This is a genomic window from uncultured Draconibacterium sp., from assembly GCF_913063105.1.
GTDB lineage: Bacteria > Bacteroidota > Bacteroidia > Bacteroidales > Prolixibacteraceae > Draconibacterium.
Window position 1 is genome coordinate 1 of sequence record NZ_CAJXYQ010000004.1, and the last position, 115,343, is coordinate 115,343.

A 115,343-nucleotide genomic window follows, 5' to 3' on the forward strand; every position below is an offset into this window, starting at 1 on the left:
ATGTACTGCAAAATTAAATTATCGTGCCTTAAGATTCCTTTCAGGATTTGCGCATCCGTATAATTTATCATCTTCTAGTATATTATTCGTTTATTGGTCAAAAGGTAACCCTTTATTTAAAATTATTCTATTCACAAATTAACAACCGTCCACTTTGCACTTGTGTAATTTAGCTAATTGCCAAGCTGTTACAAGAATTGCTAAAGATAGAAATTAAATTAAAAAAATAAGAAAACTTTCGGATTTATTGTTGCGAAAAGGGTATAAACAAAAAGGACAGGTTCAACAACCTATCCTTTTCTCATTAAACTAACTAACCTAACTAAACCTAAACTTATGAAAATAAACGTAGCACAAAGATAAATGCTTATTGTAAACACAACAACAAAAAGATGTTAAACAGTGTTAAACGTTTTCACTATTAACATTTTCTTTACTGGGCCACAAAAGTATATTGAATGGTACCTGTTTGTGGTTCTGGAGAAGATTCATCAGCATTAAACAGTGTACGTGAAGCTGCTTCTTTTGCATAAGCAAAAATCTGTTTATCCCTGATATTGGTGTTAGCTCGAGGGATGGCTTCAATAACTCTTCCCTGGCGATTTACAACAATTTCAACAGTTACAGTACCTCCGCCCTGGCTTAAATATACGGGCACAGGCAAACTAATATGATATCTGTTCTCAAGGAAGTATACGATATTACTCTCGCCAGCATAAATAACATTTTTTATTGAATCACGATCCATGCCTTCGGTTGTTTCTACAGGCATTTTGATATCGCTTAGGTCGATAATTTCCTTAGCAAGATTTTTATTAACATCCGAAACTAACCTTTTGGCTGCTTCCAGTTCTTCCATATAGTCTTTATCAAAAAACTCTTCGTTTGAGGTAGTAGTATTTTCAGTTGCCAACCTATTGCTTGCAATGTTGGTTCTGTCATTGGGCGTATGTGGCTGCATTTCCTGGCTATTTTCCTCTTTTGTTTCCGGTAGCTCAGGTTCCTCTGGCTCATTCAAAAGCTCAGGAAATTCGATTAAAATGGACTCTTCCTGCACATTTCCTTTTATGTCGACATCGGCCAGCAAAAAAGCAGAAAACAACAGAATATGAAATACCAGTGTACCTATTACACCATAAATATTTCTTTTATATAGTTCTTGCAACCTCATTTGCCACAAAAATATAAAATTAGGAATGATTAATCCGTTATTCTTATTAAGAATAAAACATTGTTTATCACATTAGAATTAACAAAAATAGAGGTTTGGATAGAATCAATAAGCGGTACGAGACCTCAATAACTTTTGAACATAAAAAAAGCGCCTTTACAAGCGCTTTTTATTCACAAGAAATATAACTAACTGTCCGTTCAGACACTATTAATTATCCTCATCATACTCTTTCTCAGGATCAAATTCCCAGATGTCATCAAAATAATAGGTGGAACTTCGGCCTGTGGTAATAAATCCATACGAGCCAAGGGCAAAACCAACAGCCTCGGTACGAGTAGTTCCTTCAAATGATGTTTTTTCGGCCCACAAATCTTGCTGCGGATCGTACTCCCAAATATTACTAATCATTGACCCCGTGCTTCCGGTGGCTATATATCCATATCCATTCAAAGTGAAACCAACTCCGTTTATCCGTGCTATTGACGTATATTCATCATCGTAGCTGTTATCGTCGTCGTCATCAGATATGGCTCTTTTTTCGGTCCAGTAACCAGTTGAAGGATCGTACTCCCACAAATCGTCTTCATACACACCATTATCAAGTCCTGACAATACGTACGCTTTTCCATCGATAACAAAACATGCGGCATCTCTTCTTTTAGACCCACCAATACTTATTATTTGCTCCCAGGTATCAGTTTCTGGTGTATAAGCATAAAAGTCTTTCAGGTAATTACCATCATACCCGGTACCGATGTAACCTTTTCCATCTACCGAAAAACCAACAGCACCATAACGGGCGCTTCCCATAAAATCAGTTTTTTGTGTCCAGGTATCGGTGATGGGATTATACTGCCAAAAATCATTCAACTCATCTTCGCCATCATAACCGGTTCCTACATAGCCGTAACCATTGATTGAAAAGGCCACTGCCCCATTCCTGGCTTCTCCCGGGAAAGTTGCAATTTTTTGCCAGTAGTTGTTTTCGAGGTCGTACTTCCAAAAATCATTTAAACGATCATCTCCATCATAACCTAAGCCAATATATGCCACATCGTTTATTACAAAACTTACGGCATCGCTTCGCGGCACACCATCAAAATCCGACATTTCCCACCAGTCACCATCTGTAATTTCATCATCATCATCATCGTCGGAACACGACACAAAAGTTGCCAATACTATAAATAAAAGGTATACCAGAATGCTTTTCTCTGTCTTCATCATGACTATTAAATTATTTTAATTGTTTAACTCGGTAAGGCAAACCTAAGCCTGTTTGAAGTGATAAAAAAGGAATTTGGACTAGACCTGAAAAAGTATAGATGAATCGATGTTTTTTATCGTTCATCCCGAAATATATCGTGATACGACGGCAAACTAGCGTTAAAAAGTTCTAAAAGAAGCATCTTTTGCCGAATCGTCTGTAACATCGGGCAATTGGTATATATTCTTTTAGCATACAACATTTCTTTTCTTCATTTGAGGCTGAAAACAGAAATTACAAAATGAGAAACAAAGTTTTTATTGGTTTTTTGTGTTGTTTATTAATTTATGCATGCCATGATGAGGAATCGTTAATGGTTTCGTTAGGCGATAATTATATCAACAACCAAACAAATGTTGCCTTAATCGATACAATCAGTGTTCAACTATCAACCGTAAAGATAGATTCAATTCCAACCTCTGAAAGCGAATATTTGCTTTGCGGCTCGTATACCGATTCCGACTTTGGCAACGTGGCTGCTACCGCCTATGCGCAAATAGGAATGCCAACAGCAGAGATAGATGATGATGAGATTTTCGATTCTATTGTTGTATGCATGCATTACAGCGGAATGTCGTATGGAGACACTCTGTTACCACAAACAATTCAGGCACATCGTGTTATTGATGATATTGAACCAAGCGACGACTATGATGCCGAACCCTATCTGTATAATACAACAGATAAGAGGTATAACCTCCTCCCACTTGGATCGATAACTATTGTACCGAAACCCAATTTTCATGATACACTTACCATACGCCTAAGCGACGAGCTCGGCCTTGAATTCCTGTCATATCTGCGCGATGAAGATGATGAATTCGATAGCACTACGGAGTTTTTAGATTATTTTAAAGGTATTGCTCTTGTTGCCGGAAATGAAAATAATTCAGTGCTTGGGTTTAACGCCGATACCTCGTTTCAGATACGGCTCTATACGCACCTGGTTGAAGCAACCAAGGTAAATAAAACCTATTCTTTTAAATATGAAAGTGCATCACTTAACCATTACAACAAAGTACTTAATAATGTAAGCGGCACTTATTTGGAACAGGCGGTAACACAACGAGAAGAAATACCTTCAGCTGAAACCAACAATTGCTCGTTCTTACAAGGAAGTTTAGGCTACACTACCCGACTCGATTTTCCGGGAATTAGTAAAATTTTTGAAGTGGAATACAAAAATATTTTGTACAAAGCCGAACTGGTGCTTAAGCCAATGCCCGGCACCTATTCGAACAACCAAGAGGAACTCCCACCGGATTTACTACTGTATTATACCGACAAAAAAAACAATGTAGTGTCTGCAGTTTCAGATGCCGATGGAAATACTTTATACGGAACAATGTATTATGATGAATTTTATAACGAATATACACAGTATGTTTTTGATATAACCGAATACATTTACGAAGAACTCAGCGATGGTTATGTCGATCCGGAAGACGGCTTGCTTGTTATGCTGCCTGAAGCAGATTACGGAGGCACCCTTGACAACCTGGTTTTTGATGGCAGATCGCTTGCCAACTATCGTCCGAAACTGAAACTATACTACGTATTTTACGAATAGCCCCATCGGCTAAAACTGAATAAAATGAGCAAAAGAAATACATTCCTTCTTATCACTTTTTTAATGCTTTTCTTAATAAGTGTATCACCACTTTTAAACGCACAAAATACCGTTTCACCATATTCGATATTTGGGCCGGGCGAAATTCAAAATGGTGGATTTGGCTCTAACCTGGGCATGGGAGGAGCAGGCATAGCTCTTGAATCAAATAATTCGTTAAACGCTCTTAACCCTGCATCATTTGCCGGAATGGATAGCCTTAAGTTAATTTTTGAGTTTGGGTTACAAGGAAAAATGTACAACATCAGTAACTCCAATCAATCGCTTTCCGGCTTTGAAGCGAACCTTGCGTATTTTGCACTTGGTTTTAAATACACATCGTGGATGGCCGGTTCTTTCGGGATGACCCCATTTAGCTCGGTAGGTTATTCAATTAACCGGGTAAACTATATCGAGGGGATGAATGAACAATACACCTCAAATTATGTGGGGAGCGGTGGCATTACACGCTTTTATTTTGCTAACGCAATAAAACTGCTCCGGAAATTGTCAATTGGCATAAACACATCCTATTTATTCGGGCCATTGGTGCAGGAAGAGTATATTACCGGATCTTCTATTGTACCTGAAATGATGATTGAAAGAAAGGATTATTTGAGAAGTTTTTATTTTGATTTTGGACTGCAATACCAGTTTAATATTGCAAGAACAGAATACTCGCTTGGCCTCACCTATGCTCCGGAACAAAGTTTAAATTCGAAACACATTGTTACAGCCTACGATAGCGATTACTCAATCATTCAAGGTGAAGAATACAACAGCGACCACCTGGTAATACCACAAATAATTGGCACAGGAATAGGAATTACCCGGGAACGGGCGAAGCTGGCCATAGATTATACTTTTCAACAATGGTCGGAGGTGGAATACCCGATACAAGCCGACCAGTTTGCCAATTCGCACCGTTTTGCAGTTGGCCTGGAGTTGACCCCCTGGGAACACAGAGCTATAAATCCGGGCTATAAAAACTGGACCTACAGAATAGGTTACAATCACGAATCGTCGTACTTAAAATTCGACAATAAAACATTGAGCAGCAACGAATTCACCATTGGTGCCGGTATTCCGCTTTACGGTGCTATTTCAAACATGGATCTATCAATTTCAGGAGGAACCTTTGGGAGCACTTCCGGACATTTTACAAAAGAACGATATCTCATGTTTAATCTCGGATTCAGTTTAAACGAAATGGCTTTTATAAAAAGAGTGATTGACTAAAACCTCGGACAACTTAACGAAGAACAGAAATTCAAACAGAGCTAACAAGCGAAGGTGCTGAAATGAAAAATCTTTCTTCAACAGAACCTGTTCTCCCAATTGACAAAAATCAAATACGTAATTCTTCCATTTTCTGATTAAAAATAGAACGATAGCTTTCGCCAATGGGGATAAATTTATCTTTAATCATTACCTGCGTTTTATTAATTGCGTTTATATGTTCCAAGCCCACAATATAAGATTTGTGCACACGTGAAAACCTTTCAGCAGGAAGATTTTGCTGCAGGCGCTTTAATGAATTAAGGGTGATAACCGGTTTACTATTTTCAGAGGTATAAATTTTTATGTAATCTTTTAAACCTTCGATATATAAAATATTGTTGAGCTTTATTAATATGGTTTTGTAATCAGTTTTCACTAAAATCGTTTTTTGGCCCATATCCTGGGTTTCATGTTCATGCGCCAGCTCCGGTCTTTTGGAATCGGAAGCTTTATGTTCGTAGGCTTTATTGGCTGTTTTTAGAAAACGATCGAAACTCAATGGTTTTAAAAGAAAATCAAGGGCGTTTATATTAAAAGCTTCTACAGCCAGCTCCGGTTGATCAGATATAAAAACAAATAAGGGCCGATTTTCGAGGCTTTTTACAAAATCAATACCCGATACTTTTGATAATGTTGTATCTACAAAAATGATATCGATTTTTTGCCGACGTAAAATCTCGTAAGCATCAAAAACCGATGAGCAATAAGATACATGGTGAAAATACGGAACAGCATTTACCATTTCGCGCAAGGGACTTTGTGTATGTGTTTTTTCTAAAATCAGACAATTCATTTGTAAGTAGTTTCCGGTTGTTTGTTTTCAATTGCTTGCTATAACTTTATTAAACGCAATTTATGAACTAATACAGCTTTACGGTAAAATACCATACCTAACAATTCTTAAGATGTATTAACAGGTGTTAAAGTTGCCTTAAGCTCCTTATTAAATTAAACAATCCGCCTTACCGGGCGGATTGTTAACCAAACTGTTTCTAGTCTTCGGCCTCTGCCTGAAAACATTTATAATACAGGTACAAGCTTTAACACCCTACCTTTTTTTCAAAAAAAATTACAGACAAAATTTTACCTCAATCCTGTAATTACAAAATATATCAAAAACTAAAATTGATAAAGAAGTTAAGTGTTATGTCCTGGGCTTTAATCGGCGTAGTTTCAATGTATTCGTTACCCTGAAAATTAAATTTGCGCACATAAACACCAAGGTAATTTTCAGTATTAAAAGCATTTAAAATTGACAGGCCGGGCTTAATATTAACTTTTTTAATATTGAAATTATAATTTGCCGAAAGATCAACGCGAAAATAATCGGGAAGACGGTTATATACTCTGCTCACATTAAAATCGGTGTCTTTTTCGCTTGTTTGAATATAGGGCTGTCCGGTTGTATAGAGCATAAGTCCTGAAAAATTCCAACAATTGTATGTCAATATATTGGTCCATTTCAGCTCGTGTGTTTGATCGTACAAAGCAGGAATATCGTTTCCGTTGTTTATCTCGTTAAAGTTACGTGTTGATTTGCTTAATGAATAGGCTATCCAGCTACTGAAGTTTGAAACCTGGTATTTTAGCAGAAAATCTATTCCAAAAGCTTCACCTGAACCTGCAATAAAACGGCTTAATGGCTGTTCTCCGGGTTCTCCCCCGGGAGCTTCTCCCGGCATACGTTCGGCAGGTGTAAATAAATACTCCTGCAATCCTTCCACTCCCTTATAATAGGCCTCAATATCAAAAAAAAGTTTTCCTAATTTTAAGCTTGATCCAAGAATAAAATGCTGGGATGAGACAACAGGATTCAGCTCGCCATCAGCCAAAATCCAAAAATCGCGGTTATAACCATAAGTTTGCTCGGTGGCAGATTTATTTAGAAACTGGTAGTATTTGCCGGTAGCCATTTTAAATAGCAATTTACTATTTAACTGGTAGTTTACAGCAAAACGGGGCTCTAAGTAAAATTTATTCGTTTCGTTATAAAAATTTACGCGCATACCCGGCTTAACAGTCCACTTATTTTTAAAGGTGATTTTATCCTGCAAAAAACCGGTAAACAGAATAGCCGATTTATCAAGCTCGCTATAAATCAAATCGTTCAATGCTGCTTTGTAATAGGTAAACCGGTTATAACGTGCTGATAATCCAAACTCCAGCTGATTGGCAGCATTAAGATAAAGTGTATTTTTTAAGGATAGGAAATAATCCTCCAACTTGTTCTCCTCATTGGTCGCCATGTTTTCCAACCGATCGTTTGGCACATTCTGAAAAGCTATTGAATCAGAAAACGTGGTGAAATTATTATACTCGTTATAATACCCCGAGTGCCCCAACTGTAATTCGGAAAAATAATTAGTCCGGTGTTGCTTTTTCCACGACAACCCGAAGCCATAATTCCCCCATTTATTGTAATCATCGGTAATAATTTCAACACCTTCTTTAGCTGATTGGTTGGAGCTGTTAAGTTGATCTTTTGCTCCATAAACACTAAACGAAATGATATTTTTATCATTGGGAGTCCAGGTAAGTTTGGTATTAAAATCGCTAAAATAAAATTCGGGTTCAATACTATTGTCGGCCCCGGGAAAACGATTTGCCTGTCCGGTTTTTTTTGCAAGAATGGCATCGGTTAACCAGCTCGAATAAACATCGGAGTAGGCACGCCTGCCTGCGGCAACCAGCGAGAGTTTATCTGTAACAGGAATTTCAGTAGTTATATTTCCGCTTATTAAATTTACACCTCCGTAAATCCGGGGTTTCGTTTTATCCCCTGTTTTCCCGGTAATTTCAACTATGCCTGATACTCTTTCGCCATACCGCGAATCGAAACCACCGCGATACACCTGAATATCTTTGATAACATTTGGATTAAGTGCAGAAAAAACACCAAAAAAATGATCGAGATTATACAGTGTAAAACCATCGAAAGTAACCAGATTCTGATCGGACGAACTGCCCCTGATATTTAACTGAGAGGAGTTTTCTTGTGCACTAATACCGGGCAAAAGCTGAAGTGTTTTGAAAACATCCGTTTCGCCATAGTTTGGTAAATCAACAAAACGTCGCGGATTTAAAGTAACATGCCCGGCTTCGGTACTCATTTCCAGCATTTCAAGGTTTTGTCCCTGTACATCAATTGTTGCAATATTTTGTAATTTCTGATACAGTTTAAAATCGTAGGAGGTTTGATTGCTATTTACTGATAAAACGGTATCAAGGCTCTGGTAACCAAGGTACCTTATTTGAAAAAAAACAGGCTCATTTTCTTTTAGTTTTAAACTGAAAACACCATCAACCGTTGCAGGTAATACCGCATTTTTTTCAGCAATATATACTGTTGCATATGGCAAACGCTCGCCCGTGGCTGCATCGGAAACGATACCCACTATGCGCATTTCTGTCGCAATTTTTTGCGTAGCGGAAAGCTTGAGTTTATAAATTAACCAGGTATTGTGCTTCAGTTCAGCACGGTAACCGGTATCTTTTAACAACCAATTTAAGATGGATGATACACTATCGTTTTTAATAGCGCCATAAATCTGGTACTGTTTTAAAGCTTCCGTATCATAAGAAACCCTGATATCGGTTTTTTTTGCAACCTGCAACAAGGCATCAGAAACAGTGGTACTATCAAACTTAAAACTAAACTGCTGAGCGGAGACCAATAACGGAAAGAAAATCGTGACTAAAAGAAGTAAAATAAAGCTTACTCTAGTTCTTTTCTGATATAATAATTTTTTGATTTTCAACTTCATACTTCAGCTCCATCGGAATACACACAACATCAAGGGCTTCCTTAAGGTTTTTGTTGGAAAAATCGATAGTTGCCTTCCTTTCGCCATTTCCTTTAAACGAAACAGAAATATCAAATTGTCTTTCCAGCTCGGCAAAAATAGTGCTCAGTTTTGTTTCCTCAAAATGAAAAATCCCTTCTTTCCAGCTTGCAGTGTTTTCTATCTTCTCTGAAGTAGACTTCATTAAAATACCATCGTTTAATTGGACCATTTCACCGGGAGTTATAATTTGTTGCTGACTGTTGCTTTTTACAAGAACTTTTCCGCGCAAACAACTTACCCAAAACACATTGTTTCGCGAATAAACATTCAGTTGGGTTCCAAGTATTTCAACACGACCCAGTTTTGTTTCAATTACAAAATCGTCACCTTTTACTACGTCGATAAATGCCTCCCCCGACAAGGTAAGGTTTCGCTCTTCGGCAAATTTTCTTCTGTTCCATTTAAGTTTTGAATCTGCATTTAAAAACACTTCACTACCATCGGGCAGGGAAATCTCTTGTTGCTCGGCATTTGCCGTTTTTATTTGTTGAGCCGACAAAATTCCTGGAACAACCCGAATTCCTAGAAGTAAAATGGCTATTGCGGCAGCTATCTGAAAATAACGGATTAAACCAATGGTTCGGGTCGGCACCTTTTCATCTGCTTCATTAATAATTTCGTTCAGAATGTTTTGCTGTGGGCGCCCTTTGGGCGTATCAAAACCACTTGCCACATTCAGAATTTTATCCTCCGAAGTCATTTTCTTGAATTCGTCGTGTGAAATCTTATTTCCGTTTTTGGCAATCATTCTCTTATAATTTGTATTCAATCGTTTTTTTCAATTCTGTTAAGGCATTTTTCATGCGTTTTTCTACGGCTTTTACACTTATCTCCAGGTTTTCGGCAATTTCCCGATAGGTAAACCCATCAATTCGGTTCATTAAAAAAACAGTTCTGTTTTTTTCACTTAACCGTCCTAGTTCCAACTGAAGCTTTGCATTAAATTCTTTAAGTTCCAACTCAAACTCGGGCGACACTTCCCACTTGTTTCTGTTGTAATTATTGGCAAACTCAAAAACTACCTGCTGATGCTCGAAACGATTCTTGCATAAATTACTGGCAATGGTATACAACAACGACCTTACGGTTTTTAATCGAATTTCACTGCGTTTCTCCCACACTTTTGTAAAAGCATCCTGCGCAATATCTTCAGCTACCTCAATGTCGCCAACCTTGTAATAAACATAGTTTTTTACGGGCTGGAACATTTCATTAAATAATGTTATAAATTCTCTTTTCTCTATACCCGGCATAGAAACAGTTTCTGTAAATCAAACTTAATTTAATCAGTTTTCATTTATAATACAGTTCTGCCAATAATAACCCTACTTTTAATAAGACACAGGTTTTTTTGGCAATTTTCGATGTAAAGATAGGAGTTCTGAAAATAGTAGAATCCGAAGAAAACAAATAACTCACTAAATGGTAAAACCCTGCATTGATTATCACGATTTAGTTTCTGGTCCGGTAGCCATGTAAAAAAACAACCCGCCTCTCCAGACGGGTTGTTACAAACTGTTTCCGTTTTTCTACCATTAAAACCTCAAAATTAACTACAACTTAAACGTTATAATCAAGCATAATACAGACAATAAATATTATACCCTACCCCCTTCCTATTATTTTTGAAAATTATGCTCAAAATTTTACAGCCAATCAACTTCTTCCTGGAAAATAAAAAAGTATTAGTTTTACATTTTAAAAATTAACTGAATGATAATCGAAACTTATTCTTATCCCAGAGCCGCTGTAATTGGGAACCCATCTGATGGTTATTTCGGAAAAACCATTGCATTTGTTTTTTCGAATTTTGTTGCCAATGTACAACTATACCAAACTCCGGAACTGGAGATAAAACCCCAGCGTTTAGATATTACCTCGTACAAAAATATGCAGGCTTTGGTTGACGATATAAACTTTGCCGGCTATTACGGAGGAATGCGCTTGCTAAAAGGGATGATTAAAGTATTTTACGAATATTGTATTACCAATAATATCCCGTTGGCCAGTAAAAATTTTACAATCCGTTATAATTCAAATATTCCATTGCGCCTTGGATTGGCAGGATCAAGTGCTATTTTATCGGCTTTTTTAAAAGCGATGTGTTTGTTTTACGAGGTTTATATTGATCCGGCAATATTTGCCAACCTTGTTTTATCTGTTGAGAATGGGGAGCTTGGTATTTCAGCGGGCTTACAAGATCGTGTTGCTCAGGCATACGAAAAACCTGTTTTTATGGACTTTGATAAAGAAACCATGCAAAAACAAGGGTATGGTAACTACCAGGTTTTAAATACCACTAAGCTTCCCAATTTCTATATCGCCTACCGGAAAAACTTGTCAGAAGGCACCGAGACCGTTCACAACAATCTAAAAGCACGATTTGAAATAGGTGAAGAAAAAGTACTTGCCGCTATGAATCGCTGGGGACAAATTACCGAAGAATTCAGAACCGCCTTAAATGAAAACAGCTACGAAAAGATGCATGAACTTATTAATGAGAATTTTGATTTACGGCGCTCGTTGATTTCCATAAGCAAAGGTAATATTGAGATGGTTGACATGGCACGCTCTACCGGTGCAAGTGCTAAATTCACCGGTTCGGGAGGAGCAATTATTGGAACTTACACCGACGAAAAAATGTTTAGTCAACTAAAAGACACATTGAACAATCATAATATTGAAGTTATAAAACCAAATATCGTTAACAATTAAAACATGGTAAAAAAAGCAGTTATTCCGGCTGCCGGATATGGTACGCGCTTTCTGCCGGCCACAAAATCGCAGCCCAAGGAAATGATCCCGATTATAGACACCCCTGTTATTCAATATGTTGTTGAAGAAGCTGTAGCAAGTGGAATCACCGATATATTAATGATTATTGGAAAAGGAAAACGGGCCATTGAAGAACATTTCGACAGAAGCCCGATACTCGAAGAATCGCTTCTAAAAAAACATAACCTGAAAATGCTCGATCAAATTCGTTCCATTTCAAATATGGCCAACATTCATTTTGTATGGCAAAAAGAAATGAATGGTTTGGGCGATGCTATTTTACATGCCAAACACCATGTTGGCAACGAACCTTTTGTTATTCTTTTAGGCGATACGCTGGTGCAAAGTGAGGATGGTCCTATTACCAAACAACTAATTGATGTGTACAACGAAAACAAAGGATCTGTAATTGCCCTGGAAGAAGTAAAACCGGAACTGGTAAGTAAATACGGTGTGGTTGATGGCGAAACCATCTCAGACAAAGTGGTTAAAGCCAAAGGCTGGATAGAAAAACCATCGGTTGAAGAAGCTCCTTCAAACCTGGCAGTGGCCAGCCGTTACCTGTTTACGCCCGAGATATTTGATTATCTTGAAAATACCGCTCCGGGCAAAAACAACGAGGTACAACTTACCGATGCCATGAAAGAAATGGTGAAAACGCACCCAATGTTTGGAATGAAATTTAATGGCAAACGTTACGACATTGGAAATAAACTTGGTTTTTTAAAAACCAACATTGAGTTTGGTTTAAAAGACCCGGAAATAGGCGAAGAAATGAAAATGTGGATTAAAGAATTTGCCAAAGGTCTGTAAATTTTTTATCCTAAGCAGGCGAAGGCCAAAATGTATTCTTTTCGGTTTATGTTTTGGCCTTTGTTTTTTTGGAGTTGTTTGCTTAAATAAGCTATTTTATTTTTTTAAGCAAAACCTCCGAGGTTAAACCATGCTGGCATTCAAAGTTAATAACTGTTCTGCTGTCTTCTTGCGAAACGATGCTTGCTTTTCTGCTTACTAACTCTTCCAAGTGCCACTTACCGTTTAAAATAACTTTAACAATAGTTGGCTTACTTTCGGTTCCGTTATGAAATAAATCGGGGTCGCTAACCGCAATCGACAGTTTATCCCCGTGTTCTTTGGTCATAATTAAAGATGGAAATGAAACTCCTTTTAGTACACCGGAATTCAGATTGAAATTTTTTCTAAACAAAACATAGGCTTTGGTTTTTGCTTCGGGAAATTCTACGATATGCACATTTTTATCGGCCTGAATTACATGATAAACCTTGTCTGTTTCTGAATTCATCTTTTGTGCAAACAACTCCATATCCGAGGCTGTTGTTTGTACTTTAACTGCATATTCGTATTGTTTTTCTTCCGGAGCAAATCCATGCTTTAGCCAGGCGGTTTCAAATTTTCCACTGGTATCTTCCGTATCACTGCTGTTTCGCGATTTTTGAAGATTATAAGAAACCTTCAGATTTTGCCCTTTGGGAAGATAATAGCCAATATTTCTACTGTCTAACAACCAATTGCTGTTATTATCTAATTCCTTTTCAAAATAACTGTTTTTGCAACTTTCAGTATCATTAACATGCAGTTTAAATTTTTCGCTAATTGAATTCTGAAACAGCGTAGTTTGGGTTTCGTATTGTGGTAAGTTATTTGAAATGCCCGAGCCCAGGCATACCATTAAATCATTGAAAAAGAAATAGGTTTTGGTGGCATAAAAAGACTCCAGTTTATATTTTTTCGAACCGTGAATTTTGCTTACAAAAACACCATTCCCATCCGAGAAATCCAGGCCACCAACAAAGCCCTCGTCGGAATATAACTGTTCAATTCCATTCACAGGAGTGGTTTTAATTCTTTCCAAAGGAGCTTTAATAGTTGTGGTTCCCGGGAAACGTGTCCAGTCCCAACCATCAATACTCCAGCCATTGTTTACTGCATTCAATCCTTTTTTATCGGGGAAAATAATTTCCGTTTGCCCCCAGTTTACAAATTGGTTGGTGTTCACATTACCTCTTCCATCGGGGCGGCCACTCCACATTTCAATTTGATAAACGTATTTGCTGTATGCCCCAACCGTAATCAACCAATCGTTTTTACGATGCAGCCCCTTTGCAAAATAACTTAATGTTTTGTGCCCCTGATGAATTGGAGCCTGAGCAATGTTTTTATCAACCAGAACTTGTGCCAACTCCGGAAGCTGCTCATTTTCTTTATGATAAAGGTACAAGCCTGCCATTTCTTCATCCAATTTTTGTTTACCATCGGGCGAGCCCGCTAAAGCCAAATACAATAACTCTTCAACTTCTGCTTTTAATTCTGGAACAATGTTGTTATGCGCAAAGGCCCACGGAAAATAACGCTGACTTTTATAGAAGCTTCTGACTTGGGCGTTGTGTTTCATTCGTTCATGGGCATCTTCAGTTATCCGAAAATCGGTTTGCGACAAAAAATAGACAAACTTGCATACCTCGGGCATAGTGTAATTGGCATAACGGGTTGGATAGGCCGTATAATGATGATAATGCGAACCATCGGGTTTAAAGGTGTCGGACAATCCTTTTGCATAATTTAAAGCTACATTGCTGAAGAAAGAAACCAGGTGTTGCATGTCCCGGACCTTCTCGGGCGAATTATCCATTAGCAAAACACATAAAAGCGCACTGGTGCTACTTGTGTATAAGTAATCGGAGTTTATTCCTTTATAAATATTGTCCTCGTTGTAAAATCGCTTAAACTCATAATTCTGTTTTATAAAGCTGATGGTTTCGTCTAGCAAGCCATGTTTCTTTAAACAATCCTTTGCCAAATAACAGGCATCAGCAAAACCTTTCCCTCTGTAATGCGACATTTCCCGGTCATTCTCATCAATGGCATTTTCAATCATATTTATTGCCATTAGTCCCAGCTTATCCTTTTGTTTTTGATTCTGTACTCTGGCATAATTCAGAGCAATTTCCTTTAACAAGCCAACAAAAGCGTATGATGCTGTGCCATGATTGCCGGTAATTCCTGAGTCGGTTCGAACGATATTAAAACTTTTATACCTGACTTCAAGATTGGCAATTACGCTATCGTCGATTCTTTCAACTTGTTTTTTGCCTCCCCATTCAACTTCAAACAACCTGTCTTCAATGGTTTGGAAAGATTGAATATGATTTTGAGTTAATTCAGACAGCGGGAAATGAGGCTCATTTAAAAGATGGTCGGGGTAAACCTGGGTGGTTCTGTCCTGCGGATAGGTCTGCCACAACTCCAAAAGAGTGGGGTACAAATTGTTCCAGCGTTGTTTTACCGCGAGCACCAAGTCGTCTAGAAAGATAGTCCCCGACTTTTCGGATTTTACGATTATCCGAAAACAATTCATATCCTCCCTGGGCTCTCCTCTTAAATGCCCTTTGTCGTAGGCCATAGAAAAACGATACCAATGTTTATAGTTCAACATTACATCGGTGTAACAATTTATGCTGTCGTTTTTTCCAAATGCAAAACGTAGCCTAACATCTTGTTCTTTTTCAGAATAAATGGGGAAACGAAAACAGGTATGGTGGCCCATTTCGGTATATTTTTCCCCGAGAACTTCAACTACATTTTTAACCTTTGTTTTTTCATAAGCAATATCTCCATAAACAGTAAGCGTGTCATGGGGGCAAAAATCCCAGCGCAAGCTGTAAGTGCCACTTGTCCGGTGTTTTTCGGAAAGACTTATCTTTCCTTTACTGGCCAAAATATTATCAGGGATACCGTTTTCAAAACTTATTTTTGTGTATGGATTGAATTTTTCTGCCTGGTGTTGGGCAAAAACGATGTTTGTACACAAGAAACCAAAAATCATTAAAAGCTTGGCTAATCCGTTCATTTTACAAGGTTTAACTCAGGATGTTAGGGGAAATTCAAATCCGGTTCATCGTTTCCCGATTATTGTTTTACGATTTCAGTTACCAAAATAGCATCAGCTTCGCCTTGCCATGGCGATTTAAGGTGGATGTCGCCCTGCCATTTTGAGATAATTTCATCATCGTTATGTGGTTTATACTCGCCTGTTAAGGTATTGTACCAAACAAACGAGCGCTTGCCAACCGTTTCTTTTAGGAAATTGGGCTGTATCATGTAATTGTACTTTGGCACGTAAAACATGTATTTTCCCTTGTCATCAGACAAACAATAAGTACTTCTGTTCTTCGAAGGTTCCGGTTTTAGGTCAGCAAAGTTGTGTTCTTCAAAAAACGCGGTCATGTGCCGGTAATATTCAAATTTAGGTCTAATAAAATCATCAGGCTGTTCGTAGGGGTTATGTATTAGCACATTCCACGAGCATCCTTGCCAATAGTAAGAGGTATATCCTCCACCGAAAGCGATTAAATAATTTCTTCTCAAACAAATTTCCGCATCGGTAAAAGTGCCTGTCCAAACCTCATACGGAGATTCTTCATAACCGCCATGTTCGATGTTGAAAATGGGTTTGTCGGAATATTTTTTAACCGTGTTTATGGTTAAATTATACAATTCGCTGGTCCAATCTTGCAAGGAAATAAAATCTACTTTTTCAGGATGGCGGGTGCAGAATCCAAAATCGTGCACAGTAACTAAGCGGTCGTACACGTTTAATTCGCGTGCTCTTTTAATTCTTTCAATAATGTATTCATCGTCGGCACGTCCGTAGTACAAAGCTTCTTTTGAAATATCAAAAAGCATATTCGGAAAAGCCTGGTAGCGCTTAACCACATAGTCGAAATAAAGATTATCGGCATCGGAATACATTTCAGGCCAGTTAACCAGTTTATTCCATACATAAATCATAAGGTGCGACACAATTCCTCTGTCATTCATTAAGCTAATTGTGCGGTCCAATTTCTGAAAAAACGCTGGATTGAGAGAACTGAAATCAGGGTTTTCGTTATTCCCAAGAAATGGAAAGATATCTTTTGGGCCACCCACATCATGTTCGGGATATTTTTTGAGTTTCTCATCTTTGGGCCACGAAACATCGTACGAAAAAACATTCATTACAATCTGTGTACATCCATTTTTGGCCAGCAAATCGAGAAAATGTTTTGTTTTAGGAGCGTCATCATCATTATGAAAATCGAGGGCATATAACCAATCGCACTCATAAGCCATTAGGTAGTACGGAGCACCATCTTCGTAGCAGAATTTTTGTTTGTTTTCAGGGCTAATTATTACACCTCCATGCTTGCCGGATTCAGCTTCTCCAACATTAATTTCTCCTGATTTATTCGCTAATTTATTTATGTTAGAATAGGTGGTGTATTTCCATAATCCGGTTTTATTTGCCGAAAAACGCAGCAACCATTGATTATTTCCGTTATAAAAACCCGGAATTTGCATCTCTTTACCATCGGGGCTTGTAAATGTGGCTCCAAAGTCTTCTTTAAATGGGTTTTGAATTTCATTGTTGCAGGTAAAGGCAACGTCTAAAACTTCAAACATTTTTGCTGAAATGGTTTCATTCCCATGTGGAAATACTTTTACCTGTGCATTTGCACTAAATACATTTATACACAAGAAACTAATCCCTGTTATTAAGGTTAAAACCCAATTTGTTCTGTTGTAATTCATCGTATTAAATTCTAATCAATAAGCAAATAAACAGTGGACATGTCTGCTTCATCAATTGAAAAGCAAATTTTAACAGATCCACATCTTCCGATAAGCAACAAAAATGCGAAATAGAACAATTATTTGTGGGATAAAATTATTCAGAATTAGGGTGGTTTTATTCAAATAGCATCCATCTAAAAAAAATAGCCTGGTTCAAAGCTAAATGGTATTGTTCCTTCCGGCAAATTTCCGGAAGGACAATACACATAAAAATCTAACTAAACTATCGAAAACTATACTAACTAAATGTTTGAATCAAATCAATGAATACCCACCAGTTATTTAATCCCATTTTATGCCAACAGACTCTCCTTTGGCCAGATTAAGCTCTTTGCTTTTTCCCTGATAAATCAATGTTGTTTTACCGCCATTTTTAGCCGTAACATTTACTTTGGCCAGCTTTCCCTCATTCCATTCCATATCAATTACAAAACCACCACGCGCACACAAGCCTTTTACCAAACCTTGTGGCCAGGCATCAGGCAAAGCAGGTAGCAAATGGATATTCTTTTGGTGCGATTGCAACAACATTTCAACCACTCCGGCCGATCCGCCAAAGTTGCCATCAATTTGAAATGGAGGGTGGGCATCGAACAGGTTGGGATAGGTACCTCCCCCTTTGCTGTATTCGGTTTTTAATCCGCTGGGGTCTACAAAGCTCAGTAATTCGCGGTACATTTTGTAGGCATGATTCCCATCTTGCAAACGCGCCCACAAATTAATCCGCCAGCCTTTCGACCATCCCGTCGATTCGTCGCCTTTTATCTCTAACGACTTTTTACATGCTTCGGCAAGCTCCGGTGTAAGTTCTGGTGTGATATGTCCGCCTGGGTGTAAACCATATAGGTGCGACTGATGGCGATGTTGCGGGTCGGCATCATCCCAATCGTAATACCACTCCTGCAGGTTTCCTTTTTTACCAATCTGATAGGGATACATTTTAGTCAAAGCCATTTCCAGTTCCTTTCTAAAATCATCATCAACCCCCAATACTTCTGAAGCTTCAATTACTTGCTGAAAACACTCTCTAATCATAGCCAAATCGGCAGTGGCACCATAAAGTGTGGCTCCTTCGTAACCTTTATCAGTTACAAACGAATTCTCAGGAGATGTTGACGGAGAGGTAAGCAGATTCCCTTTTTTATCTTTAACCAGCCAATTCAGGCAAAACTCGGCAGCCCCTTTCATTAGCGGATAGCCGTCGTTTTTCAAAAAGGTAGTGTCTTGGGTAAACTGATAGTGCTCCCATAAATGTGTAACCGACCAGGCACCACTCATATTCCAGCACGCCCACTTCGGGTTTCCGTTGCCGTAGTCGCCCACCGGATTGCTTTGTGCCCAAATATCAGAATTATGACAAGCCGCCCATCCTTTATCAACACCGTAATAATCTTTTGCCGTTGCTTCACCCGTTTTGGCAAGATTACCTATAAAACCCAGAAACGGTTGGTGCATTTCACTTAGGTTGGCTGTTTCAGCCATCCAGTAATTTTCTTCGGCGTTAATATTCATCGTATAGTTGCTGCTCCAGGGCGGACGCATATACGGGTTCCAGATTCCCTGCAAATTAGCTGGCACACCTTCGGTACGCGAACTTGAAACCAACAAATACCTGCCGTACTGGAAATACAAAATCTCCAGATTTTTATCTTCTTCACCATGAAAATAACGTTTCAAACGTTCGTCGGTAGGTAGTTTAGGAGCTGTACTTTCGCCAAGATTCAGCTCAACGCGTCCCATAAATTTCTGTACATCGGCAATGTGTGCATCCTTAATTTGGGCGTATTCTTTTTCAAATGCCTTGTTTAGTTGAGCTTGAGCAATGGCTTTGTTATCCAAGCCCTCTTTTGCCGGGTCTTTATCAAAGCCGTTAAAACTGGTGGCTATAGAAACATAAAGTATTGCCTCACTTGCTCCTTTTACAACAATCGAACTATCGGTAAATACCTGTTCTCCCCCCTTGTTTTTCACTTTAAAATAACTTGAAAAACGTGTACCACGATTCTCATCAAATTGAACTGCATTTGGCATATCGCCGCGGTAATTTGGCTCGGCATGGTACGGAGCATAACCTTCTGCTTTTAGAACTTTATCCTTAACAACTGAGGTATATTTTAATAAACTATTGAATTTAACTGTAAAATTAAGCGCCTCCTGTTTATCTGCTGAAAGCTTAACAAGCATTACCTCGTCGGGATGAGAAATAAAGTATTCGCGTGAAAATTTTACGCCATCCACTTCATAAGTTGTTTTTGAAACTCCATTCGAGATATCGAGTTCTCGATAGAAATTCTGAGCTTTTCCATGGTGTTCAAATTCTAGAAAAAGCGTACCAAGTGGAGCGAAAGACTCCGAAAATTCCCCCTGTACATTCCGATTTAATTTATCAGCCAACTCATAATCTTCGTTTGCCAATGCCTCACGGATTTTTGGGATAAACTTATGGGCATCGGTATTGTTATTTTTACCCACCGGTTCTCCTGCCCAAAGTGTAGCATCGTTTAAATAAATCTGGTCAGAATTTACGCCTCCAAACACCGATGCGCCAACTTTTCCGTTGCCCAATACAAGGCTTTCTTCAAAAAAATCAGCAGGTTTGTTAAACCATAATTTGTGCGTAGCAGCATCGCTTATCTCTGTATCAGAATTATTCAACTTCTGTCCATTACAAATTATTCCTGATAATAAACATGAAGTGATGGCTATCGCCCCGTAAAGTATCTTTCTCATTTTCATTATTTTACAATTTCACAATAATATGCACCACATAAAATGTTACCCTTTTCATCCTGAAAATCAAGTTGAAGTTTCGTTTGCCCCTTTGGAAGTTCAAGTTCTAATTTAACAAACTTGTCGTTATCTGATACATTTATTGTTGTATCAATCCCCATTTCATTTAAGGTTAAACGGGCTTGTGTTATAGGCAAAGCTTCACCGATTGGATAGATTCCGCGTTCAGAAAGATTACTCCAATAATGTCTGACTTCGCGCGAAGGTGTTTCGGTATAATTATTTTGAATGGCAAAGTGACTGTAATATGGCGGAAGTCCTTTGTTTATTTCGGTGTCTGCCTCGCCGGGCCATCTACGAAAGACGAGCTTATACGTCCCGGCGGTTTGAAAATCTACATTCCAAAAACCATGCATCGTCCTTCCCTGCCTTATATCGTATTGTTGCGAAGGATTACCTTCCCCTTCCAACTCCAGCCAATCGAAGCAAGATAACAAAACATGTTTTGATTTTTCGGAGCCTACATTAATTAAAGCAAATGTTTCTTCAGATGGATTTACATCCTTTTTCCAACTTTTATAATAATCTTTTAAAAGCTTGGCAACCTCAGGAAATTGTTCAATTACATTGTTTTCCTGTCCCGTATCTGATTCCACATTATACAGTTCATTCTCTCCTACCAACCTCCATTTTTTCCATAAAACGGCAAATTTTTCTAATCCGTTAAACTGAACAACCGATTTTCGCTGGCTTAGGTTTTGTTTTTCTCCCTTCATCGCGGGGAGCAAGCTTGTTCCATCGAAGTTAGCGTTCCAGGGATTTTCTAACCTGCACATATCTATTAAAGTCGGTAAAATATCCTGTGCCAATGTTAATTCATCAATGTCAAGTCCTTTCTGAATTTCTCCGTTAGGCCACCGGATAAAACAAGGTGCCCGGTGCCCGCCATCGTAGTATGAGCCCTTATGGCCTTTCATACCGGCATTAAACTGGTCGCAACCAAACGTTCCTCCATTATCCGACATGTAAACCAAAACGGTGTTCTCTTTCAATCCCTTCTCTTCAAGAAACTGGTCGAATTCTCCCATTTTTTCATCGAAATGCGCAATCATTCCATAAAACTGGGCTGTTTTAGCCGGAAAATCCTTGAACCTTTCAACGTACTCCTTATCAACAAAAAGCGGGGTATGCATGGTTGCAGTAGGCAGGTAAATAAAAAAGGGCTTTTCTTCAGATTGAGTTGATTCAATGAATTTCATTGTTTCCTTAAACCACAAATCAGTATAATATCCTTCTGTTTGTGTTAGTTCTCCATTTCTGTAATAGAAATCATCGTAACAATCGTTATTCCAGTACGAAGGCGATTGCCAAACTGAAGCCCCGGGAAATGTTAACGTTTCATCAAAACCTCTGTCCATTGAACGATATGGATAGGTATCGCCAAGGTGCCATTTTCCAAAATGTCCTGTAGAATATCCATTTGCTTTAAAAAAATCCGACATCAAATGAATAGGATATCGATGTCCTAAAGTATCGGTATATTCTTCAAATATCATACTACGGCCAAAACCAAACGAATAGGCGCCATTTCTCACAGCATCCAGTCCTGTCATAATTTGAGAACGACTTGGTGTACAAACGCCTGAAACATGAAAATCGGTAAAGCGAACAGCCTCATCATGTAATTTGTCGAGGTTTGGCGTTTTTAAATACGGATTCCCATGACAGGACAAGTCGCCATAGCCCTGATCGTCGGCTAATACTATAATTACATTTGGTCTCTCACTCAACTCCTTCTTTTGCGAACTGCAACCACATAAATGGCAGAATAGTATAAAAATTACAACATTGATTAATGACTTCATAACTAAATAAATGGCAAATTTCGAATTAAAAGAGGGCAACTCATCATCAATGGGTTCCCCTCTTATTTTGTTTTTTTTAATAATCTGAATTTTGAATTAAGACGCCTTGACTCTTGTCTATTTCTTCCTGTGGTAATGGCCAATGATAAAACTTATCTTCCCAGTGATAAGTTAAAATACCATCTGTTACACTATTCAATACCTCTCCTGCAATATGCCATCTTTTCAAGTCGAAGAAACGCAATCCTTCAAAAGCCATTTCAATTCTTCTCTCATGCCTTATCTTTTCCCTCATTTCATCCTTGTTTAATCCTTCGGTAAGGGCTGGCATGTTTACTCGGGCTCTTATGTCGTTTATTGCCTGATAAACAGTGGCATCAGGGCCTTCAATTTCATTTTGCGCTTCGGCATACATTAGCAGCACTTCTCCCAAGCGTAATATAACCGTATTTTGCTGGCTCAAAGTTGAATATCCATAAGGTGTATTATCAGGCTCAAGAAATTTCATAAGTCCATAGCCTGTAGGTCGTGAGTTGGTTGGCGAGTGTATGTTTCCATTTCCCCAATCCGGATAGTCTACAAAAATTGTTTTGGCTAAACGAGGGTCTCTGTTTTCAAAAGGATCATCCGTATTTGTTAAAGGAGAAGTTCCCCAGGGAAGTCCATCTGCACATTCAAAAGCATCAACCAAATTCTGAAGAGGACTCACCGAAATCCAGTCACCGTATATTAAATCAACACCCCGACTTGGCAAATCATCCGGTGCCAGGAAATTTACAGAAAAGATAATTTCGGTATTCCCTTGTTGCCCCTTGTCCTGAAATACATCCTCAAAATTGGGGCTCAACGAATATTCCCCCATAACTTGCAGACACAGCTGCTTAACCTCAGCTAAAATAGTTGTATTTGGAACGCCGGTGTCTCCATACGCCTCGTTAATAAGCACTCTAGCTTTAAATGCCCGGGCAGTTGATTTTGTAGCGTGGCCTGAATTCTCGAAATAAGGCACAGCATTAAGATTTGCAATAGCAAAATCCAAATCTTTAATTACCTGGTCATAAATTTGTGCTGCATCAACTTTAGCTTGCACCTGGTTTTCAAGACTTAATGGTTCTAAGACCAAAGGCACATCTCCATAATGGAGATACAAGTTAAAATAATGAAAAGCTCTTAAAAAAGTCACTTCAGCTTCTGCTGCCTTTTTTTCATTTTCCGACAAATCATTTCCCTCATAATTTTTTAATTCCGTAAGAAAAATATTTGCCCGCGCTATCGCCTTATAACTATAGTTATACAAATCTGAAATATATCCACCTGTAGTAGGATTTATGTTTCCCGATACAATGTCTTTCGAGTTAAAGCTATTATGTTGCCCATAGCCATTATCGGTTAAAACATCCCAATTCGCATATCGTGCTCCGAAAATATCGTTTTCCTGCAGCATTCCGTAATTGGCCGTTAAAGCCATTTCAAAATCAGTTTTGCTCATCCAAAAGATACCTGATGAAATTTTATCCAGTGGTTCCTTGTCTAACAAATCATTGCATGAACTGCATGATAGTAACACGGCAATTATTGCTAATAATATATAATTTTTCATTTCAAACACTTTTAAAATTTAACATTTACACCAAACGAATAAATTTTATTCTGTGGGGCATTAACAAATCTTCCGCTTCCGGCACGCTCCGGATCTAATCCCGGATAATCTGTTATTGTAAGTAAATTATCGCCAGAGAAATACAACCTTAAATGGCTTAATCCAATACGCTTGGTAAAAGAGCCTGGAAGCGTATATCCAAAAGTCAGGTTTTTCAAACGCAGATAGGAAGCATCTTGCAAAAACCATGACGAATTACGTCGATAATTTTGCGGTGCTTTATTTCCAAAATAGATACGGGGCATGCTTGCTGTTGGATTGCTTTCGGTCCATCTATCGCGCCATTCTGTAAGTGGTGGAGAACCTTGCCAAAAAGGAACAATACCATGCTTCTCAATAAAAATTTTAACATCCTCAACCCCTTGAAATTGTGCCGATAAATCAAAGCCTTTCCAATTAGAGGCAAAATTGAAGGAATAATTAAAAGCAGGATATCTTCCAGACATAACAACTCGGTCGTCATAATCTATTTTTCCATCGTTATTTTGGTCTTTCCATTTCAAATCTCCGGGTTTAGTATTGTCGTTAAATTGTTTAGGTGAATTCTGCACTTCTTGTTCAGACCGAAAAATTCCGATATACTCCAGCATATAAAATGCATCCCATTCAGCACCTTCTTCTCGTATGGAATAACCTTTTATTTCTCTTTCGCCAAAATCAACCAATTCGTTTTTATAATGGTCGATATTAAAACCAAGGTTGTAAGTCAATCCGGACAGGAAGCCCGATTTTACCTGATTTGCATATTGTAAACTCAGCTCAACTCCGGTATTCTCCATTGTTCCACTATTAACCGTTGGAGCCTCAAGCCCAACCAAAGCAGTTACCTGTGAAGACCTCAAAATATCTGAAGTTCTTTTTTTATACCAATCAAAAGTTACACTTAGGCCTTGAAATGCGGTGAGGTCAAGACCAAAGTCGAGAATACTTGTTGTTTCCCACTTAATATTTTGGTTTGATAAATCTGTTTGGGCTACTCCTGATGATAAAGCTGAATCATCAAACGAATAGTTACCGGTTAATGCCAGGATAGATTGATACGGGTATAAGCCAATATTTTGGTTACCAAGTTCTCCATACGAACCTCTCAATTTTAAATTATTCAACCATGCTACATCAAGCTCTTTAAAGAACTGTTCTTCTGTTACCCTCCATGCTCCGGAAAACGATGGGAAAGCTCCCCAGCGCGAATCGGCATGTAACCTGGAAGTAGCATCGTATCTCATATTGGCCTCAAATAGATACCTGTCTTTAAAGTTATAACCCAATCGTCCAAAAAGCGACATCAATGCCCATTCATTTTTTGTACCATTTGCCTGTTGTACAGAAAGACTTCCGGCATCTAACTCCCGAAGTATATCTGTAGGAAACTCTTTTCTATATCCTTTTAAATACTGATAAACATTATCTTCCATGCTGTACCCCACCTGCGCATTTAATGTGTGTCCATCACCTACTTGCTTGTCAAACTTCAGGTAAGTAAAAAGGTTTCGATAGACATTTTGCTCATCCTGGTTTATCAAACCTTCACCTCCCACATTCAATAAAGACATATACTCATTGGTTCGAAAGTTGTATAGAGGAACCTTTGGCATAAAATCATCCGACTTAATAAAGTCTAAATTTATAGCAGCCTTCGTATACCAGTTTAAGCCTTTGAGTAACTCAACATCCAGCCATCCCTGAGTAGAAATAACATAGTCGGTTACATTCTTATTTACATTATTGTCGATTATTGCGATTGGGTTTTTGTTATTCGATTCGAAATCGTAAGCTTTAAAGGTATACCTGCCACTACCATCAGAAAGTTGAGGTGAATATGTTGGTGCCTGTGCCATTGCTGCTAAAAATGTATCATCAGCTCCTTGACGCGCTCCTGATTTTTTCCCTTGTTTGGCCGAGAAATTAAGACCAAATCTGATTTTCTCATTTACAGCCGAAGTTAAATTTGCCCGTATATTGTATTTTTTGTAATCGAATCCTTTCATCACGCCTTGCTGATCAACATAGCCTAGGGAGATATTAAATTTGGTTCCTTTATTCCCTCCACTAAAAACCAGGTTGTGATTCCATGTTGGTGCCGGACTAAACAAATGGTCCATCCAATTCGTGTTTGGATAAAGATTGCGGTCGGTAGTATTTCGATATGCATTAATCATTTCATCAGAGTATAATCCGGAATTAAGTCCGGAATTAATTCTGGCCTCATTGAATAGTTCCATATACTCTGCTGAATTATCTATCACATCCCACATTTTTGTAACGGTATGAATACCAAAACTACCATTGTATTCGGCGGTAACTTTACCTTCCTCTCCGGTCTTTGTGGTTACCAATACAACACCATTTGCAGCACGAGCTCCATAAATTGCAGCCGAAGCAGCATCTTTAAGAACAGAGATATTTTCAATGTTATTTGGGTTTACATCTGCAAGATTACCCTGAACACCATCAATTAAAACCAATGGGCTTGAACCTGCACTACTAAACGTTCCTTTACCTCTGATACTAATTGAAACTCCCTCATTTCCGGGTTCTCCTGAGTTTTGAACAATCTGCACACCGGAAACCATACCTTGTAGCATTGAAGTAGGGTTTGTTACTGGTCTTTTAACCATTTCCTCGCCTTTCACAGAAGCAACAGCACCGGTAAGATTTACTTTTTTCTGTGTGCCATATCCTACTGCAATAACCTCTTCCAATCCAATAGCATCAGCTACCATTTCAATATTAATAACCGTCTGATCTTCAAATACAACCTCCTTAGTTTTCATCCCTACGAAAGAAAACTGAAGAACATCACCTTGACTGGCTTCAAGTGTATAATTTCCATCAACATTGGTCACTGTCCCTTGCGTAGATCCTTTAATAATTACAGTAACCCCAGGCAGTGGCTCACCACTTTCGTCGGTTACTTTACCCGAAATTAAAGCCTGCTGTTTGCTGTCTTCAAATTTGGGACTAATAACAACCTGGTTATTCACCCGGTGAAAAGTTACATTATTTGAAGGAAACAGTTTTTTAAGAATATCATCGAGGGTGGCGTCTTCTACGTTTATGCTAACTTTACGTTCAACATCTAATAAATCTTTGTTGTAAATAAATCCTAATTTGGTCTGAATCTCCAAATCAAGAAGCACCTGCTCCACTGTTTTATTGTTAAAGTCAAGAGAGAACTTCCCCTGGGCAAGCAATGTACCTGCCATTGTTTGAAATACAACAAATAAAAGAATAAAAGCTGTAAGTTTCATTTTCAAGATTAGGTTTCGAAAGTTGAGATAATAACCTCCACTTTCAGTTACATTTTTTTTCATAAATTTGTAATTGATTAATTTAAACGATTAATTAAAACTGAAGTAAAATGTGGGTGGTGTTGGCGCAGTACCCGCATTTTCTTTTTCTTCTTTGGAATAGTTAGACTCTTCTCATAGGCAAAAAATTTAATTTTTTATTATTCTGTTCTTATCTCTCGTGATCACTACTTTGGCCTTAGAAAAAGTTGTATCTGCATTTTGCTCAGGCTTTTTATAGGTGTATTTTATGGGTGCTGTAAGTCTCAGTAATTCAAGAATCTGCTCGAAAGTTTCACCTCTAACAGTTGCGTTGTAGGTATAGCCGGCAATTTCGGCATCGGCAATTTCGATTTGTGCATTGTAGCGTCGCTCAAGTGTTCGGGCAATATGAGCTAAGGTAGCGTCTCTAAAAATTAGTTTTCCGGTTCGCCAGGCTGTATATTGATCGATAGGGTCTTTTCTTATTGTTAATTTACGTTTGTTTTTATCGAATACTGACACTTCGCCTGGCTCTAAAAACTGTTCTCCATTATTTACATTTAAGGATATTCTTCCTTCTTCCAATGCTACAATCACATTCTTTTCGTTGTTGTATGCATTCACGTTAAACTGTGTGCCGTATACTTTAATTTGTGGCCCTGCATTGTTCACAACAAAAGGAACGGAGGCCTTTTCTACTTTAAAGAAAGCTTCTCCTTCTAAATTAACTTCACGTTTCTCGGCACTAAAGCTTGCAGCGTATTTAATTTCCGAGCCGGCGTTTAACCAAACTTTGGTTCCGTCAGGAAGTTGTAAATTTACCATTCCTCCCAATGGTGCTTTAACGGTTACCGGATTTGAGTTATTATATTCCAAAACTTGCTGATACGCAGATTGAACTGAAGAATTTTTAAGATATAATAATAGCACGGAGATGATTAATGGTAATACTAAAATTGCAGCAACCCGGCCCAACCAGAAGGTTAATCTCCGAACCCTTACAGAAGTATCAGAAACAGAAAGCTGACTTTGTATTTTTTGTCTGCGAAATTGTACTTCGGCATTGGTAACATTTGGTTCGGAAAATTTAAATAACTGAACTGTTTTAAGGGCTTCTTTAAATTCTGTATGATATTCGGGATGCTTTTGTCTCCATTCTTCCCAGTACATTGCAGCTGATTTATCACGTCTGGAAGCCCAGCTGATAAAACGATTGTCGGCTATTAATTCTTCGTATATATTTTTATTGAACGTTTTCATTTTTCTTCCTTTATACTATAAGGAGGAAATATTACTGTTTTATACTCACCAAAAATTATTTTTTTTTCAAAAAACAGCTAAAAAGAATAATTTCGATGTTATCGGAACTATGAAACCCAACATCTTTCAGCTCTTTCCTTACCTTCTCTAAAGCCCGAAACAAAAGATTTCTTACCGATTGAACATTCATTTCCAGGACTTCTCCCATTTCGTCGAATCCAAGATTGTGATAAAAACGCAAGATCAGAACCTCACGTTGACGTTCTGACAAATGATTTAAGCTTTGTGCCAGTCGCTGATTGAGTTTTTCTGAGTTTTCTTCATTAATAATAAAATCATCGGCAGCAAGCACAAATGGCTCCCATTTTATTGAAGTATCCAATTCGGTGAACCTATTTTTTTTTAGGACATGGACGAGGTCATTTTTTAAAGTAACCAGCAAGTAGGGTTTTACTCTGTTTACATCGCCAAGGTGCTCTCGCCTGTCCCACAAGCGAATAAACATGTCATGGATTACGTCTTTCACCAAATCGGAAACCGGAACTATCTTTAAACCATAAAAATATAATTCATGAAAGCAGATTTCAAAAAGCTCCCCTAATGCTTCATTACTACCCTCCTTCAGGCGATTCCATAGTATTTGTTCCTTTTGCTTCAATCTTCAATAGTGGTTTTTGATAGGGAAACAAATATATATAATCGAAACCAAGTGAATGGATAAGCCTACACAAATAATAGTTTATTCTTTTTATTTATGGCAAGAAAAGAACGTAAATGTTTCGTATAGCAGGTTAGAACTCAAGAAGACTTTCTCCTCTTTGACACCCCCTAAACCCTCACCTACAACAACTTCAAGTCCAAATCATTACAGCTTCAAATACCAGAATTCAAACTTTTGTTTTGTTCTTAAATATTGTAATGTTATAAGACTGTTTCAATTTTAACTAATTGTCTTTTTTTAATTCCATTTTTTTTCGTGTACCGAAATGAGGAGCGTAATTCATTGGATCTGTTATCAATTTTATTGATTAAAGTGAGTTCTTCAATACTAGTTATTAAAAAATTAATAGGTAAGATTTTTGCGATGACAAGTTCTCATTTACTCATTTAACCATTTATACCATAAATTATTTAAGATGCCATATTAAAGATCTTTTTTACGTAACACCAGAGTCAACCTAATGGATTTCGCCTTTTTCCTCGATTGTTATTATTGCCATATTATGCTTATAATTAATAACATAACCTATTCACTCTTGTATTTTTGAGCTTTAAATATTCCCTCTGACAATACTACTTCCGTCAATAAATGACTATTCATCACATACTTATTTTTTAATATTCTAATCCGCCTTACTATCTGCAGAGGGAATACATTTCGTGGAATTGTGCTTTCTAGAAAATTGTGTCTTGTTTATGCAAGGTTCATATTTAACAAAAGTAAATCATGTGCGTGTTTTATTTCATCAGATGCGCTTGCACCAGCTACTCAATGGTTTTGGTTTTAGTTTAATAATTTGTGGAAATGGAATCAAATTGTTCACATTATACATATTTAGTTGGTGAGTAAGAATGTTATGACTTTATAAAACTGACTAATTAATTCTTTTTTTCAAGTAAAGGCCCCGAGTTTGTCGGATTTCTTTTAGAATAAATATCTTTGCAGCGGAATAGATGAAGTTAGTGCGTAAAAAACGTAGCAGTTTGTTACCAGTTTGTTACCCGCAACAACACCAATCTTTTCTATCGTTCTAAATAACAAACATATACAACTTCTATGGGGCTGACTGGTTTTGACAGCGGGTAGAAGAGACAGGTAAGCATGTCGGGTTTTGGTTGTTAACCCGTTAAAAATAATGATCAAACCATTAATTGGCGAAAATAATTACGCTCTTGCTGCGTAATCTAACAATTTAGATTACACTTAATTTCGGCACAAGGTGCTGAAACGAGACATCGCCCGGATGCTAATGCTTTGAAGCGGTCCGATCAGGCGGTGCAAGTAAATCGAAGCTAGCTAAAACGAGGCTCTGGCGTTTTGGCGAAATTAAAAGAGATAAGGTAGTAGTTGGTGGCTTTGATCCGGCTGCTATTCGAAAATTAAGTCAGAGATAAACATGTAGAAAGCTTGTAGCTTCCTCGTTTGGACGCGGGTTCGACTCCCGCCAGCTCCACCCAACAGGGGATTTCATCAAATTTGTTGAAATCCCTTTTTTTGTGCCCTTCCAAATCCCTTGCTATTTCTGGGATTAAGGCGAAAAATGAATTTATTCTTGAGGTTCGAACTCGGTCTAATTCTCGGTTATAGTAAATTCCCTCAGGGAATAGCAGATTCTGAAAAACCCTTTTCCCGTTAAGGTCGCTGGAATCCCATATTTTCAAAGGGTTTCGACATAAATCGACTGCATAATCCACTACTTTTTTAAGGTTCGAACTATACCCTCCAACTTTATTTAATTCTTGTTCAATTGTAAAACATTCCTTTTCGTATTTGGGTCTGAATTTGTCATATAGGCCTCTGTCAATTTCTCCGATAACGAAACGTTCTTCAATGGTGTCTAATCTTCTTCTTGTTTCTGCCAGCCTCAATTTTAAGGACTTGGCATCCTCTAATTCATTTTTGAAGAAACCAGCCATTTGTTCTTCCAGTTGAACCTTAATAATTGAAGTTGTTTCTTTAGCTATCTGGAATGTTTTTAACACGCTTCTGAAAAGCTCATGCATTGCCTTAGCACTTCTGTTTACATTGCATCCTTTAGTTCTGCATTTGTAATAATATAAGCCTTTCTTTTTCACCTGGTAACCAGTAATGGTACTGCCACATTTTTCACACTTTGTAAAAACTTTTAAAGGTAGGCTTTCGCTTTCCATGTCGTGTACATAGCCATGAACACGTTTCTCATTCCTGATATTATTTGCTTCTAAAAATAATTTCTTTGAGATAAGTGGAATATGCTTGCCTTCAACCACTTTCCCGGGGATGAGTTTACTAACAATTAGACCGCAATAGAAAGGATTAATAAATAGCTCATGCAGTTTTTTATCGGTAATATTTACTCCCAGCTTTTTAAGTTTTCTTACAATCTCAATATTGGGTATTTCGTGATATGCTTTCCATTCAAATGCCTTTTTTAGAATTTTCCCCTCTTTATTTATCACGATTTGGCGCTCTGTGGCCCTACTACCTTTATTCAAAACTTCATACCCGCGAGGTGGTTTAAAGACCCAATAGCCTTTCATCAACATTTCACGCATACCTGTTACAACCTTGTCGCGGCGGAGTTCGTTATCCATTTGCCCGAAAAGGAAAAGTATTTTTTGTTGAAATGAGCCAGATGGAGTTGTAGGGTCAAGTTCTTGCGTTGTAGCTAAAGTTATTACTCCGTATTTTTTTAGTAGTTCGTCGGCAATAGATGCGCCATTGATTCCTGAACGAGAAAATCTCTCGTAAGAATAAACAATTACATAGCTAATATTCTTTGAACGTTTTACAAAAGTCAACATCCGGTTGAATTCTTTTCTGTCATCGGTTTTTGCTGATTCATAAGTTCCTCCAAAGTAGCCAACCACATTTAAGCCCCGTTTGTTGGCATATACTTCACAATATCTTTTTTGCGATGCAAGGCTGGTATTATCTTCCTGGTCTGCCGATGAAACGCGCGTATAAATAACAGCATTATTCCCCTCCTGAAATTTCTTCGGGACTTGCGGGGCAAAATGGTTAAACGGGCTTAAATCTTTCATGGCTTGTAAATTATAAAAATAACCAATATGATGCTGGTTATTTTTTCAACAGGAAAGCTTTCAATATTAGCAAAGCAACGGTTTCCGAGTCCTTGATAAGTTTTTCGTAACCATCTGGGGTTAAATCTTTGTACTTAGGCATAGACCGTATTTTTTTCAATGGTAGCCTCTTTTTTACCCTTGCTGTGGCTTCTTCTATACTTCTGTTTTCGTTTTCTTGCATAGTATTCATGGCTGGTGAATTAGATTCAATAGTTTTCGAACCAACCAATAGCAAACCTAACAATACAAAGATTACCATTAAAGAATATGACTTAAGTGGCGGGTGGAGGCTTTATTTGGCTTAGGAAAATATTACGGGATTAAAATAAATAAACAAAACTTCCCGCACTAAATTCAGGTTAATGTTCCTGTGTTTGCGGTAACTTCATTTCTATCATTATTCCGACTTCGATTCGGAACACTCCTTACATTCAGTAACCTCCAACACCGCACACAAGAGTAAGGCTTACTTTTCATTCCGCTCACCCTGCTTTCTCAGACCTCGCTACATTGCAATTCAGCCTTACACTTGTTTTTGCCAGCCCGAACCAATGATTCCGATTAACAACCTCCTTTGGTCGGATTAGTAAATTGTGATAATGTAGATGCAATATTCATTTCCACAATAATAATGAACAGCATCTTTGGTCGGTCGTTGTTATTTTGGCAGCAAACTTAATTTTCAGCCTTACGGACAAGCAAGTTCAAGCCATAGGTTTTTCAAAAAATCTCCATACATTGAATAGTATTTTTTGAAAAAAACTTGTTTGCCGCAGGCTTTCAATGGCTACTACCAAAACAACAACGACCGACCCGACGAAAGACGCATATCATTAGTCGTTTATTATGAAATGAATATTGGGGATTAAATGTTTTGATTAATGCTTAAATGAAACTTCCAACTCCCTCTCCTCTGGAATCCGCATATATGATTGGTTAAGTAAATAAATAATGAACTGAGTTTTTAGCAAAACCTCTATTTAGGAAAAAGCATTTTTATGTATTTGCGTTTCTCTTTACATGAAAACAAAAGCTTTTAAACGTTTAAATAAACCTTTTAATATTTTGGTGAATAAAACTTCAGTTTTTTCAACTAATCAATATTAAAATAAACAAACTATGACTGTTTTATGTGTTAAGTTTTGGTCGGAGAACCGCTAATTTAATTTGGCGCTGTCTGGCTGCATTTGTCTCATATTTCAATAAGGAATATTTTGTTGGTTCAATATAGCTTTGGCTTATGAATAATTTGAAGCAATAAATGAGCATTATAAAAGCAGTAATTATCAGGACCTTAAAAACCATGTGTTCACAGGAACACGGCAAGTTGTGTTTTGAGGTACTCAAAACGTTTTCAGTACCTGAAAACCACTTGCCCCGTTGGGGAAAATCGCCCTCCGAAGTCGGGGATTATAGGGGAGCATTTTTGCTAAATAAAACTGTGCCAGAATAATTTGACAAGTGTAATGATATGAAAATAGATACAGAAAAGATGGAAGGCCAAAAGCTTAGAATTGATTCCACAATGCCTTTAAAAAGAAAAGGGGATGACTCCATCAATGTCTAAAAAAATCGAACCCATTTAAACAAAATAAAAGCCTAAACATTACCTTTGTGGTTTCAGTAAATTTAGTGTATGGATATTATGCAGATTATCCCCCTTATTGGTGCTTCCTGGGGTGTGTTATTTATTTTCTTTCTTGTTGCCAGCAACAGGATTATGACAAATAACCGTAAGGCTAAGTTTATTCTAATCCTTATTCTTCTTTTTAATACCCATTATTTAGTTGATGCATTTTTGAACTACAACCAAAGTGCCGATTTATATTGGGTGGGATTCTCATACTTTTATTTCCATTTGCTTGGCTACTGGGTTTTACTATTCACCTCGTTGTTATTAAAACTTAAAAAAGTGCCGCACATAATTACTTATGGTGCACTTGCCATTACGGTTATACGGGCAGGTTTAATTTGGTATTTCTATTACGAAATTAAAAGTGTTGATGAAATGATGGAGAATATAGTGTATATAATTTTTGACTATTACCTGGTTCTTTTGCTGAATATTATACCAATGGTGCGTTTGTACCAAAAAATTAAGAATTTAAATTTTGCTGTAAAGCTTGACGAAAAAAAACAAAACGAATTTCTTTGGATTAAGTATCTTATAATTGGACTCATCGTTTTTCTCGCACTTACCTTTGCATATAGTATTTTTGCCCTAAGTATGGGAAAAGAATGGCTATTGGTAAACGATTACGAATCGCTTTTTATGACCATATTGCTCTTTGTTTTTGCTTATTTCTCTATAAAATTTCCTGTTTTTGCAGTGCATGGCGATTACAAAGACATAGAACAGACAGAGGCAAAAAAATATGCAAAATCATCATTGAGCGATGAAAAGTCCGAAAAGCTTTGGGAAAAAATTCAGGAAGTAATGAAAGCCGAAAAACTTTATACAAACCCTGAGTTCAGGCTTAACAATTTGGCCGATGCTACCGGCGAAAGCCTGCACCATATTTCGCAGGTAATAAACGAAAAGGAGGGCAAAAGCTTTTTCGACTTTGTTAACTCGTACCGTATTGCCGATGCCAAAGAACTTTTAATCTCCGAAAAAGGACAGCAATTTACCATACTTGCTGTGGCCTTTGAAGTGGGCTTCAACAGCAAAAACCCATTCTACAATGCTTTTAAAAAGGAAACGGGCATGACACCCTCTGAGTTTAAAAAAATGAAGTCGTAATAGCAGGCTTTTTTTATCCTATCCTCAATTCTTTCAAAATCTCACCTTTTGTATTTAAAATACTAAACATTTTATTTCAAAATCACTTGCAACTCACATTCAGTCAATTAGGCAAGTATTCTTGTCCCTGCCTATAAAAAATGACAGCTAATTTCCTCCAATTTTATCCCTAATTATAATCAGGGAAGACCAGCTTTTGTTTCTCCATTATGTTTGCCGATAATTTGATGAAAACAATTATTCAGTAGACATAAAATGAAAAATCAGTTATTAAAAATTACAAGCTTTTTAGTTATCCTTTTTATTGGGATGCATGGATACGGGCAAGGTTATTCGTTAGAAACTTATCTTGATTCGTTACAACACAAAAACGCTCACCTCCTGCAAAGCAAAAACAAAATTCGAGAGGCAGCCGAAAACATAAAAATGGCAAAAGCAGCTTTTTTACCGTCCGTTGGTGCAACAGCAAGCTACAGGCGCGATTTTGATTACAGTTACATTTTTTTAAGCGATTTAGAAAGTAGTTTAGGCGATATAGAAAGCTATTTAAGCGATTGGGGTATTGATGATTTACCCGATAAATTTGCAATAAGCTACAAAAATAACATTAGTGCCGGAGTGGTAGCAGAACAATCGATTTATAATCCGGCTGTAGGCGCCACTATAAAGTTGGCCAAACTCTCAGAAGAATACTCAAAACTATCGCACACCGAATTGTCGGAAGAAATACAAAAGCAAGGGGCGTTACTTTTTTGGCAAGCCTTGTATGCAAAAGAGAGTCTTAAGGTGATGAAGGAAAACGAGGAACTGGCCAAACAGCAATGGACACAATTTTCAGACCTTTATGAACAGGGCGTGGTAAGCGAGTTCGAAAAACAACAGGCCAAGATATACCATAAACAAACCATTCCCAGGGTGCATTCTGTACAAACACTTTACGAGAATTTATTAAACGAATTAAAGGTTCTGGCAAATATTGCTCCAGATGCACCTTTCGAAATAAGTGGTAACATAAATCTTTTAGATAACGAAATGACATTGTTTAATACGGGAGATGAAGCCTTGCAAAACAATACGAGCCTTGCAATCCTGTCAAAACAACTTGAACTAAATAAACAACAAATTAAAGAAAAGCAAACAGCTTATTATCCAACGCTAAAAGCACAATTGGGGTACAGTTTCGATACCTACAACGATGAATTCAAATTTAACAACGTAAACAAAGTTCCCTATGGCCAACTTTTGCTATCAATACCCATTTTTTCAGGAGGTTACAATAACGCGAATGTAAAAAAAGCTGAAATTAATTTTAGTAATGCTCAACTCAATCGTCATTTTAAGCAGCTTGAATTGCAAAAAGAACTTATCAATACACAAAATGATTTAAGTGTAGCCATAGATAAAATTAATACCGAGTCTGAATTAATAGAACTAAGTGAACGCGAAATTGACATTGCCAAAGAAAAAATAAAATTGGGAATGCTCACAAATCTGGAGTTAAAAGAAATAAGGCTGTCGTTGATTAGAGCCAAACTTAACAGGTTAAACGCCTGCCTTGATTACCGCACAGCACAAATCAAGTTAAAGAAAATTACGGGGAAGATTTAATTTGAAAGTAGGCAATAGGCAGTCCATAGTAGGCAGAGTTGGTTTTGATTGCTGGAGATTAATTGTACGAACAACAAATCTCAACAAATCACAATAACTCACCTGCAAACTACAACTTGTAATCCGCCACCCGCAACAAATAAAAGAATACAAACAACAACAATAAAAATTTCACAATGAATACGTTAAAACAAATTTTATTAATCGCAGCGCTTGCATTATTTGCACAAGCTTGCACACAAAGTGAAGCCGTTGAGAAAACTGAGAAAAAAGCCTTAAAAGTGGCAACCTTAACTTTGCAACGGCAAAATGTTGATATTGAAAAAAACTTTTTTGGCGAGGTTCAGTTTAAACAAAGCATGACCGTGGTTTCTGAACTTTCGGGAAAGATTGAAAAACTTAACATTGCCCCAGGAGCGCGGGTAGAAAAAGACCAAATTCTTTTAACTTACCCTCCACAGAACCACGAATTACAAATCGAGCAAGCCCGCCTGGCTTACGACGAACTGAAACGTAACTGCGAACGCCAGGAAATTCTTTTTAAAAAGGGTGCGGTTTCAAAATTATCAGTTGAACAATTACAAACACAGCTCGATATTCAGGAAAAGGTGTTAAAACAATCGAACGAGCTTTATTCGATAAAAGCACCATTTAGTGGAATTATTACCGATGTAGCGGTTAACCAGGGAAAAGAAGTTAATGCTGGCGATGCACTCTTGTCGATTGCCTCAACAGGGCAAATGGAGGCTACTTTTTTTGTTACATCGAATGCCATTTCGAAAATTGCCAACAACGCCGAAGTGTTTTTTCTGCACGATACTGATACCATTAAAGGACATGTTTCGGAAAAAGCACTGACCATGGATATGCAAACACGTGCTTACCGCGTAAAAGCGGCATTCAACTACACAAAAGGCAGTATTATATCGGGTAGTACGGTACAGTTGTTTGTAAAAACCAAGACCCTTGAAAACCAGATTATTATTCCGTGGGAATGCATAAAACGACAAGGTGAAACCGATTATGTTTTTCTGAATAATAACGGCAAGGCAGAACGCACAAAAGTTACCATCGACCAAATTATTGGAATTAACGCCATTATAAAATCAGGCTTAAAACCAGGCGATGTACTCATTACAAATGGTCTTGCTAAGTTGAAAAACCAAATGCCAGTGAGGAGTTAAGGCAAAGGAATCTGTCAAGAATCGAGAACAATTTAGAAAAACAAAACAAGAACAAAAGAAACATGATACTTACAAAATTTGCAGTTAACAAACCTGTTACAACAACGATGTTGTTTATAGCTTTGGTTTTTTTCGGTATAACTGCATACAATAAGCTAGGGGTTAATTTTACACCAGATGTAAACCCTCCTGTAGTAATGATTAATACAATTTTACCAGGAGCAACCCCCGAAGAAATTGAAGGTGATATTACCAATAAAATAGAGAAAGAAGTTTCCAGTATCAATAATATCAAATCTGTAAAATCGTACTCCATGGAAAGTCTTTCTATGGTAATTGTTGAATTTAAACTGAGTAAAGACGACGACGAAGCTATAAACGAGGTAAAGGAGAAAATGGACATTGTAACGCCCGATTTGCCAGGCAATATTGAGCGTCCGGTGATACAAAAGTTTAATCCTGGCGATATGCCAGTTATCAACATTGTACTAAGTGGTGATATTTCGGGAAAAGCTCTTTATGATATTGCTGATAAGGAGTTGAAAAACCAGTTTCTTCAAATTGAGGGCGTTTCAAAAGCTGAAATTACGGGTGGAGAAGAACGTGAAATCAAAATTTTAGCAGATAAAAGGCGTATGTACGAAGTAGGGCTAAACCTGCAAGATGTTAGCCAGTTAATTGAAGTAACAAATGTAAAACTGCCCGGTGGGAATTTCGATAATCAGCATCGTCAGTTTTCGGTTGAAACAGGTGAGGAATTTAAAACGGTAGAGGATATTAAAAATTTGTTTTTGATGCATAATACCGAGCCATTGGCTATTAATAATTTTGCCAGCGTTATTGACTCGGTAAAGCGAGTAAAAACTAAATCCACTTTTTTTGATATTGAGGGAGATAAATATTACGACAATGTAGTGAGTATTAGTATTCGTAAATTATCGAATGCCAACTCAGTTAAAGTAGCCGAAAGCGTTCGCCAAAAGATTAAAGAATTACAACCGACTCTTCCCGAAGGTGTAAAATTGAGCACTCCTTTCGATTCGTCGGTATATACAAAAAGTGCAGTCGATGATGCTTTAATGAATGTGATTCTGGGAATCGTGTTTACAGGATTTATACTGTTTTTTTTCCTGGGCGATTTTCGAACGGTAATCATAGTAAGTATTTCAATTCCTGTATCGTTAATTGCAACACTGGCAATTATGAAACAGATTAATGCGTCGCTGAACATGATGACCTTAATGAGTTTCGCCGTTTCCATTGGAGCATTGATTTCAAACTCCATTGTAGTCATCGAAAACATAATACGTCTGAAAAAAGAAGGACTTAGTATTAAAGAAGCTTCTGTTGAAGGCACATCCGAGGTGGTAATGGCTGTTATTGCATCTACCGGAACAAACCTGGTAGTTTTTTTACCTATTGCTTCTATGACCAGTTTGGCAGGAGCTTATTTCAAAGAATATGCGCTTACCATATCAGTCGCAACTATTTTTTCGTTATTGGTATCGTTTACCCTAACGCCTATGCTTACCAGTGTTTTATTCCGAAAAGAAAGAAAACAAGGACGTTTTTCTTTAGCTATGGATAGGTTCTTCGATGGATTGGCAGAGCGCTATGGAAATTCGATAAAGTGGTTAATCTCAAAGAAATGGAAACCAGTATCTCTGTTTATTTTGATGATAGTATTGTTTTTCTGTTCAACCGGATTAATGAAGCATGTTGGTTTTAACTTTATGCCAAAAGACGATTCGGGTACATTGTTCGTAGAGTGCGAACTACCGGCGGGAACAAACCTTAAAGAAACGGGCAAAATAATAAAAGAGATTGAAACAAAAATCAGTGCTCATACTGAAGTTAAAGCTACGCTATGCGAAATAGGTACTAAAAATGGCAATACAAAAGGAAGTAATTTTGCAAAGATACAAGTAAAGCTGCATCCTGCTAAACAACGTTTGCTATCCAACTATCAGCTAATTGATATTATTACAAACGAATTAGTGCAATTGCCTGATATTATCCCTTTTGTTTCGGTAGATGGTTCAGATGCCGGAATGCCGGTTTCGTTTGTACTCCAGTCTCAATACCCGGAAGACTTAAAGGTAGCCAATAGCCTGGTTAAGGATGCGCTTTCCGATTTGGAAGGGATTACCAATTTTGAATCATCTTTTCGCGAAGGAAACCAGGTTATTCATTTAATACCCAAAGGAAATTTATTAGCAAAGTTGGGTATTTCAACGTTTGATTTGGCCTATGCAGTTCGGGGAAGTATTAATGGTATTAATGCCGGAGTGTATAAAGAAAATGGAAAAGAGTACGACATAACAGTCAGTTTTAGTGAGGAGGCAGTTAATAGTCTCGATAAAATACGTCAAATACCCGTATTTTCGCAAGGAGCTACTTACACTGTTGAGCAATTGGTTGACATTTCATATAAAACTTCTCAGGCACGAATTTTTCATATTGATAATAAGAAAACGATTGAATTTGGTATGATTCCCGAAAATGGGATGTCAGAGATGGATATTCAAAATAGAGTTTTTAATGTAGTTGAAGGCTTGGATTTACCTGCTTCGGTTGAATTTGACTGGTCGGGAAACATTAAAGACATGGATGAAACGAATGCCGATTTTGCAATAACCTTGCTAATTGCCATTTTATTACTTTATATGCTTTTGGCTTCTTTGTTAGAAAACTTCTGGCATCCGGTTATTCTGTTCACAACCATACCTATGGCAATGATTGGGGTGTTTGTGCTTATGTTTATTAGTGGTACATCAATAAACATTATGGCACTGTTAGCCATGATTACGCTCGTTGGTTTGGCAGTAAACGCCAGTATTCTTATTCACGATTATATTACTCAGCTAAATAAAAAAGGTTTATCGTTGTATGATGCAACTGTTACCGCAAGTAAAACGAAAATGAAAACTGTAATTATGACCGGTGTAGCCATAATTATTGGTATGCTACCCAACGCACTTGGAATTGGCGATGCAGGAGCTGCGTTTCGCACACCTTTGGCGATTGTAACTATTGGCGGAATTATTACTTCAACTCTCCTTTCAATGTTTGTAATCCCATCGATATTTTATGTTATACGTGGCAAAAAATCAAAATCATAAAACAACCAGAGAGATAAAATAGAACCACGAAAGATTGAATTCTCTTGTCTTGTGACTAAAATAAAAACCATGAAAACAATTAAATTTTTTATCATCAATTTGCTACTGCTGGTAGCTTGCATGCAGGTTAATGCCCAAAAAGAAGAAGCCTTGTTGGGTAAATGGAAAGTAGAAAACAAGAGAGAGGATTTTACTTCTATCGTTGAATTTAGAAAAGAAGAAAACGTGGTGATTGGCTACTGTATTGAGTATGCCGAGAAGGGAGAAATACGTAAAGACAATAGTAAAGTTCATAGTAACATTTTGTTTGATGGCAAAAACGGGAAAACCATTTATAAAAAAGAATTGCAAGGAGGGCTTTATAAAATGAAAGGCAGGCTAAAAATGGAAAATCGCGACTTGGTGAAAGTAACATATACATACGGTTTTTTTAAGTTTCGGGAGGTTTGGACACGGATAAAATGAGCCATAAAACCATGAATAGATTACAAATAGAATTGGTAGTGATAAACCAACTGGAAAAACAGGGACACCACCGAAGAAATATTAAAGCTAAAACAAAACTGGTAAAAGAATTAAATTTTTCGGAAGAGGATTTCAATATTATAATTTGGAAGCTGGGCTTAATGAACAATGCCCACAAAAATTTACCAAATTACTTTGAAACATTAACAGTTGAGCAACTGTGCGATTACTTTCACGAAATTTCAAAGCCAGATATGAACAAAGAACAGGACGAGATTCCAAGCTTGTTTTTGTATTCATAAAAAGCACCATACTAAAATGATTATTATAATAATAAGTACCCACAACCAGGAAAAAACTATTTTTAATGTAGTTGCTGCGTGTTGCAAATACAACCCACAAGCAGAGGTTATTGTGGTTGACAACGGCTCTACCGATAATACCGCCGAAGTATTGGAGACGCTTGCTTTTCATTATGAGTTTACCTATTTAAAAATACGAAACAGAAAAAGCTATGAACTACGCCATGGTTTACGGGGCTGAATATGCACAAAATGAAATCTTATTGTTTATAAATGCCAAGGTAAATGGTTTGCAAAAAGTCGATTTTGAAAAATTGCATCAACCAATCTACAATAATGAAGCTGACATTGTTATAGGAACCCCACACGAATTCCTATTCGATTTTGGTGCCAACCCATATCAGGAAATGGTACTGCACAAAGCCATGTTAAAAAGCGATTTGCAACCATTGTTCTTCGATGTGCGGGAACTTGATTTCGAACTCGATTTCTTCGTTATGCTCTACTACCAATTAACTGGAAAAAGAATGAAACTCGTAAATTTTAAAGAGCATTCGCCCTTATTTCCTGCAATAGAAAACACTAAGAAAAATACTAACGATAAAGGAAACGAAATAGCTTTAACTATACTTTCCAATTTAGATTTAATAACTAAGCGTCTGCAAAACAAATTTTATAAACAGGAAAACTATACACGCTCAACAATCAGTAGTGTACAGTTCGACCTTAATTCAAAAATGAAGCGTTTGAAAGATGAGTTTTGTACATGAAAGAAATTATTTGAGAAAGTTTCTGTAAATTAGAAAACAATGGGTTTTAAACTGCAAAAAATAGAATGGCAGCGAGAGTGGATTTACCAGTTGCTGGAAATATTATTCTATATACTGATATGGAATATTTTGTTCTTTGTCCTTTTCTCGTTCAATTATCTAATTAATCCTGAAATATTTGAAGAGGGCGAAAAAATTTTCCGCTTTGTCGATTCTTCGCCACTTATAGTGTTTTGTGTAGTTGGCCTGGTTGCAGTGTTCAGTTGGTGTTTCGAAAACAAATTAATACGTCAATATATTGACAGGTTTAGCGTTCTGGGGATAGTTGTGTTCAATGTATTGTTTATTCTTGTAATATTTTTATTTGTTAGTTCTGCCATTGCCTTGGTGCATTATTGGCCGCGCCCGTTCAGCAGTATCGAGAGTATTGGTTTTATTGCAGAAAGGTTCTTTTTCAATAATATTACGCTGTATTTTTTACTTATTTGCGTAATAATTTCGTACATACTTTCAATGATGAAGATTGTTTCCGAAAAGGTAGGTGACGAAAATTTCTATGAAATTATATCGGGCTATTATAAGAAACCTCGCGAAGTAAACCGCATTTTTATTTTCATCGACCTTATTTCGTCAACACAATATGCCGAAATACTTGGTCATAATAAATACAGTCATTTTATTCAGGAATGCTTTAAAAAAATTGGTCATTTCGAACGAAAATTTAATGCCTCGCAATACCAGTTTGTAGGCGACGAAGTGGTAGTGTCATGGCCTGCCAGAAAAGAAAAGAATTACAAACGCGCTGTTGATTTTTTCTTCTACTTCACCGAACAGCTAAGAGCCAGAGAAGAGTTTTTTATGAAAGAGTTTGGCATTGTGCCAAAGTTTACCGCCTCAATAAATTCGGGACAGGTAATGATGGCTGAGGTTGGCGATGTAAAAAGCGAGATTGCTTTTCATGGCGATGTGCTAAACACTGCTGCCCGTATTCAGAAACATTGCAAAAGTTTTGATGCCAGCGTTTTGGCAACCCGCCAATTTGTAAACGAATTAAAACAAGTTCCCAACAACTACAACATTCAAAAGTTAGGAAACGTAAGCCTCAAGGGCAAAAAAGAGGAAGTTGAGATTTGTAGTATTTTATGAGAATGTTAGTTGATTTATAGAAATATTCAGGTGTACTTTTCAAAGAAATTATAACCATAAGTAGTGGTATTCAATTTATTAAAGCCTAAGCAAAAAGGATTATAGTTTCAATTTATTGACATGTTTTTGCGATTTCATGAAGCTCTCTAAACAATCAAAATCCTCCTGCAAAAAGTTCGACACTACCCCCGCCAGCTCCACTTTTTCAATACATAAACAATTAAAATAGAATGCATTTACTGTGTTCTTTTTATATCTTGGCCAACCAATGGGCAACCGCAAGTAAAAATCGGTTTTCAACTCAGGAGCAGGCAAAACTATCATTGTTCAACTGGATAGAAACATAGTACAACCGAAAAAAGAGATATTCAGCTTTGGGATATAAAACAATGGAAGAATTTGAATTAATAAATAACAATCAGAGAATAGCATCATGACTCTTAACTAATCGTACACGGTTTTGTTGCATATCAAATTAAGAATCTTATTTGCTACAGAATATGATAAACAGACGAACGCAATTGATCCATCCTAAAATAGGCCCCTATAAAAAAGGAGCTTTCGGATTAGGAAAGCTCCTTTTTCAGACATAAAATATAAATTATTTTGTTGCGGTTATCATTGCTCTAAAATAGCCGATCGACTCAGCTATTCCCATAAACGGATCTTTCATGTTTCGTTCGTGCTCAAGGCTCACCACCCCCTCGTACTCCACTTCGCGTAACATATCTACAAAGGCCGGAAAATCAATAATTCCACGCCCCACTTCTACCGAATATCCCAATTTTGTGGGGCCGGTAACATCTTTTAAATGAATGTCAAAAACGCGGGTATGGTATTTCTTTAAATCAGCAACCGGGTCTTTTCCATTTCGGGTATCATGGCCAATATCCAGGCACATCCCTATTCGCGGATCTAAATCTTTCGTATGCTCCCAAACATCGTCAGCATCCGGATACATTTCAATGTCAGGACCATGCAAATGAATCGCAAATTTAAAATCATACTCCTTTACTTTTTTGTCAACGTAAGGCAGCAGTTCGTAATTAGGAACACCAACAATTGTTTTTACTCCCACCCTTTTGGCATAGTCGAAATATTTATCTACGTCCTCTTTACTTTTCATATAAAGCGGTCCAACAGCATAACCAAGCACATTGTACTCTGCACATTTTTTATGAAATGCAGCAATTTCATCATCGGTACTGGTTATGGGCAAATGAAAATCTTTGATACATAAAAAGTTTACATCGCACCTTTTTAAAGTTTCAAGGGTGGTTTGCAAATCAAAATGCACGAAGGTGTAACCGGCAACACCTAGTTTAAAAGATTCAGTAGTTTCGGGTGCCGGTTGAGGAGCCGGGCGATTATCTTCTTGCCCAAATAAAATCAGGGAACAAAATACGAGTGTAAAGAAGCTAAAAAAAAATTTAATCATTATATTGAATTTAGTTGTTTCACTTACTAACAAATGTAACAATTAAACCAATATCAGTTTCATGTTTATTGGCGACTCTTTTTCAATCAAAAAAAAAATAAGCCCGAGTTAAAACAGAATTGCTATTAAATAGTATAAATTTTCAACGGGGTGAAAAAGTGCTAAACTGTTTGCCACCTTGTTGTTACATTGTAAATACGGGCGTAATCTTCTCTTTTTCTTTCTTCATCGGTCATGCTCATGGCATCTTCCATGTTTTTCAATTGTATACAAGCCTGATTAATATCAGTTTTTTCAACTTTAAAGAATTTTTTCTTTATTTGTTCGTGTACACAAGCTAAAAATAAATTTATTCTTTTCATTTCCTATCGAATTAAATTGTTATGCTTTCGTGTCGTTTAATCGCTGCAGCAATACCGCAGCAAATGAACTCATTGAAGTATTCTGAACTATTATATGATCGGGCAGGTCGAGCATTGTTAAGGTAAAATTCCAAATGGCTTTTATACCACAATTTACCAGGTCTTCAGCAACTTCCTGCGCCACATCATTAGGTGTAGTTAAAATTGCTATTTCAACATCCAGGCGGTTTGAAAGATGAAATAACTTATTGTATTCCAAAACCGGAGTGTTTCCAATATGTTCTCCAATCTTTTTCTCATCCACATCAAAAGCAGCAATAACCTTAATTCCGAGCGTTTGGTGCTCCTGGTATGCCATCAAGGCCGAGCCCAAATTTCCGGCACCAACCAGAAAAGCTTCGTTTACATGGTTAAATCCCAAAAACTCTTCCAGGGCATGGCATAATTCATAAGTGTTGTACCCCACCCTTGGCTTTCCCTTAATGCCGGTTACGGCTAAATCTTTTACTACTTGTGTCGGATCGCATTTTAATTCTTTTCCAATGGTTGGAGCCGAAATATTTAATACACCATTTTCCCGAACTTTTTCAAGAAAAAATAAATACCCCGGCAGCCTGCGTAAAGTTGGCTCCGGTACCTGTTTTGTATTCTTTCTTAAATCGTTCATCGTTCAAACTTTCTTAAATTTGACATTACTAATCTAACAATAAAATTCATTGCAGAATTTTTTCTTTATTTAAAATTTACTTTTTTTCACTGAAAATTAACACATAAACCCCCTTGTTTTTCAATTGCAAAGCGCACATTGCATTTTTATTTTATTGATGTAAATTACACTATACAAAAGTTGATTTTAGCTGAAATTTACAAATATCTATACTAACGCCTTCAAAAACGGTTCTATTTCTGCCTAATCAGAAAAATAATTGTTTATCATGATTTGGAAAAAATATGCCGGCATCAATTCGTATCCTGTCAAGTGTTTCCATTAGGTCGCTGCTCATTTTCCAGCTCATTTTCGGACTCTCAATCAGGCCGGCATCAAGGCATTCCATTACATGTGCTGCCTCATACTGATAGCCCCATCCTTCCTTACTTTCATTTGGGATGAACTGAGGGTCTTCCCCCTCTTTCCAAACTGTTATATCGGTTGGAGTAAACCACCTTGGATGCAGAACAACATAGCCTCTCTCGCAGCAATATTCGGTTTGTATTGGCGAGTGTACGGCCAAACTTGATGAAAGTGCGGCCATTTCGCCCGCTTGGTATTTGAAAATAATGGAAATACTTTCTTCGCTACCGGTTGGACTAAAATCAGCCGAAGTTTTTATACTATCCGGAACTCCAAGGGCCGACAGGGCCGCAAATACCGGATAAATACCAATATCAAGTAATGATCCGCCCCCCAAACTTACATTGTACAAACGCTTGTCTTTCAGAAAAGGTGCGTTAAATGCAAAATCAGACCGAAGCATTTTAAGTTTACCCAACTCGCCGGATTCTACAATTTTAATGGCTTTCTGAAAACTGGGTTGAAACATAGTCCAGAAAGCTTCCATTAAAAAGGTATTGTTTTCCTTTGCACACGCAATCATTTGTTTTACCTCGTGTAAATTCATGGCAAATGCTTTTTCGCAGAGTACTGCTTTTTTCTTTTTTAGACAAAGTATGGTGTGCTCAAAATGGTGCGAGTGTGGGGTGGCAATATAAACCACATCGACATTGGGGTCGTTAACCATTTCGGCGTAACTCCCATAGGCTTTTGTGCAGCCCCACTCATTGGCAAACTCCCTGGCCCTGGTCAAATCGCGCGACGCTCCAGCATAAAGCCGGGCATTGGGAAGTAATTTTAAATCGGCAACAAACTTGTGCGCAATTCTGCCACACCCCAATACGGCCCAGTTGTATATTTTACTCATGATTATTTTTATTGATTGGAGGCTAAATGTACAAACTAAATGCTTTTGGTAAAAATTAATCTGTTCTTTCAGCTAATTTCCACCTCTTGCACATTGGTATTAAAATACTTTTGAAACATAGTAAAACGTTGTGATTTACTTTGTTTTCGCTTTTTTCTGACATAAGAAAAGTGCAATGGCGAGAACTGTTCAATTTCTTTTAGATATGCTTTATCAAACCACGAATGATTTAACCCTACAGATTCGATAATCATGGTTTCAATGCTTCTGTTCATTAAACCTAAAAAGTCGTTCATGTTTGGCGTATCAAAACATTCCATTTCTTTTAACGCTGCCCGGCCAAAATGAATGGTTTTGTTCACAAATTTTCCCAGTTCAGCTTCGGGTAAACATGAAAACATGGTATGTGTAAACGCCAGCGAATCTTCTTTTACATCCTGAATATCGTCTAATAACTGTAAATAAACCCCATAGCCAAAAAGTGCCTGTTCCTGCTCGCGGGTGAGTTTTCCGGCCACAAGGTAACCATCAGCAAGCACCGATGCTCCACCTTTTTCAAAGCAAATAGAACAAATTTCAGCATCAGAAATACCATTTTGCCTATTCATTTTTAAACTGTTAGTCTGGCCTTGCTGAATGGCATATAAACTTTCATATACATTTGGGAAACTCTCGCGCGGAAACTCATCTTCAAACATTGCAATTAAGCGAAACAGTTGTTCTTCAGTAAAATTTATTGCGGGTAGTTTATGTCCATTTAACCGCTTGTTGAAACGTTCAGAGAATTGTAGTTTCTCAGAATGTTCAATTTCCGGGTCATCCAAAAAATTATCGCTGTAAGGGTAAATCATTGAATAGGCAAATACCGACGGTGTAATTTTTATGGGTACCTGAACCATTAACTGCAAACCATTCATAATCCATACATTTCGCATGCCCTGGTATATATTTTCAGGTTTAAGCTCGGGGCCAAATGCACGTGCTTTGTAAAAAAAATCTTTCGAAACACCTTTAAAATCTTCTGAAAGAATAATTTCTAAATGGCCGGCTTCAAAATCAAAAACATTTTGAAGAAAATTTTTAAAAACCGGGAAAAATGATTTTGCCGGATCTTTTTTCAAGCGCTGCACATTGCGAACATTTTGCAGATCTTTTAATTTACCCTGAAAAGCATCGAAATTTTCCTGATGTTTTAGCTTTTCTTCTTTAGTATAAGCTTTCTGAAAATGCGGCAATTCATCGCTGCTGGCTTCCCACATTTTTATAAAATGGCTGATGTAATCCTGTACAGGCAACATAATTTTTGTTTTTCCCGAAATTAGCTGAAAACAGGGAAAAACCTGAAATTTATTAGATAAGCAGCGATTTTTTGGGGGTTAATGGCTTTATTAAAACTGTAAAATTATTTCAAACGATAAATCGTACGGTGTACTTATCGTTTGAAATAATTCGATAATCTATGCAATATTGGTATAAACGGCCTGCACGTCTTCGTCTTCTTCCATCCGGTCCAACATCTTCTCAATATCTTCAAGTTGTTCTTCAGAAAACTCGACCGGGGTGTTAGGTATTCGTCTGAGTTCGGCTTTACTTACTTCAATTTCCAGCTCTTCAAATTTATGCGCTAAATCGCTAAAGCTGGTATATTCTCCATAGGCGTAGTAGGTTCCGTCATTTTCTTCAATTTCATCCAGTCCTGCATCAATCAGCTCCAACTCAATTTCTTCCAGCTCCATAGCTTCAGGCATTGCAAATTCAAAAACGGCTTTTCTTGAGAACATAAACTCTAGTGAACCGTTTGGCACCTGGCCACCGCCGGCTTTATTAAAATAGCTTTTAACATTGGCTACGGTACGAGTGGTATTATCTGTAGCTGCTTCAACAAAAACCAATACGCCATGTGGTCCTTTTCCTTCGTAAGTTGTTTCAATAAAAGCTGCTGCATCTTTTCCCGAAGCACGTTTAATGGCGGCATCAATATTTGCTTTTGGCATATTTTGCGCCTTGGCATTCATGATAGCGGTACGTAAAGCCGGGTTCAAATCCGCTTCAGGGCCTCCGTCTTTTGCTGCAATTGTTATCTTTTTCGAAAGTTTCGGAAATACTCTCGACATTTTATCCCAGCGTTTCTCCTTCGCTGCCCTTCGGTATTCAAATGCTCTTCCCATGAATATGTCTGTTTTGAAATTTTGTGCGAAAATAAATACTGAAAAGGGAAATACCAAAATCAATAACTTTTTTCTGGGTATTTTACCTTGTCCGCACAGGTTTATCGGTATCGATAACTACAAAGCCAGTTTTTTAGGTTTACATACCTTTTCCTCTTTTCTTACTTTGGCACCACATTTTTTGCAACTGAACTTCGCTTCTTTTTTATCCTGAAATCCCTTCTTTTTACATGCTTTTTTACTCATCTCCAATTTTCCTGTTCACGATGTACTACAACAACGTTTACAGGGTAATTGTTTTGCAGGTATTCTCCAATTTTCTCTGCCGAATAAACTGAACGATGCTGACCTCCGGTGCAACCAAAACCGATTGACAGGTGAGAAAAACCTCTTTCAAGATAAACCTTCACCGACTGATCGATCAATACTTTCGCCGCATCAATAAAAAGCCGGATTTCCGATTTTTGTTCTAAAAACTCCTGCACAGACAAATCCTTACCACTTAGCTTCTTGTATTCATCGTAACGGCCTGGATTGTTAATGGCACGGCAATCAAAAACATGGCCTCCGCCATTTCCCGATGGATCATCGGGATAGCCTTTTTTATAAGAAAAACTTGTTACCCGAACAGTTAAATTCGATTTCTCCTGCCCTATTTCTTTTAGCACCTCTGAATGGGTAAGCTGGTTTAACACATTGGTTAATTCGGGCAATGCAACAGGTAAATTTAAATCGGCTAACAATACCTCCAGATTTTTCAAGGCGTAAGGAATACTTTTTAGAAAATGTTCTTTTTTCTCGTAAAAACCTCTGAAACCATAAGCCCCCATTGCCTGCATAATTCGAATCAGGACAAATCCTTTGAAATATCCGGCAAATTTTTCCTCGTCAACCTTCATGTATTTTTTAAGCTCCGAAATATAGAAATTGTACAACTGGGTTCTTACACTTTCCGGAATATCGGCTTTGCCATCGTACAACAACGAGGCTAAATCGTATTGCAGGGCTCCCAATCGTCCCCCCTGGTAATCAATAAAATAAACATCGTCATCTTTTAACATTACATTGCGCGACTGAAAATCGCGATACAAAAAGTAGTTGGAACTGGCACTTAGCAGGTAATTACTAAAGAGCTGAAAATCATCTTCCAGTGCCTGTTCGTCAAAATGAATTTTAGCCAGTTTCAAAAAGTAGTATTTAAAATAATTTAAATCCCACATCATCGATTGTTTATCAAATGCTTCGCGCGGATAACAAACCGAATAGTCAATTTCTTTGCCTGCAATGATTTGAATTTTAGGCAGAGCCTGTAAAACCTTTTTATATACCGAAATTATATTTTCAGAAAATCCCTCTTCTTCACGTGTTTTTGTGAGAAACTCAAAAAGTGTGGTATTGCCTAAATCCTCTAACAAATACTTTTTCAGGTCGGAACTTACCGAATACACCTTAGGAACATTTACTCCCTTGATATAAAAATGATTACTAAACGATAAAAACGCGGTGTTTTCCTTAACGTCGCTGTTTAAAGCGCCTATTACCGTACGATTTTTATTACCTAAACGGCAGTATTGGCGGTACGAGCCCGATGGTGGCAATAACTCAAATTGTTCGACCTTTTCATTAAAATGACTCTCGAAGAGTTGAATTATTTCGTTTTTTTCTGCTGTCTTCAACGATTATAATTTTAAATTAAACTTACATTTATAGCTTAAAAGTAATTGGCTATGGGTAAAACCAAAATCAAAAGTATCTATTTTTTGAGATTACTAAGAAATTTCTTCTTATTGATTGGTTTTTTCTTCTTTTTATGCGTGGTTTTGGCATTTACCGAACAGCCCTACTGGGTTTATCATTGGCTGGGTACCAGTAAATCGGAATTAAAATGGGAACCCCGGCATATTATTTTACTGGGTGGTGGCGGAATGCCAAGCGAAAGTAACCTGATACGTTGCTGGTACGCACAGCGGGCGGCAAAATCGTTTCCCAATACAAAATTAATTATTGCCATGCCCGGTTTAACCGAAGACAGTTTAAGCACACCAAACAGAATAAAAGCAGAGCTTGTGGCCGGTGGTATTCCACACAAAAGAATTAGTTTTGAGCCCCTTGGCACCAATACCCGATCGCAGGCGCTGGAATGTATGCACCTGGTAAAAATGCAGGACCCCATACTTCTTGTTACTTCGCCCGAACACATGCGCCGAGCTGTATTATCTTTTAAAAAGGCCGGATTTACAAAGATAAATGCTTTACCGGCTTTTGAAAATGCTTCAGAAGCAGACTTTTCATTTACAGATGATGAACTTGGAGGCAATGCTCCGTTGATACCCGATGTAGGAGAAAGTACCAATATGCGTTACCAGGTTTGGAACCATTTAAAATATGAAATATTAATTGCCCGCGAACTGGTTGCCTTAAGCTACTACAAACTAAGAGGATGGATTTAAACCACTTATAACTGAACTATTAAAACCGTTGGTTCATCATTACGCAGCACATCAACCGTAATCGTTTGTCCGGCTTCCAGGGTTTTTAAACGATCCATATACTCATAAATATTGCCCACTTTTTTGCCTTCAATGGCAATAATGATATCGCCTTTTTTCATGCCCGCTTTAAAGGCCGGTTTACCTTTGGTGACGGCATCAATGCGCATACCTCTTTTTTCAATACCAGCAAAATCGGGCATAACGCCTAAAGTTACTTTGTAACGTCCGCCCCTGCTTCGCTGAAATTTACTTCCGGCTTCCTGAAAAGTAAGCTTCTCTTCGCGGTTTGCAACCTCGGTAAGCACCGCTGCCGAATACTCCATAACCAATTGTGCTCCTTCAAAATTTATGAGTTCGGCATCGTCTTGCGGTGTATGGTAATCGGGATGTGCACCAGTAGAAATAAAAAACACGGGGATATCTTGCAAATAAAATGAAGCATGATCTGATGGTCCGATTCCTTCGCCCGAAAGTGCCAGTTGAAAACCGGGATTCAGGTTATTTAAGATCTGTTCTGTTTCAACAGCAGTTTTTGTGCCCCCAATACTCAAACTTTTCGTTTCATTATCTAAACGGCCTACCATATCAAAATTTAACATCGCTACCATTTTATCCGTGTTTACCGGAGGTTCTGCAGTAAATGCTTTCGACCCCACCAAGCCCATTTCTTCGGCTCCAAATGCAACAAAAATAACACTACGTTTATTGTTTTTTTCACCGGCCAGTTTCTCTGCCAGCTGTATTACTGCCGATACTCCCGAAGCATTATCGTCGGCACCGTTGTGCACAGCAATGGTATCCACAGCTCTCGAGCCCGAGCCAGGGCCACCCATTCCAAGGTGATCAAAATGAGCTCCTACCACTACATATTCATCTTTCAACCTCTCATCAGTACCGGGAAGCATTGCAACAACATTACGGGTGGTAGTTTCTTTAAGCTCCACACTAACATTTGCTGTTACCAGCGAAGCAAGCTGTATGTTTTTTCCGGTATTTTGCTCCAGCATTTTAGCTTCCAGAGTTTCAATACTTTCGCCACTTCCCTCAAGTATTTTATTGGCAACGGCACGTGTTACCTGTATTACAGGAATGGAAAAGCGGCTACTGTTTTTGTCAAAAAACAACGACGACAATTCATCTTTTTCGCTAAACTTTGTGCCGGCAACAAAAATAATTCCGGCAGCATTTTTATCTGCAGCGGTTAAAGCTTTTGCACGCTCGGTAGAATATTGCAAAAGCGGACTGTTGGGATTATCCAAATCAGGATCGCCCTGAAGTACCATTAACCATTTACCACTAACATCGATGTTTTCAAAATCGTTCCATTGCAAGGAATCTCTTTTTACCTCAAGGCCAAAACCCGCAAAAACTACCGGAGCCTCCACTTTTGTGTTTGCCGAAAAAGCATAGGGTAAAAAATCCGTTTCAGCATTAAAATTAACATCGTCAACCTTTAACAGGTTCCCCTCGGCTACCTGTGCCGATGTTACCAGGTTAAACTCCTGAAATCCGTTATCAAATAAAAGCTCCAGACCTGCAGACTCAAATTTTTCGAAAATATATTGCGCCGCCAATAAATCACCTTTTTCACCTGATTTTCGCCCTTTTAACGAATCGGATGCCAAATAATTGATGTTTTCACGTATTTCTTCAATGCTTATTTCGCTATTAAAATTCGGACCACAAGCTGCAAAAACCAATATGCCTAAAATAAAAACAATGTATTTCATCTGATAAAAATTATTTCTTTTCAACGGTAAAAGACCGGATTCGCATGATTGTTTAGCTATGGTTTTGTACCAATTACTTATGCTCCTCCTTTTTTTCTGAATTAATATTCTGTTTTGAAAACAACTGGAAATAAATTTGGTTTTATGTTTTATAAAAACTTTCAACGAAGTTATAGATTGACCAGCAATATTACCTATAAATCGTGATTAAAAAAAAGTAGATGTGTATATTTACCACTTCGTAAAAAAACATACATTTTGATAGCATTCGGAATAAAATACTGGCTCATATTATTACCTGGCATTCTACTTTTTGCTGCAGGTATTTCATTTTTGCTGTACGCAAACAAAAAGGCTAACAAAGAATTATCGAAACTTCAACGCGGCCTCCTGATGGCCTTAAGGTTTTCTTCGTTTTTTTTAATAGCTGTCTTGCTTTTATCCCCGTTTATCAGAAATTTGAAGAAGGTTACCCAAAACCCGGTAATTATTGCTGCCTGGGACAATTCCGGTTCGTTGGTTTCATCTCCCGACTCGCTTCGTATAATGCAAACCATTCAAAACCAAAAGAAGTTGATTGAGGATGAACTGGGGGCTAATTTTGAACTGATTACGTATACATTCGGAGAGGAAGCCAAAACAAGCAAGGAACTTTATTTTTCAGAAAAAGGATCGGATTACAGCAATTTATTAACTACCGTAATTAACAACCATTTTAATCAGAATATTGGTGCTTTGCTAATTGTGGGCGATGGAATTTATAACCAGGGAAAGAATCCTGTAAATATGCTCGACCAGGTAAGCTTTCCCATTTACACCATGGGATTCGGTGACACCACAATTGTTGCCGATGCCCGCATTCAAAATATACGTGTTAACCGAACAGCGTTTTCAGGAAATAAATTTCCGGTGGAGGTTGATGCAATGTTTTCGAAATTACAAAACACCCCACTAAAACTCTCGCTTTTGTACGAAAACCAGGTGTTGGAGCAGGTGGTTGTAACACCTGCAAATACCAATTATTTTTACTCAACACAGTTTATTGTTGAAGCCGGAACCGCCGGTTTAAAGCATTATTCAATTAAAATAGAAACTGCCAATAACGAACGAAATACAAAAAACAACCAGGCAAAGATTGTGATCAATGTGTTGGAGAACAAACAAAAAATATTGCTTATCTCTAACGGCGTACACCCTGATGTTGGAGCCATAAAGAACACACTCGAGGAGCAAAAAACTTACGACGTATCGGTTTTTACTGACGAACCATATCCCAACGAAATTAGCAGCTATAACCTGTTAATTTTAAACCAGCTTCCCAGCACCGGAAAATCAATGGCAAGTGTTCTTGAAAAAGCTAAAAACCATCGTTTACCTGTTCTTTTTATCGTTGGTAGTTCGACGTTTTTACCACAGTTAAATGTATTAAACCAGGGTGCTGTAATTGAGCCGCTTGCCGGAAGTGGCGAAGAAGCCCAGCCCATTATAAACAACAGCTTTGCAACCTTTAATTTATCAGAAGAATTACACGAGCTTATTCCAAAATTACCACCATTACAGGTTTCGTTTGCCAATTATGAATTGAATCCGGAGTTTACCCCTTTGCTCTACCAAAAGCTAAAAAATATTCCAACCGGAAAACCGTTACTGGCCACGGGAAAAACAGATGGGCAAAAACGTGGTTTTATTTTTGGCGAAGGTATTTGGCGCTGGCGTTTGTTTGACTATTATCAAAACCAAAATCACATTCATTTTAACGAACTTGTAAATCAACTGGTACAATACCTGGCTTTACGCGAAAATGAAGACAATTTTATTGTTGAGTTTAAGCCGGTTTACACTGAAATTGAAAATGTAGTTTTAACGGCGGAAGTATACAATGACGCCTTTGAGCAGATAGAATCAGAAGAAGTGAATATCGCGTTAAAAAGCTCAAACGACGAAGAGTTTAAACTGACATTTGATGTACAAGGCAAAAATTACTACCTGAATGCTGGGCACCTTCCTCTTGGAGATTATAGTTTTGAGGCAGATGTAACCATCGGAAATGAATCGTTCACAGAAACGGGCAGTTTTACAGTAGTGCCGGTTAACATCGAAAATGTTATTACCCAAGCCAATCACAATCTGCTGTATCAATTATCAACGGTAAGCGGCGGTAAATTTTATTTGCCCAATCAAACCAACGAGTTAATTAACGAGCTTCAACAAACCAATAAAATAAAGGTAACTACTTACTTTCAGGAAATGGTTAACGAACTGCTAAACCTTCGTTGGATTTTTCTTGTTTTATTGTTGCTGTTAAGTACGGAATGGTTTTTGAGAAAGTTCTGGGGTGTTTATTAATTAAATTCAGTTGCGAGGTATGCATTTATCAAAATATACCAATTACATGGTACTGATTGGCATTGTTATTTTATCCTATGCGTGTAGCTCAACAAAACGTATTTTGGTTGAATTTCCGCAGAAACCCAAAAACGACATCCCTCAGAATATTCAAAGCCTTTTATTGGTAAACCGTACGGTTGACAACACTTACACTAATTTTCAGAAGGATTCTTTGCAACGAATATTTTACAAAAATGATTTTAATCTGGATACAACAATATTTGACCTCACCTCGGTTGACACTTCATTAGTGGCGCTGGGCGAGTTACTGTTCGAGTCGGGAAGATTTGATTTTGTAATTCCTGAAAACCGCCACTTGTCCGCCAGTAAAAATGCATTTTTTACCAGTGCGATGAATTGGAACGAGGTTAGGGAAATGTGCGAATTGTATCACACTGATGCAGTGCTCTCGATGGATATGTATAAAACCAGGGTGATTACCAAACTGGAAGAAGAATCGGTTTTTGACCCCAACCAGGGCTTTTTTATTTCGGCAGTTGGGGCACAAATGGTTGTGGTTTACGAAGCACTTTACCGACTTTATGACCCGCAAACTGAAAAAATCATTGCACGAGAAGTATTTAAAGACACCTTAATGTGGGAGGACATCGCATTAAATGTTCGCGATTTATTCTCCGACTTCACACCTGTTAAGCAGGCATTAACCGAAGCAGGAATTGCGCTTGCACTTGATTTTTCGGAGCAAATAAGCACGGGTTGGCGTAGCGAATACCGGATGATATTTAAAAGCGGAAGTGCGGAATTAAAACAAGCTGCCCTTTATACCGATTCCAACGAGTGGGATAAAGCCATTGCAGCCTGGGAAAAAATTGCGCAAGGCTCTGATTCAAAATCAGTAAAAAGCAAGGCGCTTTTTAATCTGGCCATTGCCTGCGAAATTGAAGGTGATATTGATTGCGCCATTCAAAAAGCGCTTGATTCATACAACATAGCCTATCATCCGTTAACGTACCAATACCTTGAGCTTCTGGAACGAAAGAAAAAGAACCTTAAAAAGCATTAAAAATGAACCGACTTCTCTTACTTCTGGTAATTGTAACTGCGCTGTCGGCGTGCACAGTTTACAAAGAATACCCGATAGAAATTTATAAGCCCGGAGCTATTGCCTATCCCTCGAATACTGAGAATGTGGCCATTGTTTACCGCAACTTTAAATACATTGGCGACACATTACAACACTATTACAAAGACGATTTTACATTACGAAAAGTAAGAAAAGATCCGCAGCAACTGGATAGCGTATTAGTAAACCTGTGCTTAAACGAGTTGGCCAAAAACCTGAAAGAAAATGCGGCTTTTGAAGAAATCAGAATATTTCCGAAACTTTTTGAACCACACACCGGAAATAAGCTTCCGGCATTAGACATGAAAATGGTCCAGAAAATTGCTTCATCAACCCAGGCCGACTTGGTAATATCGCTTGAAACCTATTCCTATTTTTTCTCTGAATATGAATCAACTGCAGAACTAGCAAGTCCTTCAAACGAAGTTATCACAGCAGCAGTTTGGGCCGTTTACAATCCGGTTGAAGAAAAACTTATTGAGCGTAAAACAATGATTGATACCATTTTCTGGAATGGCTACGATGCTAAAGGAAATTACCAGCGTAAAACGAAGTTACCTCCCCGCTTAGCGGCTTTAAAAATTGCCTCGCAAATGGTGGGCGAAAATTATTCGAAACGTTTTTTTGCATCGTGGCAAAATGTTAACCGCATTTATTCAGTTCCTCCGTTACCCGATTTCGCGGCTGCCGACGAGTATGTGCAAAAAGGAGAATGGGACAATGCCATCATGTTATGGAGACGCTATGCCGACGACAACAATGGCAAAATGGCCATAAATGCGCGCTACAACCTGGCTCTGGCCTACGAAATGAAAGATGATTTTGAAACAGCAGAAAAATGGTTGTTGGCCGCTCAACAAATAGCCACCGATTACAAAAGCAAAGAAGACCTGAAAATGATTATCAACTACCGTCAACTACTGGCAAAAAGGAAAAAAGATATTTCGAGGCTAAACCAACAATAAATGAACCTTCGTAAAATTACCTTCCACTGTTTTATTATATTGTTTTTTACATGTTCGTGCAACACCTTGTACAACAGCAAAACAATTGATATTGAAATTGTTCAACCATCAAAAGTAAATATCTCGAATGAATTTAAAAACGTGGCAATACAATATAATAACGTAAATGTTTCACCCAATAACTACTTTAACACCTATTTGCAATTTGGAGAACAAAAAGCAGAGACGGAAAATACGGACAGTATTGCTTCTCACATATACTTTAACACCTTTATTGAAGAATTGAAGCAACACCGGTTTTTCGACACTGTTATTATTTTATCAGAAAGAAACTACTCCACCATAGCCATAACCGATACATTAGGCATTGCGAACCAACTAAAAACAGATTCTGCAGCTGTTAACAAACTATCGAACAACCAAATAAATGTACTTAACGGCAGTTATTTTATCAAAAATTACACTGCACCTGTTCTTCCTAAAACCGACACATTATTTATTCATCCTGAATTTGGTTTATACACCAGCAATCAGTTGGCAGCTATTGGCGATAGTAGCAAGGCCGACTTGCTCATTTCGCTTGACTTTTTCGCGAGCTCAGACTATAGTACCTACCAAGAACAAATTGGCTTATCAGAAGAACAAGTTATTAATTGGTATCAATGGAGTTTTTATTCACTAAAACCGTACGAATATTTGCTGGTAACCTCAAAAACCGATTCCGTAGCCTGGATGGGACATGCATTCAGCAAAGCAAAAGCAGGCACGGTTATACCTCCGCGAAAGGATGCTGTTTTTAATGCGGCCGAATTGTCGGCGGAGAAATTTTCCAGTAGCCTGGTTCCACATTGGATTAAGGTGCAACGTATGTATTATGCGTCGGGGCATATTGAGCTAAAGCAAACCGATGCACTGGTAAAAGCAGGACAATGGCTTGAAGCTGCAGAAATATGGAAAAGAAATACCAACAATAAAAACAAACTTATTGCGGCAAAAAGCATGTTTAACATGGGGCTTGCCTGCGAAATGGAAGGCGAGCTGAAAGCCGCCCTCGACTGGGTTATAAAATCTTACTATCTGCTGGAATCGAAGAATGAAATACATACGGAAAACTGTAAAAATTACATTCGCATTTTGGGATTACGAATGAACGATATTAAACGCCTGGATGAACAATTTGGCCATTCCAAAAATTAACGGCAGGTAGGATGAATAAAAAAGAGGGAAACCAATGTTTCCCTCCTATATTTAACCAAAAATCACAACATGAAAATATTGTTGTTCTAAATTTAGAACTTTTTGTTTTAATTTTCAAAACAAGAATTCATGTTTAACAATCTGTTTTACTTTTTTAACAGTTTTATTCCGTCAGAAACAAATGAAATCAGGCGCTTTTTGTAGAGGCCGCCAATAGCCTTTTTAAAATTCTTTTTACTGATTCCTAACATTGCTTTTATCATCTCAGGCGACGATTTATCGGATATTGCCAAAAAACCGCCACTGGCTTCCAGTTCGGCAATTATTTTTTCTGATATTGCATCAACCTTCTCATATCCCGGTTCTTCCAAAAGCAAATCAATTTTCTCATCGCTTCGTATTTTCGCGATATATCCTTTGGTTCGCGTGCCTATCTTTATTGGCTGAAATACCTGATTTTTGTACAGCATCCCGGTATGCTCAAAATTTATTATGGCTTTATAGCCCAAGTCTGTCTCTTCAATTATCAGCAGGTTAACCTCCTGCCCGCGCGAATATTCAGGTGGTGTGTTATCCAAAAACTTATTCAATTTAGCCGATGCCACAACCCGGTTCGAAAGCAGGTCAAGGTAAATAAACACCCAGTACCTTTTTCCTTCGAGCATTTTATTGCGTTGTTCGCTGTACGGAACCAGCAGGTCTTTTGCCAATCCCCAATCCAGGAATGCTCCAAACCGGCTGCTTGCTTTTACCTCGAGGTAAGCAAACTCGCCAACACAGGCAAAAGGCTTTTCTGTGGTAGCCACCAATCGGTCTTCCGAATCGGTATACACAAAAACATCGGCTTCGCCCCGCTCTTTTAGTCCCGCATCAATATATTTTTTAGGCATCAGTATCTCGCCATGTTCACCCCCATCAAGGTATAGCCCGTTATCCGTTTCCCTATTTATTGCTAAGGTATTGTATTTTCCTATTTCTGCCATTTGCTGTTTTTCAAATTCGTAACAGTTCTTCTGCTGCTTTTATTGTTGTTTCCGTAAGTTTATCGCCTCCCACCATTTTCGCCAGTTCTTCCACCCTCTCCTGTGCATTTAAACTCTTTATCGAGGTATAAGTTTTATTCTTTTCTTCTAATTTATAAACGCTGAAATGAGCATCGCCTTTTGCTGCAATTTGTGGTAAATGGGTAATATTTATGATCTGGGTATTTGCAGAAAATGATTTAATAATCGTACCCATTTTTAAGGCAATCTCGCCCGATACACCGGTATCAATTTCATCAAATACAATAGTTGGTAATGCTTTCGAGTTACGAAGCAGGTTTTTAATTGCCAGCATTAATCGCGACATTTCGCCACCCGATGCAATTTTTGAAATCTCATCCGGTTCCGAATCGGGGTTTGCGCTGAATAAAAATGCGATTTCATCTTTACCATCTGCCTGGCACTCGGGCAAAATCTGGTGAACGGTTTGCAGCCTGCCTTTCGTCATCCCCAATTGTTTTAGATCAGACTTTACCGAGTTTTCAATCGTTTTAAAGGCTTTAGTTCTTGCCACGCTTAGTTGAGTTGCCAGTTTTTCCAAAGCCAATTTTTCGTTTTGCAAGTTAACTTTCAACACCTCTATTTCATCATCGTAGCCAACTGCTTTATTAATTTTGGCATCAAAATCGTTCCGTAATTCAACTAGTTCGGCTACGCTGGCAACATGGTGTTTTTGTTGCAACGAATACAATAAGTTAAGCCGGTCGTTTACCTCTTCAATTCTTGCAGGGTTAAATTCTACCCGCTCAGCAAGTAATTCGAGCTCGTGATGAATATCGCTTAACTCAATAGCAACACTTTCAATGCGAGTGGCAAAATCTTCTGCTTCATTTAAATAGCTACTAATTTTTTGAAGGGAACGATGGCTGTTTTTAATATTTTGTATTACCGAAAATGATTCGTTGTCGAGCAATGCCACTGTGTCTGAAAGTGCCGTTTTAATCTCTTCCGAATGATTTAACTGTTCCAGTTCTTTTTCTAAATCGTTCTGCTCATTTTCAACCAGTTGCGCCTCTTCAAGTTGCGTGTACTGAAATTGGTAATAATCCAAATCAGATTTTGCCTTCTCAGCCAGTTCTTCCAAAGCTTCAAGCTCTTTTTTTGCTTTTTTGTATTTTGCAAATTGCGCTTTATACTCGGCTAAAATATGTTCCGTTCCGGCTACCGAATCTACCAGTTGAAGTTGAAATTTTTGGTTGCTTAATTCCAGGTTTTGGTGTTGCGAGTGAATATCAATAAGTTTCAATCCAAGTGCACCCAATGTTTTCAGATTAACCGGAGTATCATTTATAAAAGCTCTTGAACGCCCTGAAGGTGTGATTTCGCGTCGTAAAATCGTTAAATCATCATAATCAAGATCATGTATTTCAAAAAACGTTTTAAGCAAATAATCGCTGACTTTAAACAATCCTTCCACCACGCATTTTTTATCCTTCTCTTTTAATACTGAAAGATCGGCTCTGTTTCCAAGAATAAGCCCCAGCGCACCAAGAATTATTGATTTTCCGGCTCCTGTTTCACCGGTTACCGTATTTAACCGGGCATGGAAATTTACTTGTAAACTATTGATTAGTGCGTAGTTTGAAATAGATAATCTGGATAGCATAATGACAAGTTGCTCAATGGTAATTTGTGTTTAGCTAAAATAGCTAAAATGAAAACATGTAATCACTTTCTTCCGAAAATGAAGTAATCTTTTTAATCAGAAAAATCAAAAGCCCTCGCTTTCCGCTATTTTTTCGTACTTGCTTCCGTTTGAGGGATCAACTTCATTAAGAATTGTCATCACTCGGGTACGTTCATCCGGAAAGGATTTAGAAAATATATTAACCAACTCATCCGCTTTTGCATCAAAAAACATTTGCAAAATATAGGTTGATGGCCTACGACGAAATACTTTTTGAATATCGCGTAATGCCTCGGCTACATTGGCTCTTCCTTCTTCCACTCTGTCCGACATCATATCCAAACCGTTGCGGTGGTAATTGTACATGCAGGTGCGAAACGAGGAATACGACTTATTCAACACATTCTCGATTAACCAGTATCTGTTTCGCTCACTTTCGAAAGCTTTCCAGCCCCGCTCACGCGAATTTTGCGAATTGTTGACAATGGATTGTGCTTTCTGAAAAAACTCGGTTCCCCCTTCCTCTGAGAAGGTATCGTAATCAAAACCTAAAATTACATAGGCATAAAAAGCCATAATATTGGTAAGGTTGTCGCGGTTCGATGTTTCATTAAATTCCAGGGCCTGAAACTCCACGTATTTGCAATGAAAATCGTTGTCCTTTATATTTAATACCGTTGAAGTATAGCTTGAATTAAATATCGGGCGCGTTAACTGAACCTGTATCGTTCCTTTAAACTCATCAGCAGAGATTTGCTCATCAAGACGAATAAGAATATTGCATCTGATTTTTTCATCATAACTGTATACATGATCAGTCCATTTTCTGTTATTCATAAAATCATACAGATCGGACTGCATGGTACGAAACAGGTTTTGGTTTGCACCTTGAATTCCACGTGCCGATACGGTTACGTTACACCGCAACTCCTGTGCAAAGCTTGCTCTTAAGATGAAAAAAAGAAAGAATAAGGTAAGTAATACGTATCTCATCATATGCCTAAACGTTCAGTTCAATAATTTTTGCAACAATATCTTTAGCCACTTCGTTCTTATTTTTTAACTCAAATTCGGTGTGTTTATTGTCTTTCTCAATAATAGTTATCTTGTTGGTGTCAACACCAAACCCAGCTCCTTTATCTTTCAACGAATTTAGCACAATAAAATCAAGATTCTTTTTCTTCAGTTTTTGTTGTGCATTTTCAAATTCATTATTGGTTTCAAGGGCAAAACCAACCAAAAGCTGGTTTTTCATTTTTTGTTTTCCAAGCTCGGCAGCAATATCTTTTGTGGGTTGCAGCTCTAGCTTCCAGTTTTCGTTACCCCGTTTTGTTTTTGTGTTTTCCTTAATCACTGGTGTAAAGTCAGCTACAGCAGCACACATTACGGCACCATCGGTTGTAGCAAAAGCTTTAATAGCAGCCTGGTGCATTTCCGCAGCCGATTCAACCTGAACAATATGAATATTTTTATTGTGTACTTCAATATTTACGGGGCCTGAAATTAAAGTTACCTCAGCTCCTTGTTCGGCAAGTTCTTCGGCAATGGCATATCCCATTTTACCAGACGAATAATTTCCAATAAAACGAACGGGATCTATTTTTTCATAGGTTGGTCCTGCTGTTACTAAAAATGATTTATTCAGCAGTTTTTTTTTTACCTGAAGCTGCTGAACAACGGCTTCAAGTATTTTTTCCGGCTCTTCCATCCGGCCTTTACCTTCAAGGCCACTGGCTAATTCGCCTTCGCCGGGTTCAACAATAATATTTCCATATTCTTTCAATATGCCAATATTTCGTTGAGTTGAAGGATGTGCAAACATATCAAGGTCCATGGCGGGAGCCAGCATAACCGGACATTTTGCCGACAAGTAAGTTGTAATCAACATATTATCGGCTATTCCGTTGGCCATTTTTCCCATGGTTGAGGCAGTTGCAGGCGCAATTACCATAACATCAGCCCATAAGCCCAGGTCAACATGACTGTTCCATGTACCATCGTTTGCACCAAAAAACTCGCTCACAACAGGTTTATTTGAAAGTGCCGATAAAGTTACCGGCGTAATAAATTCTTTACCAGCCGGCGTAATTACCACCTGCACCTCGGCTCCTTCCTTTATAAAAAGCCGAAGAAGCATTGCGGCCTTATAAGCTGCAATGCTTCCTGTTATTCCGAGTATTATATTTTTACCTTTCAGTCTCATAAAACGGACTGAAATTAAATACGTTTTTTGTTCTCGCGTGCCGGATTTCGGTGGTAAATTTCACCTTCTTTTAATTCTTCAAACGCAATTAGCGTTGGTTTTGGCAAGCGCTCATAGAATTTTGAAATTTCAATTTGCTCTCTGTTTTCGAAAATCTCTTCCAGATTATCGGTGTACGATGCAAACTCCTGCAATTTCTGATTCAACTCTTCTTTTAGCTCCGACGAAATTTGATTGGCCCTTTTGGCAAGGATCATTACTGTTTCGTAAATATTTCCGGTTTCCTGTGTTAAAACCTCCAGGTCGCGCGAAATAGTTGACGGAGCTGCTTTTGTTTTCTTGTAATCCATATTCTAATTAATATTTAAATCTTCTTCCTGATAATTTAATATTTCAGAGGCTTTTTCGTAAAATTTCTCTACCTCTTTTTTATACTTGCTCTCGGGATACTCATCAATAAATGAAAAATATTCATCAAGAGCATTGGTATACCTTTCGTCTTGTTTATCGATAATACTGTTGGTTGCCAATAAATACTTCGATTTTAACAACATATATTTCAGGTCTTCGCGGTATTTACTTTCGGGATATTTCTCGAGGCTATTGCCTAAAGCAATAACAGCTGCTTTGTAATTCTCGAAATCGTAATACAACTTGGCGCTTAAATATGATTTATACACCAGCTTATCTTCCATCTCGTCAATCAATCGATTGGCCTCTTCAACCCTGTCGTTATAGGGGTAAAGGTTTATGTACAATTGTAAAGCATCTATAGCTTCCTGTGTAACCTGCTGATCGAGCCTTGGTTTTGGGGATAAAAGATACGAGCAGTAACCAATCATAAACTGTGCTTCTTCCACATATTCGCTGGTGGGGAACTCTTTTACCAATGATTTAAAATAATGACCGGCCATTAAATAATCTTTTTGACCAATCATACTTTTAGCGTAGTAATAATAAATTTTATCGGCTCGCGAAGTCCCCCTGTAAATATTTACCAGTTCTCTGAATAAAGTGGCAGAACGAACGTATTCACCGTCTTCATAATACTCCACTGCCTTTTTATACTTGAACTCGTAATCCGTACTTTTTACAATTTTATTGTAATCTCCACAAGAGCTGATAATGAACAAAATTGCTAGTAATCCAATTCCCAAAAATCTAGTTTTCATAAACATGGCGCAAAAATATACTTTTTTTAATTAACTGAAACCTATTTTACTTCAATTTTTACACAAATTAATCGGTTAAAAACACAATCTATTTTACTCATTAATAGACCTGTAGGCAATTTGTGTAAAATAGCGATGTCGAAAATAACGCTATTTCGTATTTAAAACCTTATGAGTTAGTATTATTTAACACATTTGCTGAGATTTTAAAAAAGATTACATTTGCATGCTTATAATCGAAACTTAAAAACGAATCATCGTGGATATTTTTGCAAAATTCAGAAACAATAAAGGTGATATTGGCAAGTGGATGGACCAGATTCACGGATATTTTGCTTTTCCGAAACTGGAAGGCGAAATTTCGGCCAGAATGAATTTCCGAGGAAAAGAAGTGTTAACCTGGAGTTTAAATAACTACCTGGGCTTGGCCAATCATCCTGAAGTTAGAAAAGCTGATGCGGATGCTGCCGCACAGTATGGAATGGCCTACCCAATGGGAGCCAGAATGATGTCGGGGCAAACTGACAAACACGAGCAATTGGAACGTGAATTGGCAGCGTTTGTTAGTAAACCAGATGCTTTCTTGTTAAACTATGGTTACCAGGGAATGGTATCAGCTATTGAGGTGCTTGCCGGGCGTAACGATGTTATTGTATACGATTCAGAATCGCATGCCTGTATTATGGATGGCGTTTTCCTGCACAAAGCTAAAGGCGGTAAAAGTTTTGTTTTCCAACACAACGACATTGAAAAATGCCGTAAAATGTTAGGATTTGCTACAAAACGTGCACAGGAAACCGGCGGTGGTATTTTGTTGATTACTGAAGGTGTTTTTGGGATGACCGGACAGGTAGGTAAACTTGACGAGATTGTTGCCCTGAAAAAAGAATTTGATTTCCGTTTATTTGTTGACGATGCGCACGGATTTGGAACCATGGGGCCAACAGGTGCTGGATCGGGCGAACATTTTGGTGTACAAGACGGTATTGACCTTTATTTCGGCACCTTCGCGAAAGCAATGGCCGGCATCGGTGGTTTTATAGCCTGCGAAACAGATATTTGCTATATTTTACGTTACAACATGCGTTCGCAAACATTTGCAAAATCGTTGCCAATGGCAATGACTATTGGGGCACTTAAGCGCCTTGACATGATTCGTACCATGCCGGAATTGCGCGAAAATCTCTGGAAAATTGTTAATGCCTTACAAAGCGGATTAAAAGAAGCCGGTTTCGATCTGGGCAAAACCAATACCCAGGTAACTCCGGTATACATGAAGGGTGGAGAGGAAGAAGCTACTCAAATGATTTATGACCTTCGTGAAAACTATGGTATTTTCTGCTCAATGGTAGTTTACCCGGTTATTCCGAAAGGTGAAATTTTGCTTCGTTTGATACCAACAGCGATGCACACTCTGGAAGATGTGGAATTAACACTTGCTGCTTTTAAAGAAACCCGCAAAAAACTGGTTGCCGGAGAATACCGCACCGGAGAAATTGCCAAGGTTCAGGTTGATATGTAATATCTGAGAAACGAAATAAAAGAAAGGTTGCATTTGTATGCAGCCTTTTTTTATGGCTTACGGTGTTGTTTGCCCAATGGCTGTCAGTTCCAACTTTCTGAATTCAACTTCAACACCTTCAGCTTGCACAGCAATTTGACCTTTTGTGGCGGTACAATTATACCCCAGGTTAACCAAATCATCATTCACCCAAACTTTAATCGTATCTGCCACACATTCTATTTTCATGTTATTCCATTCTCCAAGTGGGTTTTCCGAGTTATTGGTAAGATTAATAATTCTACGTTTTTTCCCTTCTGTAATCCCCCACTCCTCTTCCGGACCACGTCTTTCCATCATATCTGGCACCGTAATATCTTCAACAATGCACCAGAAATCTCCGGCATCGCCATACTGCATTTGTACTTCTAACGATTGTGGGAACATTTTATACAAAGCCCGGGGTGTTGATGCGTGTACCAGAATACCACAATTACCGGGCTCGTTGGCAAAACGATATTCTACCTCGAGGCGGTAATTCTGAAATATCGAATCGGTAATTAAATGCCCGCGTGGTTCGCCCATGCTTACCAATAAAGAATCACGCACCAAAAATGAGGGTTCCAGACCGGGATTATTGTCGGCATCTGGAATATCTGCATGCCACCCTTCGAGATTTATTCCGTTAAATAATTTTACCGTTTTATCAGGCGCTGTTTTGCAAGCACAAAACACAAAAATTATTACTGTAACCCATAAATATTTTTTCATCCTCTTAAGTATTTGATCCATCTATTTTATAAACATTTCTGCCCATTTAAGGTACTGGTCCCAATCGTAATCAGTTACATTGTGTTTTCCTGTTCTGATGTGATAAGCCAGCGTGTTATGAATAGCTTGATTCACCGGTGGCATAATTGTATGTTCAATACCTTTTTTACCATACAGCTCAAACACGGGAGTGGCATATAAAGCGGCTAAAAATTCGCCTTTTGGATCGGCCCACAGGTCTTCCTCGGCACTGGCAATATATACGGGTCGTGGTGCAATACAGGCAATTAATTCATGTTGGTCGAGCGGTAAAGCATTTTCGTTTTTGCTGTAGTTCTTAAAATTCTTACAAAACCAGTGCGGAAATGAACGATTTATGCGCCATACTGTTTCTCCGAACCGCCGTTTCGACAATGCAGCCCCGCCACAGCCCGAGTTGTTTGAAATAACTCCTGCAAAACGCCTATCGCTGGCTCCTGCCCACAAGGATGTTTTACCTAAACGGGAATGACCAAATACAATCACCTTTGAGGCATCAACAGCATCATCAGTTTCAAAATAATCCATGCTTCGGCTTAAGCCCCATGCCCATGCAGAAATTGCTCCCCATTCATCCTCTGCAGGTTGTTGCTGGTCATCAACGTAGAATAGTGGATGAACTCCGTCAGAAAAGTCATCCTTATCGGGATCAACTTCACAGTAATAAATAACTGCTAATCCAAAACCTGCGTCAATTATTTTTTCCACCGGCCAACGATCCGATCGTGCCCCCCGCGATTGTTCTGTTAACTGATTATTTATAATACCAAACGACGGATTATTTTTAGCCCATGCTTCTGAAATAATTATATTCACATCGTTGACTATGGTATGATTACCATAAAAATTATAAGCTACAAAAATGGGGGCTGGCGTTAATTGTTTGGGTAAATAAAGTAATATGGTAAAATGAATCTGCTTATTTTCTTTTTCAAAAAATAACTCCACTTGTTTTCTGATAGCTTTGCCGTTTATGGCTTCGGCACTTTCTTCCAGAATTTCTACCGATGAAATGGCCAACTGCCCCGGAACCTCGCCATAAATATTTTTCGAGAAAAAATCCATTAGCTCCGGTCTTCGTTTTTTTTCCCACTTTTTTGTGTTCCTTATTTTGCTGCCATTAAAACTTTTTAAGGGGTCCGACAATTTAAATTCGGGAACTTTATCCTCATCGTAATTAACATCAAACTGGCCGTAAGCATTAGATAACAACAGGGAAAATAAAAGGCAAAACACTAATTTTTTCATGATAGAAACAGCAACTGATAATTAAGCAACAATGCTTAAAATTGGTAATTTGTTGGTTTTGTAGCAAGCATTTTTTAGCTTTTTTTTAATTTTTTCAGGATTCAGAAGAACGAGATGCCCGCGAAGAACATTACAAATTGAGTTGACTCATCGCATATAAGCTGTTCCTATTTTTGTAAAATTTTACCTTCTTTTTTGTATTCTTTTCTAATGCTCAGTAAAAGGTCTTCCTTTTCAAGTCGTTTATTTTTCTTTTTAATGGTAAGCAAACCGGCATACTGAACAATGTTTACAATATTTGCACCGGTAAGTTCAAAATTTGTAGCCAGCTCTTCAGGAGAGATATTGCTCTGTAAAAACTTTTTCGCAGGCAAATAAAGTTCCCACAATTTTTGACGCTCCTCCACTCCGGGCAATTCAAACTCAACAAATGCATTAAATCGTCGGGTAAAGGCGCTGTCGATATTTCCTTTCATGTTTGAAGCCAAAATAACCAAGCCCTTATAACTTTCCACCCTTTGCAACAAATAAGATACTTCCTGATTGGCGTATTTATCGTGTGCATCGCGCACATTCGTGCGCTTTCCAAACAACGAGTCGGCCTCATCAAAAAACAAAATCCAGTTTTTATTTTCTGCCTTGTTAAACAATCCCGATAAATTTTTTTCCGTTTCGCCGATATATTTTGAAATCACCATCGACAAATCAACACGATATACATCGCGCCCGGTGTATTTACCCAACAAACATGCAGTAAGTGTTTTACCTGTGCCTGACGGACCATAAAACAGAACCTGGTAACCGGGTTTTATTTTATCCTGCAGGTTCCATTTTTCCAGCAGTTGTTCGTTATAGTTTAACCAGGTTTCAAGTTCATAAACCTCGTTCAGTGTTTTAGCTTTTAATACCAGGTTTTGCCAGGTAAAATTTGTAAAAATGCGCTGCGCCGGAAAATCGCTCCCCAACTTTGGGCGCGATATTTTTCCCGAGATAAACAAATCAATGTATTCGTCATCGAGGATTAACTTACCACTCATTTTTGGTTCACCTGGTGGAACTGGCTCTAAATACAATATATTTTTTTGGGCGAAAAGATGCTCCTCATCAAACAGACCAGCTATCTCCAGCCTTTTATCAATATCGTGCCCGGCTAAAATGTACAGAGCTGTTTCTCCTGTTGGTAGTAGTCCACGATGATTTTTCCCTTTTACACCGCCAAACTCAGGAAAATCGCCGCCATTGGGAAGGTATTCAGCGATAATATTATTAAAAAATTCTGGAGAAATATGAGGAACAAGCGCAATTAAAAGTACAACTATTTCCGACTGATTTAATTTATATTCCTCTATGTATTTTCCCAAAACAGAATCGTCAAGACCAACCGTCTCAAACTTTACAGGATTTACAGGAGTTCCTTTTATTTCATGATTGAGTCGATTTTTTATAAAATCTTGCAACCTGGACAGAACAAGTTTTTTCATTATTCAGCAAATTATTAGGAGCTTTGGTTTTCCAGAAAAGTTACATTTGAAAAATAACGTCGAAAAATATTCCATGGCAAAACTCTGGTAGGCAGGTTTCCTCCACCTAATGATTCACCATGCGGATTACGCAGGGTAATGGTATCATCATTAATATCCATAACGGTATAAGCATGCAAAGGGACAATTTCATTGAGTCGGGTAAATTGATTTGGTTCAAACCTTCCTGTTCCCGCAGTTACTGGTTGATTTGACCGGAATGCAGCTCTAACTCTTGTAATTAATTGTTCATTAGTCAAACTACTTAGATTCAGCTCTTCCGCTTCCTGCCCCAGTAAGGTTTCCAATGCATTCTCTTCAAAACCTCCTTCAATTTCATCGTAACTACCTTTTAACTTTGCATAGGCTTTCTCAAACAAACGAACCCAAAGTTCGGTTCCCTGTGCATTCGTATCTCCAGCATTTGCATATGTTAGATCACCTCTGCCATTATCTCGCTGAGGGAAAGTAGCTGTAACATTAACAACTTGCTGTCGGAAATTATCACCATTTCTTACGTATAATATTACATTATAAGAACCATCAGATTGTTGTGATATCCTATTTCTCAATGCGTCCGGATTGCTTCTGGCAATTGCAGCAAGTGAAGCAAGAAAATAACAGTCGCCAATGGCACCTTGTGTAATATCATCAGGAGAATATTCGTCGGTATCATCGCGGTCGTCGCCGATTGTTGCAATTGGTCCGGTTTGAGTTGCACCATAGCTTGATGTTGAATCGTTTGCCTGAATAGCAGGATCGGTGCCACTCAACATGGAATTAAAACGTTGTAAATAATCGCCGGATAAATCATCGCGAACAACTCCCACAAAAGTTGAATGCGTTCTCAGTTCAGACAGCTGTGCAGGCGACATGGAAAGCATCGTAGTATAAATCAAACTTTCATCCGTTCCTGTTCCAACAGTGGCCGTCCATAAAGAGTTTATGTAGGCGGGATAAGCAGACTCAGCCCCATATCGGAAAAGTAATTGAGTTTTTGCATAATCATGTCCCGACATTTCATTTCTTAATGTTCGTTGTACCCATGTTGATTGTTTCAATAAAGCCCTGTTTGAAGAACTTCGAATTGCATCGTACACCAACTCCTCATTTGTTCCGGCTCCGTCTGTTGCTTCCCATATAGTTAAAATTCCTGGTGGAAAATTTGTTTCCGGCCCATACTTTAGTAACAACCTGGCTTTAAACAAATCGTATCCCGATAATTCAGAACTTAAAATTCCCTGGATTCGTTCTCTTAAAAGATTTCTTTCACTACAGTCTCTAATAGCGCTAAAAATACCCTCTTCATCCGTTCCCCATCCGCTTGCCGCATCGGCAACTTGCTGATATGCTTCATCTGCGGTCGATCGCTGAACTAATGTTTGTGAAGTGCTGGCCCCTTGTTGTAAAGTATGAGTTAACTCGTGGGCAATTAGTTTTTGGCCACTTTCAGAATGAGGTTGATATTGTCCGGTATTAAAATAAATATCATTGCCCGAAGTAAACGCCCGTGCCCCCAAATCTTTATTCAATTGAATAGCACGACTGTCAGTATGTATTTTTACATTGCTAAAATCAGCCCCGAATCCACTCTCCATTTCCGCCTGAACAGTTGTGTTTAACTCACTTCCTGCGCCTCTGCTCTGCTTTAATAATTGTTCCGTTGTAAGTTGCCTGCCACCGGTATTATTTTCCCGCTTTGTTTGTAGCGATTCCTCCTCTTCGTTATTTACAGATTGTTGCTGAATTTCAAACCGGGGCTGTACTTCTTCCTCCTCAGACTCCCGTTGTAAATTCAACATATCCAATTTGGTTTGTGCTTCTTCCTCCTCTTCATCTTGCTTCTGTATCAGCGGAGTTATCGATTCTGAGTGCAATTTTTTTTGAGTTACTGAATTTTCAGCAGGACTAAAAAATGGCTGAGAAGTGTATCTTTCATTTATTACCTGATCGGCAACACGATCGGCCTCTTTTTCGTATTTATCATTAGATTCACCAACATTTAACTTTGCCTGCCCGGTAAAAAAGCCTGATTCAGTTTTTTTTGAAAAGAAGAACCGACTGCTCTTTCCTGGATTTTCCGGTTTATTTACTTTTGTTTTCATAAGCTTACCATTCAACAAATATCAATTCCTTTTTCCATGGAAGTTTTACAATGGAAATGTTCCAAGGTAATTTCTCCAGTAATACATCCTGAACTTTACGTTCAACCGTGAGTTTATAATTTTGATCGTGCGTTGTTAACTTTCCCTGCCGGTGTACAAACAGCTGTCGCAAACCATTTGCCGAGGTGTTCTTAAGTGCTTTCCAGTTTTTTACCACGGCAAGCAACAATAAATCGGCTTCTTGTTTTTCCTCTTTCGACAAAAGGCTTTTTGCACTAAGAGGCTGGTTTAATGGCACGTTGCACAAGAATTTTTCGAAAATCATATCGGCTTCAAAAAAATTCACCTTACCAGTTGCGCAATAATGCAGAGCCTGCACAGCGTGCATTTTATATTTTTCCTGAATGGAATTGTCGGGATTCAACCAACCATTATGTTCAAAAAAAGTTTTAATAAATGGATGAAAAAGGATCATACCGGCATTATCCACCAAACCACTGCAATTACTGGCTTCTTCAACCTCTGATCCTTTTTCTGATTCAAAGTTTACAAACGCTTCCCCTTTAATGGTTGGATTATTTTCAGGAAGCTTACTATCCATTTTAGCCCATTTTTCAATACTATTGTGTTGACCTGGCTCCAATTTCGAAATACGCTGTTCTATTTTGTCTGAAAAAAGCAGGTTTATCAATCGTTTCGGAACAATTTCTGTCATTTGTTTTTTTAGCCCAACCACATCTTCCGAAATCTCATCTATGCCCAATGGGTTATGTTGAATTAAAATGGCCAAACACCGGAACCATAATTCCTCACCCACCTCGTGGCGAAACAACTGTAAAACAAATGCTTCTAAAAACAACTGGCTGGAATTTTCAGGGACTTTTTTTAGAAAATTGCTGAGCTTTGTTGAAGACTTAATTAATCCGAAAGATTTTAAAGTGTGTATGACCAACTCCGCGCTAAATTGTAGTACAAATCTTCGTGTAGCAATTTTATTCTGCTGAAAAGTTGACAAAAGTTTTTCTCTAAACTTATCCGATTTAATTACAATTTTCCAATTTTCCTTACTGCCAAGGGTTTCAATCTGATTGCGTCGGGCATGCCAGGGCAGATTTCCTGTTAATAAAAAATATAAAAAAACTTCCTGCTCATCCGCATCCGGATCAATCCATTTTCCTTCGTTACTTCTTTCATTTTTAGTGATGAAGCTTTCGGTTTGACCTTCGACATTAGCCATTTCCTGCTCAAAGTTTTTAGCATTTCTCAACTGCAATAACTTATTTTCCAGCTGCGATTCAATGGCTTGCCGGATACTTTCAAGGTCAGTTGCTGTTTCAGCATGCACAGCAAGTTTCAGTTTCTCAAAACGGAAGGTCTGACCTAAATCGTATCTCTCAAACAGTCGTTCAACTGAGGGCAATACATCATCCTGAAAAAAACTACCGGAGTTGTTTTTTACCCAGTTGGCTTCCTGTTCTGAAGATGTTTCCACCTCGACAAACACCCGATTGATTATGTGCCTGTTAGCTATCAATATTAAATTAGTTTTTTATCGTAAAGTAGCTTCACATGAGTTAATAAAATTGCGGTTTTTTCCACTCTTTGCGCATAAGATTTCATGTACGACTTTGTGGCATCACTCAACACAAATTCGGACTTTTGTAGTAGCTGTAACAACTCTACTATTTGTTTTAACAGCGGAGCAATAACGGGTTCGTATTTTTTTAAGACTTCAACCGACTGGCATCCCAACACATTGTAAAACAATCGCAATTGATACTCAACAAGCTGAAGAAATTGTACGGCAATTTCTTTTTGCTGCTGCATCTCAACCACCATCATAGCGGTATCGTTTAACAGAATGGTAAAAAAGGTTGTTAAACGCTCGTTTTCTTTTCCGGCCAGCCAGGCATCAACCGTATTTAAAACTCCCTGGTTATACAGCCGTGTTCCTCCGTAAATCCGTTGTGTTGCCACCAGGTATTTTGCAACAATACTGCCACCTTCCAGGGTAATTTTCTGTAGTAATCGCTGATCTGTTAAAATTGTGGCTTTTGCTTCCTCAACACAAGTGGCTTCTGCGGGTTCTTCAATGTATTTGGTTTGGAAAGTTGTACGTGATGAAGCAGGTGGACAAATATCAGCACCATAGGCGGTTAAAGCAAGCTTCCAATCGGTAGGGCTGTTTGGTGTAAGCTCAATAATGACCGGTTCGGTAGTGCTTTGCTTTTTAATGGTTCCGTTAATGCTCCATTCAAACTGCGAGGCGTTAGTGGACAAGTTATTTAACACAAGGTTGTTCTTTTCCTGAAGCGGTTTAAACGACGCTTTAGGTGCTTTATGTATTGTGACCTTGCAACCTGAGTTCTGTCCGTTCACCAAAAACTCAATGGTTCCTCCTGCCGAAGCTGCGGGAATAAAAACAAAGGCTCCGTTGGCATCACGTTCAACACCATCGCCCTGTATTTCTACTTTAGCATTTTCGGGTATTACTGTAAAAGGATAGGCCTGTTTATCGTTCTCGCAGAAATTAACCGGAGTAATTTCAATTGTTGGTTGAGTTTCAATAAACGTGATGTAATGTTTTACTGTTGACTTACAAACTTTATTGGCAGCAGTCACACTTAAGGTTACCGTTACTTTGTTTTTGTCGTTAACGGGCAGGCTGTATTTATGAGTAGGGCTTTTTTCAGTTGAATAGTTTCCATCTCCAAAATCCCAGTAAAAACTTGCGCCTTCCAAATCACCTCTCGGAACAAAAGTATGAACGGCTAAAGCCGTAGGCTCTTCGGGCACGTCAAAATCAGCTTCAATTCCGCGGTAAACAGTAAGTTCTGCATCGGTAAGCTGACCGTTAACTGTAAATTTTAAAGGCCTCGCAATCATCTCTTCCGGGAAGCTTTCGGAAGAAACAAATAGCTTTTTGCCTTCAATTTGAATACCGGGAACCACAGGGCTAAGCTGCACTATCCCATCAACCGGTGAAACATCCAGAATTATGGGATCCTTATCGGATTGTAAACAATAATTATCGTCGCTAAGCCGCAGTTTTACCGGTGGTTTTTGTATAATGTAGTTTATCGGTGCACAATCAGAACAACACTGATAAGGCAAGGCAAAATCGGCCACCACCGTATTATTTGGCACTTTGGATACCGGTATAAATTTTTCGAGCGTTTCAATACGCTCAAGATTCGTCCTGTAATTCTCGTATTTTAACATTCCAGTGGTAGCTTTCAACAACGAAGTTCTATCGTTAAACGACAATTTCTCGATGTTTAGAATATCACTGGCAACTGTTTTTTTAAGCATTGCTGAAAAGTCTGCTTTCGTATCTACAGCGCTTACTTTATCAACAAGTGAAACGTTATCTGTTTTTTCGGCGTTCTTGTACACAATTACAAAAGTACCTCCGGGTTCCACTCCTGCTTTATGCTCCAATCCGGGATGTTGTTCTATAAATTTTGACAATTGCTTTTGCAGCAGTATTTGCTCCTTGCGCTTGTTTACCTCGGCAAGTAATACTTCCAATTTTTTTCCGGAACAGCAAACAGCCGACAACTGATTGATTAACAAACCGGTAAAAGCGCGCAACTGTGTTGACAATTGCGTTGAGTTATAACTGGCTTTTAACTTTTGAACCAGCTTGCACAGTTGCGATAATGAAAGCTTATAATCAGTTAATTTATCCGTATCTACTTCGTTAATCGCTAAAGGCATACGCTGCGAAAGCACATAACTACCGGCCATTAATTCCACCGATTTGTTTACCACAAATTCTTTTAATTCAGGATCTGCATTCCAGGCATCGGTATTTACTTTTTCCTGCAAAGCATTACCGGCAGTGGCTACAATATCGTTTACCGACCCTCCAATGTTGGCCTCAATGGCCACTTTCATAGCTTCGCCTATGGTATTTTCGGCAGTTACCAGGTTATCGGTTACGGCACTGGCCCTATTTTTTGTTTTCAGCGAATAGACCAATGCTCGATTATAAACCGAATAATCTGCCTCGCTTATCTTTTCTTTTAACAACTCGGTGCGCGAGGTAAGTGTTGCGCCTATCATTGCATCTTTTTTTAACGACAGTTCCGGTTCTTTGATATTTGTTCCTGGAACCTCGGTACTAAACCCTGAAAAGAAATCGCTTACCTGAGCCAAAACACAATCCTGCTCTGCCCGCCATGCTTTTAACATTACAGCTAAATCTTCAAATTCGCAGGAATAATCTTCCAAATCGATGTTGCTGGTGTTTATATTTACCGACAGGGCTTTCACATCAAAACCAAGCCCATATTTCAATTTTAGTTCCTCCAATTCCTCTAATACATCGCGATAATCTTTTCCCTGGTGGCCTTCAATACGCAGAAAATCGTGTTGCGAACTTGTATATGCCAATGGTTCTGTTATATGTGAAAGCTTAGAATATGTTGTTGCATGATAGCTAAGATTCTCCTCCTCTGAAAAGTTGCTTGTTTGCTCATAATTCCATGCTTTTAAAAATGCCCTGTCAACTTTATAATAGAAAGGAATACTTTGTTTACCAGGCACATTTTTTTGTGACGGTGTAATTTTTAGTTCTCCTTTTGCAGGGCTGTAATTTGTAATAAGCAACAACAGGCGTGCATACAAGCTTTTGGCTTTTTCCATTTCGGTAGCCCATACACCCAATGCGGACGATGGATAAAAACGATGTCTGAAGTTTTTGAGATCTGTATTAACCTCGGATAGCTTGCCAAGTAATAAATGTTTTGGAAAGGCCTCAATATCAGGAATACATACTTCATTTAATTTTAACAGGCAAGTTTTTAGTTCGTTATAATTATCAGTTAAGTCCTTTAGAAAATCGTAACGGTACTGAATATCAAAAGGAACCAGATACGGACTAAATGCAAAATGAGATTTCAGCTGCGCAATTAACTGACTAATTTTTACGCTTCCACTATCCAAAATTGCACCAAAACTATTTTGAATTTTAGTTATTCCAATGCAAAGATTATCAACGAGCCCGTCGCTTTTAACCGCATCGTAATAGGCGCGTTTCAATTCGTCGTATTTAGTTGAATTAACTTCGTTTAGCACCACTTTTCGTACTGCCAGGGCTGGCAAATCGAGATAAGCTTTTGTGTTGTTGTGCCCGGCATAAATTGAATCGTTATTGGCCAGGTACTGTGCATCGTTTTCGTTCAGTAATAAAACGCGTAAACGGTTTACTTGCTCAATTCCCTGGCTATCGCAATCAATGGCCGTGCATAAATCACCTTTTACAGGATACGATTCAAGGTAAAGCAGAACAACCATCTCTTTTAAATTACTAAAACTGCTGAGTTGAGTGCTGCCTTCAACAGCTGTTGGAAACAGCTCGTACAAATCGATCGTTTTTGAAGATAGTCTGGAAGTACCAATCAATCTTTTAAATGGATCGTAACTGGCAGAATCGTCGTTAAATTTCCGAAAATAGGCAAAGGGCAGTGCGGTAGTTGCCAATTGCATTTTCAAGGATTCCTTGCGACTGGTTTTGAGAGTTATGAGATCACCATCGGTTGTTACCCCAACACCCGGTGCTATATAAATTTTACCGCTTTTAAAAGCAAGTTTGAAACCACAGGCTATACCAACGCCACTCAGCAAAATACGTGAGAGCCTGTCCTGGACATCAAAATAATTAATAAACTCGTTTAACTGCTCGTTGGTTAAAACCTGGTTTTCAACAAAAGTGTGATACTTGGTGGTAATCTCGTTTAATTTTGCTTCCATTTTATCCGTATTTAAAGGTTTCCGATATTTGTACGGCCTAAAACAATTCTTCCGCCTGTTTTATCTTCTTCTTCATCGCAATCAATCAGCCTTCCGGCCGGATAAATTGTTGTTAATTCACTTATTACTTTTATAATTTCGTTAAGGCTCAGTTTATCTTGTGCCTGGTTTAAGTTTGTTTTTTTAAGCAAGAATGTTTTCCAGGCGTTTTCCAACTTCAAAATATCATTATCTTCCTCTTTTACTTTGTCTTTCCGGTTACCAATCCAACAAATACGTGCAAGCACATGGGCCGGTAGTTCGCGCCGAATTTGTTCTTCCATAAAGTTTCTGAAATCGACATTGGCAAACCGGTAGGTCCAACCTGGCAGCACCACGGTTACGCGGTACGAATATGGATCGATAGGCATACAGTCTTCATCTTTTTTGAAACAAATTGGCATAAACTGCTTTGTTAAACCTTGCAGGCTGGTTACGTCGGGCCTGAGCAGAATATGTTCGATAATAAACATACCCTCTTCAGCAAAATCCTTACTTAAAAATCGTTGAATATCAAGCATGGCTTCTTTTAAATCCGGGGGCGAGTTGTAGTAAATAAATTGCCGGGCAATAATTCTATCGGTACTCTCGGGGTCAGCATTCAGGTTAATAATATTAAATGAGTATTTTCCCTGGTCGGACAATTGTACTTCAAAATTTCCAATTACCAACTGGTCAGTCAGCTCTTTTTCAAAACCTGCAATTATTTCTTCCGGAGTTGTTTCAAGAATTTTAACTACCGCTTGGTAAAGTTCTTCCTCGGCATAGCGGGGTGCCGGGTAATCTTCGGTAGCCGACAGAATATGAATGCCATTTTGATTATTAATATGCCAACGGAATACATCTTTACCATCGGCATTGGTCAATTCATAAATCTCAACATAGGATTCTGACAAGTTTCTTCTGGAAAAATCTTTAATTCCGCATAAGCGAGCCACTCTTTTTTGCAAGCCCGAAACATTGTGGGTATCCCATAAATGTTCGGGTAACTGGTGGTAGTAATTAAAAGCACTTCCGCGCCAGTTACTAATTCCTTTGTTCAAAATCTGGTTGCCATTTGCTTTTTCGCCATATTCCAATAAAAATTTTTGTTTAGCGTTTACCACAGCGCTGTCGGCATAACTGCCATAAAGTTGTTTCATTAAAAAAGCATAATCGGTAAATTTTTCGGCAAAACGCCCAAGCAGATGATCGAGAATTTGATTTTTACGGTTGATATTATCATCAAGCCCAGCTAAAATCTTTCTTGTCAATTCTTCGTCGTTTGCAGGGTAATCATTTACCAGGTCTGAGAAATCAAGAACATCGGTAACTACCTGAGTGAAATAGGTAGTTGCCAGGTTATTATCAACTGCTAACAAATTCTTTACCTGATTCAAGTGAGCAAAATAGCTTGCCAATACCTGGTCGAAAAATAAAAGGTAGCCCTGCAGCTGTTTTGCCTGTGCCTTTCGTTTAACCGTTGCTTGCGAAGTAAGTCCAGGTTCACCAATTCCGTATACCTCCGGAAAATGGTTCTGGATACTTGTTGTTTGTTTTACATCGGTAAAAGTTCCGGTTGGTATTTTTAAATGTCTATCTGCTTTTGCGGCCTGATTCGCTTCAAGCTTAGCGGCACGAATTTCCTGACGGAATTTTCTTACCAAAAGGCTGTTTACATTCAGTGGCAACACACCTTTTTTATAGCTAAAAGCGCTATCAGCGCAAAGTTTTGGCTTTTTGCCCTGCTCAACACAAATCAACCATTCATTATTTTCATCTGACGCATTTTTGCAATCTTTTATACTAATTTCATGAATTACTTTTACACCGTCAATGGCCATAATCACTTGCATAATATCAGATAGCCGTACCTGTTCGCGCAACTTTGCATTTTCCAGTTCCACGGTATCAATAAATCCGTTTTGCAATAGCGGCCCTTCAAAAATTTGCTCAGTACCGTAGCCTTTTTTCAGCATTTGCTTTAAGGAATAATAGGTAATATCCGGCGAAAAATAATTGTCTATGGCTTCAAGCACCCGGGCATGCACCATTTCTTCGTTAGCATCAGGCTCAACCTCAATGTTTGCACAAACCGCTATGGCATGGGTTTGCACTTCTTCAATTTTTACCAGGTCCTCACAAAGGTTTCGGTTGCGATGATAAATCGCAAAAATTTCATTTTTTATGCGTTCAATTTCACCCTTTTTATCACCTGGGGTAGGAAATTTATCCTCATCCGGTTCATCAAAATCAACAATAAGTTTATAGAGTCCATTCAACAAAAAGCTGGTTTTATCATCCGCGTCAATGGCATCAAAATCACCTTCATCATACGAAAGTTGTTTGTGTTTTAAATTGGCAAAAACGGTTTTATTAAAAGGCTGCAACCAACAGTTTTTAACACCGTCAATATCGATAAAATGTTTACGATAATCGGCTTCTGTCACCGGTTTGGAAGGTAATATTTCAGTGGCATCAAAAAACTGTTCTTTAAACGAAGTAGTTTGATCTGCCGGGGCAAGCAAGGTCTCAAGCGGCATTGATATTCGGGCACCAAGGTCGGTAATGGCGTAGCAAAGCAACTCTAAAATTGTAATTCCGGGGTCGTGCGAATTATAATCTGTCCAGATATTTCCGGACAGTTGTTCAATATATTCTTGTCCTCGTTGGCGCAACCAATGATAATCCAAATCATTTTCGGTTGATACGTTTTTTGGAATGGTAATATGCTTGTCTATTTCTGACATGTTTCGGCAGGTTTAATTGTTAGATTACTACAGGTATCTTCGGCAGTATCAACCTGGTGCTCTTTTGACGAGACCAGAATGGACAACGGGTATGCAGGCACTACATTAACAACTTCCTTTTCAGGCAAATCATCCATCTTTTGCCACAATTTAAGGTGAGTTACAAAATCAATATATGATAGATTTTCAATGAAATTAACCACTATACTTTTGTGCAAGGTTTGCCCAAAACGCAATTCGCCGCCCGAATCGAATGCCCAGGGTGAAAGCAAAGCAGTAAGATCGTTTTTCAGTTTGTTTTTATAAAAACTTTCATCAAAACCTTCATTAAATTTCACTTTTACGTCTATTCTAACTTCTTCGTAATTGGGATTTACAACCTGCACATTAACCAAGGGTGCACTAAGTTGAGTAATATACTGTCGAATTTCGTTAAGCAACGCTCTGCTTACGCGTGGTTGATAAATATCAAACACATTTCTGTTTACGATATCAGGCACTACCACCAGGCATACGTTACCCGGCTTCAGGTATTTAACTAACTGAACTCCATTTTCTACTCCGGTGTAAGTATGGCTTAAACACTTTACTTTATGAATTTGAGGAAATTGTTGTAGTACCAGGTGCTCGTAATCCCAAATGGTAATGGCTCTGTTTTTGTGCCTAAGCCGCTCGCTCACCCGTTGGTAATAGCCTGCATCAGTTTCGTGGGCTTTACCTCCAAACGAGTTAAATGGCTGATTTACTGATTTAACACGGGCATTACGTTTAATTAATTTTGAAATTGTACCGGCTTCCAATCCATTTTGTAAATGCGACAACTTGTTGTTATTATCCGTAAAAGCAGCTTCGCAAGCCTGGGCATAAACTCCAATTACCTTTGCAACAGCATTATACGATTTATGAATTCGAGCTCTAATCCAGCTAAACCCTACGGGTAAAAGAGTGTTTTTTTCGCTCGTTTCATTTGGCAAAATAAATTTTAAGATACCCGATTTAAGCAAATTATCGGTGTTGTTGCTTATAATATTGTTTGTTGATAAAGCTTTCCATTCGTTGTTACTAAGTACCCACCACTCTACCTTTTGATTGCCCTCAAAAGAATCAGCCAGTGGGTCTTCACTTCCTTCCAAAACCTGAAAAAGCAGCGAAACGGTTTGTCCGGCCTTGGCATTTTCAAGACCGATATACATTTCACCTCCCATACACAGAACGGGCATTAGTTGAATTTTCACGGCATCCTCTCGGTTTATAAAATCATTCTTCAACTTTGCCGTTATCGATTCTGTTTTTTGACCAAATGGATATTCATGAAAAAGTGTTATTTCATTTCTGGAGTAATAATTTTTATTTGAAAGTTCGACAACAGTTTTTGCTGATGCACTGTAATCCAGCGTAATAGCTTCAACAAAAGGCGTATAAGGCTCGTTCGGAATGAGCGCATTCTCTTCCTCACTGCTCATTGCCAATGCATAAATGCGGGGGTACATATTATGCCAAAAATGTTCGTTAAGCGAAAGTCTTAAGGGACCTGATTTTAGATAATCAGCTGAAGAATTTTCTACCTCCAGATTAAGGTAAAATAATCCGTCGCTTTGCTTATTAAAAAGCGTAACTCCATCCTTCACGGCCAACCAATCCTCGCGTTCTTTAAGTTCAACCTTACTTGTAAAATACGCATCGTTTTCCACAATCAGGTTTGAGGGATCGGTATTAATTTGCCAGTTAAAAGTAGTATCCGCATTTAACATTAATTGCTCAATGGTTCTATCATCAAGCGTGGTGCGCTTTTTTTCAAGTATTTCTTTGGCTTTGTAGGCGCGAGTTTTAGTCGTAGCTTTTAAAGTCCCATCAAAAACGAGGTATTTTCCAATTCCATTCAGGTAGTCGTTTGCAGAAACCTGGTTAGCAAAATCATTTCGATAAGCATAATACCAGGTTTTAAAGTCATCAGGGGTATTTTTCCATTCGATATTTACTTGAAGTTTTTCCCAGTTTTTTTGATAAACCTCAGGGCAATCAATATAAAACTTCGATTTTTTTACCGGCTGTGTACCAAATGGATAAAAAGGTTTATCGGATAATAAACTACCAATATCGTTTGATAGCTTAAGCTTACGGAATGCGCGCACATAAACACCGACAGAAAATTCGGTTAGCTCAGCAGATAATAATTTGCGGTATAGCCGATGTGCTTCTGAATTTTCGGTTTTTAACAATACTCGGCATACCGGGTTTGTGCCTTCAAAACTTTCGCCATATACTGCGCCATCATAGGCCACAATGGCATTTTCTTCTTTTGGGATGCGAAATGCCAATTTTAGCTGTTTCCTGTCTGTGCTTAATTCTGACGAATAAATTTGAATATCATTAGCATCGGAAATTGTTTCCATTGGTTGAAAAGGGCCAAGCCACCCTTTTTCACCTGACAGAAAAATTTCAATATTGTTTTCAATTTCGTTAAAAACAATAGTACTTTCTAATGCCCGGGCAAAAGTCATGCTTAACTGCACATTACGTTCTCCTTCCTGTAATTCAAAAATGTTTCCGGAAAAGGCAAAACCTATTCTTGCATCGGGCAACTCGGGATATTCCCTCAAATCGGCTTTATTGCTTAATGGTGGTGTTTCGTAATAACCAAAAGGCCACCAGTTTATATCCTCATTTTCGAATTTGGCTCCCTGTCCATCATAAGAATTGGCAACACCGGCTGCTTTTATTTTTTCATTCTCATGGTCGTTGTAAACACTTTTGATGTGTGCTATTTTCACCTGGTTTGCAATAAAATCGGTGGTGGTTTTATAAACGCGCTTGTTTCCGTTGGCGTCCTTTCCTCCATCCAGGAGTGTACCGGGTTTAAGCTGTTCCTCAACAGCATTTTTAGCTAATTCAAAAAGCAAATACACCTTGTCTGGCTCTGCCTTCTTTTTTTGAATTTGAAGAATTTGTTCATAATAAAAATCGAGATGACGCTTTGTAAGTTTATTAAACCTGTTTTTTGTTGTATCTAAAAGTTTTATAAATGCTACAAATAGCGCCAGGTGCGGACTAACAGTCCCTCCGTTATCTGCTGAATTGAGGAATGACCGGATGTCTTTTTCAGCTTTAAAAAACGCCTGCCAATTTCCGTCGGCTGTTTCGTTATTTGTTGAACTAAAATAATTGACATGCTTGGCAAAGTTCCAGGCAAACAACATCCATTGCTTCAATTCAAAATCATTTAGATTAAAGCTATTAGGGGCTAAGGCCTGGTTAAATCGTTTGGATTGTTCCGAGCCTTCGCGTTTTAACAGTATATCTTTTCCGCAGTTCATTATTAACTTTTGTATTAAATTTCTGTTCCTTCCTCGCGGTAAAACGGAAACACCATATTACGTCTTGAATTTGTTGTTCTAACGGTATAATTTATACCAATTAGCACTTCGCCTCCCAACTGGCTGGCTTTGTCGATGGTAATTTTATTTACATCTATTCTTGGTTCGTGGTACAGAATAGCTGTTTTTATCAGATCTGTTATGTAGGTTTTCAGCGTAAGGTTTAAGGGTTTAAATAAGAGCTCGTCGAGGTTGCAACCATATTCAGGCAACATTATACGTTCACCCAGGCGGGTTGACAGTAATATTTCCAGGCTGCTTTCAATATCTGCTTCGTCTTCCAGCATTTTAACACCGCCGGTTTGCTTGCTAAACTCGGGTGGAAATGCCCAACCTCTTCCTAAAAATGAGTGATTCAATTTCATACTAACCTCCAATATTTACAGTAAAACATCCGCTAACTATCGATCCTCCATGAGCAGTGGTATCGCCAAGCCTTGCAGCCGGCATACCTCCAATCATAACAGTTGCCGAGCCTTGCGCAATGGTATCAGGAGGTCCGGTACAGATTGCCATATCGCCAACCCGTGCAGCGGGTAATCCGCCAATATTTACATTTGCACAAGCCGGAGGTAAAATAGTTCCGCCCACATGAGGTACTCCGCCCGGATTTACCATGGGGCAGGTATGCATATCGTTTATTCTTGCTGCTGGTGGCATATCAATTAATATTTACTAATGATCCTTTAATTTCTGTAATTGCCGAGGAGGATAGCTCGGAGCCGGCTGCTCCCTCTGCTTTAAAGTTTCCGTTTGCCTTTATTTCAATATTATTTGCTTCGAAGGAAATATCGCCTGATGCACTGATTTTAAAATCGGCATCTGTTTCCATAGAAATGCCTTCAGCGTTTAACACTATTTTGCTTCCGGCCTCATCTTCCACACATATGTTTCCGGCGTTATCGTCGATGGTAATTTTTTTCCCTGATGGCGTTTCAACATTCACAGATTCATTCTCATCGTTAAACATCAGTTTAATTCCACTTCGGGTTACAAATCCTTTCTCATGGTTTTCATCAGAAGGCTCTATTGGCGCAGGTTTGGCACTGCTGTTAAGCATTCCCAAAATAACGGGGGTAGCAGGATTGTCATTTATAAAACCTACAATTACTTCATCCTCCAGCTCGGGCCGAAAAAACGATCCTCGCCCTGCTCCTGCATCCAATGAGGCAATGCGCGCCCAAATTCCCTCTTCAATGTTATTTACCAGAGGAATGTTAACCTTTACGCGATATTCGCCATCGGGGTCTTCTTCAAGTTGCGTTACTTTGGCCACCTGCAGTCCGTTTACGGCAGCCATTAATCCGGCAGCGGGTGCAGCATTTATGTCAACTGTTTCAGAAAACCATTTCGGGTTTATGCCAAATTGTGCATCGCAGGTCCAGTCTCCATCAGCAATCTGATGCTTAACCCCAGACACGTACACTTTTCCGTTAAACCGGTCGCCAACACCTGCCAACACAATAGTTGTATCGGGTTTTACATTGGCAACTCCCTGGAATTTAACCCTCCCCCGTATTTTTGCCAGTTGATTAAACATCTTTTTTGCATTGGCCCATGTCTGAGCCATTTCGCTGTTGCCAATACTGCCTTCTTTTAACTCCAATTTTTCCAACTCAATTACACCACTCAATTCTTCGTTCGAAAGATTTCCGTTTAGCGTAATTGCTGTATTGTCGGCTGTGGCTTCGAGCACTTCCTGGTTGGCAGCATCCCAGCCAAATGAAGTAACCGTTTGGCATTGCTGTGTGGCATCAATTTCTGCATCTAAATCAAGAATCGTTGCACCAAAAACCAGCGAAAGCTGTTCATTTTGCTCGTAATCGGGAGTTTTAAATTTAAACTTCCCATCATCGGCAAAACAAACCTTACCGTTGGCCTGTGCACGGGTTACACAAAAATCCCAATCGCTAACATCAAACTGCACCAGTTGTTGCTGCACAACCGATGATGATTCAATTTCAACAGGAAAACCATAAGACCCGGCAATTTCTTCTATTGCATCACTATCCAGACTATCGTAAAAACAATTGCTTTTTCTGCCCACAGTCATTTTTACGGTTTCATCCTTGCATTCAACAATTAACAGCGCCCCAGTTGTTCTTATTTTTAAATTGTGCCTGAGAATAAGCCCTTTAAAAATTGTTTCATTTTGCGAATGGTAGCCCGCTTTTACCTCTACCGTGTTACCCGGAACAAAGGATTGCTGGTTGCTGAGGTTAAAATCCTGTTGTGCAGGATCGCCGTCGAGCAAAACAATTTTTGCCCACGGTATGCGATTTATTTCCTTTTCAACGGTAATGCTTAATATTTGATATTCCGATGATAATTCTTCACCGTTAACCAGTAAAGTAGTTGTTATCAGATCGGCTGATCGTTCTGTTGGTATTACTCTTCTTTCAGGCATAATCAATTTACTTTTTCAATAGGAGGAAAGAAAATTTTCTGCCCCTCGTTAAGTTTTCTGAAGTTGCTGATATTATTCACCTTAGCAACCTCGAGGTAATATTTAGAATCGCCATAAATACGATACGTCATTAAAGGCAGTGTGTCACCTTTCTTCACAACGCGAACATGAGTCAGATCAGGCGACGAGTTATTTTCCATGGCCACTCTGAGCTTATCCTCAACAAAACCTTTAAATTTTGCAGTAGCGCTTGCTCTTAACGGTGTTCCATCGGGTTTAAAAAGTTTAAAAGAGATATCGAGTTCAGTTAAAACTCCTTTAAAAAGCAGTGCGCCCCAGCTAATTACGAGGTAATTAGGGCGATGCTCATCGCCGTTATAATCAAAAACAACGCGTTTAAAAAGCTCCACATCGTCGGCAATACCCACACCTGTGTCAACCGATAAATAATCGTCGGTTGGGCCGGGTTGGCCATAGTTAATCAGTACTCCTGTACGATCGAATATAAACTCCAACTCTAAATCTTCAGGCGGAGTACGGTTGTAACGAGGAGAAGCAGCACTGGTACCAGAGGCCTGACGACGGTTTTGCTCAACTTTGTATTTTAAGTTGTATTTTTCGGGGTTTAGTAAAGTTATAAACTCGCCATTTGCAATTTCCGTTTGAAAGGTCTCATCTGAATAAGCCTTTATTTGCAATTTTGTTAATTCTCCGGGCATATTATCGTTCCTCTTTTCGTGCTATAATTTCCATCACCTGCTCCACACAAGCTTCAATAATTTGCTGTGTGTTACTTTCGTCGCCCTCGTTTGCCAGGGGCGGCTGGTTGGCCTTTTCGCCAACGTTTATTTTAATATGCAGTTCCTTAATTTCAATTGGCATATTACATTACATTGAAATAGTTATAATTAAGTTCCAGTGTTTCGATAACCAACTGGTTTTTTTCAGCATCAAAATCACTAATGCTCCATTTTACCGGATAAGCATGAACCACGTTCCAAGTCATTAATGGCTGATGCTCTTCGTTAAGCAGTTTAACAATCAGGTCGGTTGGTTCAAACTCAAAATTTTCGAGGGCATTGCGGCACCACCGAATTATTTCGGAGTCGACCAAAAGGCCGCGTTTTAATACCAGCTTTGGGTATTTCGAACGCACTGGAACTTTATGTTTAAATCGATTCTCGCCACCTTCAGCAATCTGTTCGGTTTCCATTTCAACACTCAACCCGGCAACCGATTGAAACGCATACTCGCCGGGAAAAGCATTAAACTCAACCTTAAAATGAAAGCCCAAAGGAGGATAGTAATCAGCCATTTGCTATTCGTTTTGCATCGTTAATCCTTCATGCACCAGTTCAATCGATTCGATGGCCACCTCGTTTCCATCAGCTTTTAAGTCGGTAGATTGAACTTTTGACGGCCATGCATTTTTCACTTTCCAGACTACCACCGGGGCATGCTCTTCGTTTAAAAGGCTAATGGTAATATCACGTCGTTCAATTTTATTCAACTTCACGGTATTCCACCAGTTGTAATATTCGTTGTCGGAAGCAAAAGTACCCCGTTTTAAGGTTATGTTGCTGTATTTCTGCATACCCGGCATTTTGGTTTTAAAGTACTCAGGACTAGCGCCATGCCGATATTCTATTACTTCTGTTTCCACATCGAGGCCGGAAACCTCCGTAAATCCGATTTTTGTTCCGCCCCATTCTACCTGAAAATGGAACTTTACCATTGGATATTCTGTTGCCATAATATTGTCTATTTAAATTTGTTAATTACGATTCCTGCATTTTATGCGAAAACTTCAGGATTATAAATTCAGCCGGACGAACCGCTGCCATACCTATTTCAATATTCATTCTGCCCTCCAAAATGTCCTGTGCAGTCATTGTTTGGCCAAGTCCAACTCTAACGAAAAAAGCATCCTCGGGTTTTGCCCCTGCCAATGCTCCATCGCGCCACTGCAGCGATAAAAAGTTTTCAATCATTGCCCGAACTTTTACCCATGTATTGGCATCGTTTGGCTCGAAAACAAACTGGGCGGTGGCTTTTTTAACCGATTCTTCAACCATGTTAAAAAACCTTCTCACGGGTATGTATTTCCATTCATTGTCATTTCCGGCAAGGGTTCGTGCGCCCCATACCAGAGTTCCTTTGCCGGCAAAGGTTCTGATAACATTTATCGACTTACCCGAAGTATCCATATTTAAGCCATCCTGCTCCAGGTTGGTCACCTTTTTATCGGGGCCAACAATGCTCATTACACCAACATTGGCCGGTGCTTTCCACACTCCGCGGTTGCTATCAACCCGTGCATAAATTCCGGCCATTGCACCAGATGGTGGCAGTGTTACAGTTAGTTTTGCCAATTCGCGTTTCAGCTGATTATAGAGTTCGGTATTTGCTGTTACAGTAGCATCATTTACCGCCAGGCTATCGTAGCTAGTTGTACCTCCCGGGGCATTGGTTTCGGTGTGGGCTATGCTTACATTTGCCTCGTTGTATTTATACGGCAGGGTTGTTTTTAACCAGGGATAATAAGCTGCTCCGTATTTCAAATAATCAGTTCCGAGACTGATGTTTGTGCGCAAAGTATCGGCAAATGTTGATGCCTGATTATAGGTATCGATAATGGTAAACCTGTCCTGAAGATCGTGGCACTGCATCATTGCTTCTTCATACAAATCGTAAAAATTTGTTACTGTTGAAATGTTTGAAGCATCGGGAAAAACAATAAGTGTAGGTTCGTCTTCGCTTGCAACCAGAGCCAGGCCTCCGTTGGCGCCAAGATCGGCTTTACTTATTGCTGTTGCCGAGTAATTGCCTACTGAAACAATGTAGCAAGGTCCACCTCCGTTAGCAAAATACAATTGCATGGAATAATACATTAAAAAAGGAGATTTGGAGGAAGGATCGGGTACCTGTATAGTACGGCTAAGACTTCCCGAAGTGTCGTAAACATCATCGATATTTACCACAATATTTTGTTCGGGTGCTGCTCCTCCAAAAAGCTGTTCGAACTCGAGCAGCGATTTAATGCGGGTTGGAACATTTAAAAGATCATCGTCAACCTTCTTCTTTGCTTTTTCGGTATAACCGATAAAGGCAGGAATGGCGGTCTCAACCTGTGCGACCGAGGGCGGAAATACCGAAATCTCTTCGATGTAAACGCCTGGTGTTTTGTACGGTGTTGCCATAATTTTAGATTTTAAATTTTACATGTGTATTTCTGAATATATTTTTGATGAAGCATCATCGGGAATAATTTGAAGGACATCAGGATTGGGAAGCTCTGAATTGCCAAGCTTAACGGATATAAACCCCCTGGCGGTAAGTGGTTTTTCAGTACGTGTTATTAACTGGCGCGAATTGCCGTTTTCTTTTTTAACATCATCATGGTTATTTACCTGCTGATTCGTTTTAAAGTAGTATCGCCAGGTAGTTTTTCGATTGGCAAAAACCAGGTTAAAAATACGTTGATCACTGCGTAATTTCCCATTTGCTCTGAGAATATCGTAGCTACCGGTTTCGCCTTTTATGCCAATACGAATAATACCTAAAAGGTTTTGTTTTTCATTGGCAGCTAAGTTTTCTAATACCGCTTTCTGGCTCAAATCGTTTAAACGGTAATCGTCAGTTACTGCTGTGGTATTATTCGCACGTTTAATTAATGGGAAATTACCGGTTTCGCTTAACAAACGTTTATTGGAAAAGTAGAGCAGTTGACCGCTATTTTGTAATCCGAGATCTGTGAAATGGTTGAATGTGTATGTTTTTAATTTCAGCAAAAAGGAGAGTTCCAGGTTTTCACTTAGTGGAATAAAAGGCACATCCAGGTTGGATGACGCGACCTTTAACCACACCGAAAGTTTATAACCTGAGCATTTAAAAACTATTTGATGTCCTAATAATTTTTTAAGGGTGTTTGCTGAAGGAACAATTGAGAAAAGATCGGAAAACTCATAGTTGGTCAACTGCATCTCTTTTTCAGTATCGTTCATACTAAAAAAGTCTTTGGCACCATTATTTAAAAAATATTTGTGGTATAAATTCACTTCAAACAATGGTTTGTATTTTATTGAAAAACTCATTCGTTGATATGATTAAGGGTTCCGTTAATTTCTGAGATGAGCGATGTTTCTCCAAGTTTTTTATGGCGAGAAAGCTGAAGTAATTGGATTTTATAAATTACCGAAGGTAGTTGCCGGCCTCCGAATGTTCCCCAAATGTGATTCCACACTTCGAAACCGGGAGTATACAAATCCACGATAAATTTGAAATCAGCTAAATCCTGCAGCGAAGCATTTGCCCGGTTATAAATCGTATTTTTTGCGGTAAACAATTTCTGCCCCTGAAAAAATTCGACTGTTTTACCAATACTTAAAAGCGATTTGTCATAAGAATCGCAATTGGCGCTTACAATAAAAAAGAGGTTAATATTCACCGGAGGATTGTATTGCTCCGTTTTATTATTGACCAGTTTATTCGATGGAATATTTTTCAGGGTTGTTTCTTCCTGGATGGACAATAGCGACATAATCACCTTGCCTTCAACATTATCTGCTTTATCGCCTCCGCCATCAAGCAAAGCCAGATTTTCCAGAACAATGTTTTTTTCCAGGCCAACCTGTTCGAAATAAGTTTCAAGCTGTTCTTTTAGAATTTGTAAAGTTTCAAATATCATAATCACCTTTTCTTTCACTATCAGTTATCAGCAAATCATAATGCATTGCGTCCTTAATAAGGAGTAAAACCTACTAATGAAAAGGGCTATGGTATTATCTTCTGTACTTGATGAAACCGTTAGGGGCTTCAATCGTTTAATGGTATTCGCAAGTTACGACAATTGAAAAGAAAAGTCAATGCTTCGAGCTTTCTAAATAAGAAAACGCCTCTCAAACTCCTGTTTTACAACTAAATAAAAATCATAATTTATTTAAAACAGGACTTATTAAGAATAAAACAGAGAATAATTCCTTCTGAATATTTAAGTATATAAATGCCTGATTTTTAATTTAAAACTCCAGATACAACTCATGCAATAAAGACTCCACTTCGGTAATTAAAGTCGAATGAGAACCTGCAAAATGATTAAACATCAGCGAAAAAACCAAGCTGTTATTATTGGCCGTTGTGAGGTAACCTGAATAGCACCTCACCCGGGTCATCGATCCGCTTTTGGCCTGCAAGGTCATTCCCGGAAATTTCGAGTTATCAAAACGACTCAATGTTCCTTCGCCGGCAACCGGTAACGAAGAAACAAAAGCTTTATTTGAAGCCATATAAAGAAGGAAACTGGTAAAAAAAGCAGGAGAAACAGCATTAAAATGCGACAGGCCACTACCATCTTCAATATATATCTTCTCCGTGTGAAGTCCCTTTTTATTCCAAAATTCCTTTTCTAAATCAATACCGTCAATCCGGTTCCCGAAACCAGCTTTATCAACCGCCAGCTGCTTTAAAAAGTGTTCGGCAAATAAATTTATGCTTTCGTGGTTTAACACCTCACTAATCTCGCTTAAAGTTGGTGATTCCTGAATATAAATCAATTTGGCTTTTTGGCTGTCGCCGGGTTCAAACCTGATGTCCTCGCGCACAAATATCCCCTCAGCACGAAGTGCTTTTAAAAGTTGCTGTGCCAAAATAATTTCCGGTTGATGAATTGCCGCCTTAATCGTAAAAGCTTTCCGGTTTTTAGGAATGGTTCCCCGAATTACCCGTGAAAAATCGTATGGCCCTCCAAAAACATAGGCATTATCGCTGTTATTGTCGGCCGATAACACCTCGTTTTGTATGGTTAATCCATCAATTTTTGGGTAGGTATTAATTATTTTTGTTGCTTGTCCGGCTTTCCTGGGGGAAGCAAAAGTAATTCGAAACAAATTATCGTAAATACTAAAAGCGTTGGCTCCAGCCCCATAATAATTTCCAATATCTTCCCAAATCCAGGTACTGGGTACCCGCTCCGAGTCGTAAATACTGCCATCCAAAACCAGGTTCCCGTCAATATTACTGATTCCTGCAGCTTTTACCTGTTTTGCCCAGTTTTTTAAAAAATCGAAATAATGATCTTGAAAATACTCAGAACCCAATGTCGGGTCAGCTCCGGCAACAACCAGCAGGTTTCCTTTTAGCGTTCCACCACTACTAATTGTTCCGGTATAGGATATTTTTGTTTTAAAGCGATAATCAGCGCCAAGCATTTCCAATGCGGTACCCGATGTTAATAATTTTAGTGTGGATGCCGGAATTAATAAGCGATTAGGATTAAGGCTGTAAACAGACGATCCGGTAGACTGATTTATGATACTTATACCAACCGATGCATTTTTATACTCCTGTTTTTGAAGAAGTTTATCGACTGCTGCAGAAAAGCTGTTTTGAGCAAGCAGCTTGCCCGAAAAAAATAAAAGACAGAGGAAAGTAAAATATCGTGCATGCATTTTTTCTTATTTTTGAAAGCTTAAAAATAACAGATTGTTTGAGTTGTAAGCTTTCTTTCATTCTTATTTGTTTAATTACTCCTCTGATTAAATCTGAAAAACAATACTATGCTACGAACAATTTTAATAGTTGGTACCGGGGGCTTTATCGGAAGTGTTATGCGTTACCTGGTGCAGGTATTTGTTGAAAAAGGCCTGACGAGCACCTTCCCGTGGGGAACTTTTATTGCCAATATGGCCGGTAGTTTTATTATTGGGATTGTGTTTGCACTGGCCCAAAAAGGCAACCTTTTAAGCGCCGAATGGCGTATGTTTTTGGCTGTTGGCATTTGTGGTGGGTTTACTACTTTTTCATCGTTTGCCTATAATAACCTCAGTATGTTAAAAGAACAGGCCTATGGCCAATTTATATTAAATGTTGGCGGAAGTTTGGTTTTTGGCTTGCTGGCAGTTTATTTGGGAATGATACTGATTCGGGCCATTCTGTAAATCAGGCTGTTACAAAACCAATTTGTTTACCGGGTAAACAAGAGTGAATTTCGTAACAGCCCGCTATTTCAAGAAAATTATTCGCTAAGGCCCATACCTGCCAGTATTTCTTTTCTAACCGGTTCGGTAACATCGTTTATTTTCTGCATTCCAAAATCCAGTCCACCAATGGTTCGAAGTGGGCGGCTTCCTGGTTCAGCATCAATTAAATCCTCAAATATTTTAACAATCAACATCGGGTCAGTAGGTGCATTTTCATCGGCAAACAGGCTTTTTACATTGCTCACAAAATTCATATTAAATTCATTTACATGCCCATAAACCTCAGCTATTTCTTCCTGCCCCGCAGGAACCATGTTTTCCAGAAATTTTGTTTCAAATGGCCCCGGCTCAACAATGGCAACATCAATTCCGAGCGGTGCCAGTTCGTAACGCATCCCCTCGCTCAGGCCTTCAAGCCCCCACTTACTGGCATTGTAAACTGCCCAGCCCGGAAAAGCGCCACGTCCAGCTACTGAACTTACCTGAATGATTAATCCCGATTTTTTAGCTCGCATCCCCGGTAAAACCATTTGGGCTGCACGTACCGTTCCAACAATATTCAAATCGAGTTGCGCCAATACCGAGCCAGGAGCAAAGGCCTCAACAGCTCCTCCATAACCATAACCTGCATTATTAATCAACACATCAACACCGGGTAATTTTTCGGCTGCAGCCTTCACACTTTCGTCTGAGGTCACATCCAAATCCAATACTTCCAGCTTCAGCTTGTTTTTTGATCCAAATTCGAGCAATTCCCCGGCAGGGCCTGCATTTTTACCATTCACATTGCGCATACTGGCAATTACATGATGTCCCTTCTCTGCCAAATATTTTGCGGCCATATACCCAAAACCCGAACTGCAACCGGTAATTAAAATTGTTTTCATTGTAGTAGTTTTTAATGTTATTTTATTAAAACACCAACAGGTATTTTTCTATTAATTTCAAACGTCACTACACTGCTATTGTTCATTTATAATTACTAAGCTACCACTATGTTAAACAGTTAACAATCATAGTATAGCAGTGATTTTATCCCTTAAATTTGAAACCAATAATTAAGAAAAAGGTAAAAGCTAATGCGAGCTTTTCTAAACAATTATGAATTCTAAAAATGTGCAGCGATGAAAACAACAGAAAAAACCGGAATTCTGAAGATTTACGTGGGAGAATCGGATAAAATAAATGGCCGTGTGCTGTTTGAAGAAATTGTATTTGAGGCACGTAATGCAGGAATGGCAGGAGCAACAGCTTACAAAGGCATCATGTCGTTTGGAGCAAGCCACAGCATTCATACCATGAAAATTTTTGCTTTATCGAGCGATTTGCCAGTTATTATTGAAATTATTGACAACATTGACAAACTGGACACCTTTGCCGAAAAGGTAAACGAAATTATGGCAAAAAGCCAACGTGGAGGGTTGGTTACTTTCCAGGAACTTAATGTGGTACGATACGAACGAGGACTGAAATACCAGGAAGATTATCATTAGGCAACCAACTTAAACATAAGCGTAAATTAGAATCCGAAAACAAATTATCGGCACAAGTTGTAACTGTTAACCCAATATCAAATAATTGCTACCTGTAAACTTACCCCTGTTTTGGTATGACAGAAATTACTAACTTTGGTCTGCTTTTTAAGAATCGGGACTTAAAGTCTTGATTTACTGAAAATAACAGATTTATATTTTAATTTAATAAAAACTACTCACAATGTTAATTAGCGACGTAAAAGCAAGAGAGATTATCGATTCTCGTGGTAACCCAACTGTAGAGGTTGAAGTTTTACTTGAAAGTGGTGCATTTGGCCGTGCAGCTGTTCCATCAGGAGCATCTACAGGTGAAAACGAAGCACTTGAATTACGCGACGGTGACAAAGGCCGTTACTTAGGAAAAGGTTGTTTAAAAGCTGTTGCGAACGTAAACGACGTTATCTGCAAAGAATTAATCGGTATGGATGCTACTGACCAGGTAGCTATCGATAACAAATTGTTGGAATTAGACGGAACAAAAACCAAGTCGAACTTAGGTGCCAACGCGATGTTGGGCGTTTCTTTGGCTGTTGCCAAAGCTGCTGCTGAGTACTCTGAGCTTCCTTTGTACCGCTACATTGGTGGAACTAACGCTAAAACATTGCCGGTTCCTATGATGAACATCATTAACGGTGGATCTCACTCTGATGCAACTATTGCTTTCCAGGAATTTATGATTCGTCCGATTGGTGCTCCAACTTTCCGCGAAGGATTGCGCATGGGTGCTGAAGTTTTCCACGCCCTTAAAAAAGTATTGGCTGCCAAAAACCTTTCAACTGCTGTTGGCGACGAAGGTGGTTTTGCTCCAATGTTAGGTGGAACTGAAGAAGCTATCGAATCAATTCTTACTGCGATAAAAAATGCCGGTTACAAACCAGGTCGTGCAGAAGACGGTGGCGATGTTTCTATCGCAATGGACTGTGCTTCATCAGAATTCTATAAAGATGGTGTATACGATTACAGCATTTTCGAACCAAACGGTGTAAAACGTACTTCTGACGAGCAAGCTGCTTACCTGGCCGAATTGATTGAAAAATACCCTATCGATTCAATCGAGGACGGTATGGACGAAGGCGACTGGGACGGATGGGTAAAACTGAACGCTGCCATTGGCGACAAGTGCCAGTTGGTTGGTGACGACCTTTTCGTAACCAACGTTGAATACCTGAAAAAAGGTATCGAATTGGGTGCTGCTAACTCAATCCTTATTAAAGTAAACCAAATTGGTACATTAACTGAAACATTAGACGCAATTGAAATGGCACACCGTGCCGGTTATACTTCAGTAACTTCTCACCGCTCGGGTGAAACTGAAGATGCAACCATTGCCGACATTGCCGTGGCTACCAACTCTGGTCAGATTAAAACAGGTTCGATGAGCCGCTCAGACCGTATGGCAAAATACAACCAGTTACTTCGCATTGAAGAAGAGCTTGGTGCAAGTGCAATTTATGGTTACAAAAAAATCTACAAGAAGTAAGAATACTTTTTAGATAATTCTGAAACCGTTCCGTCAACCGATGGAGCGGTTTTTTTATACCAGGAAGAATATTGTCAGAATTTTAGACTTTCATTCCAGCCAACCGCAGTCCCTGCAAAATGTGATTTACCAGTTCTTGCTCTTTCACATAAATACTGATTAAATAGCTGGCTTTCGATTCAAAATCAGGCTTAAGTTTTAACAGATCATTTATATTCGATTTAGCCTTTTCCGACTCACCAAGTTGTCCGTTTACAGCTGCTTTTAACATTGGGCTCCAAAACACCGCCGGCAAGTTATATTTTTCACTTTCACTCCGGGCCAGTTCATAATCTTTTTTTCTGTAATAATAAAGCATGGTAACACCATGAAAATAAAGTGGGTAACCCACGTTTCGTGTCATAACACAGTCCAATATCTTTTTCCCTCGTTCCCAATCACCATATAAACATATATAAAACGCCAATGTTCCTATCCGTAGCGTAGTGTTAAAACCCGATAAGATGTATTTTTCCGCCAACTGAAAAAACCGGTCTTTCTCATCATTAATAAAACACTTAAATGCAAGACTTGTACTTACAATAAAACTGTCGGGATTAAGAACATAGGCACGCTCGGTATAATCAGCAAATAATTTATAGGATTCACGGGCATTGGGTAAATCAAAAGCATAATAGTAACCATGAAAAGCACCGATTAAAGCATTAATTATTGCTGAACCAGGTTCCCTATCGTGTGCGTTTGTGAGCGCTTCAATAGCCTCTTCGCCTGTTTTAGCAGACAGATACAGCTGAAAGCGATAAAACTTCAGAACCGCATTAAAAACATTCATATTCTGATAATCCTGACTCAAAAATTCTCCGGTCAATTTCCGGGGAATAATTCCAAATTCACTTCCAATAATGCTTGCTATTTCCCTTGATATTGATTCCTGTATATCAAAAATGTTGTTAAAATTTAACTCACGCGTATAGCTTTGTGCCCAAATTTGTTTCTCATCCATTAAATCTACAAGCCTGACAAGCGTTTTAATTCGTGTATCTGATTTATGAATTGCACCTTCGAGAACAAAGCGAACATTTCTTTTTTGGGCTAGTTTTTTAATATTGCGGGCATCAGTATTTTCGTTTGAAAGAATACTAAAATTATACACCGACAAATCCTCGTACTTGGTTAATTCAATCGATATTTCCTCGCTAATGCCCTCAACCAGGAAATCATTCTGTGAATCTCCGGTGCGATTAACGAACAGTAAAACAGCAATTCCGGGTTGCGATTCACAACTAAATTCCGGGGTTGTTGATGAACTAATTTCTTTCTGTACTGATGCGTTTTCTTTAAAGTAATTTGAGGATTATAGCCTCCTTTTGGTATCTCAATTTTAATTTTATCGTTAATACCTTCTTTCAGGTAATACATATCAAGTGCCCTTCGTAATCTACCTGCATTAATCCGTACAAGTGCATCTTGCCCCGGGTCGAAATCCTCACCCCTGTTAAATACGTCAACTCCAATGGTATAGCCTTTTATACTATCACCTCTTCCTTCCAGGTATTCTGAAATAATATAAGAAAGAAAGCGGCACAATAAATCTTTGGTGTTAAACTCGGCACTCGAACATATTTTCTCCACTTGCCTGATAATTACACTTTCCTCGATTATTTCTGTAGTTGAAGATTCCATTTTGTGTTTTTCCAATTTTGACGAGCACGTATTTTACGGTTACATACGGTATTTGACTTACATAGAAACAGTTTACGCCGTATCTTGGATAAAAATAGCTAAAAATTACAAGTTATAAAACATTAAAAATACCGAAAAAAACACTCCATAAAAGGGAGCGGCATTAATAAACTTCCCGGTTAAACCAAACAATTAAACACCGTATTTTAATCGGAAAGGATAAATACACTCTTGATATTTCAATTTATACAAATAAGCATTGACAGCAAATAAACCAACATCTTTGATAATGGAAGAATTAGAATTTATTTCCTGTTTTCCCGGGCATAAAGAAAAGATAAAAATCCTCTTGTCTCAGGATGAAAATTTCAGGGAAGTAGCAGAAGACTACATGGTGTGTAAAAAAACACTAAAAAAACTGAAGCGGACCAACAAAAATTCACTTGTTCAACAGTATTCCGAAACACTAAAGGAATTAAAGCTGGAACTTTTTGAAAGCATAAATAAATAACGCAAAAATAAATACCAAAATTATGAAATTCAAATCACTTCTTTTAGTTGGAATTATGAGTGTATTGCTCATAACATCCTGTACAACAACACCTGAAAAACAATCAGATCAGGAAAAAAATGCAATCCCCTACCCGCTGCCCGAATGGAAAGGCGTTCAGGGTAAAACCCTCGCCGACTCGAAACCTGATTTTATTGGACAACCCGAGGCTCCGGAAGAAGCTCCCAATGTACTTGTTATTATGCTTGACGATGCTGGTTATTCTAACACAAGCTCTTTCGGGGGCGTAATGAAAACCCCCACTTTCGACCGCATAGGTGACGAAGGAATACGCTACACCCATATGTCGGTAGCAGCCGTTTGTTCCCCAACTCGTGGTTCTTTGCTCACCGGTTACAATATCCACCAGATCGGTACCGGTATCATTTCGGAGTTTGCCACTGGTTACCCGGGGTACAACTCTCAACTCGATTACAGTACTCCATCCATCGCAAAAATTCTAACCGATAATGGCTATGCGACAGCGGCATTTGGTAAGTGGCACAATACACCTATGGAAGAAGCTTCACCGGTTGGTCCGTTCCAGTCATGGCCTACCGGATCGATCTGGGGATTTGAATATTTCTGGGGTTTTTTGGGCGGAGAGACCAACCAGTTTCATCCGTTGTTATATGAAAACACGACTGCTATCGAAACCCCGAAAACTAATGCCGATGGTTCACAATTTCACATCTCGCAAGGTATGGCAGACCAGGCCATCAAATGGCTTGACAACTGGAAAGGGCTCAGGGATGTACCTTTCTTTATGTATTACACGCCAGGGGCCGTTCATGCTCCTATACAGGTGCCCAAAGAATGGAGAGACAAGTATAAAGGATAATTTGACGAGGGATGGCAGGTTTACAGACAACAGTTGCTGGAGCGTCAGAAAAAGCTGGGGCTTGTTCCTGAAGACGCGGAAATGATCGATTGGCCCGATGTCATTCCTGAATGGGATTCGTTCAGCGAAGAAGGGAAAAAATACCTGGCCAGGCAAATGGAGGTCAATGCCGGTTTCCTGGAACATGTGGATTATCATGTCGGACGGGTTATCAGTCATTTGGAGGAAATGGGAGAATTGGATAATACACTGATGGTTTATCTTACAGCTGATAATGGTTGTACAGCAGAAGGTACACCCACAGGAACCTTTTCTGAGCTACTGATGCAAAACGGATTCCCGCCGCTTACTATGGAACAGCAGTTAGAAAAACTCGAAGAGTTCGGTGGGTTGGATGCCTGGGGAGGGCCGCACTTGGCCAACCATTATTCGGTGGCATGGGCATATGCCTCATCAACCCCGTTCCAGTGGACCAAACAAATGGCTTCCCATTTTGGAGGTACCATATCTGCCACAGCCATACGCTACCCAAAAGCAATAAAAGCAAAAGGAGAATGGCGCAGACAATTTCAGAATGTGACCGACCTTGTTCCCACCATACTTGAAGTTACAGGCGTTCCTGCACCCGACCTTGTAAATGGACAGAAAAGAAAAGAGTATCCGGGAAAATCGCTAACCTATGCCTGGAACGATGCAAATGCCAAAACCAACCACCCTACTCAGTATTTTGAAATGCTCGGATTTGTAGGCTTGTATCACGAAGGTTGGACCATTGCCGGGAAACCATATCGCATTCCCTGGTCAGTTGATCCTGAAGCTATGGCAAATTTCGATCCCCTGAATACCGAATGGGAATTGTATAATATTGAAGAAGATCCTATACTGCAGGTTAACGTGGCTGACCAATACCCGGAAAAAGTAAAAGAGCTGGAGAAACTATTCTGGGAAGAAGCCGAAAAATACGATGTTTATCCTGTTGGCGGTTCTCTGGGTAGACCGCTGCAACCGGAATCGAATCCGCAGCGGGTTGGAAAAAAACACTGGGAACTAACACCCAATGTTTACCGTGTTCCTGAGCTGGCAGGTCCCGAGATCAAATCGACTAATTATGAAATAAATGCTTATATCACGGCTGATGAGAACACTCAGGGTGTGATTTATGCGGTCGGTGAACACATTGGTGGACAGGCGCTGTTCATTATGGATGGAAAACTGCGTTACAGCTATTCAACACTTGGCTTGTACTGGCACGATTTTGATGGTGATGTAAAAATTCCCTATGGAGATATCAAAATCACCTTAAAACACACCATGAAAGAACAAATACTAAACGGTCCATCAACCGTTGAATTCTTTATCAATGATGAGAAGGTGGGCGAAATGGATATAACTGCCACTGTATATGGTTCTTATACCGCTCACGAAACTTTTGATATAGGACGCGACGAAGGCCTGCCGGTAAATGAAGAATACGCAGACTTGGGTAAATTTATATTTACCCCGGGACAATTGCATAAAGTGGTGTTTGACATTTTGAATCCGGATGATCAGGAAGTGAGTGCGGCAGAATACAGTGTTATTGAATAGTTGCAGGATGGGTCACAAAGGAATTTGAAACTAGCCACATAACTCTTATTCGATGCATGATTGGACAAGAAAAGAGTTGGTGTGCCCATCCTACTTTTTGTACTTGATGGACGTCGAGCCCCCGTGATCGGCGGTGGCAGAGCAAACGTTTACGAATTGAAAAGAGACAAATTATGAGAAAAATTCAAAGGAGACAGTTTATGAGAACGATGAATGTAGCCTTGCTGGCGATCTTCCTGTCAGGGGCCTTATCGTTGTCATGTGCAGGACAAGACCCTGCGCTACCCGCAGTGTTTGGCGACGGTGCCGCTGCCAAATACGATCGTGTTGACAATGTGCACCAGGTGCGATTCGTCGAAATCTTTCTTGTCGGCCGCGAGGCAGCCACGGGAGACTTCATCGCCGCCGTATACAACACCATGTACACCCCTAAGGGCATCCCGAAGTCGAAAGACACTTCCCCGCAAGAGCTGCTCGAGGGCATCGATTTCGACCAGGTTCAGAAGGAATACGGTGTACTCGGTGCGTCCTTGAACGGCCCGAAACTCTGCCTGCCTGATTGGGTTGAAATCGATGTCGGAGCCGAAAGGGATTTCGACGGTCTTGCTGCCGTGTGGTGCGCCCAACTGAACATGGGCAACAATGCCAGCGTGGGAGAAATCGCGACCTACGAGCCCGTGACGATTGCCAGGAACAGTGGGTTGGGTTGGAACAAGGGCACGACCGTAATTCTCCTGGACGATGCTGAAGGCAACACCTGGGTCATGAAAGGGTTTGAGTTGGGTCTCGAACCCCAATATACGTATGATGAATTCCTGGCCGCCTTGCCAGGCGTTTACCAGAAGCTCCCGGAGGGGTGGAAGGTTCGGATCAAGACGCTGGAGAAGGATCTGATCGAGAAGCCGGAAGGTGGAGTCGCCACCATCATGAAGGACGAATTTTTCAATGTATATGACAAGACCGGGTCTGGCATGACAAACTTCAAGCCCTAGTCATCCGATATTGGTCGTGACGAAGGCCTGCCGGTAAATGAAGAGTATGTAAATATGGGTAAATTGCATAAGGTGGTATTCGATATTAAAAACCCGGATGAGCAGGAAGTGAGTGCGGTAGAATACAGTGTTATTGAATAACTGCTACCTATTGAAGAAGAGCTGGGAGCAAGCACTATCTGCCCCCACCGGCGCCAATTTACAATTCGTGCCTAAGCCAATACGGCTGTAAAAAAATTGAAGCTTCTTTAGTTTGCAATTCCACTTTGTTACGAAATAAATCAAACCACAGTAGAGGACACGTGCAACAGTACATACTTAAAACATTCGTTTTGGCTGAATAAGCTCTGGTTTTAGCGATGTAAAGTCCTTAAACACTTTAATATCTTTAAACACTACGGTAAAAACAAAACGTGGCTCCTGCTCCAGTTTATTGGGTAAATAACCCAGTTGCAAGTGCATGGCCGGAAAAATAAGACTCTCGTTTTTGGTACTGGCCCAAATTCCTATTTCAGAATACCTGTCGGTAATAATTTCGTTTTCATTTTGCTTCCTTAACCACCCGATGTTAATGTATGGATTAAACGAAAAACGAAATCCCCATACCTGGTAATTGGAATAAAACACGGGGCGATATTCGAAAGATAAATTCGAAACCCGATCATAACCAATGAAATAATCGTTTACAAAATTTCGGCTGGTATAGTACGGAATAAAATACCTGGGATTTCGCACAGCATCAAATTTAAACTCCATGATATTTCGGAGTTCCACCGTGCGCAATTTAATTAGCGGACTAAAATAATTGAAACGGATATCTACCAGACGGTCTTCAATATTCGAGTTATTTAAATACCCTCCCGCCTCGGTAAAGGCCGAAAAAATACCTGCATTATTAAAAAACAGCGAATAATTAACCCGCAGTCCCGAGTATGGTCTTTTGTAAAACAATGTTTTCTCCCATCCGGCCGTTAGGTTAATATTATAGCCAATTGGCACGTCTTCAACGGTGCCGTACTGCAGCAACCTGCTTGTTTTAATGTACGAAACCTGCTGCCACGATAATCCGGCAAGGTAAACACGTCTGTTATGAAATTGGTAATTTGTATGCTCGTCAACCGGTGGGTTGTCGGTATATTTTAAAGCAATATAGCGCATAGCCACGTTTAAAAAGGGTCGTGTTAAATCGTCGTAAAAAAAGAACGATTGCCCGAGCCACAAATCAAAAAGATGCAGCTTGTATTTGCTGTTATCATCACCCACCGAATCGGGACTATAAGGATGCTCGGCTATTTTTTCGCGTAAATGCTGATAAACGATTTCGCCACCGTGCCGCGTATTTGTGGTCAGAAAAGGCTTCTCGAACTGAATTTGGAAGTTCTTTCGGTCCAATCCGTTATAAAAACGTGTTTCGTTGTCGATAAACGTTCCCCATAGATTATTAATGGTGTAATAGGCACCATATCCAAATTTATCATCAGTATCGCCATCGTATTCTCCAATAATCCCGATACTGTGCCCTTTACCTGCAAAATTGCGGGTATAAGGCTCTACTTCAAAGGCATTATAATCGTTTATGTCGCCGCCTACCCCAATCGGATAACGATCTTTTACGGTAACCAGTACATTTACTGAATCGTTGGAGCCCTCAACAGGTGTTATTTTTATCACGGCATCTTCAATGTACGTAAGGTCGCGAAAAAGCCGTTCGTTATCCGAAAAGATACGGGCATTAACGCGGTCGTTTACTTTGAAATGCAAATTTTTACGAATAACCCGCTCGCGTGTAGGGCTGTAGGTTTTATTCAGAAAGCGTCCAAATCCGCTCGATTCAACGCTTGTTGTGTCGAATAAATTACCATCCAAAACCGGAACGCCATCAATGAATATACTTTTAATTATCCGGTCGTTGTAGAATGTAAAATACTGATCGGAAGGGTTAAAATCTTCGGGTAGCTGCTCTTTTTTACTCCTGATCGAGCCCATCAGCATATCGCCGTATCGACTGTTTAAGCGTTTTACCGACTCAACCTTTTCGGGGCGCTTTTCGTAGTACTTTGGCTTACGTACCAGGAAGTTTTTGATGATATCGTATTCTGTTCCCGGTTCAAGAATTACCAGCGAATCGTTAACGCCATAGTAGATGGTGTCTCTTAGCATCAGCAACTGATCAAAACGAATAAATACAGTATCGGTATTTTGTGCTTCTACAGTTAATGTAAAACCAGCGAAAAGTAGCAAGGATAAGATATTAGTTACGAGTTTTTGCATCAACCAGGTTCCGCTTGCATATGGCAATTAATGATGTTTTAAAGATAAGCATTTCCGTTTCACGAGTAACTAATTTTAAATGCGAAAAAGACTAAAAAGCCTCAACAAAGTTAAAGTAAACGCCCTGCGGTGCACCATGGTATAGTCTTCGGAGATAACAGTAAACCATTCTTATAGCAACAAGCAGCAACAAGGTCTGTTATTTTAATAGCATGATGACCAACGAATTGAACAAAAAAGCCACATCCGAAGAATGTGGCCTGTTGTTATTTTGTTTCTTTTTGTGCTTTTATGAGCCAATAGAGCCCCTTTACTCCAATCTTTATATCATCTAGTTTAAAGAGCACTAAAATCTTTTCGGTGTAGGCAACAATTCCCCAGCCCACTGCCAAGTAAAAAAACCAGGTATAAAATCCGAAAACAAACAATACGAAAAAGAATACACTTTGTACATATCCGGCCGAAACGGCTGAATACAAGTGTAGTCCAGGGATTTTTCCGAAACGTGCAAACGACACCAGGTAACTAACAACAAATAAGCCCAGAAATAAAAATAGAAACCAGCTATGTGGTTCAATATCGGTCCATTTAAATACAAATAAACCTAATATGGCCATTGCGTAGGTACAAATATCAGCCAGATTATCGAGGGCTGCACCAAAATTGGTTTGCTGCTTTAGGTAGCGTGCCAGGTTACCATCCAGCACATCGCTAACCAAACTTATACACAGCAAAACAACAAACAATTGTTCGGCACCTGTTAGCGCTGCATAAAAAATAACCGGAAAAGCCAGTAAACGATATAAACTAATGGCGTTGGGTATATTCAGTATATTTTCGCCACGTACTAAAATCTTCTTCATAATTTTCGTTCAACTTAATTGGATGTAAACCTAAAATTTAGTTTGGGTTTATGCAAAAAATTATACGGCTGCTTTTATCCCATTGCTCTCCTGCCTGCTTTCCGAATTCAGAAAATACGTAAGCATCCGGTCAATTGTGGCAGCGGTTACCGGGCTTATTTCTTCAGCAACTATAGAATCAATGTTAGTGGTATCAAAACTAATATTTGTATCGATATAGGCACCTGTAAACGACATTCCAATTGCCATAATGCGCTCCAAAGCATCCATGTTGTCTTTTTTTAGCTCCATGTCGGGAACCAGTGTTAAAGGCAACAACTTGCTTAAACTTTTCAGAATATCAGCATTTTTAACCGAGCTTTTTGCAATTAAGTTAAGTATTTCCGGAACATTTTTTGCCTGTACGGCACTCATAAGGTACGTTACAACGGTATCAATTGGTATCAGATTTTGAGTAGAATCCGGATCAACTTTTAAACGAATTACACTACCCGGATATTTTTTTGCCAGGTTTTGTACTCTTTTCGAAAAATCAAAAATACCATAATCGGTTTTGGTTACGCCTGTTTTATTGTTGCCAACTACCTGCGAGAGGCGTAAAATACAAGCGTTCAATTCTTTATTATCGATGTAATCTTTTATAACATTTTCGGCGTAACGTTTTGATTGCTCGTAGTAATTGCGGAAAGCATCAATTTCTGCATTCGCATAAAACTGCTCTTTAAAAGTCCCCTCTATTCTTCCGCAAGAATAAGCGGTGCTTACAAAAAAGAAACGCGAATCTTTTGACGTATACTTCTGGAATGTATTAACTGAGTTGGTAACCCCCTGCAAGTTGGTTCCGAAAATTTCTTCTTTCGATTTTATATCAAATTTTAAACTTGCCGCAAAGTGGAAGTAATCAATATCCCCACAAAAAATGGTGTCTAATTCATTTTCTGACAAGGCGAAATCTGCTTCAAATAACGAGTAATTATGAACCTCCAGATTTGAAAAATCAACGGCTTTACCCTCATTCATTTCAACTAAGGCTGTTTTAACACGTGCTTCGGCCGATAGCTTTTTATTGCTTCGTGCAAGTGCAACAACCTTATGCTTCTTTCCCAATAATAGTGCGTTTATAAAATTAGAAGCTACATAACCATTAGCTCCGTTTATTACAATCTTTTTCATGCTATAGATTTTGATTAAGAGGCCTTGCATAACCCCTTGTTAGCTATTTCTGTTTTCTTTGTTTTCTGAATTGTTATATACAAATTACTCTTTTTTTGCCACAAATGCCACTTTTCGCGCATGTTTTAAATGCCTACATTAATAACAGCAGGGTTACTGCTGCCCCAATTGGTATGGTTAAATTGTCTGATCCGCGCCAGCTAAACAACTCGGCAAGGGTACTAACAATGGCAACACCTAAACCAATATAAAATGTTTTAAGATCAAATATCCCCCTATTAAAATACAAGGCTATTAAACTGATAATAAAACTGGTAGACAAAAATGCAATCGATCCAAAAATTGATTTTCCGGTGTCGATCCCAAAAAGTTTAATTCGGTGGTTGTTCTTTTTCATGCTTATGCCCACAATAGCAGCCATGGGGTCGCTAATACCAAGAATAAGCATTGGCAGTATGTAAATAAATTTATTGTCGAGTAAATCCGACATTAAAAAGGTAAGGTAAATGGCAGCCGGTAAAAGATAGCTCCCAATCGACTTTCTATCGATATCGTGAATAGAGTTAAGCTGTTTACTGTATTGTGTTATAAATAAGGCCGCAAAAAATATCAGGGCTAATACAAACACATACCAATGACTTGAGAAAATATATGGAAACGGAACCACTGCGATGGTTGCAGTAAAATGTGCAAATTTTCGTGTAAATTCTCCTTTAACCTTTAGTCGGCGATAGTTAAGTTCGTTAAAAGCCAGAAGCAAAATAATGGCTATAAAATATACAACGGATAAGGTTATTGTATTTCCCATAAAGTTAGTTTTAGTGCTGCATAAAAAAACACCAGCGTTTCCCTCTTAATCGTTTACAAAGTTATCTTCCTCTACCTATTCTGTAATTTTATCTGAATGAACTGTAGTTTTAGCTACACGAAATGTAGTGTTAAACACCACAAATAAAAAAGAAAATGGCAACCCATGCCCCACCGGCAATTAAACTATCAAACCGATCGAGAAAACCACCATGCCCCGGTATAAGGCTGCTGTAATCTTTCACCCCAAATTTTCTTTTGTAAAATGATGCGGCAATATCTCCTAAAAAAGCAAATAGAATAATCCCCAATGTTAAACCGGCAACCAGGTACCATTCATTCGTATACAAACTACGAAGTAAAAAACCACTTGCTAACGCGAAGATGCCTCCTCCAACAGAGCCTCCAACTGTTTTATTCGGACTTATTTTTGGTGCAATTTTTTGTTTTCCCCACAACTGACCCGAAATCTGACTGAATGCATCAAAAATGGACAACACTAAAAAGGTATAAAGCACAAGGTTTACATCCATTCTGCTAAAAAACCATAAACCACTGCTAAGTGCAGCGTAAATAAAAACAGCAAATGCTACAAATCCTGTTTGCTTAAAAGCAGCCATTTTATAGAGCCTGATCATCTCAACAGCCCCAACAACAACAATTACTGCAACCAACACTTGAAATGCCTTAATATTAATGGTAATACTAAAAAACAGAAGGTGAATAATAAGAAAATAAGTAATAAACTTTGTCCAGCTTTTTCGAGCTGCAGCTTTATCTTTTTTTCTGTTGATAAAATAGAAGCCTACAGCTCCCAGAATAAAATATGAAAGAATAAATATGTAGATGGTTAGAATCATATTATCTGTTTATAATCATTGCAATACCTATTGCAGCCACAATGAATGCATATAGATAGTGTACCTTACTTTCCGATTTTTCGAGTTTTACTTTTGAAAACAGGCGCGGGCCAACAAAAGCCCCGAGTACCGATCCGGAAGTGAGAAAAGCAATAAGTGTAAGATCGATACTCCCCATTAAAAAATGGGCTCCAACCGCAAAAATGGTATTTACCAAAACAATTAACAAAGAGGTACCAACCACCAGTTTAACAGGTAATCGCATCGAGAATAATCCGGCAATAACCGGGGCAGTACCACTTGTGCCAAAGGTGCCGGCAATCATTCCGGCCGATAGACCAAAAAAAGATCCTTTGCCAATTCGCACTGTTTTTGATTCCTCTTTTTTTTGCTTGTGTTTTTCCGCCTGTTTTTTGCGCACTGCTGTTACCAGCATATTTACAGCAATTAATATGGAATAAATTCCAAAAAGAACTTTTAACTGTTGCTCTGAAATAAGTTTTGCCAGGTAGGCTCCAACTAAGGCTCCACCAATGCCTGCAACAGCAAACAGCCAACCGGTCTTCAAATCAATGTTCCCTTTTTTATAATGCCCCCACGACCCAACCATACCAATTGGCAAGGTTGCTGCCAGCGATGTGGCAACCGCCGTATGGGCAGGTACTCCTAATAAGAGCGTAAGCACGGGTAAAAAGAAAAAACCGCCACCCCCACCAAGCATAGTGCCAAAAAGCCCTATAATAAAGCCAATTACAGGTAAAATCAGGTAAATATTTTCATAGGAAGAATAGAAAATCATAATTAATCTTTACTGTCAGTACAAGATTACAATACAAGACCTTTTTTGTTGTTTTTCAAACCATTTCAAATTAAAAATCAAAGGTAAGCCATATAAATTTATGGTTAAGTGATACTCAACACAATGTTAAGCCAGCCCTATTATTTTAACATCTGTTAACAGTTTTCGCAAATGTATGTTCGAAAATTCAAAAAAACAGACGCTTTTAATGTTAATCAAGTACATGCATTAAATTATTGATAACGGTTTATTCTTGAATTCAAATGGTGTATATTGTAGTCGAAATATTAAAATACGTTAACGATGACCAAATTTTTTGCCACCATTTTTCTCTCATTTATTGTTCTTACAACCGTAGCGCAGTCGTTTGCTGATCTTGTTGAAGAAGTGACCAAAAGTGTTGTAACCATTCAGGTTCTGCAAAAACGAAACTCCGGATTAGGAAATCCGAATGGCTATACTGCTGATGAAGGAATGGGCTCAGGAGTGCTGATCGGTGAAAAAAAGATTTTCATTCTTACCGCTGCCCATGTGGTTGCCGATGCATCAAAAATTCAAGTAGCTTTTCACGACGGAACAATTACCGGTGCAAGCATCAGAAGAATCGACCAAACAGCCGATGTAGCTTTACTTCAGCTAAATGAAGTTGCATCGCATATCCCTTCTGCCCGGTTCGGAAATTCGGATGCGATGCGAATTGGCGACGATATTTTTGTAATTGGCAACCCGCTTGGTTTGGAACACTCAGTATCAAAAGGAATAATCAGTGGGAAGCATGTCGAGAAAAACCAGGCAAATAACGAAAAGGTTCAAGAGTTCTTTCAAACCGATGCATCGATAAACAAAGGAAATAGCGGAGGACCAATGTTTAATATGAAAGGTGAAGTAATTGGTATTGTTAGCTCCATTTTGTCATTTTCGGGAGGTTTTGAAGGGCTGGGATTTGCAGCTACCTCGGGAATAGCAGAAGAAATACTGAAACAACGCGGGAGAATTTGGTTTGGAACCCGTGTGTTGGCTATGTCGGCCGAATTTTGCGCTATTTTTAATGTACCGCAAGATGGTGCCTTGATGGTGCAGGCGGTTGCCGAAAACTCTCCCGGATATTTTATGGGATTAAAAGGTGGCTACGTAACAATGGCGGTTGGAAACCAGGAAATTCTTGCCGGGGGCGATATTATACTTCAGTTTGATGCTATTCCTTTAAACTCGGCCGAAAATATTGTTAAGTTTTTTGACTACCTAAACAACATGGAAACAGGTCAGACGTACAAAGTAAAAATTTTACGTGCCGGACAGATAAAACATTTAAGCTGGCGAATGCAGTAAAAAACTATTTTTTAAACAAAGTAACACGCTTCGGTTTCGCATGAAATTGAAGCTTTTTTTTGAATTAACCTGCAAAATAAGTTTTTACTGTAACTTTGATGCCATGAAACAAAAAGGGAAAACAAGCTCGAATAAAACACCTGTTAATTCAATAGGATTTTGTTTTTTTAGAAATCTTAATAGAACGATACAACAACGGGTGCTTATATTTTTAGCTGCTGTTTTTCTGTTTGGTTGCTCGCAAAACGATTCGGTAACCGAACAACCGGCTCAGGAACTCACCCTGTTTTTTGTTAATGACTCGCATGGACAAATCGATAATTTTTCGAAAATAAAATACATTATTGATCAGGAAAAACAGTCGAACAATGTTGTTGTAATCAGCACCGGAGATATGTTTTCCGGAAATCCGGTGGTTGACAATTACGCTCCCAAAGGTTGGCCCATGATTGACCTGATGAACAAAACCGGTTTTGATATAATGGCGCTCGGCAACCATGATTTTGATTATGGCCCGGTCATTTTAAAAGACCGTATCAATCAATCAAACTTTCCATGGATATGTGCCAATACCACAGCTATAAGCACCGAATACAGCCAGCCACTCGATTTTGTAACGATTGAAACCGGAGCGCTAAGAATTACTTTTCTGGGCTTGCTTGAAACGCGTGGTTCTGAGCATGAAACCATACCATCTTCGCATCCGTGGCGGGTAAAAGACTACAGTTTTACCGCTGCCCTGGATATTGTTGGTAATTACAATACGCTTAAAGAACAGGAAGATGCTGATTTACTGGTTGCACTATCACATCTGGGCGCCTATACCGATTTTGAACTGGCTGCCCAAAATTCGTTTATTGATATGATTATTGGTGGACATTCACATAGCCTTATCGACACCATATTCCGGGAAACACCTATATTTCAGGCTGGGGGCTACCTGCATTATCTGGGAAAAATTGAATTAAGCATTAAAAATCGGGAAATTCAGGATGTTAAATTTACTCTGATCGATCTAGATCATTCCGTTAACAAAGATGCTACCATCCAGAGCATCATTGAGAATTATAACGATTGGCCCGAACTTTACGAAGAAATAGGGTATTCGGCTGCCTATCATTCCAAAATGGCTACCGGGTGTTTTTATACCGATGCCATTCGCCGTTATTTGAACACCGACGTTTCGTTTCAAAACACCGGAGGGATTCGTTCCTTATTATTTGAAGGCCCTGTTATCAAACGGGATATTTACGAAATTTCGCCATTTAACAACGGTACAGTAATTTATGAAATGACCGTTGCAGAAATAAAAAGATTCCTTGCCGAAAGTGGATCAGGGTTTTACTACTCCGGAATTATGATTGATAAAATTGACCGCGAAGTAGTTCTTTTTAATGAAGAAGGCAAATACCTGAATGACAATGAAATTTTACGGGTAGGTATTAATGATTATATTCCGGCTGTACATGCTCCCTATTTTCCCAACAATGGCGAAGTGCAGGAGCTAACAGCAGCAGAAACCATTATTAAATTTCTCGAAACCACAACGAGTCCTGTCAACTATACAAGCTGTTCGCGCTATTTCAGGTACTAAAACACTAACACTTCAAATTTTACTTTCCTGTTTCAATTCTAATTCTGAAATACTTAAATAAAATACCTATTTGTATTTTATATTAATAATCAGTAACTTGTAGAGGTATTTAACCATTTAAAGTAAAAATTAAAACTTCGCATCATGAAAAAACTGTTTGGAGTAATTCTCATTTTCTCAATTCTTTTATTGTCTAATCATCATCTTAATGCACAGGAAAGCGCCCCAAAAACCAAGTATATGGTTTGGGAAGTAAAGGTAACACCTGTTCAGTTAGAAAATTTATTGGCAGCACTCAAATCTCAAAACGAATTTTTAAAGGAACAAAACTACCCTTTCCCTAACATAACGCAGTACACCAACGATGGTTATTTGTGGTATTCAGTTCCGTTTACAAACTATGCTGATATTGATAAAATTGAAGCCGCTTCGCAAAAGCTGTGGAAGGAAAACAGTGATAAATCGGAAGAATTGCAGGAGCAATTTAAAGATGCTTTTAGTGCTATTGGGGGATTAATTTTGGAGGCTCAGCCAGAATTATCTATTCTACCGGGCGAATCGTCAGTTACACCTAAGGGTAAAAAGTTTCGGTTTTTCGAGAAATTTTACATCAAATACGGTAAAGAAAAGGAATTTGAGGAACTGATAAAACGTTATGTGGCCATGCGCAAAAATCACGACATTCAAGATGCCTTTTATACCTTATATCCGGCTTTTGCCCCTGATATGAATGTGGTATATTTTATTGATGAAACGGGTAATAACGCTGCAGAGCACTATACGCAGAATGAAAAACACTGGCAAATGTTTGGTGAAGAAGGAGAACAGCTTTGGGAAGATGTGAAGCATTTGGTTAGTAAAATAGAAACCCATTTGGGTACCATTGATTACGAAGTTAGTTACTTTCCCGCCAACTAATTTCAAATAATTAAACAGTGATTAAGCTCTTCCTGCGCCGGGAAGAGCTTTTATTTTTGCAGCAAGCCAATAACATTACCGGCCATTACGGCAATACCCGTTTCAATAGTTTTTTCATAATCCGGATTTAACTGTGGTGAATGCAAGGGAAATGGACTTTTACCCTGTACGCGCAAACGATTCATCTCGTCGGCGCCGGTACTTCCTAACCAAATCAAACAAATTGGTATATTTTCCGGTGTTCTGCCGTATTTTCCAAAATCTTCGCCTACCATTTCTGCCGGCGTTTCAATAATATTGTTTTTCCCGAGAATATCGCCAGCAAAGTCATTAACTCTTGCAGCTAAAACGGCATTATTAATTACCGGAGGGGTTTCAACAGGCAACACTTTAACAAGCGGTAACCGATTATCAGAAACACCTGCTGATTGGGCTGCACTTTTACAAATACGTTCAATTGAAGCTATTATTTTTTCAATGGTTTCATCAGAAAAATACCTTAAGGTAAGCTCCATTTTTACCTCATCAGGGATAATATTGGGGCGCGAACCACCATGAATGGATCCAACGGTTACCACGGCGGGGTCTGTTGGATTCAATTCGCGACTTACAATGGTTTGCAAATCGCCAACAATTCGGGATGCAATTACAATTGGATCTATACATTTTTGCGGATAGGCTCCATGCCCGCCTTTACCAAAAACGGTTATTTCAACGGTTTTCACACCGGCAAAAACAGGACCGCCACGCAGGCCGATTTGTCCGGTTTGCAACTCCGGATTTATATGATATGCCAGTGCATAATCGGGTTTCGGAAACTTCGTGAATAATCCTTCATCAATGGCTTCTCCTGCTCCTCCGCTGTACTCTTCAGCCTGCTGCGCAATAACCAGCAGCGTGCCATACCATAAGTCTTTTAGTTCAACCAGTGTGCGCAAAGTTCCAACCCATGTCGACATATGTATGTCGTGCCCACAGGCATGCATTACCGGCACCTCTTCTCCTTCCAAATCGGCAGTAACACTACTGGCAAATGCAAAGCCGGTATTTTCTTTTATGGGAAGTGCATCCATGTCAGTTCGTAGAAATACCGTTGGCCCATCGCCATTCTTAAACACCCCCACAACACTGTTACCTGCAAAATTCTCGCTTACCTCGAAACCAATCTCTTTTAATTCTTGTGCCATCCGTGCCGAAGTTTTTACTTCCTGAAATGAGAGTTCCGGATTTTGATGTAAATATTTGCACAAATCTACAGCATATTCAAGCTGTCTTGAAGCTTCGGTCTTTATTTGTGTGCTGTACTGTGCAAAACCATTAAGCTGTATAACCATACCAACAAGAATTAAAAACAACCGTGTTTTCATAAAAGCAATTTAAATGTAAACATCCGAAAATTAGATAAAGTTTTGTGCTTACAAAACAGTGGTCAATAGAAACTGCATATGCCGAACTGTTCTGCAACAGAATTTTAGTATTACTGGAGAACGAAAAGGCTGACCGAAAGCTTTTAATCATGCTTTCGAATCAACCTTTCTGATTATTTTATTACTACAAAAAATGAATTGTTAGGGTAACATAAAAACTTCTTCCGGGGGAATATATGGGTCTTGCCTCGGCATTTCGTACCGATCGCGATAAATGCTCGTAGTAGGCTTTATCAAAAATATTCTGAACGCCGCCTGTTGCCGAGAATACATTATTTATCAGCCACGAAACTTTTGCATCAACCACACTAAATGCCGGTGTCTCCGTTTCTCCGTAGGAGGTGGCAACACGCCCTTGTTTCAGAGCGTGACGAAAAAATAGCTCTGGTTGCACCTTTCCGTCCACAAAACTACCACTTAGTCGGTAAGAAAACTCCATTGGTGGAATTTCGGGCAAAGCTTCGTCAATGTCCTGGTTTTCTCCGTAGGTATACACCACATTAAAATCGTGAAGCAGCTGTTTTGTAAGTTGTTGCGACCAACCGATTTCAAATCCGGCAATGAAAGCCTTTTTAATATTTACAAACTGGCGTACGCCGGGAGAAGTGGCCATTGCCGGCTCTAAGTCTTCCCGAATTTCGGATGAGATATAATCGCGCAATACCGAAGTAAAGACATTAACATGCAAATTGGTTTTTGCACTTTGGTATCTGTAAACCAGATCAAGCTGGTTGTTTTTCTCCGGATCTAAATCAGGATTTCCCAGCATTTCGTACGGATCGAGCCCAATGGGAAACTGGTTAATGTAACGTTCGGCAATGCCCGGACTTCGAGTGGCCATTCCCATCCATAAACCCAAGGACATTTTTTCGTTGAACAATCGT

The 115,343-nt window shown here is 38.8% G+C and carries 86 protein-coding genes, 1 other RNA gene and 2 pseudogenes (1 of these 89 running past the window's edge); 29 read left to right on the plus strand and 60 right to left on the minus strand.

What is annotated here, in order from left to right:
- Positions 1-433 precede the first annotated feature (433 nt).
- Positions 434-1,171: a hypothetical protein gene (locus QZ574_RS04780; protein WP_297087339.1), complete on the minus strand. Its 738-nt coding sequence runs from the start codon at positions 1,169-1,171 to the stop codon at positions 434-436.
- Between the two features lie 210 nt (positions 1,172-1,381).
- Positions 1,382-2,401 carry a kelch repeat-containing protein gene (locus QZ574_RS04785; RefSeq protein WP_297087341.1) on the minus strand — a complete coding sequence of 340 codons (1,020 nt, stop codon included), beginning with the start codon at positions 2,399-2,401 and terminating at the stop codon, positions 1,382-1,384.
- Positions 2,402-2,682: 281 nt separating this feature from the next.
- Here QZ574_RS04785 and QZ574_RS04790 point away from each other — a divergent pair, with 281 nt between their 5' ends.
- Positions 2,683-4,011 carry a DUF4270 family protein gene (locus QZ574_RS04790; protein ID WP_297087343.1) on the plus strand — a complete coding sequence of 443 codons (1,329 nt, stop codon included), beginning with the start codon at positions 2,683-2,685 and terminating at the stop codon, positions 4,009-4,011.
- Positions 4,012-4,035: 24 nt separating this feature from the next.
- Entirely contained in the window at positions 4,036-5,289 is a 1,254-nt protein-coding gene (locus QZ574_RS04795; RefSeq protein ID WP_297087345.1) for a hypothetical protein, read from the plus strand.
- A 109-nt stretch (positions 5,290-5,398) separates the two neighbouring features.
- Here the strand turns inward: QZ574_RS04795 and QZ574_RS04800 are convergent, their stop codons facing one another.
- The 4 genes from QZ574_RS04800 to QZ574_RS04815 all read right to left on the minus strand — a co-directional run bounded on the left by QZ574_RS04800 (position 5,399) and on the right by QZ574_RS04815 (position 10,429).
- A complete protein-coding gene (locus QZ574_RS04800; RefSeq protein WP_297087347.1) occupies positions 5,399-6,124 on the minus strand; it encodes a LytTR family DNA-binding domain-containing protein in 726 nt (241 codons plus the stop codon).
- Between the two features lie 319 nt (positions 6,125-6,443).
- Positions 6,444-9,095 carry a TonB-dependent receptor plug domain-containing protein gene (locus QZ574_RS04805; RefSeq protein ID WP_297087349.1) on the minus strand — a complete coding sequence of 884 codons (2,652 nt, stop codon included), beginning with the start codon at positions 9,093-9,095 and terminating at the stop codon, positions 6,444-6,446.
- On the minus strand, positions 9,052-9,924 hold the full coding sequence (locus QZ574_RS04810; RefSeq protein ID WP_297087352.1) for a FecR family protein: 873 nt from the start codon (positions 9,922-9,924) through the stop codon (positions 9,052-9,054). The genes QZ574_RS04805 and QZ574_RS04810 overlap by 44 nt, the downstream gene beginning before the upstream one ends.
- Before the next feature lie 4 nt (positions 9,925-9,928).
- Complete coding sequence (locus QZ574_RS04815) at positions 9,929-10,429, minus strand: sigma-70 family RNA polymerase sigma factor (RefSeq protein ID WP_297087354.1); 501 nt, start codon at positions 10,427-10,429, stop codon at positions 9,929-9,931.
- Positions 10,430-10,889: 460 nt separating this feature from the next.
- Between QZ574_RS04815 and QZ574_RS04820 the strand changes: the two genes are divergently transcribed.
- Both QZ574_RS04820 and galU read left to right on the plus strand, forming a co-directional pair.
- On the plus strand, positions 10,890-11,891 hold the full coding sequence (locus QZ574_RS04820; protein ID WP_297087356.1) for a hypothetical protein: 1,002 nt from the start codon (positions 10,890-10,892) through the stop codon (positions 11,889-11,891).
- A 3-nt stretch (positions 11,892-11,894) separates the two neighbouring features.
- On the plus strand, positions 11,895-12,764 hold the full coding sequence (gene galU / locus QZ574_RS04825) for a UTP--glucose-1-phosphate uridylyltransferase GalU (RefSeq protein ID WP_297087358.1): 870 nt from the start codon (positions 11,895-11,897) through the stop codon (positions 12,762-12,764).
- A gap of 91 nt (positions 12,765-12,855) precedes the next feature.
- Here the strand turns inward: galU and QZ574_RS04830 are convergent, their stop codons facing one another.
- The 8 genes from QZ574_RS04830 to QZ574_RS04865 all read right to left on the minus strand — a co-directional run bounded on the left by QZ574_RS04830 (position 12,856) and on the right by QZ574_RS04865 (position 29,027).
- Positions 12,856-15,819, minus strand: a complete 2,964-nt coding sequence (locus QZ574_RS04830) for a chondroitinase family polysaccharide lyase (RefSeq protein WP_297087360.1) — start codon at positions 15,817-15,819, stop codon at positions 12,856-12,858.
- 59 nt (positions 15,820-15,878) lie between these two features.
- On the minus strand, positions 15,879-17,540 hold the full coding sequence (locus QZ574_RS04835; protein WP_297087362.1) for a DUF5060 domain-containing protein: 1,662 nt from the start codon (positions 17,538-17,540) through the stop codon (positions 15,879-15,881).
- 324 nt (positions 17,541-17,864) lie between these two features.
- Positions 17,865-20,312: a glycoside hydrolase family 95 protein gene (locus QZ574_RS04840; RefSeq protein WP_297087364.1), complete on the minus strand. Its 2,448-nt coding sequence runs from the start codon at positions 20,310-20,312 to the stop codon at positions 17,865-17,867.
- A gap of 5 nt (positions 20,313-20,317) precedes the next feature.
- Positions 20,318-22,177 carry an arylsulfatase gene (locus QZ574_RS04845; protein WP_297087366.1) on the minus strand — a complete coding sequence of 620 codons (1,860 nt, stop codon included), beginning with the start codon at positions 22,175-22,177 and terminating at the stop codon, positions 20,318-20,320.
- Between the two features lie 76 nt (positions 22,178-22,253).
- On the minus strand, positions 22,254-23,777 hold the full coding sequence (locus QZ574_RS04850) for a RagB/SusD family nutrient uptake outer membrane protein (RefSeq protein ID WP_297087368.1): 1,524 nt from the start codon (positions 23,775-23,777) through the stop codon (positions 22,254-22,256).
- Positions 23,778-23,788: 11 nt separating this feature from the next.
- Positions 23,789-27,151: a TonB-dependent receptor gene (locus tag QZ574_RS04855; RefSeq protein WP_297087370.1), complete on the minus strand. Its 3,363-nt coding sequence runs from the start codon at positions 27,149-27,151 to the stop codon at positions 23,789-23,791.
- Positions 27,152-27,277: 126 nt separating this feature from the next.
- Positions 27,278-28,369: a FecR domain-containing protein gene (locus QZ574_RS04860; RefSeq protein ID WP_297087372.1), complete on the minus strand. Its 1,092-nt coding sequence runs from the start codon at positions 28,367-28,369 to the stop codon at positions 27,278-27,280.
- A 55-nt stretch (positions 28,370-28,424) separates the two neighbouring features.
- Positions 28,425-29,027 carry a sigma-70 family RNA polymerase sigma factor gene (locus QZ574_RS04865; protein ID WP_297087374.1) on the minus strand — a complete coding sequence of 201 codons (603 nt, stop codon included), beginning with the start codon at positions 29,025-29,027 and terminating at the stop codon, positions 28,425-28,427.
- Positions 29,028-30,148: 1,121 nt separating this feature from the next.
- Between QZ574_RS04865 and ssrA the strand changes: the two genes are divergently transcribed.
- Positions 30,149-30,546: a transfer-messenger RNA gene (gene ssrA, locus QZ574_RS04870) on the plus strand.
- 733 nt (positions 30,547-31,279) lie between these two features.
- Here the strand turns inward: ssrA and QZ574_RS19420 are convergent.
- Positions 31,280-32,113, minus strand: a pseudogene (locus QZ574_RS19420) (recombinase family protein); the annotation flags it as partial.
- 37 nt (positions 32,114-32,150) lie between these two features.
- Positions 32,151-32,414 (minus strand): hypothetical protein, encoded by a 264-nt coding sequence (locus QZ574_RS04875; protein ID WP_297087376.1) that lies wholly within the window; start codon positions 32,412-32,414, stop codon positions 32,151-32,153.
- A gap of 1,377 nt (positions 32,415-33,791) precedes the next feature.
- Between QZ574_RS04875 and QZ574_RS04880 the strand changes: the two genes are divergently transcribed.
- From QZ574_RS04880 to QZ574_RS04920, 9 genes are all read left to right on the plus strand, one after another.
- Entirely contained in the window at positions 33,792-34,898 is a 1,107-nt protein-coding gene (locus QZ574_RS04880) for a helix-turn-helix domain-containing protein (protein WP_297087378.1), read from the plus strand.
- A gap of 255 nt (positions 34,899-35,153) precedes the next feature.
- Positions 35,154-36,506 (plus strand): TolC family protein, encoded by a 1,353-nt coding sequence (locus tag QZ574_RS04885; RefSeq protein ID WP_297087380.1) that lies wholly within the window; start codon positions 35,154-35,156, stop codon positions 36,504-36,506.
- A gap of 176 nt (positions 36,507-36,682) precedes the next feature.
- A complete protein-coding gene (locus QZ574_RS04890) occupies positions 36,683-37,690 on the plus strand; it encodes an efflux RND transporter periplasmic adaptor subunit (protein WP_297087382.1) in 1,008 nt (335 codons plus the stop codon).
- A 62-nt stretch (positions 37,691-37,752) separates the two neighbouring features.
- Positions 37,753-40,812 carry an efflux RND transporter permease subunit gene (locus tag QZ574_RS04895; protein WP_297087384.1) on the plus strand — a complete coding sequence of 1,020 codons (3,060 nt, stop codon included), beginning with the start codon at positions 37,753-37,755 and terminating at the stop codon, positions 40,810-40,812.
- Positions 40,813-40,881: 69 nt separating this feature from the next.
- Positions 40,882-41,277 carry a hypothetical protein gene (locus QZ574_RS04900; protein WP_297087386.1) on the plus strand — a complete coding sequence of 132 codons (396 nt, stop codon included), beginning with the start codon at positions 40,882-40,884 and terminating at the stop codon, positions 41,275-41,277.
- Positions 41,278-41,288: 11 nt separating this feature from the next.
- Positions 41,289-41,579, plus strand: coding sequence for a hypothetical protein (locus QZ574_RS04905; RefSeq protein WP_297087388.1), 291 nt, complete (start codon positions 41,289-41,291; stop codon positions 41,577-41,579).
- Between the two features lie 16 nt (positions 41,580-41,595).
- Entirely contained in the window at positions 41,596-41,820 is a 225-nt protein-coding gene (locus QZ574_RS04910) for a glycosyltransferase (RefSeq protein ID WP_297087391.1), read from the plus strand.
- Positions 41,792-42,349: a hypothetical protein gene (locus tag QZ574_RS04915; protein ID WP_297087393.1), complete on the plus strand. Its 558-nt coding sequence runs from the start codon at positions 41,792-41,794 to the stop codon at positions 42,347-42,349. The genes QZ574_RS04910 and QZ574_RS04915 overlap by 29 nt, the downstream gene beginning before the upstream one ends.
- 39 nt (positions 42,350-42,388) lie before the next feature.
- Positions 42,389-43,495 (plus strand): adenylate/guanylate cyclase domain-containing protein, encoded by a 1,107-nt coding sequence (locus tag QZ574_RS04920; protein ID WP_297087395.1) that lies wholly within the window; start codon positions 42,389-42,391, stop codon positions 43,493-43,495.
- Between the two features lie 601 nt (positions 43,496-44,096).
- On the opposite strand, the gene QZ574_RS04925 is transcribed toward QZ574_RS04920, so the two are convergent.
- The 7 genes from QZ574_RS04925 to QZ574_RS04955 all read right to left on the minus strand — a co-directional run bounded on the left by QZ574_RS04925 (position 44,097) and on the right by QZ574_RS04955 (position 51,058).
- A complete protein-coding gene (locus QZ574_RS04925) occupies positions 44,097-44,933 on the minus strand; it encodes a sugar phosphate isomerase/epimerase family protein (protein WP_297087397.1) in 837 nt (278 codons plus the stop codon).
- Between the two features lie 161 nt (positions 44,934-45,094).
- The gene (locus QZ574_RS04930; RefSeq protein ID WP_297087400.1) at positions 45,095-45,295 is read right to left on the minus strand and encodes a hypothetical protein; all 201 of its coding nucleotides are present in this window, start codon (positions 45,293-45,295) and stop codon (positions 45,095-45,097) included.
- 19 nt (positions 45,296-45,314) lie between these two features.
- Positions 45,315-45,962 (minus strand): redox-sensing transcriptional repressor Rex, encoded by a 648-nt coding sequence (locus tag QZ574_RS04935; RefSeq protein WP_297087402.1) that lies wholly within the window; start codon positions 45,960-45,962, stop codon positions 45,315-45,317.
- A gap of 247 nt (positions 45,963-46,209) precedes the next feature.
- A complete protein-coding gene (locus QZ574_RS04940) occupies positions 46,210-47,214 on the minus strand; it encodes a Gfo/Idh/MocA family oxidoreductase (protein WP_297087404.1) in 1,005 nt (334 codons plus the stop codon).
- Positions 47,215-47,282: 68 nt separating this feature from the next.
- Positions 47,283-48,512 (minus strand): hypothetical protein, encoded by a 1,230-nt coding sequence (locus QZ574_RS04945; protein WP_297087407.1) that lies wholly within the window; start codon positions 48,510-48,512, stop codon positions 47,283-47,285.
- A gap of 159 nt (positions 48,513-48,671) precedes the next feature.
- On the minus strand, positions 48,672-49,382 hold the full coding sequence (locus QZ574_RS04950; RefSeq protein ID WP_297087408.1) for a YebC/PmpR family DNA-binding transcriptional regulator: 711 nt from the start codon (positions 49,380-49,382) through the stop codon (positions 48,672-48,674).
- Between the two features lie 242 nt (positions 49,383-49,624).
- Positions 49,625-51,058: an RNase adapter RapZ gene (locus QZ574_RS04955; protein ID WP_297087410.1), complete on the minus strand. Its 1,434-nt coding sequence runs from the start codon at positions 51,056-51,058 to the stop codon at positions 49,625-49,627.
- An 84-nt stretch (positions 51,059-51,142) separates the two neighbouring features.
- Between QZ574_RS04955 and QZ574_RS04960 the strand changes: the two genes are divergently transcribed.
- Positions 51,143-51,832, plus strand: coding sequence for a YdcF family protein (locus QZ574_RS04960; protein ID WP_297087412.1), 690 nt, complete (start codon positions 51,143-51,145; stop codon positions 51,830-51,832).
- A 5-nt stretch (positions 51,833-51,837) separates the two neighbouring features.
- Here the strand turns inward: QZ574_RS04960 and QZ574_RS04965 are convergent, their stop codons facing one another.
- Positions 51,838-53,604, minus strand: a complete 1,767-nt coding sequence (locus QZ574_RS04965) for a M28 family peptidase (protein WP_297087413.1) — start codon at positions 53,602-53,604, stop codon at positions 51,838-51,840.
- A 459-nt stretch (positions 53,605-54,063) separates the two neighbouring features.
- Between QZ574_RS04965 and QZ574_RS04970 the strand changes: the two genes are divergently transcribed.
- The 4 genes from QZ574_RS04970 to QZ574_RS04985 are packed head-to-tail and all read left to right on the plus strand — an operon-like array spanning position 54,064 to position 59,238.
- Positions 54,064-55,950 carry a hypothetical protein gene (locus QZ574_RS04970; RefSeq protein WP_297087415.1) on the plus strand — a complete coding sequence of 629 codons (1,887 nt, stop codon included), beginning with the start codon at positions 54,064-54,066 and terminating at the stop codon, positions 55,948-55,950.
- Between the two features lie 19 nt (positions 55,951-55,969).
- Entirely contained in the window at positions 55,970-57,016 is a 1,047-nt protein-coding gene (locus QZ574_RS04975) for a DUF6340 family protein (RefSeq protein WP_297087416.1), read from the plus strand.
- Between the two features lie 2 nt (positions 57,017-57,018).
- On the plus strand, positions 57,019-58,041 hold the full coding sequence (locus QZ574_RS04980) for a DUF6340 family protein (protein WP_297087418.1): 1,023 nt from the start codon (positions 57,019-57,021) through the stop codon (positions 58,039-58,041).
- Positions 58,042-59,238 carry a DUF6340 family protein gene (locus QZ574_RS04985; protein ID WP_297087421.1) on the plus strand — a complete coding sequence of 399 codons (1,197 nt, stop codon included), beginning with the start codon at positions 58,042-58,044 and terminating at the stop codon, positions 59,236-59,238.
- Positions 59,239-59,384: 146 nt separating this feature from the next.
- On the opposite strand, the gene QZ574_RS04990 is transcribed toward QZ574_RS04985, so the two are convergent.
- The 6 genes from QZ574_RS04990 to bamD all read right to left on the minus strand — a co-directional run bounded on the left by QZ574_RS04990 (position 59,385) and on the right by bamD (position 65,283).
- Complete coding sequence (locus QZ574_RS04990; protein WP_297087423.1) at positions 59,385-60,221, minus strand: S1-like domain-containing RNA-binding protein; 837 nt, start codon at positions 60,219-60,221, stop codon at positions 59,385-59,387.
- Positions 60,222-60,231: 10 nt separating this feature from the next.
- On the minus strand, positions 60,232-61,887 hold the full coding sequence (recN, locus tag QZ574_RS04995) for a DNA repair protein RecN (protein ID WP_297087425.1): 1,656 nt from the start codon (positions 61,885-61,887) through the stop codon (positions 60,232-60,234).
- 105 nt (positions 61,888-61,992) lie between these two features.
- The gene (locus QZ574_RS05000) at positions 61,993-62,904 is read right to left on the minus strand and encodes a DUF4835 family protein (RefSeq protein ID WP_297087427.1); all 912 of its coding nucleotides are present in this window, start codon (positions 62,902-62,904) and stop codon (positions 61,993-61,995) included.
- Between the two features lie 4 nt (positions 62,905-62,908).
- The gene (gene coaBC / locus QZ574_RS05005) at positions 62,909-64,111 is read right to left on the minus strand and encodes a bifunctional phosphopantothenoylcysteine decarboxylase/phosphopantothenate--cysteine ligase CoaBC (protein WP_297087428.1); all 1,203 of its coding nucleotides are present in this window, start codon (positions 64,109-64,111) and stop codon (positions 62,909-62,911) included.
- Between the two features lie 14 nt (positions 64,112-64,125).
- A complete protein-coding gene (locus QZ574_RS05010) occupies positions 64,126-64,461 on the minus strand; it encodes a DNA-directed RNA polymerase subunit omega (protein WP_297087430.1) in 336 nt (111 codons plus the stop codon).
- A 3-nt stretch (positions 64,462-64,464) separates the two neighbouring features.
- Positions 64,465-65,283 carry an outer membrane protein assembly factor BamD gene (bamD, locus tag QZ574_RS05015; RefSeq protein ID WP_297087432.1) on the minus strand — a complete coding sequence of 273 codons (819 nt, stop codon included), beginning with the start codon at positions 65,281-65,283 and terminating at the stop codon, positions 64,465-64,467.
- A 259-nt stretch (positions 65,284-65,542) separates the two neighbouring features.
- Between bamD and QZ574_RS05020 the strand changes: the two genes are divergently transcribed.
- Entirely contained in the window at positions 65,543-66,805 is a 1,263-nt protein-coding gene (locus QZ574_RS05020) for an aminotransferase class I/II-fold pyridoxal phosphate-dependent enzyme (protein WP_297087434.1), read from the plus strand.
- 57 nt (positions 66,806-66,862) lie between these two features.
- Here the strand turns inward: QZ574_RS05020 and QZ574_RS05025 are convergent, their stop codons facing one another.
- The 19 genes from QZ574_RS05025 to dacB form a co-directional block, all read right to left on the minus strand.
- Positions 66,863-67,555, minus strand: a complete 693-nt coding sequence (locus tag QZ574_RS05025; protein ID WP_297087436.1) for a DUF1080 domain-containing protein — start codon at positions 67,553-67,555, stop codon at positions 66,863-66,865.
- A 21-nt stretch (positions 67,556-67,576) separates the two neighbouring features.
- Positions 67,577-68,842: a hypothetical protein gene (locus QZ574_RS05030; protein ID WP_297087438.1), complete on the minus strand. Its 1,266-nt coding sequence runs from the start codon at positions 68,840-68,842 to the stop codon at positions 67,577-67,579.
- A gap of 167 nt (positions 68,843-69,009) precedes the next feature.
- On the minus strand, positions 69,010-70,323 hold the full coding sequence (locus tag QZ574_RS05035; RefSeq protein ID WP_297087440.1) for an ATP-binding protein: 1,314 nt from the start codon (positions 70,321-70,323) through the stop codon (positions 69,010-69,012).
- A 14-nt stretch (positions 70,324-70,337) separates the two neighbouring features.
- A complete protein-coding gene (locus tag QZ574_RS05040) occupies positions 70,338-72,467 on the minus strand; it encodes a DUF4157 domain-containing protein (RefSeq protein ID WP_297087443.1) in 2,130 nt (709 codons plus the stop codon).
- A 4-nt stretch (positions 72,468-72,471) separates the two neighbouring features.
- Complete coding sequence (locus tag QZ574_RS05045) at positions 72,472-74,001, minus strand: contractile injection system tape measure protein (RefSeq protein WP_297087445.1); 1,530 nt, start codon at positions 73,999-74,001, stop codon at positions 72,472-72,474.
- Between the two features lie 2 nt (positions 74,002-74,003).
- Positions 74,004-78,224 (minus strand): PKD domain-containing protein, encoded by a 4,221-nt coding sequence (locus QZ574_RS05050; protein ID WP_297087447.1) that lies wholly within the window; start codon positions 78,222-78,224, stop codon positions 74,004-74,006.
- An 11-nt stretch (positions 78,225-78,235) separates the two neighbouring features.
- The gene (locus tag QZ574_RS05055; protein WP_297087449.1) at positions 78,236-80,992 is read right to left on the minus strand and encodes a hypothetical protein; all 2,757 of its coding nucleotides are present in this window, start codon (positions 80,990-80,992) and stop codon (positions 78,236-78,238) included.
- Positions 80,980-84,306, minus strand: a complete 3,327-nt coding sequence (locus QZ574_RS05060; protein ID WP_297087451.1) for a baseplate J/gp47 family protein — start codon at positions 84,304-84,306, stop codon at positions 80,980-80,982. The genes QZ574_RS05055 and QZ574_RS05060 overlap by 13 nt, the downstream gene beginning before the upstream one ends.
- Before the next feature lie 14 nt (positions 84,307-84,320).
- Positions 84,321-84,731 (minus strand): GPW/gp25 family protein, encoded by a 411-nt coding sequence (locus QZ574_RS05065; RefSeq protein WP_297087453.1) that lies wholly within the window; start codon positions 84,729-84,731, stop codon positions 84,321-84,323.
- Position 84,732: 1 nt separating this feature from the next.
- On the minus strand, positions 84,733-85,026 hold the full coding sequence (locus QZ574_RS05070; protein ID WP_297087455.1) for a PAAR domain-containing protein: 294 nt from the start codon (positions 85,024-85,026) through the stop codon (positions 84,733-84,735).
- A 1-nt stretch (position 85,027) separates the two neighbouring features.
- The gene (gene vgrG, locus QZ574_RS05075) at positions 85,028-86,773 is read right to left on the minus strand and encodes a type VI secretion system tip protein VgrG (RefSeq protein ID WP_297087457.1); all 1,746 of its coding nucleotides are present in this window, start codon (positions 86,771-86,773) and stop codon (positions 85,028-85,030) included.
- Positions 86,774-86,775: 2 nt separating this feature from the next.
- On the minus strand, positions 86,776-87,492 hold the full coding sequence (locus tag QZ574_RS05080) for a hypothetical protein (protein WP_297087459.1): 717 nt from the start codon (positions 87,490-87,492) through the stop codon (positions 86,776-86,778).
- A gap of 1 nt (position 87,493) precedes the next feature.
- Entirely contained in the window at positions 87,494-87,655 is a 162-nt protein-coding gene (locus tag QZ574_RS05085) for a DUF5908 family protein (protein WP_297087461.1), read from the minus strand.
- A gap of 1 nt (position 87,656) precedes the next feature.
- Positions 87,657-88,088: a phage tail protein gene (locus QZ574_RS05090; RefSeq protein ID WP_297087463.1), complete on the minus strand. Its 432-nt coding sequence runs from the start codon at positions 88,086-88,088 to the stop codon at positions 87,657-87,659.
- A 3-nt stretch (positions 88,089-88,091) separates the two neighbouring features.
- A complete protein-coding gene (locus tag QZ574_RS05095) occupies positions 88,092-88,526 on the minus strand; it encodes a phage tail protein (protein WP_297087465.1) in 435 nt (144 codons plus the stop codon).
- Positions 88,527-88,551: 25 nt separating this feature from the next.
- Positions 88,552-89,973: a phage tail sheath family protein gene (locus QZ574_RS05100; protein ID WP_297087467.1), complete on the minus strand. Its 1,422-nt coding sequence runs from the start codon at positions 89,971-89,973 to the stop codon at positions 88,552-88,554.
- An 18-nt stretch (positions 89,974-89,991) separates the two neighbouring features.
- Positions 89,992-90,867 (minus strand): hypothetical protein, encoded by an 876-nt coding sequence (locus QZ574_RS05105; protein ID WP_297087469.1) that lies wholly within the window; start codon positions 90,865-90,867, stop codon positions 89,992-89,994.
- On the minus strand, positions 90,864-91,460 hold the full coding sequence (locus QZ574_RS05110) for a DUF4255 domain-containing protein (protein ID WP_297087471.1): 597 nt from the start codon (positions 91,458-91,460) through the stop codon (positions 90,864-90,866). The genes QZ574_RS05105 and QZ574_RS05110 overlap by 4 nt, the downstream gene beginning before the upstream one ends.
- A gap of 331 nt (positions 91,461-91,791) precedes the next feature.
- Positions 91,792-93,219: a D-alanyl-D-alanine carboxypeptidase/D-alanyl-D-alanine-endopeptidase gene (gene dacB / locus QZ574_RS05115; protein ID WP_297087473.1), complete on the minus strand. Its 1,428-nt coding sequence runs from the start codon at positions 93,217-93,219 to the stop codon at positions 91,792-91,794.
- A gap of 108 nt (positions 93,220-93,327) precedes the next feature.
- Between dacB and crcB the strand changes: the two genes are divergently transcribed.
- A complete protein-coding gene (gene crcB / locus QZ574_RS05120; RefSeq protein WP_297087475.1) occupies positions 93,328-93,708 on the plus strand; it encodes a fluoride efflux transporter CrcB in 381 nt (126 codons plus the stop codon).
- Positions 93,709-93,785: 77 nt separating this feature from the next.
- Here the strand turns inward: crcB and QZ574_RS05125 are convergent, their stop codons facing one another.
- Positions 93,786-94,637 carry an SDR family oxidoreductase gene (locus QZ574_RS05125; protein ID WP_297087476.1) on the minus strand — a complete coding sequence of 284 codons (852 nt, stop codon included), beginning with the start codon at positions 94,635-94,637 and terminating at the stop codon, positions 93,786-93,788.
- 237 nt (positions 94,638-94,874) lie between these two features.
- Between QZ574_RS05125 and QZ574_RS05130 the strand changes: the two genes are divergently transcribed.
- The gene (locus tag QZ574_RS05130; protein WP_297087479.1) at positions 94,875-95,243 is read left to right on the plus strand and encodes a DUF190 domain-containing protein; all 369 of its coding nucleotides are present in this window, start codon (positions 94,875-94,877) and stop codon (positions 95,241-95,243) included.
- A gap of 223 nt (positions 95,244-95,466) precedes the next feature.
- Positions 95,467-96,765: a phosphopyruvate hydratase gene (gene eno / locus QZ574_RS05135; protein ID WP_297087481.1), complete on the plus strand. Its 1,299-nt coding sequence runs from the start codon at positions 95,467-95,469 to the stop codon at positions 96,763-96,765.
- An 82-nt stretch (positions 96,766-96,847) separates the two neighbouring features.
- Here eno and QZ574_RS05140 read toward each other — a convergent pair whose 3' ends face one another.
- Both QZ574_RS05140 and QZ574_RS05145 read right to left on the minus strand, forming a co-directional pair.
- Positions 96,848-97,924 carry a hypothetical protein gene (locus QZ574_RS05140; RefSeq protein WP_297087483.1) on the minus strand — a complete coding sequence of 359 codons (1,077 nt, stop codon included), beginning with the start codon at positions 97,922-97,924 and terminating at the stop codon, positions 96,848-96,850.
- A 14-nt stretch (positions 97,925-97,938) separates the two neighbouring features.
- Positions 97,939-98,448, minus strand: a complete 510-nt coding sequence (locus tag QZ574_RS05145; RefSeq protein WP_297087484.1) for a hypothetical protein — start codon at positions 98,446-98,448, stop codon at positions 97,939-97,941.
- 289 nt (positions 98,449-98,737) lie between these two features.
- On the opposite strand from QZ574_RS05145, the gene QZ574_RS05150 reads away from it, so the two are divergent.
- The 3 genes and pseudogenes from QZ574_RS05150 to QZ574_RS05160 all read left to right on the plus strand — a co-directional run bounded on the left by QZ574_RS05150 (position 98,738) and on the right by QZ574_RS05160 (position 102,418).
- The gene (locus tag QZ574_RS05150; protein WP_297087486.1) at positions 98,738-98,959 is read left to right on the plus strand and encodes a hypothetical protein; all 222 of its coding nucleotides are present in this window, start codon (positions 98,738-98,740) and stop codon (positions 98,957-98,959) included.
- A gap of 55 nt (positions 98,960-99,014) precedes the next feature.
- Positions 99,015-101,426 (plus strand): annotated as a pseudogene (locus QZ574_RS05155) (arylsulfatase).
- 173 nt (positions 101,427-101,599) lie between these two features.
- Entirely contained in the window at positions 101,600-102,418 is an 819-nt protein-coding gene (locus QZ574_RS05160) for a hypothetical protein (RefSeq protein ID WP_297087487.1), read from the plus strand.
- A 318-nt stretch (positions 102,419-102,736) separates the two neighbouring features.
- On the opposite strand, the gene QZ574_RS05165 is transcribed toward QZ574_RS05160, so the two are convergent.
- The 6 genes from QZ574_RS05165 to QZ574_RS05190 form a co-directional block, all read right to left on the minus strand.
- Positions 102,737-104,716 (minus strand): hypothetical protein, encoded by a 1,980-nt coding sequence (locus QZ574_RS05165; protein ID WP_297087489.1) that lies wholly within the window; start codon positions 104,714-104,716, stop codon positions 102,737-102,739.
- Between the two features lie 239 nt (positions 104,717-104,955).
- The gene (locus tag QZ574_RS05170) at positions 104,956-105,552 is read right to left on the minus strand and encodes a CDP-alcohol phosphatidyltransferase family protein (RefSeq protein WP_297087492.1); all 597 of its coding nucleotides are present in this window, start codon (positions 105,550-105,552) and stop codon (positions 104,956-104,958) included.
- A 60-nt stretch (positions 105,553-105,612) separates the two neighbouring features.
- On the minus strand, positions 105,613-106,725 hold the full coding sequence (locus QZ574_RS05175; RefSeq protein WP_297087493.1) for an SDR family oxidoreductase: 1,113 nt from the start codon (positions 106,723-106,725) through the stop codon (positions 105,613-105,615).
- A 133-nt stretch (positions 106,726-106,858) separates the two neighbouring features.
- Positions 106,859-107,533: a phosphatidate cytidylyltransferase gene (locus QZ574_RS05180; protein WP_297087495.1), complete on the minus strand. Its 675-nt coding sequence runs from the start codon at positions 107,531-107,533 to the stop codon at positions 106,859-106,861.
- 130 nt (positions 107,534-107,663) lie between these two features.
- Entirely contained in the window at positions 107,664-108,392 is a 729-nt protein-coding gene (locus tag QZ574_RS05185; protein WP_297087497.1) for a phosphatidate cytidylyltransferase, read from the minus strand.
- A 1-nt stretch (position 108,393) separates the two neighbouring features.
- A complete protein-coding gene (locus QZ574_RS05190; protein ID WP_297087500.1) occupies positions 108,394-109,191 on the minus strand; it encodes a sulfite exporter TauE/SafE family protein in 798 nt (265 codons plus the stop codon).
- A gap of 303 nt (positions 109,192-109,494) precedes the next feature.
- Between QZ574_RS05190 and QZ574_RS05195 the strand changes: the two genes are divergently transcribed.
- The 3 genes from QZ574_RS05195 to QZ574_RS05205 all read left to right on the plus strand — a co-directional run bounded on the left by QZ574_RS05195 (position 109,495) and on the right by QZ574_RS05205 (position 113,032).
- Positions 109,495-110,520 (plus strand): trypsin-like peptidase domain-containing protein, encoded by a 1,026-nt coding sequence (locus QZ574_RS05195; RefSeq protein WP_297087502.1) that lies wholly within the window; start codon positions 109,495-109,497, stop codon positions 110,518-110,520.
- Positions 110,521-110,623: 103 nt separating this feature from the next.
- A complete protein-coding gene (locus QZ574_RS05200) occupies positions 110,624-112,114 on the plus strand; it encodes a bifunctional UDP-sugar hydrolase/5'-nucleotidase (RefSeq protein WP_297087504.1) in 1,491 nt (496 codons plus the stop codon).
- 144 nt (positions 112,115-112,258) lie between these two features.
- Positions 112,259-113,032 (plus strand): hypothetical protein, encoded by a 774-nt coding sequence (locus QZ574_RS05205; protein WP_297087506.1) that lies wholly within the window; start codon positions 112,259-112,261, stop codon positions 113,030-113,032.
- Positions 113,033-113,082: 50 nt separating this feature from the next.
- On the opposite strand, the gene QZ574_RS05210 is transcribed toward QZ574_RS05205, so the two are convergent.
- A complete protein-coding gene (locus QZ574_RS05210; protein WP_297087508.1) occupies positions 113,083-114,399 on the minus strand; it encodes an amidohydrolase in 1,317 nt (438 codons plus the stop codon).
- A 184-nt stretch (positions 114,400-114,583) separates the two neighbouring features.
- Positions 114,584-115,343 carry the 3' end of a TonB-dependent receptor gene (locus QZ574_RS05215; RefSeq protein WP_297087510.1) on the minus strand. Its footprint extends 1,508 nt past the window's final position, so the window shows 760 of its 2,268 coding nt (coding positions 1,509-2,268); its start codon lies off the right edge, out of view — the gene reads right to left on this strand; the stop codon is at positions 114,584-114,586.

Bases quoted from the DNA above. Each gene is read 5' to 3' on its own strand.
- QZ574_RS04780 (WP_297087339.1), bottom strand. From the start codon at position 1,171: ATGAGGTTGCAAGAACTATATAAAAGAAATATTTATGGTGTAATAGGT.
- QZ574_RS04785 (WP_297087341.1), bottom strand. From the start codon at position 2,401: ATGATGAAGACAGAGAAAAGCATTCTGGTATACCTTTTATTTATAGTA.
- QZ574_RS04790 (WP_297087343.1), top strand. From the start codon at position 2,683: ATGAGAAACAAAGTTTTTATTGGTTTTTTGTGTTGTTTATTAATTTAT.
- QZ574_RS04795 (WP_297087345.1), top strand. From the start codon at position 4,036: ATGAGCAAAAGAAATACATTCCTTCTTATCACTTTTTTAATGCTTTTC.
- QZ574_RS04800 (WP_297087347.1), bottom strand. From the start codon at position 6,124: ATGAATTGTCTGATTTTAGAAAAAACACATACACAAAGTCCCTTGCGC.
- QZ574_RS04805 (WP_297087349.1), bottom strand. From the start codon at position 9,095: ATGAAGTTGAAAATCAAAAAATTATTATATCAGAAAAGAACTAGAGTA.
- QZ574_RS04810 (WP_297087352.1), bottom strand. From the start codon at position 9,924: ATGATTGCCAAAAACGGAAATAAGATTTCACACGACGAATTCAAGAAA.
- QZ574_RS04815 (WP_297087354.1), bottom strand. From the start codon at position 10,429: ATGCCGGGTATAGAGAAAAGAGAATTTATAACATTATTTAATGAAATG.
- QZ574_RS04820 (WP_297087356.1), top strand. From the start codon at position 10,890: ATGATAATCGAAACTTATTCTTATCCCAGAGCCGCTGTAATTGGGAAC.
- galU (WP_297087358.1), top strand. From the start codon at position 11,895: ATGGTAAAAAAAGCAGTTATTCCGGCTGCCGGATATGGTACGCGCTTT.
- QZ574_RS04830 (WP_297087360.1), bottom strand. From the start codon at position 15,819: ATGAACGGATTAGCCAAGCTTTTAATGATTTTTGGTTTCTTGTGTACA.
- QZ574_RS04835 (WP_297087362.1), bottom strand. From the start codon at position 17,540: ATGAATTACAACAGAACAAATTGGGTTTTAACCTTAATAACAGGGATT.
- QZ574_RS04840 (WP_297087364.1), bottom strand. From the start codon at position 20,312: ATGAGAAAGATACTTTACGGGGCGATAGCCATCACTTCATGTTTATTA.
- QZ574_RS04845 (WP_297087366.1), bottom strand. From the start codon at position 22,177: ATGAAGTCATTAATCAATGTTGTAATTTTTATACTATTCTGCCATTTA.
- QZ574_RS04850 (WP_297087368.1), bottom strand. From the start codon at position 23,777: ATGAAAAATTATATATTATTAGCAATAATTGCCGTGTTACTATCATGC.
- QZ574_RS04855 (WP_297087370.1), bottom strand. From the start codon at position 27,151: ATGAAAAAAAATGTAACTGAAAGTGGAGGTTATTATCTCAACTTTCGA.
- QZ574_RS04860 (WP_297087372.1), bottom strand. From the start codon at position 28,369: ATGAAAACGTTCAATAAAAATATATACGAAGAATTAATAGCCGACAAT.
- QZ574_RS04875 (WP_297087376.1), bottom strand. From the start codon at position 32,414: ATGGTAATCTTTGTATTGTTAGGTTTGCTATTGGTTGGTTCGAAAACT.
- QZ574_RS04880 (WP_297087378.1), top strand. From the start codon at position 33,792: ATGGATATTATGCAGATTATCCCCCTTATTGGTGCTTCCTGGGGTGTG.
- QZ574_RS04885 (WP_297087380.1), top strand. From the start codon at position 35,154: ATGAAAAATCAGTTATTAAAAATTACAAGCTTTTTAGTTATCCTTTTT.
- QZ574_RS04890 (WP_297087382.1), top strand. From the start codon at position 36,683: ATGAATACGTTAAAACAAATTTTATTAATCGCAGCGCTTGCATTATTT.
- QZ574_RS04895 (WP_297087384.1), top strand. From the start codon at position 37,753: ATGATACTTACAAAATTTGCAGTTAACAAACCTGTTACAACAACGATG.
- QZ574_RS04900 (WP_297087386.1), top strand. From the start codon at position 40,882: ATGAAAACAATTAAATTTTTTATCATCAATTTGCTACTGCTGGTAGCT.
- QZ574_RS04905 (WP_297087388.1), top strand. From the start codon at position 41,289: ATGAATAGATTACAAATAGAATTGGTAGTGATAAACCAACTGGAAAAA.
- QZ574_RS04910 (WP_297087391.1), top strand. From the start codon at position 41,596: ATGATTATTATAATAATAAGTACCCACAACCAGGAAAAAACTATTTTT.
- QZ574_RS04915 (WP_297087393.1), top strand. From the start codon at position 41,792: ATGAACTACGCCATGGTTTACGGGGCTGAATATGCACAAAATGAAATC.
- QZ574_RS04920 (WP_297087395.1), top strand. From the start codon at position 42,389: ATGGGTTTTAAACTGCAAAAAATAGAATGGCAGCGAGAGTGGATTTAC.
- QZ574_RS04925 (WP_297087397.1), bottom strand. From the start codon at position 44,933: ATGATTAAATTTTTTTTTAGCTTCTTTACACTCGTATTTTGTTCCCTG.
- QZ574_RS04930 (WP_297087400.1), bottom strand. From the start codon at position 45,295: ATGAAAAGAATAAATTTATTTTTAGCTTGTGTACACGAACAAATAAAG.
- QZ574_RS04935 (WP_297087402.1), bottom strand. From the start codon at position 45,962: ATGAACGATTTAAGAAAGAATACAAAACAGGTACCGGAGCCAACTTTA.
- QZ574_RS04940 (WP_297087404.1), bottom strand. From the start codon at position 47,214: ATGAGTAAAATATACAACTGGGCCGTATTGGGGTGTGGCAGAATTGCG.
- QZ574_RS04945 (WP_297087407.1), bottom strand. From the start codon at position 48,512: ATGTTGCCTGTACAGGATTACATCAGCCATTTTATAAAAATGTGGGAA.
- QZ574_RS04950 (WP_297087408.1), bottom strand. From the start codon at position 49,382: ATGGGAAGAGCATTTGAATACCGAAGGGCAGCGAAGGAGAAACGCTGG.
- QZ574_RS04965 (WP_297087413.1), bottom strand. From the start codon at position 53,604: ATGAAATACATTGTTTTTATTTTAGGCATATTGGTTTTTGCAGCTTGT.
- QZ574_RS04975 (WP_297087416.1), top strand. From the start codon at position 55,970: ATGCATTTATCAAAATATACCAATTACATGGTACTGATTGGCATTGTT.
- QZ574_RS04980 (WP_297087418.1), top strand. From the start codon at position 57,019: ATGAACCGACTTCTCTTACTTCTGGTAATTGTAACTGCGCTGTCGGCG.
- QZ574_RS04985 (WP_297087421.1), top strand. From the start codon at position 58,042: ATGAACCTTCGTAAAATTACCTTCCACTGTTTTATTATATTGTTTTTT.
- QZ574_RS04990 (WP_297087423.1), bottom strand. From the start codon at position 60,221: ATGGCAGAAATAGGAAAATACAATACCTTAGCAATAAATAGGGAAACG.
- recN (WP_297087425.1), bottom strand. From the start codon at position 61,887: ATGCTATCCAGATTATCTATTTCAAACTACGCACTAATCAATAGTTTA.
- QZ574_RS05000 (WP_297087427.1), bottom strand. From the start codon at position 62,904: ATGATGAGATACGTATTACTTACCTTATTCTTTCTTTTTTTCATCTTA.
- coaBC (WP_297087428.1), bottom strand. From the start codon at position 64,111: ATGAGACTGAAAGGTAAAAATATAATACTCGGAATAACAGGAAGCATT.
- QZ574_RS05010 (WP_297087430.1), bottom strand. From the start codon at position 64,461: ATGGATTACAAGAAAACAAAAGCAGCTCCGTCAACTATTTCGCGCGAC.
- bamD (WP_297087432.1), bottom strand. From the start codon at position 65,283: ATGAAAACTAGATTTTTGGGAATTGGATTACTAGCAATTTTGTTCATT.
- QZ574_RS05025 (WP_297087436.1), bottom strand. From the start codon at position 67,555: ATGAAAAAATATTTATGGGTTACAGTAATAATTTTTGTGTTTTGTGCT.
- QZ574_RS05030 (WP_297087438.1), bottom strand. From the start codon at position 68,842: ATGAAAAAATTAGTGTTTTGCCTTTTATTTTCCCTGTTGTTATCTAAT.
- QZ574_RS05035 (WP_297087440.1), bottom strand. From the start codon at position 70,323: ATGAAAAAACTTGTTCTGTCCAGGTTGCAAGATTTTATAAAAAATCGA.
- QZ574_RS05040 (WP_297087443.1), bottom strand. From the start codon at position 72,467: ATGAAAACAAAAGTAAATAAACCGGAAAATCCAGGAAAGAGCAGTCGG.
- QZ574_RS05050 (WP_297087447.1), bottom strand. From the start codon at position 78,224: ATGGAAGCAAAATTAAACGAGATTACCACCAAGTATCACACTTTTGTT.
- QZ574_RS05055 (WP_297087449.1), bottom strand. From the start codon at position 80,992: ATGTCAGAAATAGACAAGCATATTACCATTCCAAAAAACGTATCAACC.
- QZ574_RS05060 (WP_297087451.1), bottom strand. From the start codon at position 84,306: ATGAACTGCGGAAAAGATATACTGTTAAAACGCGAAGGCTCGGAACAA.
- QZ574_RS05065 (WP_297087453.1), bottom strand. From the start codon at position 84,731: ATGAAATTGAATCACTCATTTTTAGGAAGAGGTTGGGCATTTCCACCC.
- QZ574_RS05070 (WP_297087455.1), bottom strand. From the start codon at position 85,026: ATGCCACCAGCAGCAAGAATAAACGATATGCATACCTGCCCCATGGTA.
- vgrG (WP_297087457.1), bottom strand. From the start codon at position 86,773: ATGCCTGAAAGAAGAGTAATACCAACAGAACGATCAGCCGATCTGATA.
- QZ574_RS05080 (WP_297087459.1), bottom strand. From the start codon at position 87,492: ATGCCCGGAGAATTAACAAAATTGCAAATAAAGGCTTATTCAGATGAG.
- QZ574_RS05085 (WP_297087461.1), bottom strand. From the start codon at position 87,655: ATGCCAATTGAAATTAAGGAACTGCATATTAAAATAAACGTTGGCGAA.
- QZ574_RS05090 (WP_297087463.1), bottom strand. From the start codon at position 88,088: ATGGCTGATTACTATCCTCCTTTGGGCTTTCATTTTAAGGTTGAGTTT.
- QZ574_RS05095 (WP_297087465.1), bottom strand. From the start codon at position 88,526: ATGGCAACAGAATATCCAATGGTAAAGTTCCATTTTCAGGTAGAATGG.
- QZ574_RS05100 (WP_297087467.1), bottom strand. From the start codon at position 89,973: ATGGCAACACCGTACAAAACACCAGGCGTTTACATCGAAGAGATTTCG.
- QZ574_RS05105 (WP_297087469.1), bottom strand. From the start codon at position 90,867: ATGAGTTTTTCAATAAAATACAAACCATTGTTTGAAGTGAATTTATAC.
- QZ574_RS05110 (WP_297087471.1), bottom strand. From the start codon at position 91,460: ATGATATTTGAAACTTTACAAATTCTAAAAGAACAGCTTGAAACTTAT.
- dacB (WP_297087473.1), bottom strand. From the start codon at position 93,219: ATGCATGCACGATATTTTACTTTCCTCTGTCTTTTATTTTTTTCGGGC.
- crcB (WP_297087475.1), top strand. From the start codon at position 93,328: ATGCTACGAACAATTTTAATAGTTGGTACCGGGGGCTTTATCGGAAGT.
- QZ574_RS05125 (WP_297087476.1), bottom strand. From the start codon at position 94,637: ATGAAAACAATTTTAATTACCGGTTGCAGTTCGGGTTTTGGGTATATG.
- QZ574_RS05130 (WP_297087479.1), top strand. From the start codon at position 94,875: ATGAAAACAACAGAAAAAACCGGAATTCTGAAGATTTACGTGGGAGAA.
- eno (WP_297087481.1), top strand. From the start codon at position 95,467: ATGTTAATTAGCGACGTAAAAGCAAGAGAGATTATCGATTCTCGTGGT.
- QZ574_RS05145 (WP_297087484.1), bottom strand. From the start codon at position 98,448: ATGGAATCTTCAACTACAGAAATAATCGAGGAAAGTGTAATTATCAGG.
- QZ574_RS05150 (WP_297087486.1), top strand. From the start codon at position 98,738: ATGGAAGAATTAGAATTTATTTCCTGTTTTCCCGGGCATAAAGAAAAG.
- QZ574_RS05160 (WP_297087487.1), top strand. From the start codon at position 101,600: ATGAGAAAAATTCAAAGGAGACAGTTTATGAGAACGATGAATGTAGCC.
- QZ574_RS05170 (WP_297087492.1), bottom strand. From the start codon at position 105,552: ATGAAGAAGATTTTAGTACGTGGCGAAAATATACTGAATATACCCAAC.
- QZ574_RS05175 (WP_297087493.1), bottom strand. From the start codon at position 106,725: ATGAAAAAGATTGTAATAAACGGAGCTAATGGTTATGTAGCTTCTAAT.
- QZ574_RS05180 (WP_297087495.1), bottom strand. From the start codon at position 107,533: ATGGGAAATACAATAACCTTATCCGTTGTATATTTTATAGCCATTATT.
- QZ574_RS05185 (WP_297087497.1), bottom strand. From the start codon at position 108,392: ATGATTCTAACCATCTACATATTTATTCTTTCATATTTTATTCTGGGA.
- QZ574_RS05190 (WP_297087500.1), bottom strand. From the start codon at position 109,191: ATGATTTTCTATTCTTCCTATGAAAATATTTACCTGATTTTACCTGTA.
- QZ574_RS05195 (WP_297087502.1), top strand. From the start codon at position 109,495: ATGACCAAATTTTTTGCCACCATTTTTCTCTCATTTATTGTTCTTACA.
- QZ574_RS05200 (WP_297087504.1), top strand. From the start codon at position 110,624: ATGAAACAAAAAGGGAAAACAAGCTCGAATAAAACACCTGTTAATTCA.
- QZ574_RS05205 (WP_297087506.1), top strand. From the start codon at position 112,259: ATGAAAAAACTGTTTGGAGTAATTCTCATTTTCTCAATTCTTTTATTG.
- QZ574_RS05210 (WP_297087508.1), bottom strand. From the start codon at position 114,399: ATGAAAACACGGTTGTTTTTAATTCTTGTTGGTATGGTTATACAGCTT.